General features: G+C 68.0%; 113 protein-coding genes, 4 tRNA genes and 1 other RNA gene (1 of these 118 running past the window's edge). 81 read left to right on the forward strand and 37 right to left on the reverse strand.

Annotated features, from left to right (window positions below; all coding sequences use genetic code 11):
• The first annotated feature begins 6 nt into the window (after positions 1-6).
• The 34 genes from QRN21_RS16925 to QRN21_RS17090 all read left to right on the forward strand — a co-directional run bounded on the left by QRN21_RS16925 (position 7) and on the right by QRN21_RS17090 (position 27,343).
• On the forward strand, positions 7-831 hold the full coding sequence (locus tag QRN21_RS16925; RefSeq protein WP_053096345.1) for a flagellin N-terminal helical domain-containing protein: 825 nt from the start codon (positions 7-9) through the stop codon (positions 829-831).
• A gap of 102 nt (positions 832-933) precedes the next feature.
• Complete coding sequence (fliD, locus tag QRN21_RS16930) at positions 934-2,295, forward strand: flagellar filament capping protein FliD (RefSeq protein ID WP_285365394.1); 1,362 nt, start codon at positions 934-936, stop codon at positions 2,293-2,295.
• 41 nt (positions 2,296-2,336) lie between these two features.
• Positions 2,337-2,750, forward strand: a complete 414-nt coding sequence (fliS, locus tag QRN21_RS16935) for a flagellar export chaperone FliS (protein ID WP_187249705.1) — start codon at positions 2,337-2,339, stop codon at positions 2,748-2,750.
• Between the two features lie 6 nt (positions 2,751-2,756).
• On the forward strand, positions 2,757-3,035 hold the full coding sequence (locus tag QRN21_RS16940) for a hypothetical protein (RefSeq protein ID WP_056278839.1): 279 nt from the start codon (positions 2,757-2,759) through the stop codon (positions 3,033-3,035).
• A 109-nt stretch (positions 3,036-3,144) separates the two neighbouring features.
• Positions 3,145-3,492: a flagellar basal body rod protein FlgB gene (gene flgB, locus QRN21_RS16945; RefSeq protein WP_053096341.1), complete on the forward strand. Its 348-nt coding sequence runs from the start codon at positions 3,145-3,147 to the stop codon at positions 3,490-3,492.
• The gene (gene flgC / locus QRN21_RS16950; protein ID WP_053096340.1) at positions 3,489-3,881 is read left to right on the forward strand and encodes a flagellar basal body rod protein FlgC; all 393 of its coding nucleotides are present in this window, start codon (positions 3,489-3,491) and stop codon (positions 3,879-3,881) included. The genes flgB and flgC overlap by 4 nt, the downstream gene beginning before the upstream one ends.
• Positions 3,881-4,198, forward strand: coding sequence for a flagellar hook-basal body complex protein FliE (gene fliE / locus QRN21_RS16955; RefSeq protein WP_056278838.1), 318 nt, complete (start codon positions 3,881-3,883; stop codon positions 4,196-4,198). The genes flgC and fliE overlap by 1 nt, the downstream gene beginning before the upstream one ends.
• A gap of 2 nt (positions 4,199-4,200) precedes the next feature.
• Positions 4,201-5,841 carry a flagellar basal-body MS-ring/collar protein FliF gene (gene fliF, locus QRN21_RS16960; protein ID WP_285365400.1) on the forward strand — a complete coding sequence of 547 codons (1,641 nt, stop codon included), beginning with the start codon at positions 4,201-4,203 and terminating at the stop codon, positions 5,839-5,841.
• On the forward strand, positions 5,838-6,920 hold the full coding sequence (fliG, locus tag QRN21_RS16965; RefSeq protein WP_230100771.1) for a flagellar motor switch protein FliG: 1,083 nt from the start codon (positions 5,838-5,840) through the stop codon (positions 6,918-6,920). The genes fliF and fliG overlap by 4 nt, the downstream gene beginning before the upstream one ends.
• 134 nt (positions 6,921-7,054) lie before the next feature.
• Entirely contained in the window at positions 7,055-7,693 is a 639-nt protein-coding gene (locus QRN21_RS16970) for a FliH/SctL family protein (RefSeq protein WP_285365401.1), read from the forward strand.
• Complete coding sequence (locus QRN21_RS16975; RefSeq protein WP_056279097.1) at positions 7,693-9,018, forward strand: FliI/YscN family ATPase; 1,326 nt, start codon at positions 7,693-7,695, stop codon at positions 9,016-9,018. The genes QRN21_RS16970 and QRN21_RS16975 overlap by 1 nt, the downstream gene beginning before the upstream one ends.
• Positions 9,015-9,440 (forward strand): flagellar FliJ family protein, encoded by a 426-nt coding sequence (locus QRN21_RS16980; protein WP_072591340.1) that lies wholly within the window; start codon positions 9,015-9,017, stop codon positions 9,438-9,440. Before QRN21_RS16975 ends, QRN21_RS16980 begins: the two co-directional genes overlap by 4 nt.
• Positions 9,437-9,805 (forward strand): hypothetical protein, encoded by a 369-nt coding sequence (locus QRN21_RS16985; RefSeq protein WP_285365403.1) that lies wholly within the window; start codon positions 9,437-9,439, stop codon positions 9,803-9,805. The genes QRN21_RS16980 and QRN21_RS16985 overlap by 4 nt, the downstream gene beginning before the upstream one ends.
• Positions 9,802-11,262 (forward strand): hypothetical protein, encoded by a 1,461-nt coding sequence (locus QRN21_RS16990; RefSeq protein WP_285365405.1) that lies wholly within the window; start codon positions 9,802-9,804, stop codon positions 11,260-11,262. The genes QRN21_RS16985 and QRN21_RS16990 overlap by 4 nt, the downstream gene beginning before the upstream one ends.
• A 12-nt stretch (positions 11,263-11,274) precedes the next feature.
• Positions 11,275-11,772 (forward strand): flagellar hook capping FlgD N-terminal domain-containing protein, encoded by a 498-nt coding sequence (locus QRN21_RS16995; RefSeq protein ID WP_285365407.1) that lies wholly within the window; start codon positions 11,275-11,277, stop codon positions 11,770-11,772.
• 30 nt (positions 11,773-11,802) lie between these two features.
• The gene (locus QRN21_RS17000) at positions 11,803-12,969 is read left to right on the forward strand and encodes a flagellar hook protein FlgE (protein WP_053096332.1); all 1,167 of its coding nucleotides are present in this window, start codon (positions 11,803-11,805) and stop codon (positions 12,967-12,969) included.
• Between the two features lie 121 nt (positions 12,970-13,090).
• On the forward strand, positions 13,091-13,306 hold the full coding sequence (locus QRN21_RS17005) for a flagellar FlbD family protein (protein ID WP_042541095.1): 216 nt from the start codon (positions 13,091-13,093) through the stop codon (positions 13,304-13,306).
• Positions 13,303-14,106, forward strand: a complete 804-nt coding sequence (locus tag QRN21_RS17010) for a motility protein A (protein ID WP_372983484.1) — start codon at positions 13,303-13,305, stop codon at positions 14,104-14,106. The genes QRN21_RS17005 and QRN21_RS17010 overlap by 4 nt, the downstream gene beginning before the upstream one ends.
• On the forward strand, positions 14,103-14,912 hold the full coding sequence (locus QRN21_RS17015) for an OmpA/MotB family protein (protein WP_053096330.1): 810 nt from the start codon (positions 14,103-14,105) through the stop codon (positions 14,910-14,912). The genes QRN21_RS17010 and QRN21_RS17015 overlap by 4 nt, the downstream gene beginning before the upstream one ends.
• A 33-nt stretch (positions 14,913-14,945) precedes the next feature.
• On the forward strand, positions 14,946-15,839 hold the full coding sequence (locus QRN21_RS17020; RefSeq protein ID WP_285365411.1) for a flagellar motor switch protein FliM: 894 nt from the start codon (positions 14,946-14,948) through the stop codon (positions 15,837-15,839).
• Positions 15,839-16,495, forward strand: a complete 657-nt coding sequence (locus tag QRN21_RS17025) for a FliM/FliN family flagellar motor switch protein (protein WP_056278829.1) — start codon at positions 15,839-15,841, stop codon at positions 16,493-16,495. The genes QRN21_RS17020 and QRN21_RS17025 overlap by 1 nt, the downstream gene beginning before the upstream one ends.
• A 2-nt stretch (positions 16,496-16,497) precedes the next feature.
• Positions 16,498-16,929 (forward strand): flagellar biosynthetic protein FliO, encoded by a 432-nt coding sequence (locus tag QRN21_RS17030; protein WP_072591336.1) that lies wholly within the window; start codon positions 16,498-16,500, stop codon positions 16,927-16,929.
• 129 nt (positions 16,930-17,058) lie between these two features.
• Positions 17,059-17,907, forward strand: coding sequence for a flagellar type III secretion system pore protein FliP (gene fliP, locus QRN21_RS17035; RefSeq protein ID WP_285365412.1), 849 nt, complete (start codon positions 17,059-17,061; stop codon positions 17,905-17,907).
• A complete protein-coding gene (gene fliQ, locus QRN21_RS17040) occupies positions 17,904-18,179 on the forward strand; it encodes a flagellar biosynthesis protein FliQ (RefSeq protein WP_042541106.1) in 276 nt (91 codons plus the stop codon). The genes fliP and fliQ overlap by 4 nt, the downstream gene beginning before the upstream one ends.
• Complete coding sequence (locus QRN21_RS17045; protein ID WP_042541108.1) at positions 18,179-18,940, forward strand: flagellar biosynthetic protein FliR; 762 nt, start codon at positions 18,179-18,181, stop codon at positions 18,938-18,940. The genes fliQ and QRN21_RS17045 overlap by 1 nt, the downstream gene beginning before the upstream one ends.
• Positions 18,937-20,040, forward strand: coding sequence for an EscU/YscU/HrcU family type III secretion system export apparatus switch protein (locus QRN21_RS17050; protein ID WP_056278827.1), 1,104 nt, complete (start codon positions 18,937-18,939; stop codon positions 20,038-20,040). Before QRN21_RS17045 ends, QRN21_RS17050 begins: the two co-directional genes overlap by 4 nt.
• A 52-nt stretch (positions 20,041-20,092) precedes the next feature.
• Complete coding sequence (locus tag QRN21_RS17055) at positions 20,093-22,159, forward strand: flagellar biosynthesis protein FlhA (RefSeq protein ID WP_072591335.1); 2,067 nt, start codon at positions 20,093-20,095, stop codon at positions 22,157-22,159.
• 89 nt (positions 22,160-22,248) lie between these two features.
• Positions 22,249-22,497, forward strand: coding sequence for a carbon storage regulator CsrA (gene csrA, locus QRN21_RS17060; RefSeq protein WP_053096324.1), 249 nt, complete (start codon positions 22,249-22,251; stop codon positions 22,495-22,497).
• Positions 22,498-22,617: 120 nt separating this feature from the next.
• Positions 22,618-23,100, forward strand: a complete 483-nt coding sequence (gene flgN, locus QRN21_RS17065) for a flagellar export chaperone FlgN (protein WP_053096323.1) — start codon at positions 22,618-22,620, stop codon at positions 23,098-23,100.
• A gap of 7 nt (positions 23,101-23,107) precedes the next feature.
• Complete coding sequence (gene flgK / locus QRN21_RS17070) at positions 23,108-24,514, forward strand: flagellar hook-associated protein FlgK (RefSeq protein ID WP_285365416.1); 1,407 nt, start codon at positions 23,108-23,110, stop codon at positions 24,512-24,514.
• A 16-nt stretch (positions 24,515-24,530) separates the two neighbouring features.
• A complete protein-coding gene (gene flgL, locus QRN21_RS17075; RefSeq protein ID WP_072591334.1) occupies positions 24,531-25,418 on the forward strand; it encodes a flagellar hook-associated protein FlgL in 888 nt (295 codons plus the stop codon).
• Complete coding sequence (locus tag QRN21_RS17080) at positions 25,415-25,813, forward strand: flagellar assembly protein FliW (RefSeq protein WP_285365417.1); 399 nt, start codon at positions 25,415-25,417, stop codon at positions 25,811-25,813. Before flgL ends, QRN21_RS17080 begins: the two co-directional genes overlap by 4 nt.
• A 241-nt stretch (positions 25,814-26,054) precedes the next feature.
• Positions 26,055-26,369, forward strand: a complete 315-nt coding sequence (locus QRN21_RS17085) for an HU family DNA-binding protein (RefSeq protein ID WP_053096320.1) — start codon at positions 26,055-26,057, stop codon at positions 26,367-26,369.
• A gap of 170 nt (positions 26,370-26,539) precedes the next feature.
• Positions 26,540-27,343, forward strand: coding sequence for a sigma-70 family RNA polymerase sigma factor (locus tag QRN21_RS17090; RefSeq protein WP_285365419.1), 804 nt, complete (start codon positions 26,540-26,542; stop codon positions 27,341-27,343).
• A gap of 33 nt (positions 27,344-27,376) precedes the next feature.
• Here QRN21_RS17090 and QRN21_RS17095 read toward each other — a convergent pair whose 3' ends face one another.
• Positions 27,377-28,465 (reverse strand): AAA family ATPase, encoded by a 1,089-nt coding sequence (locus tag QRN21_RS17095; protein WP_285365421.1) that lies wholly within the window; start codon positions 28,463-28,465, stop codon positions 27,377-27,379.
• Positions 28,466-28,596: 131 nt separating this feature from the next.
• On the opposite strand from QRN21_RS17095, the gene QRN21_RS17100 reads away from it, so the two are divergent.
• Positions 28,597-28,971 (forward strand): hypothetical protein, encoded by a 375-nt coding sequence (locus QRN21_RS17100; RefSeq protein ID WP_285365422.1) that lies wholly within the window; start codon positions 28,597-28,599, stop codon positions 28,969-28,971.
• Between the two features lie 29 nt (positions 28,972-29,000).
• Here the strand turns inward: QRN21_RS17100 and QRN21_RS17105 are convergent, their stop codons facing one another.
• Positions 29,001-29,834 (reverse strand): zinc-ribbon domain-containing protein, encoded by an 834-nt coding sequence (locus QRN21_RS17105; protein WP_285365423.1) that lies wholly within the window; start codon positions 29,832-29,834, stop codon positions 29,001-29,003.
• Positions 29,835-29,935: 101 nt separating this feature from the next.
• Here QRN21_RS17105 and QRN21_RS17110 point away from each other — a divergent pair, with 101 nt between their 5' ends.
• On the forward strand, positions 29,936-30,826 hold the full coding sequence (locus tag QRN21_RS17110) for a TIGR01777 family oxidoreductase (RefSeq protein ID WP_285365424.1): 891 nt from the start codon (positions 29,936-29,938) through the stop codon (positions 30,824-30,826).
• Positions 30,827-30,853: 27 nt separating this feature from the next.
• Here the strand turns inward: QRN21_RS17110 and QRN21_RS17115 are convergent, their stop codons facing one another.
• Positions 30,854-31,618, reverse strand: a complete 765-nt coding sequence (locus QRN21_RS17115; RefSeq protein ID WP_285365425.1) for an SDR family oxidoreductase — start codon at positions 31,616-31,618, stop codon at positions 30,854-30,856.
• Between the two features lie 100 nt (positions 31,619-31,718).
• Here QRN21_RS17115 and QRN21_RS17120 point away from each other — a divergent pair, with 100 nt between their 5' ends.
• Entirely contained in the window at positions 31,719-32,555 is an 837-nt protein-coding gene (locus QRN21_RS17120) for a helix-turn-helix transcriptional regulator (protein ID WP_285365426.1), read from the forward strand.
• Between the two features lie 54 nt (positions 32,556-32,609).
• Here the strand turns inward: QRN21_RS17120 and QRN21_RS17125 are convergent, their stop codons facing one another.
• A complete protein-coding gene (locus QRN21_RS17125) occupies positions 32,610-33,449 on the reverse strand; it encodes an aldo/keto reductase (protein WP_072591328.1) in 840 nt (279 codons plus the stop codon).
• A 22-nt stretch (positions 33,450-33,471) separates the two neighbouring features.
• Between QRN21_RS17125 and QRN21_RS17130 the strand changes: the two genes are divergently transcribed.
• From QRN21_RS17130 to QRN21_RS17150, 5 genes are all read left to right on the forward strand, one after another.
• Complete coding sequence (locus QRN21_RS17130; RefSeq protein ID WP_285365428.1) at positions 33,472-33,894, forward strand: YchJ family protein; 423 nt, start codon at positions 33,472-33,474, stop codon at positions 33,892-33,894.
• A gap of 34 nt (positions 33,895-33,928) precedes the next feature.
• Positions 33,929-34,660, forward strand: coding sequence for a zinc ribbon domain-containing protein (locus QRN21_RS17135; protein WP_053096298.1), 732 nt, complete (start codon positions 33,929-33,931; stop codon positions 34,658-34,660).
• A gap of 25 nt (positions 34,661-34,685) precedes the next feature.
• Entirely contained in the window at positions 34,686-36,383 is a 1,698-nt protein-coding gene (locus QRN21_RS17140) for a bifunctional 3'-5' exonuclease/DNA polymerase (protein WP_233277324.1), read from the forward strand.
• Positions 36,384-36,413: 30 nt separating this feature from the next.
• Positions 36,414-36,770, forward strand: an RNA gene (gene rnpB, locus QRN21_RS17145) — RNase P RNA component class A.
• A gap of 61 nt (positions 36,771-36,831) precedes the next feature.
• On the forward strand, positions 36,832-37,356 hold the full coding sequence (locus tag QRN21_RS17150; RefSeq protein ID WP_285365433.1) for a hypothetical protein: 525 nt from the start codon (positions 36,832-36,834) through the stop codon (positions 37,354-37,356).
• Between the two features lie 189 nt (positions 37,357-37,545).
• Here QRN21_RS17150 and QRN21_RS17155 read toward each other — a convergent pair whose 3' ends face one another.
• Both QRN21_RS17155 and ppgK read right to left on the reverse strand, forming a co-directional pair.
• A complete protein-coding gene (locus QRN21_RS17155) occupies positions 37,546-39,033 on the reverse strand; it encodes an amino acid permease (protein WP_285365435.1) in 1,488 nt (495 codons plus the stop codon).
• Between the two features lie 178 nt (positions 39,034-39,211).
• Positions 39,212-39,958 (reverse strand): polyphosphate--glucose phosphotransferase, encoded by a 747-nt coding sequence (gene ppgK / locus QRN21_RS17160; RefSeq protein ID WP_053096292.1) that lies wholly within the window; start codon positions 39,956-39,958, stop codon positions 39,212-39,214.
• A 70-nt stretch (positions 39,959-40,028) separates the two neighbouring features.
• On the opposite strand from ppgK, the gene QRN21_RS17165 reads away from it, so the two are divergent.
• Genes QRN21_RS17165 through QRN21_RS17180 form a run of 4 tightly spaced genes read left to right on the forward strand, consistent with a single transcriptional unit; the run spans position 40,029 to position 45,505 of the window.
• Complete coding sequence (locus QRN21_RS17165; protein ID WP_053096290.1) at positions 40,029-40,241, forward strand: hypothetical protein; 213 nt, start codon at positions 40,029-40,031, stop codon at positions 40,239-40,241.
• A 2-nt stretch (positions 40,242-40,243) separates the two neighbouring features.
• Complete coding sequence (gene glnA, locus QRN21_RS17170; protein ID WP_042541155.1) at positions 40,244-41,581, forward strand: type I glutamate--ammonia ligase; 1,338 nt, start codon at positions 40,244-40,246, stop codon at positions 41,579-41,581.
• Between the two features lie 9 nt (positions 41,582-41,590).
• Positions 41,591-44,566, forward strand: coding sequence for a bifunctional [glutamine synthetase] adenylyltransferase/[glutamine synthetase]-adenylyl-L-tyrosine phosphorylase (locus tag QRN21_RS17175; RefSeq protein ID WP_285365437.1), 2,976 nt, complete (start codon positions 41,591-41,593; stop codon positions 44,564-44,566).
• A gap of 9 nt (positions 44,567-44,575) precedes the next feature.
• Entirely contained in the window at positions 44,576-45,505 is a 930-nt protein-coding gene (locus tag QRN21_RS17180) for a diacylglycerol/lipid kinase family protein (protein ID WP_053096286.1), read from the forward strand.
• On the opposite strand, the gene QRN21_RS17185 is transcribed toward QRN21_RS17180, so the two are convergent.
• Positions 45,492-46,646: an AI-2E family transporter gene (locus tag QRN21_RS17185; RefSeq protein ID WP_082586596.1), complete on the reverse strand. Its 1,155-nt coding sequence runs from the start codon at positions 46,644-46,646 to the stop codon at positions 45,492-45,494. The two genes, QRN21_RS17180 and QRN21_RS17185, sit on opposite strands and share 14 nt — an antisense overlap.
• Before the next feature lie 141 nt (positions 46,647-46,787).
• Between QRN21_RS17185 and QRN21_RS17190 the strand changes: the two genes are divergently transcribed.
• Both QRN21_RS17190 and QRN21_RS17195 read left to right on the forward strand, forming a co-directional pair.
• Positions 46,788-46,976: a glycine zipper domain-containing protein gene (locus tag QRN21_RS17190; RefSeq protein WP_285365439.1), complete on the forward strand. Its 189-nt coding sequence runs from the start codon at positions 46,788-46,790 to the stop codon at positions 46,974-46,976.
• Positions 46,977-47,025: 49 nt separating this feature from the next.
• On the forward strand, positions 47,026-47,265 hold the full coding sequence (locus QRN21_RS17195; RefSeq protein ID WP_285365440.1) for a hypothetical protein: 240 nt from the start codon (positions 47,026-47,028) through the stop codon (positions 47,263-47,265).
• A 243-nt stretch (positions 47,266-47,508) separates the two neighbouring features.
• Here QRN21_RS17195 and glnA (QRN21_RS17200) read toward each other — a convergent pair whose 3' ends face one another.
• Positions 47,509-48,933, reverse strand: a complete 1,425-nt coding sequence (gene glnA / locus QRN21_RS17200; protein ID WP_053096279.1) for a type I glutamate--ammonia ligase — start codon at positions 48,931-48,933, stop codon at positions 47,509-47,511.
• A gap of 160 nt (positions 48,934-49,093) precedes the next feature.
• On the opposite strand from glnA (QRN21_RS17200), the gene QRN21_RS17205 reads away from it, so the two are divergent.
• On the forward strand, positions 49,094-49,480 hold the full coding sequence (locus tag QRN21_RS17205) for an RDD family protein (RefSeq protein WP_150115179.1): 387 nt from the start codon (positions 49,094-49,096) through the stop codon (positions 49,478-49,480).
• A gap of 6 nt (positions 49,481-49,486) precedes the next feature.
• Here the strand turns inward: QRN21_RS17205 and QRN21_RS17210 are convergent, their stop codons facing one another.
• A complete protein-coding gene (locus QRN21_RS17210) occupies positions 49,487-49,966 on the reverse strand; it encodes an ATP-dependent zinc protease family protein (RefSeq protein WP_053096276.1) in 480 nt (159 codons plus the stop codon).
• A gap of 26 nt (positions 49,967-49,992) precedes the next feature.
• Between QRN21_RS17210 and QRN21_RS17215 the strand changes: the two genes are divergently transcribed.
• Positions 49,993-51,180, forward strand: a complete 1,188-nt coding sequence (locus QRN21_RS17215) for a RimK family alpha-L-glutamate ligase (RefSeq protein ID WP_053096274.1) — start codon at positions 49,993-49,995, stop codon at positions 51,178-51,180.
• Between the two features lie 64 nt (positions 51,181-51,244).
• Here QRN21_RS17215 and QRN21_RS17220 read toward each other — a convergent pair whose 3' ends face one another.
• Positions 51,245-51,955: a DUF4191 family protein gene (locus QRN21_RS17220; protein ID WP_053099128.1), complete on the reverse strand. Its 711-nt coding sequence runs from the start codon at positions 51,953-51,955 to the stop codon at positions 51,245-51,247.
• Positions 51,956-52,116: 161 nt separating this feature from the next.
• Between QRN21_RS17220 and QRN21_RS17225 the strand changes: the two genes are divergently transcribed.
• Positions 52,117-53,619: a hypothetical protein gene (locus QRN21_RS17225; RefSeq protein WP_285365441.1), complete on the forward strand. Its 1,503-nt coding sequence runs from the start codon at positions 52,117-52,119 to the stop codon at positions 53,617-53,619.
• 8 nt (positions 53,620-53,627) lie between these two features.
• Here the strand turns inward: QRN21_RS17225 and sucB are convergent, their stop codons facing one another.
• The 3 genes from sucB to QRN21_RS17240 form a co-directional block, all read right to left on the reverse strand.
• The gene (gene sucB, locus QRN21_RS17230; RefSeq protein ID WP_285365443.1) at positions 53,628-55,448 is read right to left on the reverse strand and encodes a 2-oxoglutarate dehydrogenase, E2 component, dihydrolipoamide succinyltransferase; all 1,821 of its coding nucleotides are present in this window, start codon (positions 55,446-55,448) and stop codon (positions 53,628-53,630) included.
• 67 nt (positions 55,449-55,515) lie between these two features.
• A complete protein-coding gene (gene lpdA / locus QRN21_RS17235) occupies positions 55,516-56,889 on the reverse strand; it encodes a dihydrolipoyl dehydrogenase (RefSeq protein WP_285365445.1) in 1,374 nt (457 codons plus the stop codon).
• A 2-nt stretch (positions 56,890-56,891) separates the two neighbouring features.
• Positions 56,892-58,367 (reverse strand): leucyl aminopeptidase, encoded by a 1,476-nt coding sequence (locus tag QRN21_RS17240; protein WP_285365446.1) that lies wholly within the window; start codon positions 58,365-58,367, stop codon positions 56,892-56,894.
• Between the two features lie 103 nt (positions 58,368-58,470).
• On the opposite strand from QRN21_RS17240, the gene QRN21_RS17245 reads away from it, so the two are divergent.
• From QRN21_RS17245 to QRN21_RS17255, 3 genes are all read left to right on the forward strand, one after another.
• Positions 58,471-59,412 carry a proteasome assembly chaperone family protein gene (locus QRN21_RS17245; RefSeq protein WP_053096264.1) on the forward strand — a complete coding sequence of 314 codons (942 nt, stop codon included), beginning with the start codon at positions 58,471-58,473 and terminating at the stop codon, positions 59,410-59,412.
• 167 nt (positions 59,413-59,579) lie between these two features.
• Positions 59,580-60,812 (forward strand): RNA polymerase sigma factor, encoded by a 1,233-nt coding sequence (locus tag QRN21_RS17250; protein ID WP_053096261.1) that lies wholly within the window; start codon positions 59,580-59,582, stop codon positions 60,810-60,812.
• Positions 60,812-61,504: a coenzyme F420-0:L-glutamate ligase gene (locus QRN21_RS17255; protein ID WP_285365447.1), complete on the forward strand. Its 693-nt coding sequence runs from the start codon at positions 60,812-60,814 to the stop codon at positions 61,502-61,504. Before QRN21_RS17250 ends, QRN21_RS17255 begins: the two co-directional genes overlap by 1 nt.
• 75 nt (positions 61,505-61,579) lie before the next feature.
• On the opposite strand, the gene QRN21_RS17260 is transcribed toward QRN21_RS17255, so the two are convergent.
• Complete coding sequence (locus tag QRN21_RS17260; RefSeq protein WP_053096256.1) at positions 61,580-62,596, reverse strand: sugar-transfer associated ATP-grasp domain-containing protein; 1,017 nt, start codon at positions 62,594-62,596, stop codon at positions 61,580-61,582.
• Between the two features lie 79 nt (positions 62,597-62,675).
• On the opposite strand from QRN21_RS17260, the gene QRN21_RS17265 reads away from it, so the two are divergent.
• Positions 62,676-63,383, forward strand: a complete 708-nt coding sequence (locus QRN21_RS17265) for an alanine racemase (protein ID WP_230101208.1) — start codon at positions 62,676-62,678, stop codon at positions 63,381-63,383.
• The gene (locus QRN21_RS17270) at positions 63,380-64,420 is read left to right on the forward strand and encodes an alanine racemase (protein ID WP_056279082.1); all 1,041 of its coding nucleotides are present in this window, start codon (positions 63,380-63,382) and stop codon (positions 64,418-64,420) included. The genes QRN21_RS17265 and QRN21_RS17270 overlap by 4 nt, the downstream gene beginning before the upstream one ends.
• A 54-nt stretch (positions 64,421-64,474) precedes the next feature.
• Here the strand turns inward: QRN21_RS17270 and QRN21_RS17275 are convergent, their stop codons facing one another.
• Entirely contained in the window at positions 64,475-64,687 is a 213-nt protein-coding gene (locus QRN21_RS17275; RefSeq protein WP_042540282.1) for a DUF7455 domain-containing protein, read from the reverse strand.
• Positions 64,688-64,869: 182 nt separating this feature from the next.
• On the opposite strand from QRN21_RS17275, the gene QRN21_RS17280 reads away from it, so the two are divergent.
• Positions 64,870-66,972, forward strand: a complete 2,103-nt coding sequence (locus tag QRN21_RS17280; protein ID WP_082297819.1) for a DNA gyrase/topoisomerase IV subunit B — start codon at positions 64,870-64,872, stop codon at positions 66,970-66,972.
• 87 nt (positions 66,973-67,059) lie between these two features.
• Here QRN21_RS17280 and QRN21_RS17285 read toward each other — a convergent pair whose 3' ends face one another.
• The gene (locus QRN21_RS17285; RefSeq protein ID WP_285365451.1) at positions 67,060-69,501 is read right to left on the reverse strand and encodes a DNA gyrase/topoisomerase IV subunit A; all 2,442 of its coding nucleotides are present in this window, start codon (positions 69,499-69,501) and stop codon (positions 67,060-67,062) included.
• A 59-nt stretch (positions 69,502-69,560) separates the two neighbouring features.
• On the opposite strand from QRN21_RS17285, the gene QRN21_RS17290 reads away from it, so the two are divergent.
• Positions 69,561-70,682 (forward strand): alkaline phosphatase family protein, encoded by a 1,122-nt coding sequence (locus tag QRN21_RS17290; protein ID WP_285365453.1) that lies wholly within the window; start codon positions 69,561-69,563, stop codon positions 70,680-70,682.
• 27 nt (positions 70,683-70,709) lie between these two features.
• Here QRN21_RS17290 and sepH read toward each other — a convergent pair whose 3' ends face one another.
• Positions 70,710-71,744: a septation protein SepH gene (sepH, locus tag QRN21_RS17295; protein WP_285365454.1), complete on the reverse strand. Its 1,035-nt coding sequence runs from the start codon at positions 71,742-71,744 to the stop codon at positions 70,710-70,712.
• A gap of 196 nt (positions 71,745-71,940) precedes the next feature.
• Here sepH and QRN21_RS17300 point away from each other — a divergent pair, with 196 nt between their 5' ends.
• Entirely contained in the window at positions 71,941-72,234 is a 294-nt protein-coding gene (locus QRN21_RS17300) for a DUF4193 domain-containing protein (protein WP_042540214.1), read from the forward strand.
• A gap of 114 nt (positions 72,235-72,348) precedes the next feature.
• Here QRN21_RS17300 and QRN21_RS17305 read toward each other — a convergent pair whose 3' ends face one another.
• On the reverse strand, positions 72,349-72,813 hold the full coding sequence (locus QRN21_RS17305) for a DUF3093 domain-containing protein (RefSeq protein WP_056278808.1): 465 nt from the start codon (positions 72,811-72,813) through the stop codon (positions 72,349-72,351).
• A 12-nt stretch (positions 72,814-72,825) separates the two neighbouring features.
• On the opposite strand from QRN21_RS17305, the gene dut reads away from it, so the two are divergent.
• From dut to dxs, 5 genes are all read left to right on the forward strand, one after another.
• A complete protein-coding gene (gene dut, locus QRN21_RS17310; RefSeq protein WP_185274837.1) occupies positions 72,826-73,299 on the forward strand; it encodes a dUTP diphosphatase in 474 nt (157 codons plus the stop codon).
• The gene (locus QRN21_RS17315) at positions 73,292-73,879 is read left to right on the forward strand and encodes a DUF3710 domain-containing protein (RefSeq protein ID WP_056278806.1); all 588 of its coding nucleotides are present in this window, start codon (positions 73,292-73,294) and stop codon (positions 73,877-73,879) included. The genes dut and QRN21_RS17315 overlap by 8 nt, the downstream gene beginning before the upstream one ends.
• Entirely contained in the window at positions 73,876-74,610 is a 735-nt protein-coding gene (locus QRN21_RS17320; RefSeq protein WP_285365458.1) for a DUF3159 domain-containing protein, read from the forward strand. Before QRN21_RS17315 ends, QRN21_RS17320 begins: the two co-directional genes overlap by 4 nt.
• A 108-nt stretch (positions 74,611-74,718) precedes the next feature.
• Positions 74,719-77,601 (forward strand): aconitate hydratase, encoded by a 2,883-nt coding sequence (locus tag QRN21_RS17325; RefSeq protein WP_171821918.1) that lies wholly within the window; start codon positions 74,719-74,721, stop codon positions 77,599-77,601.
• Positions 77,602-77,769: 168 nt separating this feature from the next.
• Positions 77,770-79,710, forward strand: a complete 1,941-nt coding sequence (gene dxs, locus QRN21_RS17330; RefSeq protein WP_056278804.1) for a 1-deoxy-D-xylulose-5-phosphate synthase — start codon at positions 77,770-77,772, stop codon at positions 79,708-79,710.
• Between the two features lie 57 nt (positions 79,711-79,767).
• On the opposite strand, the gene QRN21_RS17335 is transcribed toward dxs, so the two are convergent.
• From QRN21_RS17335 to QRN21_RS17345, 3 genes are all read right to left on the reverse strand, one after another.
• Positions 79,768-80,463 carry an SPFH domain-containing protein gene (locus tag QRN21_RS17335; RefSeq protein ID WP_285365459.1) on the reverse strand — a complete coding sequence of 232 codons (696 nt, stop codon included), beginning with the start codon at positions 80,461-80,463 and terminating at the stop codon, positions 79,768-79,770.
• 141 nt (positions 80,464-80,604) lie between these two features.
• The gene (locus QRN21_RS17340) at positions 80,605-82,050 is read right to left on the reverse strand and encodes a glycerol-3-phosphate dehydrogenase/oxidase (protein ID WP_285365460.1); all 1,446 of its coding nucleotides are present in this window, start codon (positions 82,048-82,050) and stop codon (positions 80,605-80,607) included.
• Positions 82,047-82,655 carry a TetR/AcrR family transcriptional regulator gene (locus tag QRN21_RS17345; RefSeq protein ID WP_230101212.1) on the reverse strand — a complete coding sequence of 203 codons (609 nt, stop codon included), beginning with the start codon at positions 82,653-82,655 and terminating at the stop codon, positions 82,047-82,049. The genes QRN21_RS17340 and QRN21_RS17345 overlap by 4 nt, the downstream gene beginning before the upstream one ends.
• A 20-nt stretch (positions 82,656-82,675) precedes the next feature.
• Here QRN21_RS17345 and QRN21_RS17350 point away from each other — a divergent pair, with 20 nt between their 5' ends.
• From QRN21_RS17350 to QRN21_RS17360, 3 genes are read left to right on the forward strand one after another with little or no spacing between them, the layout of a single operon-like run.
• On the forward strand, positions 82,676-84,307 hold the full coding sequence (locus QRN21_RS17350) for an FAD-binding oxidoreductase (RefSeq protein ID WP_235567488.1): 1,632 nt from the start codon (positions 82,676-82,678) through the stop codon (positions 84,305-84,307).
• Complete coding sequence (locus tag QRN21_RS17355; protein ID WP_285365463.1) at positions 84,300-85,211, forward strand: YegS/Rv2252/BmrU family lipid kinase; 912 nt, start codon at positions 84,300-84,302, stop codon at positions 85,209-85,211. Before QRN21_RS17350 ends, QRN21_RS17355 begins: the two co-directional genes overlap by 8 nt.
• Complete coding sequence (locus tag QRN21_RS17360) at positions 85,208-86,860, forward strand: GMC oxidoreductase (RefSeq protein WP_285365464.1); 1,653 nt, start codon at positions 85,208-85,210, stop codon at positions 86,858-86,860. The genes QRN21_RS17355 and QRN21_RS17360 overlap by 4 nt, the downstream gene beginning before the upstream one ends.
• 46 nt (positions 86,861-86,906) lie before the next feature.
• On the opposite strand, the gene QRN21_RS17365 is transcribed toward QRN21_RS17360, so the two are convergent.
• From QRN21_RS17365 to QRN21_RS17380, 4 genes are all read right to left on the reverse strand, one after another.
• Complete coding sequence (locus QRN21_RS17365; protein WP_285365465.1) at positions 86,907-89,066, reverse strand: 3-hydroxyacyl-CoA dehydrogenase NAD-binding domain-containing protein; 2,160 nt, start codon at positions 89,064-89,066, stop codon at positions 86,907-86,909.
• Positions 89,067-89,071: 5 nt separating this feature from the next.
• Positions 89,072-90,277: a thiolase family protein gene (locus QRN21_RS17370; protein ID WP_053096225.1), complete on the reverse strand. Its 1,206-nt coding sequence runs from the start codon at positions 90,275-90,277 to the stop codon at positions 89,072-89,074.
• A 73-nt stretch (positions 90,278-90,350) separates the two neighbouring features.
• Positions 90,351-91,544 (reverse strand): ribonuclease D, encoded by a 1,194-nt coding sequence (locus QRN21_RS17375; protein ID WP_053096223.1) that lies wholly within the window; start codon positions 91,542-91,544, stop codon positions 90,351-90,353.
• Entirely contained in the window at positions 91,537-92,118 is a 582-nt protein-coding gene (locus QRN21_RS17380) for a DUF3000 domain-containing protein (protein WP_056278798.1), read from the reverse strand. The genes QRN21_RS17375 and QRN21_RS17380 overlap by 8 nt, the downstream gene beginning before the upstream one ends.
• Before the next feature lie 25 nt (positions 92,119-92,143).
• Here QRN21_RS17380 and QRN21_RS17385 point away from each other — a divergent pair, with 25 nt between their 5' ends.
• Entirely contained in the window at positions 92,144-93,298 is a 1,155-nt protein-coding gene (locus QRN21_RS17385) for an alpha/beta hydrolase family protein (RefSeq protein WP_056278797.1), read from the forward strand.
• Here QRN21_RS17385 and QRN21_RS17390 read toward each other — a convergent pair.
• Both QRN21_RS17390 and QRN21_RS17395 read right to left on the reverse strand, forming a co-directional pair.
• Complete coding sequence (locus QRN21_RS17390; protein WP_285365466.1) at positions 93,282-93,713, reverse strand: SufE family protein; 432 nt, start codon at positions 93,711-93,713, stop codon at positions 93,282-93,284. The two genes, QRN21_RS17385 and QRN21_RS17390, sit on opposite strands and share 17 nt — an antisense overlap.
• A gap of 19 nt (positions 93,714-93,732) precedes the next feature.
• Complete coding sequence (locus QRN21_RS17395) at positions 93,733-94,626, reverse strand: sulfurtransferase (RefSeq protein WP_072591310.1); 894 nt, start codon at positions 94,624-94,626, stop codon at positions 93,733-93,735.
• Between the two features lie 146 nt (positions 94,627-94,772).
• Here QRN21_RS17395 and zapE point away from each other — a divergent pair, with 146 nt between their 5' ends.
• The 4 genes from zapE (at position 94,773) to QRN21_RS17415 (ending at position 98,253) form a co-directional block, all read left to right on the forward strand.
• Positions 94,773-95,822, forward strand: coding sequence for a cell division protein ZapE (gene zapE, locus QRN21_RS17400; RefSeq protein WP_285365467.1), 1,050 nt, complete (start codon positions 94,773-94,775; stop codon positions 95,820-95,822).
• A 115-nt stretch (positions 95,823-95,937) separates the two neighbouring features.
• Positions 95,938-97,176: an ammonium transporter gene (locus QRN21_RS17405; protein ID WP_053096211.1), complete on the forward strand. Its 1,239-nt coding sequence runs from the start codon at positions 95,938-95,940 to the stop codon at positions 97,174-97,176.
• A gap of 20 nt (positions 97,177-97,196) precedes the next feature.
• Positions 97,197-97,775 (forward strand): type II toxin-antitoxin system PemK/MazF family toxin, encoded by a 579-nt coding sequence (locus tag QRN21_RS17410; RefSeq protein ID WP_285365468.1) that lies wholly within the window; start codon positions 97,197-97,199, stop codon positions 97,773-97,775.
• Positions 97,776-97,869: 94 nt separating this feature from the next.
• Positions 97,870-98,253, forward strand: coding sequence for an SPW repeat domain-containing protein (locus tag QRN21_RS17415; protein WP_053096209.1), 384 nt, complete (start codon positions 97,870-97,872; stop codon positions 98,251-98,253).
• Between the two features lie 51 nt (positions 98,254-98,304).
• Here the strand turns inward: QRN21_RS17415 and QRN21_RS17420 are convergent, their stop codons facing one another.
• The 3 genes from QRN21_RS17420 to QRN21_RS17430 all read right to left on the reverse strand — a co-directional run bounded on the left by QRN21_RS17420 (position 98,305) and on the right by QRN21_RS17430 (position 99,377).
• Entirely contained in the window at positions 98,305-98,667 is a 363-nt protein-coding gene (locus QRN21_RS17420) for a GIY-YIG nuclease family protein (protein WP_285365469.1), read from the reverse strand.
• 89 nt (positions 98,668-98,756) lie between these two features.
• Entirely contained in the window at positions 98,757-99,209 is a 453-nt protein-coding gene (locus QRN21_RS17425) for a hypothetical protein (RefSeq protein ID WP_285365470.1), read from the reverse strand.
• A gap of 92 nt (positions 99,210-99,301) precedes the next feature.
• Positions 99,302-99,377, reverse strand: a tRNA-Val gene (locus tag QRN21_RS17430).
• Positions 99,378-99,529: 152 nt separating this feature from the next.
• Between QRN21_RS17430 and QRN21_RS17435 the strand changes: the two genes are divergently transcribed.
• The 4 genes from QRN21_RS17435 to QRN21_RS17450 all read left to right on the forward strand — a co-directional run bounded on the left by QRN21_RS17435 (position 99,530) and on the right by QRN21_RS17450 (position 100,694).
• A tRNA-Gly gene (locus QRN21_RS17435) sits at positions 99,530-99,602 on the forward strand.
• Between the two features lie 53 nt (positions 99,603-99,655).
• A tRNA-Cys gene (locus tag QRN21_RS17440) sits at positions 99,656-99,726 on the forward strand.
• Between the two features lie 25 nt (positions 99,727-99,751).
• Positions 99,752-99,823, forward strand: a tRNA-Val gene (locus QRN21_RS17445).
• 400 nt (positions 99,824-100,223) lie between these two features.
• The gene (locus tag QRN21_RS17450; protein WP_285365472.1) at positions 100,224-100,694 is read left to right on the forward strand and encodes a hypothetical protein; all 471 of its coding nucleotides are present in this window, start codon (positions 100,224-100,226) and stop codon (positions 100,692-100,694) included.
• 32 nt (positions 100,695-100,726) lie between these two features.
• Here QRN21_RS17450 and QRN21_RS17455 read toward each other — a convergent pair whose 3' ends face one another.
• From QRN21_RS17455 to QRN21_RS17475, 5 genes are all read right to left on the reverse strand, one after another.
• A complete protein-coding gene (locus QRN21_RS17455; RefSeq protein ID WP_285365473.1) occupies positions 100,727-101,269 on the reverse strand; it encodes a hypothetical protein in 543 nt (180 codons plus the stop codon).
• 155 nt (positions 101,270-101,424) lie between these two features.
• Positions 101,425-101,595, reverse strand: coding sequence for a hypothetical protein (locus QRN21_RS17460; protein WP_285365475.1), 171 nt, complete (start codon positions 101,593-101,595; stop codon positions 101,425-101,427).
• Between the two features lie 651 nt (positions 101,596-102,246).
• Entirely contained in the window at positions 102,247-103,719 is a 1,473-nt protein-coding gene (locus tag QRN21_RS17465; RefSeq protein ID WP_285365477.1) for a hypothetical protein, read from the reverse strand.
• Positions 103,720-103,966: 247 nt separating this feature from the next.
• On the reverse strand, positions 103,967-105,313 hold the full coding sequence (locus tag QRN21_RS17470; protein ID WP_285365479.1) for a cryptochrome/photolyase family protein: 1,347 nt from the start codon (positions 105,311-105,313) through the stop codon (positions 103,967-103,969).
• Positions 105,314-105,369: 56 nt separating this feature from the next.
• Complete coding sequence (locus tag QRN21_RS17475) at positions 105,370-105,789, reverse strand: DoxX family protein (protein WP_285365481.1); 420 nt, start codon at positions 105,787-105,789, stop codon at positions 105,370-105,372.
• Between the two features lie 101 nt (positions 105,790-105,890).
• On the opposite strand from QRN21_RS17475, the gene QRN21_RS17480 reads away from it, so the two are divergent.
• From QRN21_RS17480 to QRN21_RS17490, 3 genes are read left to right on the forward strand one after another with little or no spacing between them, the layout of a single operon-like run.
• Positions 105,891-106,250 carry a YnfA family protein gene (locus QRN21_RS17480; RefSeq protein ID WP_056278790.1) on the forward strand — a complete coding sequence of 120 codons (360 nt, stop codon included), beginning with the start codon at positions 105,891-105,893 and terminating at the stop codon, positions 106,248-106,250.
• Positions 106,251-106,296: 46 nt separating this feature from the next.
• Entirely contained in the window at positions 106,297-108,297 is a 2,001-nt protein-coding gene (gene thrS, locus QRN21_RS17485) for a threonine--tRNA ligase (RefSeq protein ID WP_053096198.1), read from the forward strand.
• Entirely contained in the window at positions 108,294-108,842 is a 549-nt protein-coding gene (locus QRN21_RS17490; RefSeq protein WP_053096196.1) for an HIT family protein, read from the forward strand. The genes thrS and QRN21_RS17490 overlap by 4 nt, the downstream gene beginning before the upstream one ends.
• A 21-nt stretch (positions 108,843-108,863) precedes the next feature.
• Here QRN21_RS17490 and pdxY read toward each other — a convergent pair whose 3' ends face one another.
• Complete coding sequence (gene pdxY, locus QRN21_RS17495; protein ID WP_056278788.1) at positions 108,864-109,715, reverse strand: pyridoxal kinase PdxY; 852 nt, start codon at positions 109,713-109,715, stop codon at positions 108,864-108,866.
• A gap of 46 nt (positions 109,716-109,761) precedes the next feature.
• Complete coding sequence (locus tag QRN21_RS17500) at positions 109,762-111,069, reverse strand: aminotransferase class I/II-fold pyridoxal phosphate-dependent enzyme (protein WP_053096192.1); 1,308 nt, start codon at positions 111,067-111,069, stop codon at positions 109,762-109,764.
• Positions 111,070-111,183: 114 nt separating this feature from the next.
• On the opposite strand from QRN21_RS17500, the gene pdxS reads away from it, so the two are divergent.
• Both pdxS and pdxT read left to right on the forward strand, forming a co-directional pair.
• The gene (gene pdxS, locus QRN21_RS17505) at positions 111,184-112,077 is read left to right on the forward strand and encodes a pyridoxal 5'-phosphate synthase lyase subunit PdxS (protein ID WP_056278787.1); all 894 of its coding nucleotides are present in this window, start codon (positions 111,184-111,186) and stop codon (positions 112,075-112,077) included.
• Positions 112,067-112,268: the 5' portion of a pyridoxal 5'-phosphate synthase glutaminase subunit PdxT gene (gene pdxT / locus QRN21_RS17510; protein WP_053096188.1), read on the forward strand. The gene runs 404 nt beyond the window's last position; only the first 202 of its 606 coding nucleotides appear in the window; its start codon is at positions 112,067-112,069; its stop codon lies off the right edge, out of view. Before pdxS ends, pdxT begins: the two co-directional genes overlap by 11 nt.

Genomic DNA, 112,268 nt, shown 5'->3' on the forward strand with positions numbered 1-112,268 from the left:
ATACTCATGGGTCTTCAGATCGCAACCAACGTCGGTGCACTCAACGCGTACCGCAACCTCTCTGTCAACCAGAACGACGTCTCGAAGTCGCTCGAGAAGCTCTCGAGCGGTCTGCGCATCAACCGTGCAGCCGATGATGCCGCCGGCCTCGCCATCTCCGAGGGCCTGCGTTCGCAGGTCAACGGTCTGAACGTCGCAGCCCGCAACGCTCAGGACGGCATCTCGGTCATCCAGACCGCAGAAGGCGCGCTCACCGAGGTCCACTCGATCCTGCAGCGTGTCCGCGACCTCGCGGTCCAGGCCGGCAACGACTCGAACAACACCGAGTCGCGCGACGCCATCAAGACCGAGATCGACTCGCTGGGCGAGGAGCTCACCCGCGTCGCCGCCAGCACGAACTTCAACGGGATCAAGCTGCTCGACAGCGCGAACACCCTGACGTTCCAGGTCGGCGCAGGCTCCGAGGCTGCCGAGGACCAGATCGGCGTCACGCTGACCGACTTCTCGGGCCTGGGCGCCACGATCGGCGCTCTGACGGTCGACACCGCGGCCAACGCACTCACCTCGATCGGCGCGATCGATGACGAGATCACGGCCGTCTCGACCGCTCGTGCGGGTCTCGGTGCGGTGCAGAACCGCTTCGAGTCGACGATCAACTCGCTGCAGGTCTCGGCCGAGAACCTCGCCGCAGCGAAGAGCCGCATCGCGGACACCGACATGGCCGCCGAGATGGTCAAGTACACCGCCTCGAACATCCTGCAGCAGGCCGGCACCGCCATGCTCGCTCAGGCGAACCAGTCGGGCCAGGGCGTCCTGCAGCTTCTCCGTTGAGTCGCTGCGCCTGAGGCGCACAGGGCGCCCGGGCGGAGTCACCTCCGCCCGGGCGCCTTCCTGTAGGACACCCTTGACCGCAACGCACGGAAGACGACCGGGATGAAACTCGACGGACTGGTATCAGGGCTCAAGACCGAAGAGCTCATCAAGGCGCTCATGGACGTCTCGGCGATCCCGAAGACGCTCATCACGAACAAGATCACCGACCGCAACTCGGTCATCACCAACCTGCAGTCGCTGAACAAGACGCTGCAGGAGCTCGTCGACAAGGCCAAGACCGCCGCGGGTCCCAGCTCTCTGGCATCCTTCACCGCGTCCTCGTCGTCCGAGACGGTCACGATCACCGCCGGCAGCAAGGCGACCGCATTCTCGACCGCCATCGTGGTGGATGCCGTCGCCACAGCGCACTCCGTCGTCACCGCTGCCGCAGGAGGAACAGCGTGGGGCGGCACCTTCACCCTCGTGGGATCCGACGGCGAAGCCGTCGAGGTCACTCCGCTGGGCACCGGTCCGCAGGACCTCGCGAAGGCGATCAACGCGTCGAAGGCCGGTGTGAGCGCGACCGTCGTGCCCGCGGGAACGGATGCCGACGGCAAGCCGCTCTCGCGCATCCAGCTCACCTCCGCCGAGACGGGCGCGGCTGGTGCCTTCAGCCTGCACCGCGGAACCGCGGCGGAGGTCACCGCCGGAACCGCGGTCGATCTCGGTGCCGCCCCCGGCGCCGCACTGCTCACCCAGGGCGCGGATGCCCGCATCCGCCTCTTCGCCGGCACCGACGCCGAGCAGACCCTGAACAGCGCGAGCAACACCATCACCGTCGGAGAGGGCATCGAGGTCACCGTCACGAAGGCCAGTGCTGACCCCGTCACCGTGACCGTCGCACGCGATGCGAAGAAGCAGAGCTCGACGGCGGAGGCGTTCGTCAAGGAGATCGCCGCGCTGCTGGTGCGCATCGACAACGGCTCGAAGGCGACCATCGGCGAGGTCGGCGAGACCACGACCCTCGGCGTCTTCACCGGCGACAGCACGGTGCGAAACCTCCGCGGCGCGCTGGCGACCGCCGTGCAGCATCCGATCGACGGCATCTCGCCCTCGACGATCGGCATCACCGTCAGCGACAAGGGCGTGCTCTCGTTCGACGCCGAGAAGTTCGCCGCAGCTCTCGCAGAAGACCCGGAGGGCACGCAGGAGCTGTTCTCGGCGGTCTCGGCGCGGGTGCAGGACGTGACGACCCAGTACTCCGACAAGTACGACGGCCTCCTGACCAAGCGCATCACCGGCCAGGAGGACGAGGTCAAGACGCTCAAGACCCAGGTCGAGCGCTGGGACATCCGGCTCGAACAGCGCCGCGCCACCCTCGAACGCACGTACGCGCAGCTCGAGGTGCAGCTCTCGAAGCTGCAGTCGCAATCGTCGTGGCTGACCAGCCAGCTCGCCGGACTCACCCCGTCGGATTCCTGACCTCGTCCTCGTGACATCGCATCGCATCGGAGCACGTACTCATGGCACTCACCTCACTCGACCGGGCCAAGCAGCAGTATCTGGAGCAGCAGGTGGCCTCCGCCACGCCTGAGCGCCTTCTCGTGTTGCTCTACGACCGCCTCCTGGTCGACATCGAGCGCGCGGACGCCTGCCAGGAAGCGGGGGATTGGGCGGCTGCGGGGAACCACCTCGTGCACGCGCAGCAGATCGTCGCCGAGCTCAACGGCTCGCTCACCGATGAGTGGGACGGCTCCGCAGAGCTGCACGGCGTGTACACCTACCTCACGGGACGCCTGATCACCGCCAACATCGCTCGAGACCGCGCGGCCACCGCGGAATGCCGAGCTCTCGTCGTGCCGCTCCGCGAAGCGTGGCATGCGGCGGCTGCGGCGGTCGCGTCGACCGCGCAGACCCCCATCACGGCCCTGGCCTGAGCGACCGTGCCCGACACTCTCTCGGCCTGGCTGACGGTGCTCGACCAGTTCGAGCGCGCCCTCGACGCCGCCGACGAGCACCTCGACGAGCAGTCCTTCGAGGCGCCGGACGGCCCCGTCCCCGAGGAGCTGCGCGAGCGTGCCGAAGCCGTGCTCGCGCGGCAGCAGCTCATGATCGGCGGACTCGTCACGTCGCGCGCCAATGTGGCTCGCGAGATCGCCGCACTGCGACGCGTGCCGACCTCCACCCAGAATGTGCCGGCATACCTCGACGTCGAGGGTTGAGCACAGCGGTTACATGACTGCCCGGGTGTCGCGATAGTCGGCACAGAGCACGGATCGCTCGACGATTGGCCAGGGATCGGCCTCTCCACCAACATCCCGGAGTGCCCCCGTGCTCGAATCCGTCACGTCCTCTGCGCTCATCAGCGCGCTCGACGGGCTGGCCCTGCGCCAACGCTCGATCGCCGAGAACATCGCCAACGTCAACACGCCGGGCTACCAGGCCCAGCGCGTGCGGTTCGAGGATGAACTCCGTTCTGCCGTCCAGGGCGGCTCCGGAAGCGTCGCCGCGACGGTCGAGCGCTCGCTCGAGCCGACCAGGCTGAACGGCAACAACGTCAACCTCGACACCGAGACGCTCTCGAACATCGACACCGTGCTGCGTTTCCAGTTCGCGAGTCAGGCGATCGGCGGTCAGGCGGCCTCGATCACCAAGGCGATCGGGCAGGCCTCCGCATGACCTTCGACGCGATCGGCATCGCCGGCACCGGCCTGACCGCGCACCGCAAGTGGCTCGACGCGCTCAGCGACAACATCGCCAACGTGAACACCGCGACACCCGCAGGCCAGGAGGCGTTCCGGGAGAAGTTCGTGACCGTGCAGGCCGGCACCGACAGCCCCGGCGTGTACGTCGCCGGCGTGGTCGAATCCGAGGCCGACGCGAAGCTCGTGTACGACCCCGAGCACCCCTATGCGAACGAGGACGGCTACGTGCAGTACCCGAACGTCGAGCTCGGCGACCAGATGAGCATGCTGATCCTCGCCCAGCGCGGATACGAGGCGAACGCCGCTGTCGTCGACCGGGCGAAGACGACCTACGAGGCAGCGCTGCAGATCGGCCGCAACTGATGTCGGGCATCGAGGCCATCGGCGCCTCCGGTGTCGCGCCGCTCTCGGCGCTTAGCTTCGAGACGGGCCCGGACGCGACCAGCGCTCCTGCCTCCGGCAACGCCTTCGCCACGACGCTCTCGGGGGCGATGGAGAACCTGCAGCAGCTGCAGTCGACGTCGAACGAGCTCGCCGTGCAGGCGGTCACGGGAGACCTGCAGGACATCCATCAGGCGATGATCGCGTCGACGCGCGCCTCGGTGACGCTCGATCTGGTGGTGGCCGTGCGTGACCGCAGCGTCTCGGCGTTCAACGAGATCATGAGGATGCAGGCCTGACGATGCCCAAGATGCTCACGACCTACTACGACCGCGCCAAGCAGGTCGTCTCAGGATTCTCCCTCGCACAGCGCACGATCGCCATCATCGGTGTCGCGCTGCTCGTGATGGGCGCCATCGCCCTCGGCGCGTGGCTCACCAAGCCGCAGATGAGCCCGCTCTTCACCGGCCTGAGCGCCGGCGACGCGTCGGCCGTCGTCGAGCAGCTGAAGTCGGCAGGCGTGAGCTACGAGCTCGCCGAGGGAGGCGCGACGATCCTCGTGCCCGACGACCAGGTCTATCCGCAGCGTCTCGCGGCGGCATCCGCCGGGCTGCCCGGCGACACCAGCGAGGGCTACACCCTGCTCGACGAGATGGGTGTGACGGCGAGTGAATTCCAGCAGTCGGTGACCTACAAGCGTGCCATCGAGGGCGAGCTGGCCAGCACGATCGGCGCGATGGAGGGCATCTCGACGGCGTCGGTGCAGCTGGCGATCCCGGAGGAGAGCGTCTTCGTCTCGGAGCAGCAGAGCCCGACCGCATCCGTGTTCGTGAAGACCCGCAACGGCTCAGGGCTCAGCGACGAGAAGATCGAGGCGATCGTGCACCTCACGAGCGCCGCCGTGCCGGGGATGACGCCGGAGGACGTCGCGGTGACCGATCAGGACGGCCGCGTGCTCTCGGCGGTCGGCACCGGGCTCACCGGGAACTCCTCGAAGCAGGCGACGGAGCATGAGGCCAAGGTCGCGGCATCCGTCAGCAAGATGCTCGAGACGATCGTCGGGCCCGGCAACGCGACGGTGACGGTATCGGCCGATGTCGCGAACTCCACATCCGAGCGCATGGACGAGACGTACTCGGCCCCCGAGGGCGAGCTGAGCGCATCGGAGCAGACCAAGACCGAGACGTACAACGGCGGCGAGGGTGGAGGTGCCGGCGTGCTCGGCCCCGACAACATCGCGGTTCCCAACAACGCCGAGGGGACCGGCGCCTATGAGTTCGAGGAGACCTCTCGCAACAACGCCGTCAACAAGTCGACGGAGAAGACCATCACCCCCGCCGGAGAGGTGACGCGGCAGACCGTCAGCATCGCGCTCAACCGAGGGACGGTCACCGGAGTGACGGCGAACCAGATCGAATCGCTCGTGGCATCTGCGGCAGGGATCGACGTCGAGCGCGGCGACGAGATCGCCGTCGAGTTCGTCGAGTTCAATCAGGCGGGTGCGACGGCGGCGCAGACAGCGCTGCAGGCGGCGGAGGCCGAGCGCGACGCGCAGTTCCAGCAGGAGTTGCTGCGCTCTGCGATCATCGGCGCCGCGATCCTGCTCGCGGCGATCATCCTGATCGTCTTCCTCATCGTGCGCCGCAAGATGAAGCGTCGGGTGATGTACACCGAAGACGGACCGATCGAGTACTTCGCGACGGTCACCGAGAGCGAGGAGCAGAAGCTCCGCTCTCTCAGAGGGCTGAAGGAGGCCGAGGCGATCATCGCCCCGGCGCCGACCAAGCTGCTGCCGTCCGCGTCGGCTGATCTCGACGACGAGCCCGAGCCCGACAAGGTGCTGGTCGAGCGCCGTCGCCGGGAGATCGACGACCTCGCCAAGCGCGAACCCGACACGATCGCCAGCGCACTGGCCGACCTGATGGACGAGGCGACCGTATGAGCGCGCTGACCGAGCTGCTGGACGCGCAGGCCGACACAGTCGAGGTGTCGGCCGTCGAGGCGCCGGCGCCCGTGGCTGCGCCGGAGATGAGCGGACTGCGCAAGGCCGCGATCGTGCTGATGAACATGGATCGCGCCGCCAGCGCCGAAGTGCTCCGCCACCTCGGCGAGGAGCGGTCCGAGATGCTCGCGGCCGAGCTGACACAGCTCGGGGGAGTGGACGTGGCCTCGACGGCCCGTGCTCTCGGCGAGTTCCGGCGCATCGCCACCGGCGGCTCGGTGCCGTCGCGGGGCGGACAGGAGCTCGCCACCGGACTGCTCGAGACGGCATTCGGCCGCGAGAAGGCGGTCGGGATGGTCGGCCGGGTCATGTCGCAGGGGTCGGTCTCGTTCGACTTCCTCAATGCGGCGGACCCGGCCCAGCTCGCCACGATCATCGAGGGTGAGCTTCCGACCACCGTCGCCGTCGTACTGGCCAATCTCAGAGCCGATCGTGCGGCGGCGGTTCTCGCCGCCCTGCAGGATCCCCTGCGCACGGACGTCGCTCAGGCGATCGCGACGATGGGCACCGCCACGCAGGAGGCGATCTCCATCGTGGCCGACTCGCTGCGCTCGCGCACCGGCGTCTTCGCGATGCGCGACAACCATGAGTCCATCGGAGGCGTGCAGCCTCTCGTCGAGATCATCAACCGCTCGGACACCGCGCTCGAGAAGTCGCTCCTCGCAAGCCTCGAAGGCCGTGATCTCGCCCTGGCCGAGGACATCCGCAGCCGCATGGTCACGTTCGCCGACATCGCGCGCCTCGAGGATCGCGACGTCCAGCGGGTGATGCGCGGTATCGACCTGCGCATGCTCGCCCTCGCGCTGAAGGGCGCGGACGACCAGATCACCGACAAGGTGAAGAGCAACATGACGGAGCGCAACCAGGAGAACCTCGCTGAGGAGACCCGAGTCCTCGGTCCCGTGCGCATGCGTCAGGTCGATGAGGCCAGAGCCGAGATCGTGCGCATCATCCGCGACCTGGAAGCTGCGGAGGAGATCACGATCTCGCGCGAAGACGAGGATGAGCTCATCGAGTGATCCCTCTGACGGCAGGTGAGTCGGCCGATCCGGTTACGGACGCAGCCGGGTGTCGCGATAGTGGGTCTGGAGCACGGATCGCTCGACCTACGGGCCACGGACAGGCCTCGCCCTTCGATTCCGAGGTGTCCGCCGTGCTCGATTCCGCCTTCACGCCACTGGTCGTGCCGCGCGTCGGCGAGACGCCCATGGACCTGCGCGGCGAGGCAGACAGGGCCCGTACCCGTGGCTATGCCCACGGATACGCCGAGGGCCGCAGGCTCGCCCTCGACGAGGGAGAGGTGCAGCACGCCGCGCAGCAGCAGCGAATGCACGAACTCCAGGAGCTGTACCTGCATGAGCGCGGCTCGGGTCTGCGCGCATTGGAGAGCGCGCACGCGGCCCTCGACCGCCGCATCGACGAGCTGAGCATGCTCGCCGCCGATCGCATCGAAGAGCTCGCCGTCGCCCTCGCCACCACGATCCTCGGAGCAGAGCTGTCGGATCCGGCACGTTCGGCGGCGCATGCGCTGCGCCGGGCGCTCACGGAGATGCCGGCGGAGCGCTGGACAGGGGTCGCCTTCAGCGAGCAGGACGTCGCCGTCCTGCAGGACGAGACGTCGTCGATCGACGCGTTGCGCGGCATCCGGATCTCCGCCTCTCCGGCCGTGGACAACGGCGGCGCCATCGTCGAGATCGAGAACGGGGCCGTCGACACGCGCATCACGTCGGCGCTCGCCCGCGCGGCCGCGGCACTCGACGGCGACGAACAGGATGCCGAGGTGATCGTGTGATCACCGCGACGCGGTCGTGGAACCGTGCGCTCCTGGCAGCGCGCCCGGAGCGCTCAGGAACCGTGAAAGCCGTGCGAGGGCTCGGCGTCGAGGTGCTGGGCATCGACGGCGCGGTGGGCGACCGCATCCGCATCGACGCGACCGACGGCCGTGTGGTGGATGCCGAGATCGTCGCCGTCGACGGAGCCGCCGCCCGCTGCATGCCGCTGGGCAGGCTCGACGGGATCACCGCCCGCGCCCGCGTGCGGCACGGGGGAGCGCCGCTGCAGGTGCCGACCGGACGAGCGCTGCTCGGACGCGTGCTCGACGGACTCGGGCGACCGATCGACGGCAAGGGGCCGCTCGACCGGGGTGTCGCTCCCGTCTCGCTCGACCACGATGCGCCGAGCGTCATGGATCGCCAGCGCATCGATCGTCAGCTCGGCCTCGGCGTCCGCGTGCTCGACACGATGACGCCGGTGGGCTCGGGGCAGCGTCTCGGGCTCTTCGCCGGCTCGGGCGTCGGCAAGTCGTCGCTGATGTCGATGATCGCCCGTGGCTCCACTGCCGATGTGAACGTCATCGCCCTCGTCGGGGAGCGCGGTCGTGAGGTGCGCGAGTTCCTCGAGGACGACCTGGGCCCCGAGGGTCTGGCACGGTCGGTCGTGGTCGTCGCGACCTCGGATCAGCCCGCGATGGCGCGCCTGCGCTCGGCATTCGTCGCGACCAGGATCGCCGAGGCGTTCCGCGACGACGGCCTCGACGTGGTGCTGATGATGGACTCCCTCACGCGCGTCGCCATGGCGCAGCGCGAGATCGGGCTCAGCGCCGGCGAACCGCCCGCCACCCGCGGGTATCCGCCGTCGACGTTCTCGGTGCTGGCCCGCCTGCTCGAGCGCGCAGGAACCGGACCCGTCGGATCGATCACCGGCCTGTACACGGTGCTCGTCGACGGCGACGACCACAACGAGCCGATCGCGGACGCCGCGAGAGGAATCCTCGACGGCCATGTGGTGCTCGACCGCGCGCTGGCGATCCGCGGACACTTCCCCGCGATCGACGTGCTCGGCTCGGTGTCTCGCGTCGTGTCGAAGATCACCACTCCTGAGCAGCGCCAGGACGCGGTGATGCTGCGCAGCGTCCTGGCGGCTCGTCGCAGCGCGAACGACCTCATCGAGATCGGCGCCTACCGCCAGGGAGCGAACCCGATGGTCGACGCCGCCCTCGCGCACGAAGGCGCGATCTCGCGCTTCCTCACCCAGCGGATGGACGATCTTGCGGCATCCGACGACTCCTGGCAGCGGCTCGCCGCCCTCACCACCGACTTCGGAGGACTCACCCCATGACCTTCCCACTGGCTGGCCTGCTGCGCGTGCGCGGCGCCCAGGAGCGTGTCGCCGCCGAGCAGCTGTCGCGTGCGAGCGCGGAACGGGCGCAGGCCGAGCTCGACGAGCAGACCGCGATCTCGAGCCTCGCCGACATCAGCGCGCAGATCGACGATCCACGAGCGCTGATGGCCATGGCCGCCGCACGCGCCGCGGGACGCAGCACGCTCAGCGATCTGCAGGCGCTCGTCGAGATGAGGCGCGGCACGGAGTCGGAGGCGAAGTCGGCCCACGTCGAAGCGCGGCGCGACCTGAAGGGACTCGAGCGGCTCGAGAGCACCCACCGCGTGGAGGCGACCAAGGCCGAGCTCGCCGCGGAGCAGTCGGCGCTCGATGAGATCGCTGTGGTCCGCACCGCGCGACGTGAGGGGAGCGCCGCATGACCGGGCTCGCGGCGGTGATCGCCCGCGTCGACGCGATCGAGACGCAGATCGTGTCGCTGGATCCGGCAGGCCGCGCGGCGGCGGCGTCGGCTGCAGCGACCGCGACCGCGGCGACCGCCGAGACATCGGCGGCGAGCGCGACGACGTTCGCTGGAGTCCTCGAAGCGGCGAAGGCGGCGTCGACCCCGGAAGCACCCGCTGCCGGCCAGACCCCGCAGACTGCGGCGGCGGCAGCCGGCACGGGAGCGGGCGGCGACGCGAGCGCTGAGGTCATCTCGGCGCTGCAGACGCTGTTCTCGGCCAATGCCACCGGCGCAGACAGCTCGACGGCGTCGATGCAGAAGATCATCGAGATGCTCCGATGACCGCCGTGGGGCTGCTCGCGACGGTGGCGGGTTCAGGAACCGGCGAAACGGAGACAGGTGGACGATCTTCGGCCGTTTCGGGCTCTCTGTTCGGCGACGCGCTGATCGCCGCTGGCCGGGTGCTCGACGGTGCGACGGATCAGGACGCAGCGACGCTCACGCCGGACGGACAGGACGCGCCGACTGCCGAGGAGACTGCGGCATCCGACGACGCGAGCGGGGCAGAGGCGCCGATCGCGACCATGATGCACCTCACCGCGCAGTTCGCTCCGGCCGTGGCTGCGGCGGCCCCTGCATCCACGTCGACGCCTGCGCAGAGGACGCCGGATGCGACGACGCTCGATGGGACGACGCTCGTGCAGACGGCGCCGGAGGCGTCGGAGGCAGCGGGGAGCGCCCGCAGCGCTCTCCCCGCTCCCGCCGCAGCGTCGGGTGAGGCGCGCCCTGCCGAGCTCCCCACAGGCCCGGCCGCGGCAGCCGTCGAGACGGGCGCGACGGTGACCTCCCCGCCTCTCGGCGTGTCGGCGCCGGAACGGACTCCTGCGCCCGAGATCTCATCGGCATCGGCATCGGCATCGGCATCGGCATCGGCATCGGCGTCGGCGAGGGGCGCTGACGGGGCGCCTCCTGTGGCCGGCGCCCGAGTGCGCCCGGAGACCCTGTCGAGCGACGCTCCCCGTGACGCTCCGGTGACGGGTCAGCAGGACCCGGCGGAGGGCGTTGCCGACCCGGCGACATCCTCCGCTGCCGCTGCGGCTCCGCGGTCCGAGTCCCCGCGGAACGCGGCACCGTCGACTCCGATCCCGACCACCGTCGGCGTCTCCGCTGCGTCCGTGATGGGCGGCCACGCAGAGCCGCTGCCGGCGAGCGACTCCGTCGACCCACTGCCGGGTCCGCAGCCCGGGTCGCCTTCTATGACTCTCGCTCCGGTCGCATCTCCGGCCGCGGCGACGGCCATGCCCGTGTCCTCGCCCGAAGCGGCCGCGTCGACCAACCGGGCCGTCGCCGCGCAGGTCGCACCCGTGGTGGTGAGCATCGCGCAGCGCCCGATGGGCACCCATCAGCTCACGATGACGGTGAACCCGGACAGCCTCGGCCCCGTCACCGTGCGCGCGCACATCAGCGCGGCGGGCGAGGTGCAGGTCGAGCTCAGCGGCGCCACCGATGCAGGGCGCGACGCGCTGCGGACCATGCTCGTCGACCTTCGCCGTGATCTCGCCGCGGTGATGCCGCACGCGACTCTCAACGTCTCCCACGGGGCATCGGCGGACACCGCCGGAGACCGCGGCCAGCAGGGCGCGGGCGATGCGTCACCGGAGCAGGGCTCCGGTGACCGCGACGCGCAGCGCGGACGCTCCGACCAGCGCCGCGGGGCCGAGCAGAGCCCCGATCTTTCCCGCATCATCCCGACGACGTCCTCTGCCGCATCCGGTGCAGGGCTCGACATCTTCGCCTGAGAGGACGACCGAATGACTGTCGACGCAGTGACCGCACCGAGCTCCATCCACACGGGAGGCACGACCGATCCCGCAGCCCGCAAGCAGGTGCTCGACGGCGAGGTGTTCCTCAAGCTGCTGGTGACGCAGCTGACCCATCAGGACCCCTCGAGCCCGATGGACACGAACGAGATGATCTCGCAGACGACCCAGCTCGCGATGATGGAGCAGCTCACCACGCTCGCCGACAACGGCGCCGAGGCCTTCGCCCTGAACATGCGTCAGGCGGCGAGCGCCCTGATCGGACAGGAAGCGAGCTACAAGGACGCCGACGGCAAGACCGTCTCGGGCATCGTGACCAAGGTCTCGTTCGACGGACCGATCCCGCAGGTGACCATCGGCGACAAGACGGTCGCGCTCGACGTCATCACCGGAGTCGCGACCGCGCAGACCACCCCCGCACCGACCACCCCCGCACCGACCACCCCCGCACCGACCACCCCCGCTGCGCCCACCCCCGCCGCAGTCTGACCCCGTCTCACCCAGGAAGAGAGAAACCCCATGCTTCGCTCGCTCTACTCCGGAATCTCCGGTCTCCGCTCGCACCAGACCATGCTCGACGTCACGGGCAACAACATCGCCAACGTCAACACGGCAGGGTTCAAGGGCTCGTCCGTGCTGTTCCAGGACTCGCTGTCCCAGCTCATCGGCAACCCGGGCATCCCCGACGACGAGGTCGGCGGTCGCAACCCCGCCCAGGTCGGTCTGGGCGTGCAGGTCGCCGGCGTGCGCACCAACTTCGCTCAGGGCTCGGCCCAGGCGACGGGCCGCGGTGGCGACCTGATGATCTCGGGCGACGGCTTCTTCGCCGTCCGAGCCGGCGGAGAGACCCTCTACACGCGGGCGGGCGGCTTCTCGTTCGACCCCACCGGCAAGATGGTGACCGCCGACGGCTCGATCGTGCAGGGCTGGTCGGCGCAGGACGGCGTGGTGAACACGGGGCAGGCGACGGGCAACATCGTGCTGCCGCTCGAGGCGGTGTCACCTGCGAAGGCGACGACCTCGGCGACGGTCACCGGCAACCTGCCCTCGACCGCCGCGGTGGGTGACGAGCTGGTGCGCGACGTGACCGTCTACGACGCCCAGGGCACGCCGTCGACCCTCAGCCTGACCTTCACGAAGACGGCGGCCGGATGGGACGTGACCGAGCCGACCAGCGGCGCGACGGGGGCGCTGACCTTCACCGACGGCAAGCAGGCCGGCGCAGGCCTCACGCTCGCAGCCGGCGCCGTGAGCGTCGACCTGGGTGCGGTCACGGGCTACGCGAACATGTCGACGGTCGCCGTGACGGAGCAGGACGGATCGGCTGCCGGCACGTTGAAGTCCTACAGCATCACCGGCGACGGATCCATCGTCGGCACGTTCAGCAACGGTGCGACGCAGACGCTCGGCAAGATCGCCATGGCGACGTTCGCGAACCCCGAGGGGCTGGAGAAGGCGGGCGGCACGGCCTACCGCGCATCCGTGAACTCCGGAGCTGTGCGCATCGGGGAGCCGGGCCAGGCCGGCTTCGGCAACCTCGTCTCGGGTGCGCTGGAGATGAGCAACGTCGACCTCTCGCAGGAGTTCACCAACCTCATCGTCGCCCAGCGCGGGTTCCAGGCCAACGCGCGCATCATCACCACGAGCGACGAGGTCCTGCAGGAGCTCACGCAGCTCAAGCGCTGATCGCCTGCGCCGACTCGGTCGGACACGCGCGACGAGGCCCGCCCCTGGTTACCGGGGGCGGGCCTCGTCGCGATAGTCGGAGCAGACTTCCCCCTCTCATCCGAAGCCCGGAGAACCCCCGATGATCATCGTCACCCGCCTCGACCGCACCCGGTTCGCGGTGAACCCCGACCTGATCGAACGCATCCACGCCTCGCCGGACACCACTCTGCACATGGTCGACGGTCATGTGTACGTGGTCGAGGAGGATCTCGACGCCCTGATCGATCTGATCGTCGCGTACCGGGCGCGCGTGCTCGGCGCAGCCCAGGCACTGACCTCGCAGACGGGGGCATGACGGTGGATCCCGCATTCATCATCGGGGTGATCCTGGCGTTCGGCGCGCTGGTGGCGATGATCACGATGGAGGGGGCGAGCTTCGAGGCTCTGCTCATTCCGGCGCCGATGATCCTCGTGCTCGGCTCGACGATCGGCGTCGGCATCGCCAGCCACACCCTCCGCGACACGATCCTCGCTGTGAAGAGCCTCGGGCGCATGGTCAGGGGCCCGAAGATGACGCCGGAGGCGGTCATCCCCTTCCTCGTGGGGTATGCCGAGAAGGCCAGGGGCGAAGGTCTGCTGGCACTGGAGCAGGAGCTCGACTCGGCACCCGATGCATTCACCCGACAGGCGCTGCAGGCTCTCGCCGACGGAACGGATGCCGAGGATCTGCGCACGGTCATGGACGACGAGATCGCCGCGACATCGTCGCGCAACCGCGTGGCGTCGAAGTTCTTCGGCTCGCTGGGCGGATATGCGCCCACGATCGGGATCGTCGGCACCGTCGTCTCGCTGACGCACGTGCTCGAGAAGCTCGACGAACCCGACCACCTCGGGCCGATGATCGCTGCGGCCTTCGTCGCCACGCTCTGGGGTCTGCTCTCGGCCAACTTCATCTGGAACCCGATCGCCGGTCGCCTCGGACGGATCGGAGCCGTCGAGCTCGAGCGGATGACCCTGGTCTCGGAGGGCATGCTCGCCATCCAGGCCGGAAGCGCTCCGCACCTGCTCCAGGAGCGCCTCGAGGCGCTGTCGACCGTGAAGCCCAAGGCCGCCAAGAAGAAGCGCGAGCCCGAACGGGCAGAGGGCGTGCAATGAGCACAGCCCGTCGAGCTCGCGGTCGCGGGCATGAAGATGACTCGCACGATGAGCCGGACGAGCGCTGGGCCGTCTCGTACGCGGACATGGTCACGGTTCTGATGTGCCTGTTCATCGTGCTCTTCGCCGTGTCGAACGTCGACAAGACGAAGTTCGAACTGCTCGCGAACAGCCTCGCCACGGGTTTCGGGCAGGAGAGCACCGAGGGCGGTGCCGACACGGCCGAGGGCGTGATCGTGCCGCCTGAACTGCAGGACGATGACGGGGTGGTCGACCTCGCGGCGCGGGCCGAGATCGAGTTCGAGTCGCTCGAGGGACTGCGCGATCGCATGAGCACCTCGCTGGCGGCACAGGGCCTGCAGGACACGGTGCAGTTCGTCATCGACGACCGAGGGCTCCAGGTGGGGCTGGTCGGCGCAGAGACGTTCTTCGCCGACAACAGCACCGACCTCTCGGCGAAGGCGGACGCCGTGCTCGACACGATCGGAGACGTGCTCGTCACGGTCGACAACCAGGTGAGTGTCGAGGGGCACGCCGACCACCGCGTCTCCGCCGCACCCTTCGCCACCAACTGGGAGCTCTCCGGCGGGCGCGCGACCCAGGTGGCGCGGTTCCTCGTCGAGCACGAAGGCGTCGGAGGACCCCGTGTGAAGGCGACGGCGTTCTCGGACACCCGCCCCATCGTGCCGGGCGACACCCCTCAGGCGCTGGCCAGCAACAGACGCGTCGACATCATCGTCGAATCGAACGAAGAAGAGCAGGTGAGAGCGCTGATACCCGCTCTCGCGGCTGCTGCGAACAACTGAGCTCACGTGAACACCACCGTCGAGGAGACCGTCATGACCGCATCCGCCGTGCTCGATGACCCCGCCCTGCGCCATCCGGCGTACGATTTCGGACGCCCCGCCCAGCTCGGACGCGAGAGCACCCGCCATCTCGAAGCGGCCTTCGAGTCGTTCGCCCGGCTGTGGTCGTCCCAGCTCACGGCGAAGATCCGCGTGCGCGCCCACCTCGCACTCGAGACCGTCGAGCTCGTGTCGTACGAGGAGTACGCCGACACCCTGCCCGGCACGACGGCCATGGTCGCCGGCTCGTTCGCCGACCGCGACGAGCCGTGCGTCGTGCAGTTCGGTCTCGACAGCGCCCTGCTGTGGGTGGTGCAGATGATGGGCGGCAGGAGCACTTCGCTTCCCGAAGCCCGCACCTTCACGCCGATCGAGCTCGCCCTCGTCCGCAACCTGATGGAGGGCACCTTCGAGCACCTCCACGCCAGCCTCGGCGCTCTGCTCCCTGGTGCACCGCGCTTCACCGCGGTGCACTACAACCCCCAGTACATGCAGGTCATCTCCGCGACGGCGGCCGTGATCGTCGCCCGATACACCATGCGTCTCGGCGATTCCGAGTCGACCGCGACGGTGATGCTGCCGGCGACCGCGGTCGTCGACCGCCTCGCGGCCACGGGATCGGACGCGGCATCGGCGCATTCGACGGATCAGACCCTGGAGCAGGTGCGCAGCACGCCGTTGGAGCTGACGCTGCGCCTCGCGCCGATCACGATCGGCACCGGAGAGATCCTCGATCTCGCACCGGGCGACCTGCTGCGCCTGCCTCACCCCGAGACCCGGCCGTACGAGCTCATGGCCGGGCAGACCCGGATAGCTCTCGCGACACCGGGCAGCAGAGGCTCGCGCCTCACCTGCAAGATCACGACCACCCATGAGGAGACCCACTGATGAGCACCTTCCACGAGACCGCCATCGCCGCGGCGATCGCCGGCAAGCTGCCGTTCGGCTACCCCGTGATCCCCGCACCGTCGACCGACCCCGGCGCGTCGGGCGACGCGGTGGTCGTCACCTTCACGGGCAGCCCCGGGGCCCGCATCGCGATCCAGGTCGTCGACCCGTCGCAGCTCGAGGACGGCTCCAAGAACGCTCAGCTGGCCGATCGCCTGCACCCGATCTTCGAGGCGGCCGCCGCCGTGCTCGGCAGCGGCTCGCTCGGCGACGGAGCCGTGGTCGACGCCGCCGAGGTCTTCACCGACTCCGGGACCCAGGTGTTCGACATGGTCGACGCCGACGGCAGCGTCGTGGCGCGTGCATCCGTGCGCATCGACGGAGCCAGGGCGGCATCCGCGTCGGGTCCGCAGCGGCTCAACCGCATCGCGGGGGTCGAGATGGAGCTCGTGGTCGAGATCGGGCGCACGCGGATGCCGGTGCGCGACGTGCTCTCGCTCGAGCCGGGCCGTGTGGTCGAGCTCGACCGCGCCGCCGGGTCTCCCGCCGACATCAAGCTCAACGGCCGACTGATCGGGCACGGCACGGTCGTCGTCGCCGAGGGCGACTTCGCGATCCGCGTCGAGCGCATCCTCGACAGCGCCGAGACGGTCTGAGCGTGGACGACATCCTCGTCGCGCTCCGTGCGATCGTCGCGCTGGGAGCGGTGCTCGGGCTGCTGCTCTTCCTGAGCCGCCGCCTGCAGAAGTCGCAGGCGAAGGGCGTGAGTCCGCTGGCAGGGCTGATGCCGAAGAAGCTCGCCAAGCTGACCGAGCTCGTGCCGACGCGGCCCGCCGCGGCGCCGCGTGCGCGCCCGGAGAAGATCACCGTGGTCGCGAGGTCGGGCATCGGCGGCAAGGCACAGCTCGTCGTGGCGGAGTTCGGCGGCATCCGCTACGTGCTCGGCGTGACGGAGCACGGGATCAACGTCGTCGACACCCAGGAGGCTCCTCCTCTCGAGCAGGAGGAGGTCGTCTCCTCGGACGTACGATCCGCCTCCGTCGAGATGCCCGACGACATCGTCGACCGCGCGCTGCGCTCGGTCGCCTGACCCCGCGGTCAGCGCATCGGTCGACGCGGTTACGTGCACCTCGTGATGTCGCGATAGTCGACTGCGAGCACGGATCGCTCGACCCCCTGGCTACGGATCGGCCACGCCACCCATCTTCGGAGTGCCGCCGTGCCCGCATCCGCCGCAGTCGCCGCGCCGACGTCTGCGCGCGCACCGCGACTGCCTCGCCGCGTGTGGGTGCTGCTCGCCGCGGTGCTCGTCGTCGTGACCGCACTCGTGCTGCTGCAGGCCACAGGGGCGCACGCAGCGGCGATGCACGTCCCGACTCAGGTCGGTGACGGCGAGGGCGACGGCGTCACGATCAACGGCATCAACGGGGCGCCGTCCGACAGCATCATGACGTTGCTGGGCATCACCGTGCTCAGCGTCGCTCCGGCGCTGCTGCTGATGATGTCGAGCTTCACCAAGATCTTCGTCGTGCTGGCCCTCACCCGGAACGCGCTCTCGCTGCCGTCGATCCCGCCGAACCAGGTGCTGGCCGGTCTCAGCCTGTTCCTGACGCTGTTCATCATGTGGCCGGTGCTCACCGACATCAACACCGTCGCCGTCGCGCCGTTCACCGACGGCCAGATCGACTTCGGCAGGGCGTTCGAGCTCGCCCAGGAGCCCCTGCGGCAGTGGATGCTCTCGTACACGCGCGAAGAGGACATCGCGCTGATGCATCGCGCAGCGCAGATGGAGAACCCCACCGACGCCGCGAGCATCCCGCTGCAGACGCTCGTCCCGGCCTTCATGATCAGCGAACTGCGCGCGGCGTTCCTGATCGGGTTCATCATCTTCGTGCCGTTCCTCGTCATCGACCTGGTGGTCGCGAGCGCACTCATGTCGATGGGCATGATGATGCTGCCGCCCGTCATGATCTCGTTGCCGTTCAAGATCCTCCTGTTCCTGCTCATCGACGGATGGGGCATGGTCATCACCGCGCTCGTCCAGTCCTACAACGGGGGTGGCGGGTGAATCCCGAAGCGGTCATCGACATCGGTCAGGCGGCGCTCATCGTCGGTGCGAAGCTCTGCGCGCCTCTGCTCATCACCGCCCTGGTGGTGGGCTTCGCGATCTCGCTGCTGCAGTCCATCACCCAGGTGCAGGAGATGACGATCTCGTTCGTGCCGAAGCTCGTCGCCGTCGGCATCGCGCTCCTCGTCACGGGGCACTGGATGATCGCCGAGATGATCGCGTTCACGAACGAGATGTTCGCGCGGATACCGTCGCTGCTGAACGGCGGCTGATGAACATCCCGATCGATTTCACCTGGCTGGAGGCGACCTCGCTCGCCTGCGTGCGGATCACGGCATTCCTGGTCCTCGCCCCGCCGTTCAGTCACGGCACGATCCCGATGCGGATCCGCGCGATGCTCGGCGTCGGTCTCGCTCTCGCCGTGTCGCCGGTCGTGACCGCAGGATATGAGCGCCTCGACACCGGGGCCTTCATGCTCGCACTGGCAGGGCAGGCCCTCACGGGGGCGCTCCTCGGCTTCCTCGTGATGGTGCTCTTCAGCGCGATCCAGGGCGCCGGCCACCTCGTCGACACCTTCGGCGGGTTTCAGCTGGCTCAGGCCTTCGATCCCGGCATGGCGATCAACGGCGCACAGTTCACCCGACTGTTCCAGATGACCGCGATCATGCTGCTGTTCGCCTCCGACGGATACCAGCTCGTGCTCGGCGGTCTGTTCCGATCGTTCGACGCGGTGCCGGTCACCGGCATGATCGATCTCGCCAAGCCCGCCGAGGCGCTCGTCGGCGCTGCGGGACAGATGATGCTCAGCGCGGTGCAGATCGCGGGACCGCTGCTCATCGTGCTCTTCCTCGCCGACGTCGGACTCGGTCTGGTCAGCCGCGTCGCGCCCGCCCTGAACGCCTTCGCGATGGGCTTCCCGATCAAGATCGGTCTCACCCTCCTGCTCGTCGGATTCGTCTACGCGGCGCTCCCGAGCGTGGTCGCCGTGATCGCCGAGGAGGCTGCGCGACTGCTCCTGGGGGTGACCCGATGAGCGAGACCGACACCGGCGAACGCACCGAGAAGGCGACCGAGCGTCGCCTGAAGGAAGCGAGGAAGAAGGGCCAGATCGGCCGCAGCCAGGACTTCACGGCCTGGGTCTGCATCGCCGCCGCGGCCGTCATGATGGTGCCGACGATCGCCTCGGGCACGCAGGTGGTCACCGAGCTGTTCCTCGCCGTGACGCCCGTCGCGATGAACCCCACCGACGGCGCCGCCATGGATGTGCTGAGCTCGGCCATCACCTCCCTCGGTGGCATCCTGCTCCCGATGCTGGTGGTGGTGCTGCTCGCCACCACGGCCACCGCGGTCGCGCAGGGCGGCATCCACCTGCGCGGGGTGACCATGCGCACCGAGCAGTTCAACATCGTGTCGGGCGTCAAGCGCGTCTTCGGCCGGCAGGCGCTCTGGGAGGGCGCCAAGGCGCTGCTGAAGACCGTGGCCATCGGGCTCGCACTGTGGATCGTCGTCTCGGGTCTCGTCCCGGTACTGATGGCCAGCGGCAGCCACAACATCACCTGGCTGCTCGAGCAGGCGGCCGGGGGAGCGGTCGCGCTGCTGCAGGTCGCCGTGGCGGTGGGCATCCTGCTCGCAGCGATCGATGTGGCGGTGGTCATGCGGCGCAACCGCAAGCACACGCACATGACGAAGAACGAAGCCAAGGACGAGCACAAGAAGACCGAGGGCGACCCGCTCGTGCGCTCCCAGCGCCGCTCGCGGCAGCTCGCCATGAGCCGCAACAGGATGATCGCCGCGGTGGGCGACAGCGACGTCGTGCTCGTGAACCCCACGCACGTGGCGGTGGCGCTGCGCTACGAGCCGGGCAAGTCGGCGCCACGGGTCGTGGCGAAGGGCGCGGGGATCGTCGCGCAGAAGATCCGCGAGAAGGCGGAGGAGAACGGCGTGCCGATGATCAGGGACATCCCTCTCGCACGTGCGCTGCACTCGGCCTGCGAGATCGGGCGGGAGATCCCCGAAGAGCTCTACACCGCGGTCGCCCAGGTGCTCGCCTTCATCGAGCACCTCAAACGTCGAGGCTCGGCCAGGGGAACGCACACGATGCCCTTCGCCAGCACCAGGGACCGCGGCCTGTGAGTCCGGCCGCGAGCACATCAGAACGAGCAGAGAGAATCAGAAGGCGAGACGCATGATCGGTCAGCTGTTGTCCAAGGGGGCTGTTCCCGTCGGTGTGGTGGGGATCATCCTCCTGCTCATCGTGCCCATCCCGACCGGTCTGCTCGACGTGCTCATCGTCCTGAACATCTCGTTCGCGCTGCTGATCCTCCTGACCGCGATGTTCGTGAAGAAGCCTTTGGACTTCTCGGTGTTCCCGAGTCTGCTGCTCGTCGCGACCCTCTTCCGGCTCGGCCTCAACGTCGCGTCGACCCGCCTCGTGCTCAGCGAGGCCCACGCGGGTCAGGTGATCCAGGCGTTCGGTCAGATCACCATCAGCGGCTCACTCGTGATCGGTGCCGTGATCTTCCTCATCCTCACCGTCATCCAGTTCGTCGTGGTCACCAAGGGTGCCGAGCGCGTCGCCGAGGTGGGCGCGCGCTTCACGCTCGACGCCATGCCGGGCAAGCAGATGGCGATCGACGCCGACCTGAACGCCGGTCTGATCACGGATGACGAGGCGCGCAGGCGACGCGCAGAGGTCGCCGCGGAGGCGGACTTCTACGGTGCGATGGACGGTGCGTCGAAGTTCGTCAAGGGAGATGCGATCGCGGGCATCGTGATCGTGGTCATCAACTTCGTCGGCGGCATCATCATCGGCATGGTGCAGCACGGCATGGAGGTCGGCGAGGCGCTCGAGACCTACAGCATCCTCACCATCGGCGATGGGCTGGTGACCCAGATCCCCGCCCTGCTCATGGCGGTGTCGACCGGCATGATCGTCACGCGTGAGAACGCGGAGGCCGAGATGGGTCAGGCCGCCGGCCGTCAGCTCATGCAGTCCCGCAACGCCCTGGTGATCACCGGACTCGCCGCCATCGCCATGGGGTTCATCCCCGGGATGCCGCTCGTGATCTTCCTGGCGATCGGTGCAGTACTGCTGTTCGCGGCATCCCGCGTGAAGGCGAACGAGGACCGCGATGCCGCACGTGAGGCGGATGCCCTGCAGCAGGAGGCCGTCGAGGCCGGCACCGAGGGCCCGGAGGACCTCATGGACCGGATGCGCGTGCACGCCCTCGAGATCTCGCTGTCTCCCGACATCGTCGATCTCGCCTCAGGGGGAGCGGGAGATCTGCTCACCCGGGTGAAGTCCCTCCGCCGCAAGCTCGCCCTCGACATCGGCATCCTCATGCCGCCGGTGCGCACGCGGGACAACATCGAGCTGCCCGCGCAGACGTACTCGATCCTCATCGCCGGGGTCGAGGCCGGACGCGGGTCGGTTCCTCGGGGCCACGTTCTCGCGATCGGCACGGGACTCGAGCAGCTTCCGGGCACGGCCGTGGTCGACCCGGTGTTCGGTCTCGAGGGCAAGTGGGTCCCCGCCGAGATGTCGCACGCCGCCGACATGGCCGGCGCGACGGTGATCGATCGGGCGAGCGTCATCATCACCCACCTCTCCGACATCGTGCAGAGCCAGGCCGACCGCCTGCTCTCCCTCGAAGACGTCCGCCAGCTGACCGAGCACTTGAAGCAGTCCAGCCCTGCGACGGTCGAGGAACTCACCCCGGCCGTGCTGTCGCTCGCCGCGATCCAGCGCGTGCTGGCGGGGCTCCTCTCCGAGCGGGTGCCGATCAACGACCTGGCGCGCATCTACGAGGCGCTCGCACTCCGAGGCAAGACGTCGACGGAGACGGCGGGTCTCATCGACGCGGCCAGGGCGGCGCTCGGGCCGGCGATCGCCTCGCGCTTCGCCGAGGACGGACGCATCCGGGTCGTCATGTTCGAGCCGATCCTCGAGCAGCAGATGCTCGAGGGCATGCGCGTCGTCGACGGTCACCCGCAGATCGTGCTGACGCCGGAGGCGACGATGCAGGTGCTCGAGAACGTGCGTCGCACTGTCGCCGAACTCGACCAGGTCGGTCCGGAGCCCGTTCTCGTCTGCGCGCCGTCACTGCGACAGGCGGTGCGTCGGATGGTGTCATCGCAGGTCAGCGGCCTTCCGGTGCTCTCCTACGACGAGGCTGCGGCGGGCGGTCTCGCGACCGACGTGGTCGGCGTCGTCCGCATGACGCAGTCGGCTCTTCCCAGCGGCGCGTTGTAGCGTTCGATTCTGCTCATTTATGAGTTGAGTGCGATACGTTTGTGAGCAGAGGGCGCACCGGCGCTCACGCCATGGAAGGCAGACGACGCATGCTGGTACTGACGAGACGCGCCAACGAGAGCATCGTGATCGGCGACGACATCACCGTCACGATCCTCGCCGTGACGCCGAGCGGTGTCCGTGTCGGCATCGACGCCCCTCGCGACAAGCGCATCAACCGCGCCGAGATCGTCATCGCCGTGAGCGATGCGAATCAGGAGGCCGTGCAGACCTCGTCCGACGACTCCGCCGAATCGCTCATTCTCGGCGCCCTGGGCAGAACCACCCCTGCTCCATGATCGGACGCTCGGAGTGTCATCTCCGGGACTCCGAGTTACTGCGTCGAGCGTTGTCGCGATAGTCGTTCATGTGACGGGCGATCCCGTCATGGAAACCGCGACATGACGAGGTGACGAATCGTGGCCGCTCACGACCTGAGCATGCAACTGATGCGAGAGCGCGATCTGCTGGAGGTGCTGCTGTTCAAGCTCGACGAGCAGCAGATGCTGCTCGCGACCGGACGCAACCGGTGGATCCACCATGCGGCGAACGAGATCGAGCGGGTCCTCGCGGCCATGCCGACCGTCGCACTGTCGCGCGACACGCTGGTCATCGCGGTGGCTGACGAGTGGGGCGTGCCCGAGGCGACGACGCTCCGCGATCTGATCGAGGCTGCGCCGACCGACGCGTGGCGCGAGATCCTGTCGGGTCATCTCGAGGCCATGACCACTCTGGCCGACGAGATCGGCGACATGAAGAAGGTCAACGAGCAGCGTCTGCGCACGGCGATCCGGGTGACGCAGGAGACGATCGCCGGCCTCGGGGTGCCGACCGGCGAATACGACACGCACGGCGACGTCGTCCGCGGCGCGGACGCCCGACTTCTCGACACCAGGGTCTGAGGTAACCATGTCTTCCTTCGCAGGGCTCCGCCTCGCAGAATCCGCGCTCTCGGCCGCACGCGCGGGGATGACCGTCACGGGTCAGAACATCGCCAACCAGACGACTCCGGGCTACACGCGCCAGCGGGTGGAGCAGACCTCGCTCTCGGCGCCGGGGCAGACGGGGCTCTGGCCATCCGGCATCGCCATCGGCGGGGGAGTGGGCGTGACCGGGATCGCGAGGCTCGGCGACGACATCCTCGATGCCCGTGTGCGCGACGCGCTGTCGACCTCCGGCTTCTGGTCGGCTCGTGCGACGGCAGCGAGCCGCGCAGAGGACGTGCTGGCCGAACCCACGAAGGACGGTCTCGCGGCGAACCTCAACAGGTTCTGGTCGGGCTGGTCCGACCTCGCCAACACGCCGGATCCGGCAGCGGCGCAGGTCGTGCTCTCGAATGCCGACGTGCTCATCGGACAGATCGCGGAGGGCTACCAGACCATTGCGGGGCAGTGGAACGACCTGCGCAGTCAGGTCGACGGTCAGCTCGCCGACGTCAACGCCGCTGCGAGCCAGGTGGCCACTCTCAACGGGCAGATCAGGGAGGCGCTGCAATCGGGGCGCAACGCCAACGAGCTCATGGACCAGCGCAGCGTCCTCGCCCAGCAGCTCTCGTCGGCCGTCGGTGCGAAGGGCATCGTCGAGCCGGACGGCACACTGACTCTTCGCGTCGACGGCAATGCGCTCGTGTCGGGCGACAGCAGCCGAGCGCTCGTCGCGAGCGGACCGCGTGACATCGCGGACGCAGGTCGGATCACCGTCTCATGGGCGGATCGACCGAACCTCGCGGTGCCGATCACGGGTGGCGTCGTCGGCGGCACGATCAGCGCTCTGGCCCCCGCGTCCGACGGGGGGACGCTCGCCGGTGTCGCGGCCGCCTACAACGAGACGGCGACCGCGCTCGCGACCGCCGTGAACGATGTGCACCGCACCGGCGTCACCTCGTCGGGAGCGGCCGGAGGCGACTTCTTCGCGCTCGACGGTTCGGGTCCGGCGGCGCTGGGACTCCGTGTCGTCCCGACGGGACTCGATCAGCTGGCACTGGCAGCGCCGGGTGCGGGCGCGAAGGACACCACCATCGCCGACCGCATCAGTGCGCTGGGGACATCTGCGACGGGGCCCAGCAAGACGTGGTCGACGTTCGTCACCGGCTTCGCAGTCGCCGTCGCCGGGGACCTGCAACGCGCGGACATCGCCGATATGGGCGCGGTCGCGGCGGTCACCGCGCAGCAGTCGAACGCCTCGGTGGACGGCGACGAGGAGACGATCAACCTCCTGACCTACCAGACCGCATACCAGGCGGCGGCTCGCGTTCTGACGGCCGTCGACGAGGCACTGGATCTGTTGATCAACCGCACCGGCCTCGTCGGCCGCTGACTCTGGGGAGAGTGAAATGATCGGTCGAATCACGACCAGCACCATGACGCAGCAGTCGCTGCGCACACTGCAGACCAACCTCGCGGATCGCGCACGGCTGCAGGATCAGGCCGCGTCGCAGCGCGCCTTCCGCTCGCCGAGCGACGATCCGGCCGCCGCGGCCACGGCGCTCGGTGTGCACGGTGATCAGGCGCGCGTCGCTCAGTTCGCCCGCAACCTCAGCGACGGGATGGCGTGGGTGACCACGGTCGACACCGCTCTCGGCGCGAGCGCCGATCTGCTCAACCGCGCGCGTGATCTCACCGCACAGGGAGCGAACTCGGGCGCGCTGAGCCCGACCGCTCGCGAGTCGATCGCCCAGGAGCTCGAGTCGATCAGCGCAGAGCTGCTCGCCAAGGCGAACACGAGGGTGCTCGGCCGCAGCGTCTTCGCGGGAACGAGCGATGCGGGAGCCGCGTTCGATCCCACCACCTTCAGCTTCAACGGCGGCGCGGGCGACGGCGTGCATCGCCGCATCAGCGAGAACGAGACCGTGCGCGTGGACTTCGACGGCGCTCAGGCGTTCGGCGAAGGGGCCGACAGCGCCTTCGCCCTGCTGAACGACATCGCGGCGGAACTGCGCAGCGGTGCCGAGGTCGGCTCGCGTCTCGGCGACATCGATGCGCGGCTGAAGGACGTCACCGCGGCTCGCGGATCCACGGGCGCTCGTCAGGTGCAGATCGAGCGGGCGTCGGCGCAGAATCTCTCCTCGTCGATCGACCTCGAAGCGCGCCGTGCCGAGGTCGAGAACGTCGACAGTCTCGAGGTGCTCGTGCACCTGCAGTCGGCCGAGCTCGTGTTCCAATCCGCCCTGCAGGTGACGGCCCGCTCGCTGCAGACCAACCTGATGGAGTTCCTGCGATGAGCGCACCCACTGACCGGACGACGGCGACGCTCGACGTCGAGTTCGCTTCGCCGATGCCCGGACTCGCCCCGCACACCTCTTTCACCCTCGAGCAGATCGACGGAGCGGAGGGCCTGCACGCGCTGCGCGCGAGGAATGCCGACGTCCGCCTGTTCCTCCTCGACCCGCGATCCGGAGACTACGGCTACGAGCCGAGCATCCCCGCGGACGTGCGGTCCGAGATCGGCGCCGCCGACGAGTCGGAGATCCGGGTGTTCGTCGTGGCGAACCCCTCTGCCGACGGCGTGTACATCAACCTGCGTGCGCCGATCCTGATCCACACCGGATCCGGCCGTGCCGCACAGGCGATCCTCGAGGATCAGCGCTACCCGATCCGCGCCCTGCTGGGTGCCTGAGCAGGGCGTGACGTTCGACGGCTCTTTCGACATGGTGGGCTCCCGGCACGGGGAGAATTCCGAGATTCACCGCATATATCAAGGAAGAGCATCTATCCTCTAAGAGCACAGGCTGGGGTACTGGCGGGATCCCGGCGTCGTCGCAGGAGATCGGGACCTGGGGCACGTCATGGATGCGGTTGGTAGGGGTACAGCGCACGACGCTCGGTGACGAGCGACATTCCATGGGACGGAAGACGACATGAGCACATCAAGGACGCTCGAGACGAATCGGGTGAGCAAGCGGGAGTTCGTGCAGAGATTCGCACGACGCGGTGGCATCTCGGTTCAGGCCGCACAGACGGCGTACAACGCGATGATCGACGAGCTCCTCGACCTCGTGGGCCGCGGGAACACGGTCACACTCACCAACTTCGGCAAGTTCTATCCGCAGACGCACAAGGGGCACCGGGTGCAGTTCGCGAAGGACGACGGAGACGCCGAGGTCAACGACTACACCGTGCTGAAGTTCTCCGCGACGCGCGAGGTGAACCGCCGCGTCAAGGTGAACGATTAGTCATCGTTATCTGAACGTAAACGAGAATCCCCGGAGGTTTTGGCCTCCGGGGATATTTCTTGCCCGTCGCACCCCTAGTCTGTAGTCAGATGTAGTTCTGGCCACTGGGGAGAGGCCGCGCTGTGAGTCGCTGGGGAGGGCTTGCACTTACAGTGAAAGAGGCGAATCCGATGCCTATGCGTGCCCGCAACCAGCTCGTGGTCGATCACCTGCACATCGTCGGCGCGGCGACGGCATATGTGGCGTCTCGACTCACGCATGTCTCCCGTGACGACCTCGCCTCTGCCGGTGCGTTCGCGCTGGTCCGCGCGGCCGAGAAGTTCGACGCGACCCTCGGCGTGCCCTTCGGCGCGTTCGCTCGAGGACGCGTCAACTGGGCGCTGAAAGACGAGCTGCGGTCGATGGACTGGGCGCCTCGAGATGTTCGGGTGCGAGCCAAGCAGACGACGAAGGTCCGACAGACACTCACGGCCGCCCTCGGTCGCACGCCCACTGTGGCGGAGATCGCAGCAGCCATGGGCGTCGACACCGCCGTCGCGCGCGAAGGGCTCGCCGACGCCGAGCGTCTGCTGACGAGTCTCGATGCGCCGGACGCGCCGGAGATCGTGTGGACCGGCTACCTGCCCGAGGAGCTCGTCATCGCCTCCGAGCGCGACGAGTTCCTGCGGCGCGCCGTCGACGCCCTGCCGGAGCGCAAGCGGGCGATCATCACGGCGATCTATTTCGAGGACCGCACGGTCAAGGATCTCGCGGAGCAGCTGGGCGTCTCCCACGCCGCCGTCTCGCAGCAGCGTGCGGAAGCCGTGCGCATGCTTCGAGATGCGCTGGATCGGCACTACGCCGACACCCCTCAGCGTGAGGCAGCACCGGCAGCGCGGTCCTCCGCGTCGGCGCTGGACGCGTACTTCGAGCGCCTCGCTGCCGGCGGTCAGCGGTTCACGCGCGCGATACTGTCGCACGCGGTCGGCGTCTGATCCGTCGCGCGCACGCGCGTGGCCGCAGGGCCGTCAGAGACCGAAGCCGTAGCTGGGCTGACCCACCAGGATGAGACTGACCGTCGTCGGGTAGACCTCGGGCTCTTCATCCTCATCGTCGAGCAGCTCGAGCTTGTGGATCGGCACGAAGATGCCGCCGTCCGGCTCGAAGATGAGATCCTTCGGCACGAACGAGGCGAAGATCGACCGTGTCGCGTAGCGCAGCTCGAACGTGCGACCGACGTCGCCGCGCTCGAAGAGGTTCATCTCGACCTCATCCGACCACACCTTGCCGTCGGGGAAGCGAGCCTCGATGCGATAGGTGCTCGGTTCGACCGCCTTGATGTTGAGATCCTCCACGACGTCCGCGAACAGTGCGTCCGGCTGCTCGAGTTCGAAGGCGATGGCGCGGAGGTGGTCGTAATTGAGGCGAGCGCGACGCGAGAACAGCGCGACGTTCTCGATCTCGTCCGGGTCCGCGTGGGGGGCCTGATCGATGAGGTACTGGCGCACCTCGTCGGGACCGGGGTACTCGAATCGCATGTGGTAGTGGAACCGGCCGGGGCGATTGACGATGTACGTGCTGACGTCGCTGATGTCGTTCACCGTGAGGCAGTAGATGCGCTTCACGGACGAGAGGCCGTCGAACAGGGACAGGAACTGGTTCTGTCGATTGCCTCCCTCTGCGCCCCCGCGGCGGCCAGCGGGGAAGATCTTCTCGAACTCGTCGAAGATGATCAGACACTCGTCGAGGGTGTCCAGGAACTCCACGATGCCGTCGTTGTCCTCTGAGACGATCACGACGGGCAGGCACTGCTCGAGGGCCTCCTCGGCGACCATGCGAAGGAACAGCGTCTTGCCGATCCCCTTGTCGCCGGAGAGCATCACGCCCAGGCTGCGGTCCGAGAGGGCGTAGGACCGGAAGATCTTGTCGACCTTCCTGTCTCGGCCGCCGTAGACGCGCTCGGTGCCGACGGTGAGGTCGTCGATCTTGATCAGGCTGAAGCCCTCTTTCGAGGTGAAGTGCACCCGATAGGTGCCGAGAGGGAACTCATGATGCGTGCGGACGGCGTCGTCGTAGACGCGGACGTGTCCGCCCGTCTCGATGTAGGTGCTGGTCAAGATCCTTCTCCTTCGCTCCCCGTGTTGATATATCGGTTGAGATCGGACTGTCGTAAGGCGTTCGGCGAGATAATTTCGCAGTACCCTGAGCGGACAGCGGGCGTGGGGACGCCCGGGTCAGGGGAACCGCTATGGGGACGAACGCAGGCGAGCAGCCGATCGCGGGGTCGATCGTCATCGTGGTCGAGGCCGCGCCGCAGGGGCTGCTGCAGTACACGCTGGATCCTGACGATCGTCAGCCCGAATGGCAGGTGATCCTCATCGCCCATGACGATGCCGTGATGGGCGCCGCGACGACACCGGAGCAGACGGCGGAGCTGCTGGTGCGCGGCAGCGTCGAGTGCATCAGGCAGAGCATCCCGAGCCTCGAGGTCGGCGGACTCACCATGCGGCCGGAGCTCGGGCCGAACGACAACGCCCAGATCGTCGCCGCCGGCGAGGCCATCTTCCTGCAGTCCGAGTGGGATGCGGTCGTGAAGCAGGCGGGCGATCTCCCCGAGGGCTGAGCGCGAGCCTGCCACTCCCGGCGGCACCGTCAGGCCGGCGTCAGGAACGCGTCGACGATCAGCGCCCCGCGGATCCCGCGAAGCTCGTCGATGATGCGATCGATTCCCCGCGCGGTCACCGAAGGCATCTGCAGATCGTGGGGTCCCAGTGGTTCGAGCCGTCCGGTGCGAACCCGGATCACCTCCCAGCCGGCGGAGCGCAGGGCGCGATCCTTGCGGAGATCGGTCTGCTCGCGGGTGCCGACATGCTCGAGTCCGTGGCGCCCGACCGTGTCGTACTCGATCGCGACACGGAGCTCCGGCAGCAGGATGTCCGGCCACACCTCGGTATGGCGGAAGAACGGGCGAGAGACTTTGACCGCGTTGACACCGGTCGTGACGGAGATGCGGGCGGCGAGCATCGCGCGGAGTCTGGCCTCGGCGGCGGATGCCGGTGCCGGGGCGCAGACGCTGGAGAAGGCTTCGCCGGAGGGGAGATCGGGCGTCTTGCTGCAGAGGGTGAGCGGGCGTTTCGGCCGTCGGGGTATCGCGCGGGCTTCGCCCAGCACGACCGGCTGGGGCCTGGCGAGCGTCGAGCATTCCGGGCACCACGCCGACTGGCGGCGCACCCGCCCGGGGCGTTCGCGCTGCTCAGTGGGGGTGGCGGCGAAACGATGGCCCACTCGGCATTCCCAGCACAACAGCACATCGGCCGCCAACGGCACCTGCGAGAGTGCGATGCCGTGATTGAGTTCGGGGTGGTACTGGCGGATCAGTTCGGGGTAGGCGGCCCACTGCGAACGATAGGTGCCGATCTCGTAGGGCACCTCCCGTCCTCGCGAGAACTGGCGTCTCGCCCACCACGACTGCACGGGTTCGGTCACGTCGGGCAACCTACCGGGCACTCCGGACATCGCCAGGAGGGGCTGGACGTGACAGACTCGCGGAGAGCAATGAGTCCGATGAACGGACAGAGGGAGTCGTCATGCCGCAGCGGATCGTGATCAGTGGCGCATCGGGCCTGATCGGCACGGCGCTCGCCTCGTCGCTGCGGTCGGACGGTGTGGAGGTGACGACCCTCGTGCGTCGCCCTCCGCGTGATCCCTCTGAGGTGCAGTGGATGCCGGGGGAGCGCGAGCTCGACCCCGATGTGCTGGCGGGCGCTGTCGCCGTGGTCGCGCTGGGTGGTGCGAGCGTCGGGCGTCTGCCTTGGACGCGACGGTATCGCCGCGAACTCGTCGAGTCCCGACTGACGGGCACCCGCACGCTCGCGACGGCGGTGCGCACCCTGCGAGACGATGCTCCGGCGTTCGTGTCGGCATCCGCTGTCGGCTACTACGGCTCGGCGCCGGGCGAGGTGCTGACCGAGGCGTCGCTCGCGGGCGACACGTTCCTGGCGCAGCTGTGCGTCCGATGGGAGCAGGAGGCGCTGCGCGCGGGGGAGCAGACGACGGTCGCGCTGCTGCGCACCGCTCCGATCATCCATCGCAAGGGTGTGCTGAAGCCGCTCATCCAGCTCACTCGCTTCGGGGTCGCCGGTCCGATCGGGCCCGGCACCCAGATCTGGCCATGGATCTCTCTCGACGATGAGGTGCGCGGCATCCGACACGTGATCGACCAGCGCCTCGAGGGGCCCGTCAACTTCACCGGGCCGACGCGTGCCTCGGCGAACGACATCGGTCGCGCCCTCGCGAAGAGGATGCGCCGACCGTTCTGGATCCCGGCTCCTGCCTGGGCCCTCCGGCTCGCGCTGAGTCGGTCGGCCGCCGATTCGCTGCTGCTCTCCGATGCGGACGTCAGACCCGGCGCGCTCGAAGGCTCGGGCTTCGAGTTTCGGCACGGGACAGCCCAGCAGGCCGTCGACGCCGCGCTGTGATCGGGCGACGACGACTGCCGTGCAGGCTCAGTGCCCGTGCGGGTCGCGCCGATTGAGTGTCTCGACCACCTGCGCATAGTCTCCCCGGGCTTCGCCGTAGCGCAGGAACTTCACGTTCTCGACCTGGATCTCGGTCGCATTCGGCTGGGTCTCGATCAGGTCGACGACCTCGCTGACGAACTCGTCGAGCGGCATCGCGAACTCGCTGGTCTCCTGCCCCGGCATGAGCGAGGTGCGGACGGAGGGCGGTTCGAGCTCGAGCACGCTCACACTCGTGTCGGCGAGCTGCAGACGCAGAGATTCGCTGAGCATGTGGATGGCCGCTTTCGTCGCGTTGTAGGTGGGCGTCACGCGAAGCGGCGCGAAGGCCAGACCGGACGACACCGTCATGATCGTCGCGTCCGGCATGGTGCGCAGGTGCTCGATGAAGGCCGCGATCAGCCGGATCGGACCCAGGAGGTTGGTGGTGACGGTGGCCTCGGCGTCGTCGAGGAACCCTTCGGGCGACGTCCAGTCCTCGACCCGCATGATCCCGGCCATCGGGATGACCACGTTGAGCGAGGGGTGGGCGGCCATGACCGTCTGCGCGGCCGCGCGGATGCTGTCGGCGTCCGTCGTGTCGATCCGGACGGTGTGGATGCCCGGGTTCGCCGCGGCGATCTCGTCGAGCAGCTCGGCGCGACGCCCGCCCACGATCACGGTGTTGCCCCGATCGCTGAGCCGCAGAGCGAGGGCGAGGCCGATACCGCTCGTGGCACCGGGGATGAAGATGGTGTTTCCGCTGATGTTCATACGTCCACTCTTCGTGCTCTCGCCCAGGCCCTCCAGAGATGGCGCATCCAGGGATCGGGCGTCCCTGGATGCGCGAGGCAGAGCACGAGATACTGCAGAGGTGGACAGAGAAGCACTGGCCGAGTTCCTCGTGCGTCGCAGGGAGCAGCTGAAGCCGTCCGACGTCGGCCTCGGTGCGGGGGCGCGTCGACGCACCCCCGGGCTTCGACGCGAGGAGGTCGCGCAGCTCGCCGCCATGTCGACCGACTACTACGCGCGGCTCGAGCAGCAGCGCGGGCCGCAGCCCAGCGTGCAGATCCTCGGCTCGCTCGCACGGGCGCTGCGTCTGACCCCCGACGAGCGTGACTACCTGCATCGGGTCTGCGGACACAGCGCACCGGACCGCACGATCTTCACCGACTACGTGCATCCGGGGATGCTCCGCGTGCTCGACCGGCTTCACGACACGCCCGCATTCGTCGTCTCCGCGCTCGACGAGATGCTGATCCAGAATGACGCAGCACGCGCTCTGCTCGGCGACGCGAGCGGTCTGGAGGGGATCGAGCGCAGTGGGATCTACCGCTGGTTCGCGCACCCGGACGACGAGCGCCGGCGGTACCCGGAGGAGGATCATCCGCGTCACAGTCGTGTGCTCGTGGCCTCCCTCCGATCCGCCTATGGCGCCCTGGGCGAGCGGTCTCGCGCCGGCGAGATCGTCCGCGAGCTCGCGTCGCTCAGCCCGGAGTTCGCACAGCTGTGGGAGGTGCACGAGGTCAGGCGGCGCTTCGAAGACCACAAGGTCCTGATCCATCCCGAGATCGGTCCGATCGAAGTCGACTGCCAGGCGCTTTTCACCGAGGACGAATCCCAGGCGCTCATCGTCCTGACAGCGGCGCCGGGCAGCGACGCCGAGAGCAAGCTCGAGCTGCTCAGAGTGCTCGGGACGCAGCGCGTCTGAGAGCCGTGACGCGCCGTCGTCCGAGGCTCTACGACCGAGACGCCTCAGGACGCCTCAGGACTCCTCGTGCGATGCGGGATCCGCGTCGAACAGTCGCCCATCGGGGCGTCCGAGCGCCGTGATCGCCTCGACCTCCGCATCCGACAGCACGATCGCTCCGGCCGCGAGGTTCGACACCTGATGCTCGAGCGACGACGCCTTCGGGATCGCGACGGTCTCGCGTGCCACATGCCAGGCGAGCACGGTCTGCGCGGGGGAGATCCCATGGGCGGCAGCCACCTCGCCGATCACCCTCTCCTCGATGAGTTGCTTCGCCCGACCGAGAGGACTCCATGCTTCGGTGAGGATGCCGTGCTCCCGGTGGTAGGCGAGCTGATCGGTCTGCGGGAAGTACGGGTGCACCTCGATCTGGTTCACGACGGGCCTGACCCCGGTCTCCCGCTCGATGCGCTCGAGGTGCTCCGGCAGGAAGTTCGAGACGCCGATCTGCCTCACGACGCCGCGCCGCTGAGCGTCGACCAGCGCCTCCCAGGCCTGCACGTACTCGTCCTGCTGCGGGTTCGGCCAGTGGATCAGATGCAGATCGATCGCGTCGACCCCGAGCCGCGACCGGCTCTCCTCGATGCTCGTCCGCGCCTTCGCGCGCGGGTGATGGCGTCCGGGCAGCTTGGTCGTGACGATGAGCTCTGCGGCGTCCACGTCGGATGCGCGCACGCCGCGACCGACTGACCCCTCGTTCTCGTAGTTGAAGGCCGAGTCGATCAGGCGGTATCCGGCCCCGATCGCCGTGGTGACCGCATCCGCACCCGCGTCGCCGTCGAGCGCGTATGTTCCGAGTCCGAGAGCCGGAAGAGCGAAGCCGTTGTGTGCCGTGAAGTGAGGAAGAGCCGTCATGGCGCCAGCGTACGCTGGAGCGATGAGCGTGGTGCAGAGGATGGCGTCGGATGACGGTGTCCCCGATAATGCCGAGCGGTGTCCCTGTGGCTCCGGAGATCTCTTCGGCGGATGCTGCGGCCCGCTGCTCGGCGGCGCCGCTGCGCCGACGGCCGAACGCCTGATGCGCTCCCGGTTCACGGCGTTCGCGATCGGGGATGCCACGTACCTCCTGGCGTCCTGGCATCCGTCGACCCGTCCGACCGACCTCGACCTCGACCTCGACGTGGTGTGGCGGCGGCTCGTGATCATCGATCGGGTCGACGGCGGACCCTTCGACCGAGAGGGCGTGGTCGAGTTCGAGGCGTTCTGGCGGCAGGATGCCGAGCGCGGTTCGCTGCGTGAACGGAGCCGCTTCGTGCGGGAGGAGCGCAGTTGGCTGTACCTCGACGGACAGGTCGGGTGATGGACGGGGCTGGGCAGCGACTAGATTTGAGAGCGTGAACGCCAGCCCAGAACACCAGCGCATCCTGCTCGACGTCGCCGACCTGGACCGGCGCATCGCGCAGGCTGAGCGCGCGCGCACCAAGCCGCCGCAGGCCGCTCGCATCGCCGAGCTCGTCGCCATCCGTCAGGAGCAGCTCCGAGAGCTGACGACTCTGACGGGTGTGCGCGATGACGTTCGCACCGAGCTCACGCGTCTCGAAGCCGATGTGAAGCTCGTCGAACAGCGTCGCGCCCGTGACGCCGATCGACTGGCCACGGCGACGAACTCGAAGGAGGCGCAGGCTCTCGAGCACGAGATCGCCAGTCTCGCCAAGCGCCAGAGCGATCTCGAGGATATCGAGCTCGACGTCATGGGGCGCGTGGAGGACGCAGACGCGGCGGTCGCCGCTCAGCAGGCACTGCTCGGGACGACCACCGCGGAGGGCACCGCGCTCACCGCTCAGGCCAAGGCCGACGTCGCCACTGCGACCGATCTGATCGCGCAGTTGACTCGCGACCGTGAGGCGGTCACGGCGACCCTTCCGGCGCCGCTCCTCGCCGAGTACACGCGTCGCGCTGCGAACAGCGCCGGTGCGGCGCTGCTCACCCGCGGAACGTGCGAGGGATGTCGGATCCTGCTCCCCGGCACCGACCTGAACGACATCCGCAATGCGGCAGACGACCTCGTGGTGTCCTGCCCCGAGTGCGGGTGCATCCTGGTGCGCACCGAGGAATCCGGGCTGTGATCCGCGCGCCGCGAGCGCGACGGCGGTGAGCTCGCGGCTCCAGACCGAACGTCGGATCGCCCTGGTCAAGGGCGCGACCGGTGCATACATCGCCGTGGAGCTCGACTCGGACGATGTCGAGGTCGCGCGCACAGAGCTCTCTCCGACCGAGATGCCGGTGTGGGTGGCCGAGCAGGAACGCGTCGATCCGCCCCGGTGGGTGATCCGCAGCGCCCGAGAGATCTACCCCGTGCTGCTCGCCTCGGGTGTTCTTCTCGGCCGATCGCACGACCTGGTGCTCTGCCACGCGATCCTCCGCGACACCGACACCGTCGCTCGTCCGCTCGCACCGTCCGCATCGTGGGTGCGACGCGAACCCGTCGACGACGCACCGGCATTGTTCGAGGTCGCCGAGCACAGCGATTCGCACGACCCCGTGGCGGATGCGCTCGATCAGTACCGCGAGCAGCGCCGAGTCCTGCGCGACAGCAAGGACGGGCGGCTGACCCTGCTCACGTCGGCCGAGTCGGCGGGTGGCCTCATCGCCGAGGAGATGCGCGCTGCCGGCCTGCCGTGGAACGAGTCCGTGCACGACGGCATCCTCACCGAGATCCTGGGCACTCGACCGATCGCGGGTGGCCTTCCCAGCCGCATGGTGGCTCAGGGCGAGAGGGTGCGCTCGATCCTCAGCGACCCCACGCTCAACCTCGAGAGCCAGCCGAAGCTGCTGCGCGCTCTGCACCGCGTCGGCGTGCAGGTCGAGTCGACGAGCCGGTGGGAACTCGCCCAGCACAGCCACGCCGTGGTCGAACCGCTCCTGGCCTACAAGAAGCTGTCTCGGCTGCTGAGCGCCAACGGGTGGGCCTGGCTCGCCGAGTGGGTGCACGACGGCCGGTTCCGACCGATCTACATCACGGGCGGTGTCGTGACGGGACGATGGGCATCGGCGGGTGGCGGCGCCCTCCAGCTGCCGCGCAATCTGCGCGCCGCCGTGCGCGCTGACGACGGATGGACGCTCGTCGTCGCGGATGTCGCGCAGCTCGAGCCGCGGATGCTGGCCGGCATGGCCGGTGACCGCGCGATGGCCCGGGCGGCCCAGGGCAAGGACCTCTATGAGGGTGTCGTCGAGTCCGGCGCGGTTGCCACGCGAGAGGAGGCCAAGTACGCCGTCCTCGGGGCGATGTACGGCGCGACCACCGGTGACAGCGGCAGGTTGGTCCCTCGATTGCGCAAGGTGTACCCGCGCGCGATGGCCCTCGTCGACCGCGCCGCCCGTTTCGGAGAGGACGGGGGAGTCGTCTCGACGTGGTTGGGACGATCGTCTCCTCGCCCGTCGACGGAGTGGGAGGCGATGCAGGCTGCGGCTACGGGCGCGGATGCCGACCCTGCCGAGGTCGCCCTCGCCCGGCGTCGGGCCCGCGACTGGGGCCGCTTCACGCGCAACTTCGTGGTGCAGGGGACCGCGGCCGAGTGGTCGTTGATCTGGCTGGCTGAGATCAGGCATCGCCTGCAACTGCTCCCCGTCGCGGAGCGCGAAGCTCCGGCATCCGGGATCTTCGGCTCCCGCGCGCACCTGGCCTTCTTCCTGCACGACGAGGTGATCCTGCATGTCCCGCAGGAGCAGGCGGATGCTGCGGCCGACGCGGTGCGCGAGGCCGCGGCTGTGGCCACCCGCCGCCTCTTCGGCAACTTCCCGATCGACGTGCCGCTCGATCTCCGCATCGCGGAGTCGGCGGAGAAGTAGCGCAGCCTGGTCGTAGACTGGAGCTGTGAATGGGTCGACTGGACGGCCGCGTGGCGGGCAACCGCACCGAGGAACGTCCGGGCTCCTCAGGGCAGGACGGTGGGTAACGCCCACCCGGAGCAATCCGCGAGAAAGTGCCACAGAGAGCAGACCGCCCCGCAAGGGGTAAGGGTGAAAGGGTGGTGTAAGAGACCACCGGGGGCCATGGTGACATGGCCCGCCAGGTAAACCTCGTCCGGAGCAAGGTCAGACAGAGGATGTTGACGCGGCTCGCCGAGTCCTCGGGTAGACCGCTAGAGTGCCACGGCAACGTGTCGCCGAGAGAGATGGCCGTCGAAGGGGCGAAGAACCCCGGAACAGAACCCGGCGTACAGGTCGGCCCATTCGCACCCACCTCCTGAGCAGGGCCGCGCTGGCTTCCTGGCCGGATGCTCGATAGCGTTCGGGCATGTCGAACCGTTCTGCCGCCACGACGCTCCTCGCGGCTCTGTCACTCGCAGCGCTCAGCGGGTGCACCGCCACGATGCCTGAGGTCGCAGCGACCACGGCAGCCGTTCAGCCCGCGGCTGTGCCGACGCCGAGCGACACGCCCGCGCCGACACCGACCCCACCCGCAGAGGCGAGTCGCTGCACGGTGCTGTCGATGATCTCGATCCCGGGATACAGCGAGGGAGACGAGGAACCCACCTTCTACGCGACATGGAACGGTGTCGCACCGGTGGACAACGGCGAGACCCACTTCGCTCGCGGCACGGTCACGCATACGGCAGACGGGCTCATCTCGACTTACACGGTCGCGGCGGGGGATGCGCCATCCGCCGTGAGGGAGCGGCTGTGCACGGACGTCTATGCGGCGATGACCTACAGCCGTCTGGGTTCGATGCTGTACCCCGGTGATGTGCTCACGCTGGGACCGGGAGCCATGGAGCCGCTCGTGACGGAGCCGTTCGTGAGGGAGCCGCAGCGTCAGTGAGAGCGGGGCGATCGCAGTTGCATTGCCGAGCAAGTCTTTTGCTTAGCTAGTTATCTTGATATGTTGTGCGCGTGACCGCGACTTCTGGGTCACCTGCCAGCAGGTCCCCAGCATGCTGGCGAGCGCCCCGCGAATTCCCCAGGTTCCCCGGGGCGCTCTTTTCTCTCGCTCACGGCATCGGCGTGGTCGTCACGCCAGACGGTCCTGCCCCGGCTGATCCTTTCGGGGCATGGAATCTTCGAGCTTCCTGCGCGCGAGGTTACGTCGCACCAGTGGCCAGAACAGCACGAGAGCGCCGGTGGCGACGAGGCTCGTCCAGACCTGGGTGCGACCCCCTTCGCTGAACATCATCACGACGATCACCGCGGCGATGCACGCGATCAGGAGCACGTTCAGCCAGGGGTGCAGCCACATCTTGAGTTTCAGGTTCGCCACCTCTTCCGGCGTCATCTTCTGGCGGAGTCGCCACTGTGTGACGGCGATGAAGACGTACACGAACAGTGCGACCAGGCCCGCGGAGTTCATGATGAAGTCGAAGATGCCCGATCCCGGGGTGAAGAAGTTCACGAGCGTTGCGATCAGGCCGCCGCTGGTCGAGGCGAGCAGCGCCATCACCGGGACGCCGCTCTTCGACCGCTTCGCCACGATCTTCGGCGCGAAGCCCTGCTCGGCGAGGGCCGCGAACATGCGCGACGCCGAGTACAGGCCCGAGTTGAGCACCGAGATCACCGCCGTGAAGATCACGAGCTGCATGATGATGCTCGCGCCCGGGATGCCGAACTGCTCGAGGGCGTAGGTGAAGGGCGCGTTGGCGACGTCGGTCGGCACAGGCAGTTCGTTCCAGGGCACCACGGTGACGATGATGAGCACCGAGCCGACGAAGAACAGCAGGATGCGCCAGATGATCGTGCTCGTCGCCTGACGGATGCCCTTGGCGGGATCCTCCGATTCGGCGGAGGCCATGACGGCGATCTCGGTGCCGAAGTACGAGAAGATCACCAGGGCCACACCCGTGAACGCGACTCCGAAGCCGTTCGGGGCGAATCCGCCGTGTTCCCAGAGGTTGGAGATCGACACCTCCGAGTTCGGCCACAGGCCGAAGGCGAACAGCAGACCCGCGCCGAGGAAGACGACGATCGCGAGCACCTTGACGCTGGCGAGCCAGAACTCCACCTCGCCGAACGCGCGCACCGAGATGATGTTCGTGCCGACGAAGATGCCGATGAGGATCAGCGACCAGGCCCATGACGGCACGGCGGGGAACCAGCTCGCCATCGTCTCGCCGCCCAGCACCGCCTCATACGCGAGGACTCCGACCCAGAAGTACCAGTACAGCCATCCCACGAGGTAGGCGGCCCAGTTGCCGAGGCCCACTCGCGCATATTCCATGAACGAGCCGATCGCCGGGCGCGACGCCGCCATCTCGCCCAGCATGCGCATGGCGAGGAAGACGAGCAGGCCGCCGATGAGGTACGACAGCACGGCGGCCGGACCCACGGCGCGGATGACATTCCCGGATCCGACGAACAGGCTCGCGCCGATGATGCCGCCGAGGGTGATCATGGTGACGTGACGCGACCGCAGCTTCTTCGCCTGTGGTCTGTCGACGGGCACCATCCCGGCTGTCGTCTCCGGCGATACCGGCCGGTCCCATGATGATTCGGATGGTTCGTTCATCTCGACGCTGCCTTTCATTGCCGTCCGGTCTCACCGTCGAGGCGCAGACGGGCGGGGTGCCATAGTGTCACGTCGCCGGGCCGCCGCGCGGGTGATCCGGTGAGACGCGCCGCAATCCCGGACGCGACGAAGGCCCCGCCGGATCGGCGGGGCCTTCGTCGTCTCTGAAGTCGGGGAATCAGTCGCCGGCGAGCGAAGCCGCGCCAATGATGCCGGAGTTGTTGCGGTGGATCGCCGGGACGATCGGTGTCTTGAGGTCGAGAAGCGGGAGGAAGTCACCGGCGTTCTTCGACACTCCGCCGCCGACCACGAACAGGTCGGGGCTGAAGAGGAACTCGATGTGCGAGTAGAACTTCTGCAGACGTTCCGCCCACTCCGCCCAGCTGAGTCCCTCGCGCTCGCGCGCCGAGGTGGCTGCATACGTCTCGACCGACTCGTACTCGCCGAAGTTCAGGTGGCCGAGCTCGGTGTTCGGCAGCAGGACTCCGTCGTACAGGAATGCCGAGCCGATGCCCGTGCCGAGGGTCGTGAGCAGCGTGAAGCCGCGCACATCCCGCGCCGCGCCGTGGCGGGCCTCCGCGACGCCGGCGGCATCCGCATCGTTGACGAAGACGATGTTGCGCCCGAGCCCGTCGCGGAAGAACCGCTCGGCGTCGAAGTCGATCCATTCCTTCGAGACGTTGGCGGCCGAGAGCGTCTTGCCGCGCTTGACGATCGCCGGGAACGCCACGCCGAGGGGAAGAGTCGTGTCCTTGACGTCGAGCGTCTTCAGAACCGTCTGCACGGCCTGCAGGACGTCCTGCGGTGATGCGCCCTCAGGAGTGGGTACGCGTACCCTGTCCGAGGCCATGGTGCCGTGCTCGAGGTCGACCAGACCTGCCTTGATACCCGTGCCGCCGATGTCGACGCCGATCGCTTTTGCCATGCTGGTTAGCTTAGCGACCACGCTCAGCGCCAGTAGGATCGATGACACCACGTGAAGAAGGGGATCGGCCATGTCGAACGGCGATGAGAAGTACTGGTACAACCTGGAGACCGGCCAGGTGGAATTCGGCATGATCTCCGCATCGGCCGACCGCGTCGGCCCCTTCGACACCGAGGCTGAGGCGTCTCGGGCTCCAGAGAAGCTCAAGGAGCGTTCGCGCGCCTGGGCTGAGGAGGAAGCAGCCGAGAGCGGCTGGGACGCCGGTATCGGCAAGGCCGAGTGACCGTGGACAAGCAGAGGGATTTCGTCCTAAGGACGATCGAAGAGCGCGGCGTCAAGTTCGTCCGCCTGTGGTTCACCGATGTCATCGGCACGCTCAAGTCCGTCGCCATCGCGCCGGCCGAGGTTGAGGGCGCATTCGCCGAGGGCATCGGATTCGACGGCTCGGCCATCGAGGGCCTGACCCGCAGCTACGAGTCCGACCTGCTCGCCCAGCCCGACCCCACCACCTTCCAGACCCTGCCGTGGCGCGGCGAGATCGACCCGACCGCGCGCATGTTCTGCGACATCACGACGCCGGACGGCCGTCCTGCCGTCTCCGACCCCCGCCATGTGCTCAAGCGCACGCTCGCCAAGGCGGCGGATGCCGGATTCACGTTCTACACGCACCCCGAGATCGAGTTCTACCTCCTCAAGTCGTCGTCGTTCGGCCCTGAGGGTCCGGTTCCGGTCGACTCCGCCGGCTACTTCGACAACGTTCCCGGCGGCACGGCGCACGACTTCCGCCGCCGTTCCGTGCGGATGCTCGAGGATCTCGGCATCTCCGTCGAGTTCAGCCACCACGAGGGCGGCCCGGGTCAGAACGAGATCGACCTGCGCTACGCGGACGCGCTGACGATGGCCGACAACGTCATGACCTTCCGCACCGTCATCAAAGAGGTCGCGATCGAGCAGGGCGTCTACGCCACCTTCATGCCGAAGCCGCTGAGCGGTCACCCCGGAAGCGGCATGCACACGCACATGTCGCTCTTCGAGGGCGAGCGCAACGCGTTCTATGAAGAGGGCGCCAAGTACCAGCTCTCCAAGACCGGACGACACTTCATCGCCGGCCTGCTGCGACACGCCAACGAGATGGCGGCGGTGACCAACCAGTTCGTGAACTCCTACAAGCGGCTCTGGGGCGGCGACGAGGCTCCGAGCTTCGTCACCTGGGGCCACAACAACCGCTCCGCTCTGGTGCGCGTGCCGATGTACAAGCCCAACAAGGGCGGTTCGTCGCGTGTCGAGTACCGCGCGCTCGACTCGGCAGCCAACCCGTATCTCGCGTACGCCCTCATGCTCGCGGCCGGCCTCAAGGGCATCGAGGAGGAGTACGAGCTGCCTCCCGAGGCCGAGGACAACGTGTGGTCGCTCAGCGACGCAGAGCGCCGCGCGCTCGGCTATTCTGCGCTTCCGGCGAGCCTCGACCACGCGCTCGAGTACATGGAGAGCTCCGAACTCGTCGCCGAGACCCTCGGCGAATCGGTCTTCAACTACGTGCTGCTCAACAAGCGCAAGGAGTGGGAGGCCTACCGCGGCCAGGTCACTCCGCTGGAGCTGAAGAACAACCTCGAGCTGCTCTGAGCGTCGCCGATGGCCCGTTCGGACGACTCTGTCTCTCTCTCCGCGCTGGCCAGGCTGGGGTTCGCCGAGCTCAGTGAGGCGGCGGCGAATCTCACTGAGCTCGCGACCCTGATCGGAGTCGAGCGCTCACTTCTGCTCAGCGAGGCGGACGCGGCCGACCCCGATGCGGCGGTCGAGGGGATGCTGCGCGTGGCACGGCGCGATGCGGCCCCCATCGCCGCCCTGTTCACCGACCAGCGGGCGCGCCGACGTGCGTGGCGGGTGTTCGGGGCGTCGCAGGGCTTCGCCGACTTCTTCCTGCGGCATCCGACCGAGATCTCGGTGCTCGGCGACACGTCCACCGAACTGCCGTCTGCGCACGAGCTGCGCGATCGGATGCTCGAGGCCGTCGGAGCGCGCGACGGATTCGCCGAGTCGGGCGATGACAGCGCGGTGGTCACGCTGCGTGTGGCGTATCGCCGCAACCTCGCTCTGATCGCCGCGATCGACCTGACGGCGCACAATCCTGTGCGCATCGTCGCGGATGTCGCCGCCGCGCTGGCCGATATCGCGGGCGCGGCGCTGGAGGCGTCTCTGGCGATCGCGCGTCGGCGCTTGGTCGACACGATGAGTCGCGAGCAGGTCGCGGCCACGCAGCTGGCGATCATCGGCATGGGCAAGGCGGGTGCACGCGAGCTGAACTACGTCAGCGATGTCGATGTGATCTTCGTCGGCGGAACCGCAGACGAGGACGCCGTCCCGGAGTCGCGCGCGATCGACATCGCGACCCGTCTCGCGAGGGAGACGATGCGAGGACTGAGCGGCATCGAGGTCGAGCCCCCGCTGTGGGAGGTCGACGCCGCGCTCCGTCCCGAAGGCAAGCAGGGCGCGCTCGTCCGGTCGCTCGGCTCGCACCTGGCCTACTACGACCGCTGGGCGAAGAGCTGGGAGTTCCAGGCGCTTCTGAAGGCGCGACCCCTCGCGGGCGATGCGGAGCTCGGCGCCGAGTACATCGCCGCCGTGCAGCCGAAGGTCTTCTCCAGTGCCGCGCGTGAGAACTTCGTCGACAGCGTGCAGCGCATGCGCGAGCGGGTCATGGAGCACATCGACCCCGAGGATGCCCCGTACCAGCTCAAACTCGGCTCGGGCGGCCTGCGGGACATCGAGTTCACCGTGCAGCTGCTGCAGCTCGTGCACGGCCTCACAGACCCCCGTCTGCGCACGCGGGGCACACTCGAGAGCCTCGACGCCCTGGTGGAGGGCGGCTACATCGGCCGGGCCGAGGCTGCGTCTTTCGCCGATGACTACTGCGTGCTGCGGTTGATGGAGCACAGGTTGCAGCTCCGCGAGCTCAGCCGCACCCACCTGATGCCCCGCACACCGGCGGGCCTCCGGGTGCTCGCGCGCAGCACCGGCCTGGGCGAGTCCGGTGAAGCGATCTGGGCGCGCTGGGAGAGCGTGCGGCGGGAGGTGCGCGACATCCACACCCGCCTGTTCTACCGGCCTCTCCTGAGCGCTGTGGCGGCGCTGCCGGAAGAGGAGCGCACGCTGTCCACGGCACAGGCGCACGACCGGCTCATGGCGATCGGCTTCCGGGATCCGGCCGGCGCCCTGCGCCACATCGGTGCACTCACCACCGGATTGAGCCGCAAGGCGACCATCCAGCGGCATCTCATGCCCGTGATGGTGCGCTGGTTCGCCGACGGCAGCGACCCCGACTATGCGTTGATCGCGTTCCGTCGCATCAGCGAACGCCTCGGCGACACTCCCTGGTTCCTCCGGATGCTGCGTGATTCCTCGGGCGCTGCCGAGAGCCTGACGCGCCTCCTCTCGTCGTCGCGCTACGTCGGCGAGCTCATGGAGTGGATACCCGAGTCCGTCGCCTGGCTCGACAGCAGCGAGCTGCTGCGGCCCCGCAGCGGGGCCGCTCTCGACGAGGAGGCCAGGGCCATCCAGACGCGGCACAGGAACGTCGGCGACGCGCTGCAGGCGGTGCGAGCGCTGCGGCGGCGCGAGCTGCTGCGAACGGCGATGGGCGGCGTCCTCGACGTGCTCTCGATCGAGCAGATCGCGACGTCCCTGACCGAGATCACCGACGCGACGATCCAGGCGGCGCTGCGCGCGGTCCGCCGCGAGATCGTCCCGCTCGACGATGAGGCGCTCGACTTCGCGGTGATCGGCATGGGGCGGTTCGGGGGAGCGGAGCTGGGCTTCGGCTCCGATGCCGACATCCTCTACGTGTACGACGCGAACGGCGTCGATCCGCAACGCGCGCAGACGCTCGCCACGCGCATCGTCGCCGGCCTCCGAGAGCACCTCACCGACCACCGTGTGCCGTTGGACCTCGATGCCGATCTCCGTCCGGAGGGACGCAACGGACCCGTCGTCCGATCGATCGACGCGTATGCGGAGTACTACCGGCGCTGGTCGCTCTCCTGGGAGGCTCAGGCACTCCTGCGGGCGAGAGGCGTGGCGGGCAGCGCGACTCTCATCGAGAAGTTCACCGCCCTCGCCGACAGCATCCGCTACCCCGCCGAGATCGACCTGCAGGGAACCCGCGAGATCAAGCGCATCAAGGCGCGAGTCGAGGGGGAGCGGCTGCCTCAGGGAGTCGATCCTCGTCGACACCTGAAGCTCGGTCCGGGCACGCTGAGCGACGTCGAGTGGCTGGTGCAGCTGCTCCAGCTGCAGCACGCCCATGACGTACCGGCCCTGCGCACCACGTCGACGCTCACGGCGCTCCAGGCGGCCGTCGACGCAGGCTACGTTCCCGCCGAATCCGCCGATCTCCTCCGGGCCGCGTGGCTGCTGTCGAGCCGTCTGCGATCTGCGATCACCCTCTACACGGGCAAGACGAGCGACGTGCTCCCGACGGATCCGCGCGACCTCGACGCCATCGGTCGGCTGCTCGGGTACCCCGACCGTTCGGCGAGCATTCTCGACGACGACTACCTCGGCGTGACCCGGCGTGCGCGCCGGGCATTCGAGCAGCTCTTCTACGGCTAGCCTGGCTCCATGACGATCTCGAAGCTCGGTGTGATCTGGAACCCCTCGAAGGTCGATGGGGACTCGCTGCGCGCAGCCGTCGCCGAGACCTTCGTCTCCGACGGTGTCGGCACTCCTGTCGAGTGGTGGGAGACCAGCATCGAGGACCCGGGGCGGGGAATGGCCGCCGAAGCTGTGGCCGCAGGCTGCGACGTGGTGATCGCCGTCGGCGGCGACGGCACCGTCCGGGCGGTCGCTGAATCGTTGGCGGGCACGGACGCCGCGCTGGGCATCGTGCCGCAGGGCACGGGCAACCTGCTCGCGCGGAACCTCGAGATCCCCCTGAACGACATCCCCGCCGCGTTGGTTCGGGTGCGCGACGGCGAGCCGCAGCGGATCGACATGGGCTGGGTCGACCACGACGGCACCGAGCACGCGTTCGTGGTGATGGTCGGTTTCGGCATCGACGCGCAGATGCTGGTCGAGACCGACGAGGACCTGAAGAACCGAGCCGGATGGATCGCCTACGTCGAGGCGATGGGACGTGCTCTCGCCGGCACCGAGATGACCGACATCACCCTGACGCTCGACGATCAGGAGCCGCAGGGGCTTCGCGGTCACACCATGCTGATCGGCAACTGCGGCATGCTGCAGGGCGGCATCCGTCTCCTGCCGGATGCAGTGCTCGACGACGGGTTGCTCGACATGCTGCTCGTGAGCGCCGAAGGGCCCCTCCAGTGGCTCGACACCGTCCGTGCCTTCGTGTGGGAGAACGGCATCCGTCGCATGATGGGCAATGTCGACACCGCTGTGAGCACCGACTCGACGACGCACATCTCCGCGGAGCGGGTGCGCGTGCAGCTCGCGTCACCGCAGATGTTCGAGATCGATGGCGAAGAGGTCGGACACATCTCCGACTTCACCGTGCGGGTCCAGCCCGCCGCCCTCACCGTTCGCTGAGGGTTCCCGGTGGGACGACCTTGCTGTCCTGCGTCGGGAAGACGACCTTCTGCACGATGATGATGATGCTCGCGGCGACGGGGATGGCGACGAGTGCGCCGAGGATCCCGCCGAGTGCGCCACCGGCGACGGCCGCGATCACCACGAGTGCTCCGGGAACGGCGACCGCCTTGTTCATGATTCGCGGGGACAGGACGTATGCCTCGATCTGCATGTAGACGAGGTAATAGCCGAACGCGATGAGAGCGGTCACCGGGCTCACGATGAGGCAGATCAGCGCATTGATGATCGAGGCGCTCAACGTTCCGACGAGCGGGATCATCGAGCCGATGAAGGCGATCAGCGCGAGAAGCGCCGGCACGGGGGCTCCGATGATGCTCAGCACGATCAGGCTCAGGATGCCGTTGATGAGCGCCAGGCTGGCCTGCCCCATCACGTAGCGCCCGACGGCGCCGGAGACGTCTTCGAGGAGCCCTCCGAAGGTGTCGCGCTGGTAGGACGGGACGAAGCGCACCGCGACGCGCTTCATGCTGCGCAGCGAGGCCATGAAGTACAGGGTCAGGATGAGCACGATGGTGACGCCGGTGAAGCCGCCGGCGATGCCGGCGCCGACCGCGAAGACTCCGCCGCTGATGTTGAGGATGTTGCCCGGATCCTGGACGAAGCTCAGCACGCCCTGCGCCGCGTCGTCGAAGGTGGAGCCGAACTGCTCGCTCACGTCCTTGAACCAGGCGCTGGCCATGAAGTCCTCGACCATCTTCGGGCCGTCCTGGATCAGGTTGGTCACCTGCTCGATGAGAAGAGGCACGATGGCCAGGATGATGCCGGCGAAGACCAGGATCACGACGGACACGACGATGGCGACGGCGGCCGGGCGAGGGAGCTTGCGTTCGATGAACGAGACGATCGGGTCGAGCCCGAGTGCGAGGAAGATCGCCACCCCGATGTAGACCAGCACCGTGGCGAGCTGGTTGACGATTCCGCCGAGCATCAGCGCGACGAGCACACCCAGAGCACCGAGGAGGCCGAACATGAACGGGTTGATCCGGGCGATCGCCGCCGCCGCTGTCTTCGGCTGCGCGGGAGGAGTCTCGGTGGTGTGGACCCTCTTCGGCTGCAGCCTGTCGTACTTGCGGCGCATGATGGCCCCCCACTTGTGTTCATTCGGACCCCTCAGTTGACCAGTAGGGGCGGGTGAAAGCAAGCGCGACACGGTCGTGCGGGTGCCGGATCCCCCATGCGGGGGATGCGGTGACCGCGAGGCGTTCGTACGGTGGATGACATGGAGGATGCAGAGAAGGATTCGCGGAAGAAGCCGCAGAACGGTCTTGCAGTCGGCCTCGGCCTGGGCATCGCCGTCGGTGCGGGGCTCGGACTCACCGTGTTCGACAACCTCGCACTCGGAATGGGCCTCGGTCTCTCGATCGGCGTCGCGATCGGCGTCGCGGTGGATTCGCGCGCCGGCGAGTGAGAACTTCCGCGACCGCGGGGATGCCCTGGGCTCGCGTAGTCTTCAGAACATGGCGAAGCGGGGTGGACGGGGTGCACGGTGGCGGTACCGCCGCGAGTGGCTGCTGACTGCGGTGTCGGCGCTGCTCTTCGCCTACATGGTCGGGCTCGTGCTGGTCACGCTGGCCTGGAGCGTCGCGTACTCCCTCCCGCAGTGGATCCTCATCGGAGTCATGGTGACCGGGTCGGCCGTGCTGCTCGCATGGCAGGTGCGCAAGGTCCGCGGGCTTCGACGCAGCCACGACCGGTGAGCTCGGCGCCGCCGTCCGTCGCCCAGGGCTACACCGTAGCGGGCGCGTAGGCCCATCCCGGCCCGGCTCGAACGGGCAGCCTCCCTCTCCGAAAAACTGGACGCGGAGCCGGGGTGAGCTCACGCGCCTAGGGCGGGACCGAGAAAGACTCTACGCGAGACGCACAGAGAGCCCGCCAGGCATGGCCTGACGGGCTCTCTGTGCGATTCGGCGGACCTACCCCCGGAATCCCGCGGGATCTGGTTACACCCCGAAGTACAGCTCGTACTCGAACGGATGCGGGCGCTGAGCCATCGGCAGGATCTCGTTCTCGTACTTGTACGAGATCCAGGTCTCGATGAGCTCCTCGGTGAAGACGCCACCCTCGAGGAGGAACTGGTGGTCCTCCTTCAGTGCGTCGAGCGAGTCGAGCAGCGAGTTCGGGACCTGCGGGATGTTCTTCGCCTCCTCGGGGGGAAGCTCGTAGAGGTCCTTGTCGACGGGCTCGTGCGGCTCGATGCGGTTCTTGATGCCGTCGAGGCCGGCCATGAGCTGCGCGGCGAAGGCGAGGTACGGGTTGCCCGATGCGTCAGGCGCGCGGAACTCGATGCGCTTGGCTTTCGGGTTGGAGCCCGTGATCGGGATGCGGATGGCAGCCGAGCGGTTTCCGGCCGAGTAGACCAGGTTGACCGGAGCCTCGAAGCCCTTGACCAGACGGTGGTAGCTGTTCAGGGTCGGGTTCGTGAAGGCGAGCAGCGCCGGAGCGTGCGCCAGGATGCCGCCGATGTACCAGCGAGCGATGTCGCTGAGCTGACCGTAGCCGGCCTCGTCGTAGAAGAGCGGCTTGCCGTCGTTCCACAGCGACTGGTGCGTGTGCATTCCCGAGCCGTTGTCGCCGTACAGCGGCTTCGGCATGAAGGTGGCGACCTTGCCCCACTCTTCGGCGGTGTTCTTGACGATGTACTTGAACTTCAGGATGTCGTCCGCCGAGTGCACCATGGTGTCGAAGCGGTAGTTGATCTCCTGCTGGCCGGCGGTGCCGACCTCGTGGTGCGAGCGCTCGAGGATGAACCCGGCGTCGATCAGCTTCAGGGTGATGTCGTCGCGCAGGTCAGCGGTCTTGTCGACCGGGCTGACGGGGAAGTAGCCACCCTTGTACGGGGTCTTGTTGGCGAGGTTTCCGCCCTCTTCCTCACGACCGGTGTTCCACGCGGCCTCTTCGGAATCGACCTTGTAGAAGCTCTCGCCGGCGGTGACCGAGTAGCGCACGTCGTCGAAGATGTAGAACTCGGCCTCGGGGGCGAAGAACGCCGTGTCGGCGATGCCGGTGGAGGCGAGGTACTTCTCGGCCTTCTTCGCGACCTGGCGCGGGTCCTTCGAGTAGATCTCTCCCGTGCGCGGGTTGTAGATGTCGAAGATCATCACGAGGGTGCTCGCCTCGCGGAAGGGGTCCATGTATGCCGTCGTGACGTCAGGGATGAGCTGCATGTCGGACTCGTGGATGCTGGCGAAGCCACGGATCGAAGAGCCGTCGAACAGCTGTCCGTCCACGAAGAAGTCCTCGTCGACAGTGGCCGCAGGGATGTTGAAGTGCTGCTGAACACCAGGGAGATCAGTGAATCGGATGTCAAGGAACTTGACGTCGTTCTCCTTGATGTAGGTCAGCACCTCGGACGAATCTTTGAACATGTACGACTCCTGGATTGCGGATCGATGGCTTCACGGCCATTGTGCACAGTACGTGCGGGGCGTTACCCCACGGTATCCGCTTTGTTTCGAGCATGTTACGCGCCGGTAGGCTGGATACGTGACGGACGCTGTGAACACGTACCCCGGAGAACGACTCGGAATGCCGCAGACGGGGACGGGCAGCATCGCCCGCCCTGGACGGCGAATCGGGGCCCTTCTCATCGACTATGTGGCTGCGACGATCATCGCCACCGGGTTCCTCGGCTACGACCAGTTCGCACTGCCCGCCGAGGCCGGCCTCACCATGTTCGCGCCGATGGCGGTCTTCGCCCTGCTGCAGATCCTCTTCATCCCGACGGCCGGCGGAAGCCCCGGGCACCGTATCCTCGGCATGCGCGTGGTACGTCTGGGCGGCGGCTGGGTGGGGATCTGGCGTCCGATCGTCCGCACGCTGCTGATCATCATCGTGATCCCGGCGGTCATCTGGGACGCCGATCAGCGAGGAATCCACGACAAGGTGACGGGACTCGTGCTCATCCGCGCCTGATCGGGCTCACTCCTTGCCGCGATTACGGCGTCTGGCCTCGCGCGGAGCGCGACCGCCGAGGAACGAACGGGCAGGGTCGACGATATAACCCTGTCGCAGCGCTTCGCGACCGATGAGCATGCGGAAACCCATCTCGTCCCGGTTGCTCAGCGTGACCTCCGCGAGCACCTCCCGGTCATGCAGACGGATCAGCATCTCGACGACGAGTCGCTCCTGGGCATGGCCCGATGAGCTGCGCACGGCGCGGCGATCATGCACAGGGGACTCGACGATGACGGCATCCTCCTGGCTGTCCTGCCAGGGCTTCACACGGAACCGAACCCACGACACGCCGTCGCGCTCGAACTCCTGGATCTGGAATGCGTGCAGCGAAGAGGTGCGCGCGCCCGTGTCGATCTTGGCTTTGAGCCAGTCGACTCCGAGATCAGGCAGGCTCACCCATTCTCGCCACCCGATAAGGGTGTTTGAATGGGATGACTTACTCACCCGACCATCCTGGCAGGAAATCCCCCGTGAAGATCGCAGTGCTCTCCCGCGCGCCGCAGGCGTACTCCACCCAAAGGCTGCGCGCCGCTGCGCTCCAGCGCGGTCACAACGTCAAGGTGCTCAACACGCTGCGATTCGCGATCGACCTCACCGCAGACGAGCCGGACCTGCACTACCGGGGCCGTCAGCTCAGCGACTACGACGCGATCCTGCCTCGCATCGGCAACTCGATCACCTACTTCGGCACCGCCGTCGTGCGCCAGTTCGAGCAGATGGACGTCTACACGCCGAACACGGCGAACGGGATCTCGAGCGCGCGGGACAAGCTCCGCGCGAATCAGATCCTCTCGCGCCACAACATCGCGATGCCTCCCACGGCCTTCGTCCGCAACCGTGCGGACGTCCGTCCGGCGATCGAACGCGTCGGGGGTGCTCCTGTCGTCATCAAGCTCCTCGAGGGCACGCAGGGGATCGGTGTGATCCTCGCGCCGCAGGTGAAGGTGGCCGAGGCCATCATCGAGACGCTGCACTCGACCAAGCAGAACGTGCTGATCCAGAAGTTCATCTCCGAGAGCCGCGGGCGCGACATCCGCGCTCTCGTCGTGGGCGACCGCGTGGTCGCCGCGATGCGGCGATCGGCGGCGGGTGACGAGTTCCGCTCGAACGTCCACCGTGGAGGCTCGGTGGAAGCCGTCGAGCTCGATCCGATCTACGAGCGCGCAGCCGTGCGCTCAGCCCAGATCATGGGGCTCCGCGTCGCCGGAGTCGACATGCTCGAAGGCGACGACGGCCCGCTCGTCATGGAGGTCAACTCGTCGCCTGGCCTGCAGGGCATCGAGACGGCCACGAAGCTCGACGTCGCAGGCGCCATCATCGACTACATCGCCGGCCAGGTCGCATTCCCCGAGATCGATGTGCGTCAGCGCCTGACCGTCTCCACGGGATACGGGGTCGCCGAGCTGATGGTGCACGGAGCTGTCGACCTCGTCGGCAAGACACTCGGCGAAGCCGGACTGTGGGAGCGCGACATCACCGTGCTCACGCTGCACCGCGGCGTCTCCGTCATCCCGAACCCGCGCAAGCACGTCGTCCTCGAGGCCGAGGATCGGCTCTTCTGCTTCGGCAAGCTCGACGAGATGCGGTCGATGGTTCCGGAACGTCGCCGTCGCCGCGCGAAGGTCCGTCGCCTTCCGCGTCAGCCGCTGTCGGAGTGAACGACGAAGCGCGGCCGCCCTCGCGATGAGGTGCGGCCGCGCTTCTGCGTGTGCGGGGGTCAGCTCAACGCGGACGCTGCGCCCTGACCTTGGTGGGGTCGATGCCCTTCGGGATAGGGAGCGACGAGATCGACTGCGACACGGACTCGATGCGTCGGATGACGGCACCCATGGTGGCCTTGTCGATGACCTTCGGAAGCTTCTTGATGGTCTTTGCGAGGTCGGCGATCGCGACGTCGTCGTCGCCGTGGCCGACGTAGAGCACCGTGACCGGCACGCCGTGGGCCACACGGGCGGCCTTGCTGCGCTCATCGTTGACCAGTCGGGTCAGACGGCCGCGGGAGCCCTCTCCGACGACCACGACCCCGCCGCGACCCACGGTGCGGTAGACGGCATCCTGCGTCTTCGGGTTGATGCCGACCGGCGTCTCGGATCCCTGCCAGTTGCGGCCGAGGCTCGTGCTCAGTACGTGGCCCGTGGCGCCGGGCATGCCGTCGATCTTCTGGTACATCGCAGAAGTCGACAGGCGCGTCATCAGGAACATCGCGCCGAGCAGGCCGAGCATCAGACCGGAGATGCCCCAGAGGATGAGAGTCCACACCTGGAACGGCGGGATCAGGTAGCCGACGATGAGGCCGATGAGGACACCGATGACCAGCAGCGCGATCTGGGCCCAGGGCAGCCAGGGGTAGATCTCCCTCGTGAACTTGAAGAGGGACTTGATCTGGGAGAAGAATCCCGGACGCTTCTCGGGCGCGGACGTGCGGTTTGCCATGTGCATAAGAATACCGACTCCGGGGTGCGCTGATGGCGTCGTTCGCGTCGGGCGGATTCGGGCGCCTCGTCTTCTCCTGCACACGCGGCCGATTCGTGCGCATGCGTGCACATCATGCGATGTCTGCGTGGGAGCGCCGTGCGATGCGATGACATGGGGGAATGGCGGAGACGGAAACGAAGGCGAGCGGTGCGGCACTGGTGCCTGGTGCGCATCGGACGATCAGGAGGATCGACGCGGACGAGGGGCCGTACGCGGGAACGCTGGTCACCCGAGGCGCGGCGATGGCCGTTCTGGTGGACTCCGCCTCGATCAGCGGGTGGGCTGGGTGGGACCACGCCGGTGACGACCACGTCGCGGGGCCGCTCGACATCGTGCGGCGCGCCGACGGGCACGACGCGCTGCTCCCATGGTGCACCGAGAGGGTCGCGACGTTCGTCGGTCGTCGCGCGGCAGCCGGCGTCGCGCTCGGCTCCGGGGAGATGACGACCCTGGTCGCCAGCATCCTGCGAGGTCTCGGTGAGCTCGGACGGACCGACGAGCACGAACACACGGGTGGCTGGTGGCTCACGGATGACGGGCGACCGACTTTCGTGATCGGCGCAGGCGAGACGGCACGGACGGCAGCGGCGGGTCTCGTCGCGCGGATTCGCGAGGACTGCGTCGACCGCGCACTCGGTCGCCTGCTCGTCACGATCGAGGAAGGGCTGAGCGCTGCCACAGGACGGCCGGGGATGCCGATGCGACAGCTCGAGGGGTGGGAGGCAGAGCTGTTCGATACCGCGGCGCCGAAACCGCTGAGACGCGATGTGCATGCGCCTGAGCTGGCGAGAAGTGCGGACGCAGCGATCCGCGCAGCGGTCGTGCGACCCGACGAGCGAAGTCGGATGAGAACCCGTGCCACTCGACCTATGGCGGATAGCCGCGTGCGCGCTGTGACGTCTCGCGTCGTCGCGCCCTTGCTGCGTCGCCTCGACCTCTGGCGGGGTGCGATGCTCCTCGTGGTCGCGCGCCGGCATCGGAGAGACGCGGATCGAGCACGCGCCGCTCGCGTCGACAGGAGGATGGAGGCCCCCACAGGGGGCGTCCGAACCCCCGTGCGACGTGGGCGGAGGGCGATCGTCGCTGCGGCTGCGGCCGTAGCGGTGCTCGCCGGCGGACTTCTCTGGCCTGGGGGAGCGACAGGGGAACCGGGCGACGGGGGTGCCACGGCGGTGCCGACGAGCGGTCGGGACGCGGAGCAGATCGACTCTGCGTCTGCCGATCCTTCACCGGCGGCGACGCCGACGGCACCCGAACCGAAGCCGGACGAGTCCCCGAAGGGATCACCGCCCGAGCGAGCCGATCCGGAGGATCCGGTCGAGGCGGCGCACCACCTCATCGACGCGATCAGGACCTGTGCGGCGAACGACGACGCGGTCTGTGCCGAAGCGGTCGCTCAGGGGTCCATCGGGGTCGCGGACGCATTGGCGGAAGGTGAGGAAGCATTACAGCTCGAACCCGTGGACGAGTACGGGGATGTCGCCGTGATCCGAGCTTCTGCGTCGGGAGGGGAAGAGGACGGGGCGGAGTCCGCCGCTGGGGAGCGGATGGTCGTACTCGTCCGGGTGGCAGAGAAATGGCTGGTCCGCGACGTGTACGACGTCGCGGACCAGCCAGGATGATGCGGTGGTCAGGCTCCGAGCTGAGCGGCGAACTGCGCCGACTCGAGGCGGGCCTTCACAGCACCGAGGAAGCGAGCGGCGTCTGCTCCGTCGATGATGCGGTGGTCGTACGAGAGAGCGAGGTACACGTACGAGCGGACGGCGATCGCGTCTGCGCCGCCGACCTTGACGAGACCGGGGCGCTTGACGACCGTTCCGGTGCCGAGAATCGCCGACTGCGGCAGGAAGACGACCGGAGTGTCGAACAGCGCGCCACGCGAACCCGTGTTGGTCAGCGTGAACGTGCCGCCGGCGAGCTCGTCGGGCTTCAGCTTGTTGTCGCGCGTGCGTGCCGCGAGGTCGGCGATCTCATGCGCGATCTCGGCGATGTTCTTCGACGCGGCGTCGCGCAGCACCGGCGTGAGCAGACCGCGCTCGGTGTCCACGGCGATCGAGACGTTCTCGGACTCGGGGTAGACGATCTGCTCGCCGTCGACCGTGGCGTTCACGATCGGGAAGGCACGCAGAGCCTCTGCGGCAGCGAGGGCGAAGAACGGCAGGAACGACAGCTTGTCGCCCGTCTTCTCGAGGAAAGACGCCTTGACGCTGTCGCGGTACTCCGCCAGAGCGGTCACATCGACCTCGACGACCGTCGTGAGCTGTGCGGTCTGCTGCATCGACTCGACGGCGCGCTTGGCCAGAACCTTGCGCAGGCGCGACATCGGCTGCGTGGTGCCACGCAACGGCGAGACCTCGAGCGGAGCGGGCGCAGCAGGGGCGGCCGCAGCGGCGGGTGCCGCCGACGCGCTCTCTGCGGCCTTGAGCACATCTTCCTTACGGATGCGTCCGCCGACGCCGGTACCGGTGACACTGGCCAGGTCGACGCCCTGCTGCGAAGCCAGACGGCGCACGAGCGGGGTCACGTACAGGTTGTCGCTCTCGGTCGGGAGGGACAGCTTCTGCTCGGCCGGAGCCGGAGCCGGAGCCGGAGCCGGAGCCGGAGCCGATGCCGCCGCGGGCGCGGGCTCGGACGGCGCTGCCGCCGGGGCGGGGGCGACAGGTGCGGACGCACCCTCGCTTGCCGGAGCCTGCTGCACGGGGGCCTCTGCCGCGGGAGCAGCAGGTGCCTCTGCCGCAGATGCGGGAGTCTCGGTGGGAGCGGCAGGAGCCTCGGCGGCCGGAGCCTCCGCAGCCGGTGCGGCGGCGGGAGCTGCTCCAGAACCGACACGAGCAAGCACAGCGCCGACCTCGACGGTCTCGTCTTCGGCGGCGACGATCTCCTGCAGCACGCCGGCGACGGGCGAGGGGATCTCGGTGTCGACCTTGTCGGTCGAGATCTCCAGCAGGGCCTCGTCGACCTCGACGGTGTCGCCGATCTGCTTGAGCCAGCGGGTGACGGTGCCTTCGGTCACACTCTCGCCGAGTTCGGGGAGGACGATGTCCGTAGCGTCGCCAGCAGGGGCAGCGGCCGGAGCAGCCGGGGCAGCGGGCGCAGCTTCGGCAGCAGGAGCGGGCTCCGAAGGGGCCTCGGCCTGCGGTGCTGCAGCCTGAGGTGCCTCGTCCGCGGCCGGCGCTGCGGCTGCAGGAGCATCCTCGGCAGGAGCAGCGGCGCTGCCGTCGCCGATACGCGCGAGGAGCGCGCCCACCTCGACGGTCTCGTCCTCGGCGACGAGGATCTCCTCGATCACACCGGTGACGGGCGAGGGGATCTCGGTGTCGACCTTGTCGGTCGAGATCTCGAGCAGGCCCTCATCCGCCTGAACGGTGTCTCCCACCTGCTTGAGCCAGCGGGTGACGGTACCCTCTGTGACGCTCTCGCCGAGAGGGGGGAGGACGACGGATGTGCTCATGACTGAGTCTCCTTCAGGAAGTTAAATGACGCGTGTCTAGCTTAGTGAACTGTTCACCGGTTGGTGTTCAGAGGGCGTGCAGCGGCTTTCCGGCGAGGGCGAGGAAGGCTTCACCGAGCGCCTCGCTCTGTGTGGGATGCGCATGGATCAGGGGGGCGATGTCCTCGGGGTGGGCCTCCCACGCGACGGCCAGCTGGCCCTCGGTGATGAGCTCGCCCACTCGGTCGCCGAGCAGATGGACACCGATGACGGGCCCGTCCTTGAGTCGGACCACCTTCACGAGGCCGGCTGTGCCGATGATCTCGCTCTTGCCGTTGCCGGCGAGGTTGTACTCGTACGCCACGACAGCATCGGCGCCGTGCTCGGCGACGGCAGCCTCCTCCGTGACGCCGACCGAGGCGACCTCGGGGCTCGAGTACGTGACCTTCGGGATCTGGATGTCGGGGACGTGCGCGGGGGAGAGACCGGCGATGCGTTCCGCGACGGCGATGCCCTGCTGGAAACCGCGGTGAGCGAGCTGCAGACCGGGCGTGATGTCTCCGACGGCCCAGAGCCCGGGCACACCGGTGCGCAGGTCCTGATCGACCGTGACGAAACCACGATCGAGAGTCACGCCGGCCTCTTCGAAGCCGAGGTCGGCCGTGACCGGACCTCGTCCGACCGCCACGAGAAGGTAGTCGGCGGTGAACTCCTTGCCGTCCTCCAGCGTGACGGTCACCGAGCTGTCGTCCTGCGTGGCGCTCTGGTAGCGGATGCCGAGGGAGTACTGGATGCCGCGGCGGCGGAATGCCCGTTCGAGGCCCTTGCTCATCGCGATGTCCTCGTTGGGCACCAGGTGCGGCAGCGCTTCGATGATGGTGACCTCGGTGCCGAACGAACGCCAGACGCTGGCGAACTCCACGCCGATCACGCCGCCGCCGAGCACGAGCACGCGCTCGGGGATCACGTCGAGCGACAGCGCCTGTTCGCTGGTGAGGATCCGCCCGCCGATCTCGAGTCCCGGGAGGGTCCGGCTGTACGAGCCGGTGGCGAGGACGACATCGGCGCCGACGTAGACGTCGTCGCCCACGCTCACCGACCGGTCGGCGTTCAGGCGACCGAAGCCGGCGACGGTCGTGATGCCGCGGGCCTTCACCAGGCCCTCGAGGCCCTTGTACTTCTTCGCGACGATCCCCTCGCGGTATGCGCGCACCCCGGCGGGGTCGATTCCGTCGAGGGTCGCGGAGATGCCGACGTGGGCGGCGTCTCGCACATGCTCGGCGACCTCGGCCGCGTGCAGCAGCGCCTTCGTCGGGATGCAGCCGCGGTGCAGGCAGGTGCCGCCGACCTTGTCCTTCTCGATGAGCGCGACGGACTTGCCGAGCTCGCTCGCACGCAGAGCGGCGGCGTACCCGCCGCTGCCTCCGCCCAGGACGACGATGTCGAAGGTGTGCGTGGTCATGGTCATGCCTCCTTGTGGGATGCTTCGGCGAACGCGATGATCGACCGGACCATCGCTCCGGTGGGGCCCTTGTCGGTGAAGCCGTAGGGTGCGCCGTTGTGCTCGCCGGAGCCGGCGATGTCGAGGTGCACCCACGGGATGCGCGGGGCGTCCTTCTCGTCGGAGACCCGGCCGACGAAGCGGCGCAGGAAGAGGCCGGCGTACGACGCCCCACCCATCCGATCGCTCATGTTGGCGTTCTGCATGTCGGCGATGGGGGAGTCCAGCGAGTCCTCCATGTAGGCCGGGAGCGGCATGTGCCACGCGAGCTCATCGGCGGCGTCGGCGGCGGCGAGGAACTCCGCGACGGCGTCGTCGTCACCGAACACGCCGGTGTGGCGGTGCCCGAGAGCCATCACGATCGCTCCGGTGAGAGTCGCGACGTCGATGATGACGTCGGGGTTCTCGCGGCTGGCCGCGACGAGGCCGTCGGCCATGACCAGGCGCCCCTCTGCATCCGTGTTCGGAACCTCGACGGTCGTGCCGTCGAGGATGCGGATGACGTCTCCCGGACGCAATGCACGACCTGATGGCATGTTGTCGGTGATGCAGAGCCAAGCGGTGACGTGCACGGGCAGGGCGAGAGCGGCGATCGCCCGCAGTGCTGCGACGCTCGTCGCGGCACCGGCCATGTCGAACTTCATGCCGACCATCGAGGCCGCCGGCTTGAGCGACAGCCCGCCGGTGTCGAACGTGATCCCCTTGCCGACGAGTGCGATGTGACGCGTGGCGTTCGCGGGTGCGTAGTCGAGACGGACGAGGCGCGGCGGCCTGTCGGAGCCCTGCGCGACGCCGAGGATACCGCCGAAGCCCTGTTCGGCGAGCGACTTCTCGTCGAGGATCTCCACCGAGACATCGGCCAGCCCGTCGACGCTGTCGGCTGCGCTCTGTGCGAGCTGGGCCGGGCTCTGCCACTCGGCCGGGACGAACACGAGATCCTTGATGAGGGCCATCGCCTCGCCGACGGCGATGGACCTGGAGAGTGCGGACTCGTCGAGGTCGGCATGCAGCAGGACGGAAGACGCGCGGGTCTTGCCCGACTCCTTGCGGTAGCCGTCGAACCGGTAGCCGCCGAGCACGGCGCCCTCTGCGGCAGCGGCCGCGAACTGCTCGAGACCGGGAGCCAGGGCCACCGAGACCGTCTCGAAGCCGGTCAGAGACCGGAGGGCTGTGCCTACGGCGTTGCGCACGGCGGAGGCATCGGGCTCACGGCCCACGCCGACGACGGCGAACGGCAGGGTCGTGACCTCGGGGGCGTAAGCCCGCGTGAACGACGAGGCCGAGCCGGTGTGGCCGACGGCCTGCAGGGAGTCGGCGAGTCCGGGGTAGCCGGTCAGCGACTCTGCGGAGTCCGAGATCTCGGGGATGACCAGCACTGCGGCGTCTGCAGCGCTTCCTGGGAACTGATCTGTGGTGCGCGAGAGCGCGGGAAGCGTCATACCTCCATCCTAGGAGGGTCGCGCGCCCGGGCGCCGAGCGGGTGTTCGCTCTCAGCTTGAAGGTCACCGCCCGGCCGTCCGAAGCTGCTCGTAGCATTGACTCATGCCCTTCTCCGGAGAGATCCATGAACGTGTAGCGAACGCACCGGTCGTGCCGCGCGGACTGCCCCTTGTCCTGCTCCTGACGGGTTTCACCGACGCAGGCAGCGCCGTCTCCGGGCTCATCGAGCACCTTCGCGAGACGACGTCGCCCGAGCCGATCGCCGTCTTCGACAACGACGTGCTGCTGGACTACCGCGCCCGCCGCCCGGTGATCTCCTTCGACCAGGATCACCTGACCGAGTTCCGTCCTGCCCGGCTGGAGCTCTCGCTGGCGACCGACGCCCTCGGCCAGAAGTTCCTCCTCCTCGCCGGTTACGAGCCGGACTTCGCCTGGAACGAGTTCGCGCGCACCGTGCTCGAGCTCGCCGACGAATTCGAGGTCTCCGGGCTCAACTGGGTGCACTCGATCGCGATGCCGGTCCCGCACACCCGCCCCATCGGCACGACGGTGAGCGGCAACCGCCGTGAGCTCACCGTGGCTCACTCGGTATGGCGCCCGCGCACCCAGGTGCCGGCCACTGCGGGGCATCTCCTCGAATTCCGCTTCGCGGAGCACGGTGAGCGCGTCGTCGGGTTCGTGCTGCTCGTACCGCACTACCTCGCCGAGACCGAGAACCCCGACGCCGTGATCGCGGCAGCCGAGAAGCTGATGGCCGCCACAGGCCTGGTCATCCTGCTCGATGAGGTGCAGGAGCGCCGCCAGGACTACCTCACGCGCGTCGACGACCAGGTGCTGGGCAACGATGAGCTGCAGCAGATGGTGCAGGGGCTCGAGCGCCGCTACGACGCGTATATGGCCGGTCGTGATCCTGAGGACGGGTCGTACGACGAGGGCGGATTCAACGAGCGCGACCTGCCGAGCGCGGATGAGCTCGCCGCAGAACTCGAGCGCTACCTCGCCTCGCGCCCCAGCGGCGACGAGGACAAGCCGGGTCGCGGCTGACATCGAGCGAGCGAACTTGGGCGGATTGCACCTGCATGCCCACACGTGTGCGATACTAGGACTCTGACCCGTTGTCAATCGATCTTTCCGGAGATCGGACTTGACAAGGGTCTTACTAGTGTCCGAAATGCTCCGGGGCCTGCGAGCGGCCCCGTGAAAGGCGAAACGTGACTCCTGCCACGACGAAGAAGACCCGGACGAAGAAGACCGCCGACGCTCCCGAGGTCGATGCTCCGGTCGAGGAGGCCGCTGAGAAGCCGGCGCCCAAGACCGCCGCGCAGCGTGCCGCTGCCAAGCGCGCGCCCGCGAAGAAGAAGAAGGCCGATGACATCGTCGAAGACGACGAGACTCCTCCCGCCGCAGAGCCCGATGAGGACGACGAGGACTCCAAGCCGAAGTTCACCGAGCCTCTGCCCACGGGAGCGATCGTCATCTCGTCGAACGACGACGAAGACGTGCCCGTCTACTCCACCCAGATCACCGGTGCGACCGCCGACCCTGTCAAGGACTACCTGAAGCAGATCGGAAAGGTCGCCCTGCTGAACGCGGCCGAAGAGGTCGAGCTCGCGATGCGCATCGAGGCCGGCCTGTTCGCCGAGGAGAAGCTCTCCACGATGACGGCCGCCGAGAAGGCCAGCCAGCTCGGGCTCGACCTGCAGTGGGTCGCCCGCGACGGTCAGCGCGCGAAGAGCCACCTGCTCGGTGCGAACCTCCGTCTCGTCGTCTCGCTCGCCAAGCGCTACACCGGCCGCGGCATGCAGTTCCTGGACCTGATCCAGGAGGGCAACCTCGGTCTGATCCGCGCCGTCGAGAAATTCGACTACACCAAGGGCTTCAAGTTCTCGACGTACGCCACCTGGTGGATCCGTCAGGCGATCACCCGCGCGATGGCAGACCAGGCCCGCACCATCCGCATCCCCGTGCACATGGTCGAGGTCATCAACAAGCTCGCCCGAGTGCAGCGCCAGATGCTGCAGGACCTGGGCCGTGAGCCCACGCCCGAAGAGCTCAGCCGCGAGCTGGACATGACGCCCGAGAAGGTCGTCGAGGTGCAGAAGTACGGCCGAGAGCCGATCTCCCTGCACACGCCTCTCGGTGAGGACGGCGACAGCGAGTTCGGTGACCTCATCGAGGACACCGAGGCAGTGGTCCCCGCGGATGCCGTGGGCTTCACGATGCTGCAGCGTCAGCTGGAGCAGCTGCTCGACTCGCTCTCCGAGCGTGAGGCCGGTGTCATCCGGATGCGCTTCGGACTCGGCGACGGACAGCCGAAGACCCTCGACCAGATCGGTGACACGTTCGGCGTGACGCGTGAGCGCATCCGTCAGATCGAGTCGAAGACGATGGCGAAGCTCCGCCACCCGAGCCGCTCGCAGTCGCTGCGGGACTACCTCGAGTGATGCAGGCGAACGAAGGCAAGGCGCTCGAGGCGAGCGTCGACGGCAAGAACTACGCGCGCATCCCGCTGCGGACGCGCGTCGTCATGCCGAACGACGACCTCGACTCCGTCGTCCTGGAGTACGCGAAGGAAGCTGTTCAGCCCGGTGACCTGCTGTTCGTGACCGAGAAGATCGTGGCGATCACGCAGGGCCGGTCGTACCGGCTCGACGAGATCACGCCCCGTCCGCTTGCGCGCTTCCTGTCGCGATACGTCGTCCGCACCTCCTACGGCATCGGTCTCGGCATGCCCGAGACGATGGAGATGGCCCTGCGCGAATGCGGCACCCTGCGGATCCTCTTCGCAGCCGGCGTCTCGGTGATCACCAAGGCCTTCGGGCGTCGCGGTGACTTCTACCGCATCGCAGGTGACAAGGCACGCGCCATCGACGGCCCGACGAAGAACACGATCCCGCCGTACAACCAGGCGGTCGTCCTCGGACCGAAGAACCCGCGTGAGGTGGCCCTCCGTCTGAAGAAGATGCTCGGCGGCGACCTCGAGGTCGCCGTCGTCGACATCAACGACATCGGCGGCAACATCCTCGGCTCGACGCTCGACAAGACGGGGGAGCGTCGGCTCGTCCAGATCCTGGGCGACAATCCTCTCGGCCAGGCGACGCAGTCGACCCCGATGGGGATCGTCCGCGAGGTCTGACCTCCGCGTGAGCGACGCCTCAGCAAGAAGGGCCCGGATGCTCAGCATCCGGGCCCTTCTTCATGCCTGCCGCGGTCAGAACCCGATCGCGGCCTGGTAGCGCGGCTTGTGCCCTGTGCGGATCCCGGTGACGCTCGGCTTGTTCTCGTACACGCCGGCGCCCCAGTTGCCCTCGACGAGCACCGGACCGTCAGGCGTGACCACGACATCCCAGCCGACGTACTGGATCTGCGGTACGACGCGCGCGACCTGGTCGACGAACTCGCGGACCTCGTCCATCATCGGCAGCTGGAAGTCGGCGATCGGGAAGCCGGAGTCCGGGTGCGTGACGTGCACGTGGCCGTGAGAGTCGTATCCGGATCCCACAGAGTGACCGTTCTCGTCGAGCATCGTGTAGAAGCCGCCGAAGCTCATCTGGTCGCTCACCGCTCCGCGTCCGAACTTCTGGGCCATCGCGAGGATGTGCGTCTTCTCGCCATCGAAGAATGCGGTGATGCGGGTGGTGTTCACGGTGCCGGGGCACACGGCCGCGAGGTCGGCGTGCTGGCGGATGACCTCTTCGACGAGGACCTGCTTCTTCGAGAGCAGCTCGGCGTGGAATGCATCCCAGTCGGTCACGTCGGCGGCGTGGTAGCGGTGGACACCCGTGCCCGCCTGGCCGTGCGTCTCCTTCACGACGATCGTGCCCTGGCGCTCGGTGAATGAACGCAGCTCGTCCGCGTTGCCCTGCGTGATGAGCATCCACTCCCTCTTGAGGAAGGCATCGAAGACGGCGTTGAACTCTGCCTTGTCATGGAACAGGTGCCGATAGTCGGGGTGGTCGTACTTCTGCGAGATCTCGTTCGACACGGGGTGGGTCATGAACGTGTCGCGCTCCGCCTTGGTGAGGATCGCGAAGTCGTAGTCGATGTAGTCCTGGAATCCGACGTTGTGGCGGCCCGCTGACCACAGCATGTCGACGACCACGAGGGGAACGGCCTTGCCGTGCTGAGAAGACGCCTCTTTGGCCCTCTCGATGACCGAGGCGACGTCGATGCGGCGAGCACGCGCCAGCAGATAGCGGACGCGGGGCGCGAGGGAAAAGCGTGACATGGATCTCCAAGTTCGGGGTCCCCTCCAGTCTACGGTGGGTGCGTGGGGCATCCTGAGAAGGCGGAGCTAGGCTGGAAACGTGTGTGAGAAGACATCCAGCTCCCGCCCGCGCGCGATGATCTCGCGGTCGGCGCTCGCGGTCGCATCCGCTGCCGCCGTCGATGCAGGGGGACGCGTCGCCGACCTCCGCCGTGATGCCTGGGGGCATGGGGTGCTCTCCGTCGCACACGCGGTGGTCGCCGCCGGTGCGGAGGCCGTGCTGGTCGACCATGCCGAGGAAGTCGAGGCCCTGGCTCTCGAAGGCATCGACGCCGTGACGACCGGCGCACCGGATATCGACCCCTTCCTGCTCTACGGGCTCCCCGATGCGGAGGGAGCACTGAGCGCGAGGCCGGTCATGCGGCTCGTCGGCAGAGTGCTTTCCACGAAGCCGCTCAGGGCTGGAGACGCGGTCTCCTACGGCTACACCCATCGAGTGGCCCATGACACGACGGCCGCACTCATCACCGGCGGCTACGCCCAGGGGATCGTGCGCGCGCTGGGCAATGCCGCCCACGTGGAGATCGACGGTGTGCAGCGCCCGATCATCGGGCGTGTCGCGATGGATGTGTGCGTGATAGATCTGCAGGGATCCGCCGCCGTCACCGTGGGCGCCGAGGCCACCTACTTCGGAGGTCGCGGGCCGGCCGCTCCCGGGCTCGCCCGATGGAGCGCCGTCACCGGACTCACGATCGCCGAGCTCGTCACCGTCGCGGGTGCACACGCGGAGCGGGGGTGGGAGGCATGAGTCGGCCGGAGCTGCGGATCGACACCGACCTGTTCCGAGCGAACATCCGCGCGGTCCGCGATCGCATCGCCCCGTCGGAGCTCATGGTCGTCCTCAAGGACGACGCGTACGGTCACGGACTCCGGTGGGCCGTCGAGGCGGCGAAGGACACGGGCGTCGAGTGGTACGGGTCATACGACGTCCGAAGCGGGGTCGAAGCACGACGCGTGCTCGGCGACACCGGTCGGATCTTCGCGTGGGTCACCTCGACGGACGAGGAGATCGACGACGCGCTGCGCGCCGACATCGACCTCGGCGTCGGATCGGCGGAGTACCTGGCGCGCATCACCGCCAGGGCTGCGCATGCCGGCGCGCGGGCACGTATCCACCTCAAGATCGACACGGGGCTGCATCGCAACGGTCTGCTCCCGGCCGAGTGGGAGCGCACCGTCGCCGATGTGCGCGCGGGTGAAGCGGCGGGACACCTCGAGCTCGCCGGGATCTGGAGCCACCTCGCCGAGGCGAGCGACGACGAGGACGACGATGCTCAGGCCCTGTTCCTCGATGCCGTCCGTGTCGTGGAGCAGTCCGGACCGACGCCCGAGGCGCTGCACCTGACGGCATCCGCTGCGTCCTGGTGGCGGCCGGAGCTCCGCGGCTCGCTGTCTCGGATCGGGGCGTTCTGCTACGGCGTCCGCTCGGCGGAGGGACCCGACCTGCCGGGTGTCACGCCGGTGGCCGAGCTCACGGCGACGGTCCGGAAGATCGTGGACGGGAACGCTCAGGTCGGCGTCGGGTCGTTCGACGGCATCCCGTCCACTCTCGCAGGAGCAGACGTGGGCACCCCGGGCGGATCTCGCGAGCTGCTGCGGATCGACGAGACGACGTCGCTGGTCCAGGGGTGGCCGGGGATGCAGATCGGCGACTCGGTCTGGCTGTTCGGCGCGGGCGAGCACGGAGAAGCAAGTGCGACGACCCTCGCCGAGCGCGTCGACACCGTCGGCGAGGAGATCCTCACCCGGCTCACGAGCCGCGTGCGCCGGGTCACCACCCCTTAACGAAGGCGGAGCCCGTCTGATGACGGGCTCCGAGGCGGATCGAACCGCGATCGATCAGTCGATCAGTCGTGCGGTCTCGTCGTGCCAGCTCGTTGCGATGCTGCGGAGCTTCTCTTCGTACTTGCGACCGTGGTGGGCGCAGAACAGGAGCTCGGATCCGTTGACCTCGGCGGCGATGTAGGCCTGAGCGCCACATGAATCACAGCGATCCATGGCGGTCAGGCGGAACTCGACGGCGGAGGTCTCACGTTCGGTCGTTGCGTTCATCTCGGGGCCTCCTTGAGTGTCGGGTTCGCTGGCTGGGCGTGTTCAATACAACCACGCTGGGGCTGTGTGCATGCCCGGTTTGCGGCGTGTTTCGCTCAGCGCGTACGCGCGGGTGCCGTACTGAGGGCTCCCGGGGAGTGTCTGCGGCTGGTGGAGAGGGATCGCGAATAGACTCGGAGATTGTGACCGCCGAGTATTCCGCCCATCATCTCCAGGTGCTCGAAGGGCTCGAGGCCGTCCGCAAGCGCCCAGGTATGTACATCGGCTCGAACGGATCCCCGGGCCTGATGCACTGCCTCTGGGAGATCATCGACAACGCCGTCGACGAGGCCGTCGCGGGCAACGGCTCGAAGATCGACATCATCCTGCATGAGGACGGCAGTGTCGAGGTCCACGACCGCGGTCGCGGCATCCCCGTCGACGTCGAACCGCGCACCGGTCTCACCGGCGTCGAGGTCGTCTTCACGAAGCTGCATGCCGGCGGCAAGTTCGGTGGAGGCTCTTACGCGGCATCCGGTGGTCTGCACGGTGTGGGCGCCTCTGTGGTGAACGCCCTCTCGGAGCGGCTCGACGTCGAGGTAGACCGAGGTGGCAAGACCTATGCCATGTCGTTCCATCGTGGCGAACCCGGGCTCTTCGCCGACAAGGGCGAGAAGCGGCCGGACGCTCCGTTCACCCCGTTCCAGGACAAGAGCGAGCTGCGGGTCGTCGGCAAGGCGCCGCGCGGCACGAGCGGAACACGTATCCGCTATTGGGCGGATCACCAGATCTTCACGAAGGATGCCGCGTTCCAGCTCAACGACCTGGTGACTCGCGCACGTCAGACGGCGTTCCTCGTCCCAGGGCTGGAACTCGTGATCCGCGACGAGCGCGCGGCCAACGGCGCCGAGGTCGAGGGCCAGCCGATCGAGACGTCCTACCGGTACGACGGCGGCATCTCGGAGTTCGTCGAGTACCTCGCGAACGACGCTCCCGTCACCGACACCTGGCGCATCCAGGGCGAAGGCACGTTCAAAGAGACAGTGCCGGTGCTGCAGGCCGACGGCCACATGATCGCCACAGAGGTCGAGCGCGTCTGCGCCGTCGACATCGCGATGCGGTGGGGCACCGGCTACGACACGACCACGCGGTCGTTCGTCAACATCATCGCGACCCCCAAGGGCGGCACCCACCAGCAGGGCTTCGAGCAGGAGCTGCTCAAGGTGCTGCGCTCGCAGGTCGAGCAGAACGCACGTCGATTGAAGGTCGGCAGCAACGACAAGCTCGAGAAGGACGACGTCCTCGCCGGGCTCACCGCGGTGCTCACGGTGAACGTCCCCGAGCCGCAGTTCGAGGGCCAGACGAAGGAGATCCTCGGCACCCCGGCCGTGCGTCAGATCGTGGCCCAGGTGCTCCGGAAGGATCTCGGCGCCCGATTCAGCTCGACGAAGCGCGACGACAAGAGCCAATCGACGCAGCTGCTCGACAAGGTGGTCGCGGAGATGAAGGCACGAGTCTCCGCTCGTGCCCACAAGGAGACCCAGCGCCGAAAGAACGCGCTCGAGTCCTCGACCCTTCCGACCAAGCTGGTCGACTGCCGCACGAACGAGGTGGAGCGCAGCGAGCTGTTCATCGTCGAGGGAGACTCCGCGCTCGGCACAGCGAAGAACGCACGGAACAGCGAGTTCCAGGCGCTGCTGCCCATTCGCGGAAAGATCCTCAACGTCCAGAAGGCGTCGGTCGGCGACATGCTGTCGAACGCCGAGTGCGCATCGATCATCCAGGTGATCGGTGCGGGCTCCGGCCGCAGCTTCGACATCGACGCCGCGCGGTACGGCAAGGTCATCCTGATGAGCGACGCCGATGTCGACGGCGCGCACATCCGCACGCTCCTGCTCACGCTGTTCTATCGCTACATGCGGCCGCTCATCGAGCATGGCCGCGTGTTCGCCGCGGTGCCGCCGCTGCACCGCGTGATCGTGATGAATCCGGGCTCCAAGCCCAACGAGACCATCTACACCTACAGCGAGCAGGAGATGCACGCCCTTCTCGCCAAGCTCCGGAAGTCGGGCAAGCGGTGGCACGAGCCGATTCAGCGTTACAAGGGACTCGGCGAGATGGACGCGGAGCAGCTCGCCACGACCACCATGGAACGCGGCGGCCGCCTGCTGCGCCGGGTGCGCATGGAGGATGCCGAGGCGGCGGGTCGCGTGTTCGAGCTGCTGATGGGCAACGAGGTCGCGCCTCGACGTGAGTTCATCATCGATTCGTCCGATCGCCTCTCCCGGGAATCGATCGACGCCTGATCGGTCAGCGCCTCAGCGCCAGAGCCGCGCGGTAGACGTCGAGCAGCGCGTCGCGGTGGGCGTTCGGCAAGCGGCGTGGAACAGCGCTCAGACCAGAGTGCGGCCGATGCTCCCGATCACGCCGTCCACCGGCTGACCCGATGCGTCGCGTCGTGCGCCGGGTTCGGGGAGCTTGCGCACCGCACCCGTCGGATCGACGGCCTGCGCCGGGCTCGGCCCGACCCAGGCGACCATGAGGCGGTCCTCGCCCTTCAGGAAGGCGTGGGCACGGACTCCGCCGGTCGCTCGGCCCTTCGAGGGATACTCCGCGAACGAGGTCACCTTGGCACGTCCCGGTTCGGTACCGGGCAGGCTGCTGTCGGAACCGGAGACCGTGGCGACGACGGCATCGGCATCCGGAGTGACAGCGCCGAAGAACAGCACCGAGGCGCCGGCCCCCAGCTTCATGCCCGCCATGCCGCCGGCCGGTGCTCCCTGCGGGCGCACGGTTGAGGCCGAGAAGCGCAGCAGCTGGGCATCCGTGGTCACGAACACGAGGTCTGCGTCATCCTGAGCCTCGACAGCACCCACGACCGTGTCGCCGGGCTTCATGCCGATGACCTCGAGGTCGGGACGCACGGGGAGCGTGGAGGGAACGATCCGCTTGACTGTGCCCTGGGCCGTGCCGAGGGCGATCGGGACGTCGCTGTCGAAGCGCACGAACGCGAGGATCCGCTCTCCGCGGGTGGTGATCCCGAGGTAGTCGCGCAGCGGCGCGCCTGCCGCGAGCTGCACGGAAGACGACGGTACCGACGGCAGATCGACGGGGGAGAAGCGCAGCACGCGCCCTTCCGTCGTCAGTGCACCGATCTCCGCGCGCACCGTCGTGTCGACGGTGGTCAGGATCGCGTCGTGCTTGCTCCGTCGGGCCGGCAGCGTGAGCTCCTGCCCCTCGGCGAGGTCCACGCGCACGGCGCGTCCGGTCGTCGACAGCACGAGCACGGTGGGAGCATCGGCGATCTGCAGGTCGACGGCACCCTTCGTCGCGCGCGGCTTCGGGGGCGCGGCGTTCATCAGGAGCGTGCGGCGAGGAGTGCCGTAGGCCTCGGCTGCGGCATCCAACTCCTGTGCGACCACTGCGCGCAGCAGGGCCTCGCTCGACAGGAGATCGCGGAGTCTGGCGATCTCGGCGAGCAGCGCGTCGCGCTCGGTCTCGAGCTCGATGCGCGAGAACTTCGTCAGACGCCGCAGGCGCAGCTCGAGGATGTACTCCGCCTGCAGTTCGCTGAGGTCGAAGACGGACCGCAGTCGTGCGCGCGCCTGCTCGGAGTCGTCGGAGGAGCGGATGACCTGGATGACCTCGTCGATGTCGAGGATCGCGATGAGGAGCCCCTCGACGAGGTGCAGACGCTCTTCGCGGCGAGCGAGGCGATAGCGGCTGCGGCGCGTGATGACCTCGAGCCGGTGCGCGACATAGACGCGCAGCATCTCCTTGAGCCCGAGGGTGCGCGGCTGGCCGTCGACCAGAGCCACGTTGTTGATGCTGAAGGAATCCTCGAGAGGCGTGAGTCGGTAGAGCTGCTCGAGGACGGCGTTGGGGTCGAACCCGGTCTTGATGCCGATCGCGACGCGCAGGCCGTGGTTGCGGTCGGTGAGGTCGGTCACGTCGCTGATGCCCTGCAGCTTCTTCGACTGGACGGCGTCACGGATCTTCTCGATCAGTCGCTCCGGCCCGACCATGTACGGCAGCTCGGATACGACGATGCCGGTGCGCCGCGGGCCGAGTGGCTCGACCGACACCTTGCCGCGCACCTTCAATGCGCCGCGTCCGGTCGCGTATGCATCCTTGACTCCGTCGAGACCCATCAGGATGCCGCCCGAGGGGAAGTCCGGTCCGGGGACGAACTCCATGAGCTCTTCGGTCGTCGCGTCGGGATTCTCGAGCAGGTGGGTGGCGGCGGCGACGACCTCGATCAGGTTGTGCGGTGCCATGTTGGTCGCCATGCCGACGGCGATACCGCTCGCTCCGTTGACGAGTAGGTTCGGGAAAGCTGCGGGCAGCACGGACGGCTGCTGGAACTGGCCGTCGTAGTTCGGGATGAAATCGACGACGTCCTCGTCGAGGTTCTCGGTGAGCGCCATCGCGGGGGAGGCGAGACGCGCCTCGGTGTAGCGCGCAGCCGCGGGACCGTCGTCGAGCGAGCCGAAGTTGCCGTGTCCGTCGACCAGCGGCACGCGCAGCGCCCACTCCTGGGCGAGGCGCACGAGGGCGTCGTAGATCGCCGAGTCGCCGTGCGGGTGCAGCTTTCCCATGACCTCGCCCACGACGCGGGCGCTCTTGACGTGACCGCGGTCGGGACGGAGGCCCATCTCGGCCATCTGATACAGGATGCGTCGCTGCACGGGCTTCAGGCCGTCGCGAGCGTCGGGCAGAGCCCGCGAGTAGATCACCGAGTAGGCGTACTCGAGGAAGGAACCCTGCATCTCTGTCTCGAGATCGATGTCCTGGATGCGCTCAGGGGCGAGCTCGGCAGGCGGGGTCTTCGGCATGGGCATCCTGAATGGTGCGAGGCTGAGGGCGTACGGGAGCCTGTGTCAGACTGGCTCGGATGTCCCTCATTCTACCGTCCGAGTCGCCGGCAGCCCGGAGCGTCGTCGGGGTGGCGGACGACGTGTTCGCCGCTCTGCGCGGTGAGTCCGCGACCCTGCCGCGGGCTGAGTCCGTCGTCCTCGTGCTCATCGACGGCCTCGGCGCCATCAGTCTGCGCGCCCATGCCGGCCACGCCAGAGCGCTCACCGCCGGCATGGCGAAGAAGGATGTCGCCCATTCGGTCTTCCCGTCGACCACCGCGGCGGCTCTCACCAGCATCCTCACGGGCACATGGCCCGGCCAGCATGGACTGGTCGGCTACCGGGTCCTCGATCCCGACAGGGACGTGCTGGTCAACCAGCTCACGGGCTGGGAGTCGGATGGTCTCGATCCGGCGACGTGGCAGGCGGCTCCGACGGTCTTCGAGCGCGCCAGGTCAGAGGGCCGTCCGACCTTCGCCGTCGGCGTCGCGGCGTACGCGGGGAGCGGGTTCACCCGTGCGACGCTGCGCGGTGCCGACTTCGTCGCCGCCCAGACACCCGCCGAGCGAGTGGAGGCCGCATACGACCTCGCGGAGCGCCACCCGGGCTCGCTCGTCTACTGCTACCTGCCCGAGGCCGACAAGGCGGGGCACAGATACGGCCTCGACTCCGCGCACTGGATCGCCGCGCTCGAGGAGATCGACGCCGCGCTCTCACGACGTGTGCCGCCGGGTGTCGGTGTGCTCGTGACGTCGGACCACGGCATGCTCGACGTGCCGGCGCACCGGCAGATCGTTCTCGAGGCAGAGCACCTCGAGGGAGTTCGCCATCTCGGTGGGGAACCGCGGATGCTGCACGTCTATGTCGAACCGGATGCCGACGCATCTGCGGTCGCCGAGCGGTGGGTTCGTGACCTCGACGGCGTCGCTGATGTCGGAACCAGGGATCAGGCGATCGCGGCGGGGTTGTTCGGCCCGGAGGTGACCGAGGCGGCCTCGTCGCGGATCGGCGATATCCTCGTCGTGGCCCGGGGCAACGGTGCCGTCTACGACGGCACGGCTGCAGACCAGCGCGGCCGTGGAATGATCGGGCAGCACGGGGGACTGACTCCGGAAGAGCGTCAGGTTCCGCTGCTCAGGTTCGGAGCCTTCGCGCGCTGAGTCCTCGCACTCGTGCCGGGTGCCGGTCTACTCGTCGGTGCGGGCCCCGAAGACGATCTCGTCCCACGACGGCATCGCGTTGCGGCGTCGACGGCGACCGTTGCCCTCGTTCGCGGGCTCCGGTGCGGGCTCCGGCTCGTCACTCTCCGCAGGAACGCTCTCGAAGGCGTCGAACAGCGCGATCGGACTCTGGTCCGTGTTCTCCTCGTCCGGCTCGTCGAGGATCGGCGCGGTCTCACGCTGACCCCGCCGGCGTCGCAACGCCTCGAGCAGGTCGGCGGTCTCGGGGCTCGTCGTCGCGGACTCCGGCGCGCGCTTGATCGCGGCGTCCTGCGCCGCTGCCATCGAGCGCTCTGGGGCGATGCTGTCGTCGACCTCGGCTTCGGGCGCCGGGAGCAGACGTGGTCCGAATGCGCCGGAGTCGAAACGGCTGTCGTCCTTGTAGGGTGATGCCTGCCGTTCGGCCTCGACGGCGCGCAGTCGCGGGATGAGTCCGTCCGGCAGCGAGCCCTGGCGAGACAGCTGGGTCGCGTCGGCGTTGAGCGGTGCGAGGGCGCTGCGGCGGGGGTCGAAGCTCCAGCGAGCGTCGTGCTCGACCTCGTTGGCGGTGAACTCGAGCTTGATGATCCAGCCGCTCTCGTCCTTCCAGCTCGCCCAGCGCTCGGCAGAGGCCTCGACCTCTGACAGCTTGGCTCGGATCGCGGTGCCGAAAGTCGGCTGAGCGTCGGGCTCGACATCGCTGCCGATCAGGACGGGTACGGCGAGCGCCTGGCCGATGACGTGCTCGCGCTCGGCGAGAACGGGTCCTTCGAAGCGGATGACGTCGTCGACGCCGATGCCGAGGAGGGCCGCGACCTCGGGCGCCGTGAGACCGGCGCGGATCTGAGCCTGGATGTCGCGCGGGCTCGCCGCGAGACGCTGAGCAGCCGGCTCGCTCTGTCGCGTCGCCCGACGGATCTCTCGGTGCAGGACGTCGTCGATGGGCAGCGCGAACCGCTCGCCCGACTCGGTCGCGAGTACGAGCAGTCCTGCTTCTGTGCCGACGATGGTGACGTTTTCCATGCGAATGCCCCTCTGATGGGTGTGCGTTCATGGTGTCACGCGGGGCCGCTCAGAACCGGGAATAGTCTGGGCGTGCCGTGAGTTTGGTCTGTCGCAGCCGCGGGCATTTGCTTATTCCTCCGCGGTCATGCAAACTATGGCCGCCGATTACCCCGACGGCGCACCACCCACTCGCATGAAAGTGGAGATTTACCACATGGCAACCGACTACGACGCTCCCCGCAAGAGTGAAGACGACTCCGAGTCGATCGAAGCCCTCAAGGAGCGTGTGCCGGACAAGCTCTCCGGCTCATCGGGAGACGAAGACGCGGACAACCCGTCCAGCTTCGACCTCCCGGGAGCGGATCTCTCCGACCTCGAGCTCGATGTCGTCGTGCTGCCCGCGCAGCAGGACGAGTTCACCTGCATGAACTGCTTCCTCGTGAAGCACCGTTCTCAGCTCGACCACGAGGGCGCATCCGGCCCCATCTGCAAGGAGTGCGCCGCCTGAGCGCACCATAGAGCGAGATCTCACGCGCCCCCGACCTCTTGGTCAGGGGCGCGTCGTCTTTCCGGCCTTGAGCGGCGTGATCGATCCCGCAGCGTGCTCAGGCGGGCGGCGTGGTCAGCGCTGGGCGGCGACGATCGCGGCGGCCAGCCGATCGGGCGTGCGCGACGAGATGGTCCAGGTGTCGACGGGATCGTCGGGGTCGATGTTCGGAACGACGACGATGCCGTCTACCCCGCCCCGGATCAGATGCCAGCCTCGCGCCGGAAGCCCCGGTCCTCGAGCCTGGCGCGCCTCTTCGCCGTTCAGCGCCCGTGGTGTGCCGAGGTGTCGGACGTCGATGTGCGCTCGACCGGCCCGCAGCACATCGCCGTCGACCGAGACGGGCGGGGCGAGTGCGAGGAAGGCGATCACGAGGAGAGCCGAGACCGCTGCGCCGACGACCAGGGCGATGGTCGAGCCGACGGGCACGAAGATGAGCGCCACCATGGGGCCCGCCAGAGCGACCGTCACCAGCAGCCACAGGCTGGGGGACAGTCTCTCGCGGTAGTGGATCCGCGCGTCAGGAGCGATGTTCTGCATTAGCCTCGTGGGGTGACTGATTCCGTTGATGTCCCCATTATCGCCTCTGTGGTGCCCGGCTACGCCCACCCCGGTGATGCGGGCGCCGATCTCGTCGCCGCCGAGGCCGTCCACCTGGCACCCGGCGAGCGGGCGCTCGTGGCCACCGGAGTGCGCATCGCCCTGCCCGAGGGATACGCCGCATTCGTGGTGCCGCGCAGCGGACTCGCGGCCAAGCACGGGATCTCGATCGTCAACTCGCCCGGCACGGTGGATGCCGGCTACCGCGGTGAGATCAAGGTGAGCCTGATCAACACCGACATCCGCAGCGCGTACGATGTCGCCGTCGGCGATCGCATCGCGCAACTGATCGTGATGCCCGTGACCCGAGCCGTGTTCATCCCGGTCGAGGAGCTGCCAGAGAGCGTCCGCGGCGAGGGTGGCTTCGGCTCGACGGGCTACCAGGCAGGATCCCATTCCCCTTCGGCAGGACAGACCAATGACTGACAACAACGCGACTCCTTCGAAGTCCGCACCGGACGACCGGGCGACACAGGGCCCGTTCGACGACTCCGAGGCGAACCCCGTCCGGCCCTACATCGATCTCGGCGGCATCAAGATCCTTCCGCGCGAGGGCCTCAACCTTCGGCTCGAGGTCGAAGAGCAGTCCAAGCGCATCGTGGCCGTCGGGCTCGACTACGCCGATTCGTCCCTGCAGGTGCAGCCTTTCGCGGCACCGCGCTCGGGCGGCCTCTGGGACGAGACCCGGGTGCAGCTGCGTGATCAGGTGCGCACCCAGGGCGGCCGGGTCGAGGAGCGCGACGGTCCCCTCGGCAAGGAGCTCCTCGCCGAGGTTCCCGCGGCGGCCAACGAGGGATCCGAGCTGCGCCTCGCGCGCTTCATCGGCATCGACGGGCCCCGCTGGTTCCTTCGTGGGGTCATCGGCGGAGCCGCGGCATCCGATCTCGAAGCGGCCGCCAAGGTCGAGGATCTCTTCCGGTCGATCGTCGTCGTGCGCGGTGGCGCTCCGATGCCGCCGCGCGACCTGATCCCGCTGAAGATGCCCGCGACTCCCGGCTCCGCGTGACCACCCCGGCCCCGGAGCCCGAGCGCGAGCAGAGCGCATCGGACATCGTCGGCGCGGCTCTCGGCGGCGCCGCTCGCCGAGCGGGTCTCGACCCGAACGAGAGCGGCGCGACGCACCGTGTGGTGTGGTCCGCGATCGGCGGATGGCGCGGCATCCTCGAGTCCGTCCTTCCGAGCCTCGCGTTCGTCATCCTCTTCACCATCCGCCCCGAGCCGCTGATCGTTCCTCTGGGCGTGTCGGTCGGGCTCGCCGCGGTGTTCACCGTCGTGCGGCTGATCCAGAAGTCACCCCCGTCTGCGGCCATCGGCGGTCTCGTGGCCGCCGCAGCCGCGGCTGCGCTCGCGCTGTGGACGGGCCGCGGCGAAGACAACTTCGTCCCCGGTCTCATCACCAACGCCCTCTATGGCACCGGCATGCTGGTGTCGGCGCTGATCGGCTGGTCGCTGATCGGTCTCGCGGTCGGTTTCCTGATGGGGGAGGGCACCGCATGGCGGCGCGACCGTCGCAAGCGTCGTGCGTTCCTGTGGCTCGGCGTGGCCTGGGCCGCTCTGTTCTTCGCACGTCTCGCAGTGCAGTTGCCGCTGTACCTCGCCGGAGACGTCACCGCGCTCGGCACGCTGAAGCTGATCATGGGTCTGCCGCTGTTCGCGCCGCTGATCGCCGTCACCTGGCTCGTCGTGCGCGCGCTGTATCCGCGCGGCGCCGATGCCGACAAGCCCGCTCAGCCGTGATAGATTTATCTTGACATCAAGATAAATTGCAGGCTTTCGCCTGAGGGCTGAGCGGAGCAGACTGGTTAGGTCTGCCTTGCTAGCCGCAGGGGCTCGCTGGCGAGCAAGATGGAGGCGCCTGTCGCTCCCATCCGAATAGAAGGAGACGGATTCGTGTCCACGGTGAACAGCTTCGGTGCCAAGAGCACCCTGACGGTCGGCAGCACCGACTACGAGATCTTCCGCATCGACACGGTGCCCGGTTTCGACAAGCTCCCTTTCAGTCTGAAGGTCCTCCTCGAGAACCTGCTTCGCACCGAGGACGGCGCGAATGTGACCAAGGCGCAGATCGAAGCACTGGGTTCGTGGGATGCCGCGGCTGAGCCGAGCACCGAGATCCAGTTCACGCCGGCCCGTGTGGTCATGCAGGACTTCACCGGTGTTCCCTGCATCGTCGACCTCGCCACCATGCGCGAGGCCGTCACGGCGCTGGGTGGCGACGCGAACAAGATCAACCCGCTCTCGCCCGCCGAGATGGTCATCGACCACTCGGTGATCGCCGACCTCTTCGGTTCCGAGAACGCCCTCGAGCGCAACGTCGAGATCGAGTACGAGCGCAACGGCGAGCGGTACCAGTTCCTTCGCTGGGGCCAGACGGCATTCAGCGACTTCAAGGTCGTTCCCCCCGGAACCGGCATCGTGCACCAGGTGAACATCGAGCACCTGGCCAAGGTCATCTACGACCGTGACGTCGACGGAGTGCTGCGCGCCTACCCCGACACCTGCGTCGGCACCGACTCGCACACCACGATGGTCAACGGCCTGGGTGTGCTCGGGTGGGGCGTCGGCGGCATCGAGGCCGAGGCCGCGATGCTCGGCCAGCCCGTGTCGATGCTCATCCCGCGCGTCGTCGGCTTCAAGCTCTCCGGCGAGATCCCGGCCGGCGTCACGGCCACGGACGTCGTGCTGACGATCACCGACCTGCTGCGCAAGCACGGAGTCGTCGGCAAGTTCGTCGAGTTCTACGGTGAGGGCGTGGCATCCGTGCCGCTGGCCAACCGCGCGACGATCGGCAACATGTCGCCCGAGTTCGGTTCGACGGCGGCGATCTTCCCGATCGACGACGTGACCCTCGACTACCTGCGTCTGACCGGCCGCAGCGACGAGGCCGTCGCGCTGGTCGAGGCGTACGCGAAGACCCAGAAGCTCTGGCACGACGCATCGCAGGAGCCCGTCTTCAGCGAGTACCTCGAGCTCGACCTCGGCACTGTGGTGCCGTCGATCGCCGGCCCGAAGCGCCCGCAGGACCGCATCCTCCTCTCCGAGGCGAAGTCGCAGTTCGAGCAGGACATCCTGGCCTACGCCGCACCGTCGACCTCGGACGACGTCGTCGACCTCGAGTCGAAGCACTCGTTCCCCGCCTCCGACCCGGGCAACGCGCCCGGTGAAGAGGAGCCGCGCACCACCCGGCCCGTGCACATCAACAGCGGCGCACCGGCGAACGCGTCGAAGCCCGTGCCGGTCACCACTCCGTCGGGTGAGAAGTACATCCTCGACAACGGTGCAGTGACCCTCGCGGCGATCACCTCGTGCACCAACACCTCGAACCCCTCGGTGATGATCGCCGCAGGTCTCGTCGCCCGCAAGGCGCTCGAGAAGGGCCTGAAGCAGAAGCCCTGGGTCAAGACCACCCTCGGCCCCGGCTCGAAGGTCGTCACCGACTACTACGAGAAGTCCGGACTCGACAAGGACCTCGAGGGCCTCGGCTTCTACACCGTCGGCTACGGCTGCACCATCTGCATCGGAAACTCGGGTCCGCTGATCGAAGAGGTCTCCGCGGCCATCAACGATCACGACCTCGCCGTGACCGCCGTGCTCTCGGGCAACCGCAACTTCGAGGGCCGCATCAGCCCCGACGTGAAGATGAACTACCTCGCGAGCCCGCCGCTCGTCATCGCCTACGCCCTCGCGGGGTCGATGCACTTCGACTTCGAGAACGATGCGCTCGGCAAGGGATCCGACGGCAACGACGTGTTCCTCAAGGACATCTGGCCGACGCCCGACGAGGTGCAGGAGATCGTCGATTCCTCGATCTCGCGTGAGCAGTTCATCAAGCAGTACGCGACCGTCTTCGACGGTGACGAGCGCTGGCGCAGCCTGCCCACCCCGGACGACGACATCTTCCAGTGGGACGAGAACTCGACGTACGTGCGCAAGGCTCCGTACTTCGACGGCATGACGATGGAGCTCACCCCGGTGCGCGACATCGAGGGCGCCCGCGTCATGGCGACTCTGGGCGACTCGGTCACGACCGACCACATCTCGCCCGCCGGCAACATCAAGCCCGGCACCCCCGCGGCGCAGTACCTCATGGAGCACGGGGTCGACCGCAAGGACTTCAACTCCTTCGGATCGCGTCGCGGCAACCACGAGGTCATGATCCGCGGCACGTTCGCGAACATCCGCCTGAAGAACCTGATGGTCTCGGCTGTCAACGACGGCCAGGTCGTCGAGGGCGGCTACACCCGCGACTTCACCCAGCCCGGTGGACCGCAGTCGTACATCTACGACGCGAGCATGAACTACCAGGAGCAGGGCACGCCCCTCGTCATCTTCGGTGGCAAGGAGTACGGTTCGGGATCGTCGCGCGACTGGGCGGCGAAGGGCACGAGCCTCCTCGGCGTCAAGGCGGTCATCACCGAGAGCTTCGAGCGCATCCACCGCTCGAACCTGATCGGAATGGGCGTCGTCCCGCTGCAGTTCCCGGCCGGTGAGAGCTGGGAGTCCCTGGGTCTCGACGGCACCGAGATCGTCTCGATCTCCGGTCTCGAGGAGCTCAACAACGGCGTGACCCCGAAGACGGTTCGCGTCACGGCCACGCCGAGCGAGAACTCGCCCGAGGGCAAGCAGGTCGTCGAGTTCGACGCGGTCGTCCGCATCGACACCCCCGGTGAGGCGGATTACTACCGCAACGGCGGCATCCTGCAGTACGTGCTGCGTTCGCTGGTCTGATCGCACGATCGGAAAGGGCTCGGTTCTTCGGAACCGGGCCCTTTCCGCGTGCCGGGGGCGGTGTCAAGGGGGAGTCGCTCTCCGAGCTTTCCCGGGTGCCCGGGGTAGGATCGAGCAGGCGTCCGTACCGGAATCGGCGCCGCGAACGGTGCCTAAGAGGAGGTGCAGATGCCCATTCTTCCGAGCATCTCAGGACCCCGTGACCTCGACTCCCTGTCAGAGGATCAGCTGATCGAACTCGCCGGTGAGATCCGCGAGTTCCTCGTCGAGAACGTGTCGCGCACCGGCGGGCATCTCGGCCCCAACCTCGGTGTCGTCGAGCTCACGATCGCTCTGCACCGCGTCTTCTCGTCGCCCGACGACCCCTTCATCTTCGACACGGGGCACCAGTCCTACGTGCACAAGCTCCTCACCGGTCGCCAGGACTTCTCGTCTCTGCGAGTGCGCGGTGGACTCGCCGGGTATCCCCAGCGCGGCGAGAGCCCTCACGACGTGGTCGAGTCCTCGCACGCGTCGAGCTCGCTCAGCTGGGCCGACGGTGTGTCGCGCGCGCTGACCGCCACGGGGCGAGCCGACCGTCACGTCGTGGCCGTCGTCGGCGACGGAGCACTCACGGGCGGCATGACGTGGGAGGCGCTCAACAACATCTCCGACGACAACGATCGCAACCTCGTGATCGTCGTGAATGACAACGGTCGTTCCTACGCGCCGACCATCGGCGGCATGTCCCGGTTCCTCAACCGGGTGCGCACCGCGGCTGCGTACAAGGAGCTGCACCACAAGTCGGACCGACTCTTCCGTGCGTTCGGTCCGGTCGGCCGCGCGGTGTTCCGCGGGGTGCGCGGCGGCACCCACGGCTTCCTCTCGCGGTTCACGAACAACGAGGCGCTGTACTCGAACCTCGACATCAAGTACCTCGGCCCGGTCGACGGGCACGATCTCCCCGCCCTGCTCGAGACGCTCGAGCTGGCCAAATCGTACGGTGCGCCGGTGATCGTGCACACGATCACCGAGAAGGGCCGCGGCTACCAGCCTGCTCGCGACGATGAGGCCGACCAGTTCCATGCGGTCGGACGCATCGACCCCGCGACCGGCGAGACACTCTCTTCCAGCGGAACGGGCTGGTCCGACGTGTTCTCCGAGTCGCTCGTCGCCATCGGAGAGCGTCGAAGCGATGTCATCGCGATGACCGCAGCGATGCTGCGACCGACCGGTCTCGCGCCGTTCGCCGAGCGCTTCCCCGATCGCGTGTACGACGTGGGCATCGCCGAGCAGCACGCCGTCGCGTCGGCCGCAGGTCTCGCCTTCGGAGGTCTGCACCCCGTCGTCGCGGTCTACGCCACCTTCATGGGGCGCGCCTTCGACCAGGTGCTCATGGACGTCGCTCTGCATCGGGCGGGCGTGACCTTCGTGCTCGACCGCGCCGGCGTCACCGGCCCGGACGGTCCCAGCCACCACGGCATGTGGGATCTCGCGATGCTGCAGATCGTCCCGCACATCCGCATCGCCGCGCCGCGTGACGGAGCCCGGTTGCAGGAGGCCCTCGATGAGGCGGTGCTCGTCGACGATGCGCCGACCGTCATCCGCTTCCCGAAGGGCGACGTCGCGGCGGATCTTCCGGCCATCGAGCGGCTGCACGACGGCGTCGATGTGCTCGCCCGCGGCGAATCCGAGGATGTCCTGCTCATCGGCATCGGCCCGTTCGCCGCGCTCGCGATGGACGTCGCAGAGCGTCTGCGCGCTCAGGGCATCGGCGCCACGGTGATCGATCCGCGCTGGGCCATCCCGGTGCAGCCGTCGATCGTGAGCATGGCAGCTCGTCATCGTCTGGTCATCACCATCGAAGACGGCATCCGCGTCGGCGGCATCGGCACGCGTGTCCGGCAGGTGCTTCGCGAGGCGGGCATCGACACCGCCGTCGACGAGCTGGGGCTTCCTGACGAGTTCATCGATCACGCGTCGAGGGACCAGATCCTCGCCGACGCCGGTCTCACCGCATCGAAGATCGCGCAGGACGTCGTGTCGCAGGTGCTCGGGACTCGGATCCCCGTCGCTCGGGATGCGGGCACGAGCGGGACGGTCGATCTGCCGCTGCACGAACGCCGCTGACCGGCGTCGCCACCGCGTGACGGCGGATGACGGTCACCGACCGTTCGACCGCTGCGATCAGTTGAGAGCGTGGAGTGCGGCGACCGCCTGCGCCCCGCGATCGGTGTCCCGGAGCGCGGCCGAGAGCAGATAGCCGTCGGTGAGCGCGTCACCGGTGACCATGACGCGTACCAGCTCGACGCCGCATGCCCGACGCACCTCGTCGGCGCTGGCCGCGATCACGCGGGTGTTGATCTCGTCGTTGTGGGGCAGCTCCGCGCCCTCGAGGCCGCGGATGACGTCGCGCAGTGCGGCGCCCACGATGTTCGAGGCCCGTTCTTTGACGTTCACGACGTCGAGTTCGAACACTCGGAGATCTCGTCCGGTCGGGATCGGTCGCCACTCGAACGACGCGTGCACCCGGTGCTGATGGCCGCTCGCCCCGGTCATCTCGCGCGCGGGCAGATCCGTCGCCCTGCAGCGCACATCGATCAGTCGGTACCAGTAGAACAGGGGGAACGCGCCATGCGACCCCGGAACGAGGACCACGACCTCGCCGACCGCTCCGCCACGTGAGGTGGGGCGCCGTTGCGGGCGGTTCCGTATGATCGGCTTGCCGTTCCGGGTGCGGATCGCAGCCCACCCCTCATCGACCGTGACGATGAAGATCTTCAGCAGCGCCGGCACGACCAGCAGGATCGTGAGGATCGCCGTGCCGGTCTTGAAGAGCCCCGACATTCCCTTGCCGCCCAACATCGAGAGGAGCATGTCCATGCCACCACTGTGCCCCCTCGATCGCGTTCGGAGCGCTCTCTGAGCGGCGCTGGCGAAGGTGTTCATTCGCTGTTCCGTGCTCGTTACCCGGTGTGCCGTGACGCGGATACGGTTGGCGGCGGTCGCGCGGATGCGGCGTCGTCAGGAGAACGTGGCGAGGATCGCGGCGACCTCGGATTCGACGAACGCCCTCTGCCGCTCCCGGTCGTCGTCGACGAGGCCGAGCCGGGTGCGGCGATCGAGGACGTCGTCGGCGGTCATCGCGCCCTCCGCGCGGACGGCGAAGTCGATGGTCGCTGGGGAGATGTGCCCCCGGACCCCGCCGTCCTCGGCCCTCATCGCGGAGTCGGTGAGGCGGAGGGTTACCGTGCGGCTCGCGCCGGCGTCGAGCCCCGCCGATGCCACGGCGAGGTCGACCGCATCCTCCGCCATCCGCCGGTAGGTGGTCAGCTTGCCTCCGAGGACGTTGACGAAGCCGCGCTCGGAGACGCGGACCAGGTGCCGACGGGAGATGTCCGCCGTCGACGCCGCACCGGTGTCGACGAGCGGCCGCAGGCCCGCGAACGATCCCCTGACCTGCGTGCGCGTGATCGGGACGGTCAGTACTCGGTTGAGGTTCGCGAGCAGGAACTCGATCTCGCCCTCGGTCGGCTCGGGGACCCGCGGAACAGGGCCCGGCGCATCTTCGTCAGTGAGTCCGACGATCACGCGGCCGTGCTGCTGCGGCAGCGCGAACACAAAGCGGCTGATCGACCCCTCATGCGGAATGGTCAGTGCCGCGGACGGGTCGCCGAGATCCGCGGCATCCAGCACGATGTGCGTTCCGCGGCTGAGCCGCACGGTGATCGACTCGTCGAGGTTTCCGGCCCAGACGCCGGTGGCATTGACGACGGATCGGGCGCGCACGTTCAGACGCTCGCCCGTCAGCACGTCTTCGGCGGTCGCGCCGTCGACGCGCAGCTCGAGCGCTCGGACGCGGGTGAGGACGCGGGCGCCCAGACTGGCGGCTGTCCTGGCGACGGTCACGACCAGGCGGGCGTCGTCGATCAGCTGCCCGTCGTAGGAGAGCATCCCTCCGCGCAGCCCAGCTCCGGCGAGCGACGGGAAGAGCCGCTGTGCCGTACGCGCCGAGACGAGACGCGGCGGGGGGAGGAACCGGCGCGGCGTGCCCGCTCGCATCCGCAGCAGATCACCCAGGGCCATCCCGACCGCGCCGGCTGCGCGCTGGCGGGCCGTCAGCCCTGTCGTGAAGGGCAGCAGCTGCGGGAGAGAGCGAATGAGGTGCGGCGCGATCCTGGTCATCAGCAGGTGACGCTCGAATGCGCTCTCCTTCGCCGTGGCCACATCGCCGGTGGCGAGATAACGGAGTCCGCCGTGCACCAGTTTCGAGCTGAATCGGCTGGTGCCGAACGCGAGGTCCTCGCCTTCGAGAAGGGTGACGCTCAGACCCCGCGAGGCGGCGTCGAGCGCGACACCGACCCCCGTGATGCCTCCGCCGATCACCAGAAGGTCGACGGTCTGCTCCGCGGCCAGGGAGAGCTCTGCGGCCCGACGCGCGACGTTGAGGTCGGGGGAGTGCGCGGTCATGGCCGCAGGAGCCCGTCGAGGGCTGCTCGCAGCTCGCGCTCCCAAGACTCCTCAGAGAGGAGCTCCGACACCGTTCCGTGCGAGAGCACGGCCGACTGCGCGATGAGCAGCAGCATGACGGCAATCTCGTCGGGATCGCCGTGCCTCACCGATCCTCCCTGCTGCGCCGCACCGATCGCGGTCGCCAGCCACCTCAGGATGAGTCTCTGGCTCGAACCCACACGCTGCAGCGTGTAGCGGGTGAACGCCTCCGGTTCATCGGCGAGAAGCCGTCCGTACACGTCGTCGGCACGGAAGAGGGTGGAGAAGCGGAGAACATCGTCGACGAGTCCGTGTCGGCTGGTCGCGTGCGTGGGGAACTGCGCGAGGATCACCGCGACTCTGCGCAGGAGCGCTGAGCGGACGACATCGTCGGCGTCGTTCCAGCTGCGGTAGATCGTCGGCCGGCTGTGACCCGCGCGCCGAGCGAGCTCTGCGATCGTGACGCCATTCACGCCTCGTCGACCGATCAGCGCATCGGCGGCGTCGAGGATGCGCGACTGCGTGGCATCCCACTCCGGAGCGCGGTCGGACATCGCGTCGAGCACCAGTTGACGTTCTTCCATGATCTGTCACACTGTAACGCATGGGCTCAGAGAACGGCAGGGTTGCCGTGACGACGGAGATGCGATGGAACGGCTGGGGCGATCCCGCCAGGGCGTCGGATCTGCCGCGCGCCGTCCGGATGATGCTGCCGTTGCTGCTCGGTCGCGTGCACAGGCCCGCGACGCCCGTGGAACTCGCCGAGGTGGCGCTCGCGCCGTCGTCGCTCCAGGAGGACGATCTCGAGGGACTGGCCGCCGTCGTCGGCGCGGAGCACATCGACATCTCGAGCGAGACGCGCATCCGCCATGCCGGGGGACGTTCGACGCCGGACCTTCTCCGGCGCCGTAGACCTCAGCAGACTTCCCCTGACGCGGTGGTGCTGCCGGGAACCCACGATGAGGTCGCGGCGCTGCTCCGGGCGTGCGTCGACCGGAGGATAGCCGTGATCCCGTTCGGTGGTGGCACGAGCGTGGTGGGCGCTCTCGATCCCGAACGCGGCACGCACCGCGCTGTCGTCAGCCTGGATCTGCGCCGGCTCTCGGGCCTCATCCACTTCGACGAGGCGAGCGGCGAAGCGATTCTCGCCGCCGGAACGACGGGGCCGGATGCTGAGGCTCTGCTCGCGGCCAGGGGGTTCGAACTCGGTCACTACCCCCAGAGCTTCCGGTACGCCACGATCGGAGGGTTCGCCGCTGCACGCTCGTCAGGTCAGAACTCGGCAGGGCATGGGCGATTCGACTCCATGGTCACCGGGCTGAGAGTCGCGACGCCGACCGGCGACATCGAGCTCGGACGGTCGCCGGGATCTTCAGCCGGGCCCGATCTCGTCCGCGTCTTCCTGGGGTCGGAGGGCATCTTCGGCGTCATCACCGAAGTGAGAGTGCGCGTTCATCCGGTACCGCGTGACCGCCTCTTCGAAGCCTGGACCTTCGCGGACTTCACGCAGGGCGTCGAGGGACTGCGCCGCGTGACGCAGCACGGTGGCGGCCCGACAGTGCTGCGTCTGTCGGATGAAGCCGAGACGGCGGTCAGCCTCGCCCAGGTCGGTCGGATCGGGCGGGCCCTCGCGAAGGGCGCGAGCCTCGTCACCGTCTATGAGGGAGACGACATCGCCGAGCGTCGGGGGCGCACATCGGCGATCCTGGCGGCGGCCGGTGGGATCTCGTCGGGTGAGGGCGCCGCAGAGGGGTGGCTCTCCGGGCGCTTCGACGGTCCGTATCTGCGCGACTCGCTGCTGGACGCAGGAGTGTTCTGCGAGACGCTCGAGACGGCGACCACCTGGTCGAACCTGCTGCACCTCAGAGCGGCGGTCACGTCGGCTCTTCGCGCAGGATTCGAGGATGCCGGCGCCCGGTCGTACGTGATGTGCCACGTCTCGCACGTCTATCCCACCGGAGCCTCGCTGTATTTCACGGTGATCGCGAACCTCCGATCCGAACCGCTCGACACCTGGACGCAGATCAAGCGACGCGTGAACGATGCGCTGCTCGCGGCGGGCGGTACCATCAGCCATCACCATGCGGTCGGTCGTGATCATGCCGCCTGGCTGGAGCAGGAGATCGGAGACACGGGGGTGCGAATCCTCGCGGCCATCAAGCGGGAGCTCGATCCGACGTGGATCCTCAACCCGGGAGCGGTCATCTCGTCGGATCGGGCGCGCGGACGTGGCTGAGCACATCGCGGTGCTGTCGAACCCGTTCGCAGGAAAAGGTCGTGGTGCCCGAGAGACCGAGGTCGCCGTGGCGCACCTGCGATCCCGAGGAGCGGACGTGCGGGCGTACACGGGCGAGTCGGCGGCATCGAGTCGGCTCCTGGCGACTCGGGCGCTCGACGCGCGCCCGGGGGTGCTCGTCGTGGTGGGCGGAGACGGCACGCTGTCCGGCATCCTCGACGTGGTCTGCGCTGCGGGTGTTCCGGTGGTCCTGGTGCCTGCGGGCACGGGCAACGACCTCGCTCGAGCCCTGGGCCTGCCGCGTCGCGACGCGGTCGCTGCGGCCGAGCTCGCTCTGACGGGTATCCCGCGCACGATCGATGTCGGCGAAGTCCGCGCCGCCGACCGCGTCGATCTGTTCCTGACGATCGCCGCCCTCGGGTTCGATGCGAAGGTGAGCGATCGGACCAATCGGCTGCGCTGGCCGCGCGGCGTGCTGCGCTACTACCTGGCGCTGGTCGTGGAGCTCGTGCGACTGCGGCCGATGGATTTCACCGTCTCCCTCGATGGCGCGGAGCCGGTTCACGTGCCGGGAACGCTCGTCGCCGTGGGCAATACGCCGAGCTACGGAGGTGGCATGCCTCTCTGCGTGGGCGCCACCGCGGACGACGGGATGCTGGACATCGTGCACGTCGCGCCGCTGACCCGGCTCCGCCTGCTGCGGCTGTTCCCGCTCCTGCTGAGCGGAGTGCATCTCGCTCGACCGGAGGTGACGCGGCGCCAGGCTCGTACCGTGACAGTGAGCGCGCCTGGACTCGTCGTCTACGCCGACGGAGAGCGCATCGCCGAAGATGAGTGCACGATCGGAATCCGGCGCTCCGCGCTGACCGTCCTCGTCCCCTCGGGTGCCGGAGGGACACCGTGAACCACAGGTCGGCTTCTCCTCACCACGCCCAGGACTTCGACGAGGACGTCGTCGTCATCGGCTCGGGGTTCGGCGGATCGGTCGCTGCGTTGCGGCTCGTGGAGAAGGGCTACCGTGTCCGCGTGTACGAGGCGGGCCGACGCTTCGAGGACGAGGACTTCGCGAAGACCAGCTGGGACGTCCGCCGCTATCTGTGGGCACCGAGGCTCGGCTGTTTCGGCATCCAGCGCATCCATCGCCTGCCGCACGTGATGATCCTCGCCGGGGCGGGCGTGGGCGGAGGGTCTCTCAACTATGCCAATACGCTGTACCAGCCCGGCGGAGCGTTCTTCGCGGATCCGCAGTGGGGCGCTCTCGCAGACTGGGAGGAGGAGCTGGCGCCGCACTATGCGACGGCGAAGCGGATGCTCGGGGTGGTCGAGCGCTACCCGCACTCCGGACCCGTCGAGCGCATCATGGCAGGAGCGGCCGAAGATCTCGGCGTAGGAAGCACATTCCGACACGCGCCGGTCGGGGTCTGGTTCGGCGCGCCGGGAGTTCGAACGCCCGATCCCTTCTTCGATGGGGAGGGGCCGGACCGCACCGGATGCACTCTCTGCGGCAACTGCATGGTCGGATGCCGCGTCGGCGCGAAGAACACGCTCATGAAGAACTACCTGGCTCTGGCCCAGAGGCGAGGCGCCGTCATCGAAGCGCTGCGCACCGTCACCGAGGTGCGTGCCCTGGCAGACGGCGGCTTCGCCGTGACGACGGAGCGCAGCGGAGCGTGGTTCCGGCGCGACCGTCGCACCGTGAGCGCGCGTCAGGTGGTGCTCGCCGCGGGAACCTGGGGCACGCAACAGCTGCTGCATCGGATGAAGCTGTCCGGGGCCCTTCCACGGGTCTCCGATGCGGTGGGTCGCCTGACGCGGACCAACTCCGAGGCTCTCGACGGTGCCGTCGCCGTCGCCGTTCCGGCATCCCTCGAACTCGCGCACGGTGTCGCGATCACGACCTCGTTCCACATCGACGAGAGCACTCACGTCGAGAATGTGCGGTACGGGCCGGGATCGAACCTGATGGGGGCCCTCGCATCGCTGATGGTGCCGGGAGACCGAGGTCTCGGAGGCCGTCTCGTGAGTGTGCTGGGCCAGGTCGTCCGCGCACCGATCCGTCAGTTGCGCCTGGGCTCGCTCCGACGTTGGAGCGAACGGGGCATCATCGCACTCGTGATGCAGACCCTGGACAATTCGCTCACTCTGTCGCTCCGGCGCAGATTCGGGCGGATGGTCATGACGAGCGCGCAGGGGCACGGCGCACCGAACCCCAGTCATCTTCCGCAGGCTCATCGCGCGGCTTCGGCGATCGCCGCGCGTGTCGAGAAGGACGGCGGGGTCGCCGCCGAGCCTCGCGGATCCTGGCCCGAATTCTTCGGGATTCCGCTCACCGCCCACTTCCTCGGCGGAGCGGTGATCTCTGGGGCGCCCGAGACCGGTGTCGTCGACCCCTTCCACCGGGTGTGGGGTCACCAGGGGCTGCACGTCATGGACGGCGCAGCGGTTCCCGCGAATCCCGGGGTGAATCCGTCGCTCACGATCACCGCGCTCGCTGAGAGAGCGATGTCGTTCTGGCCGCGTTCCGGTGAGCTCGACGAGCGTCCTGCACCGTAGACACGGAAAAGGGGGCCGCCGGACGGCGGCCCCCCAGAGGTTCAGCTCAGCGGTGCTCGATGCCGCGGATCTGCGGAGTGTGGAACTCTCCGCCGAACGCGCGCTGCGAGGCGCCCTCGCGGTCGAGGTAGGGCGAAGCCCCACCATCGATGAAGGGCCAGCCCGCGCCGAGGATCAGGCACAGGTCGATGTCCTCGACCTCGGGTACGACGCCCTCGTCGAGCATCATCTTGATCTCGCTCGCAAGGCCGTCCTGCACCCGTTGCAGGATCGTCTCGGCCGACGCGGGCGTCTTGCCGACAGCGGGCTTCAGCAGCTTCTCGGCCTGCTTCGTCCAGCCGGTCACACGACCGCCCTTGTCCTTCTCGATGACCCCGTCGAGCTCCGCGAGAGCGTGGAAGTTCTCGTTCGCGTAGAAGCGATCGGGGAACGCGTGCGCCATCGTGTCCTGCACGTGGGCGGCGACCTTCCATCCGACGAGATCGATCAGCTGGAAGGGACCCATCGGGAGTCCGAGGGGCGCGAAGGCCTTCTCGACATCCGTGATCGGGGTGCCCTCGTACACCGCGCGAGCCGCTTCGCCCATGACCTTGGCCAGCAGACGGTTCACGACGAAGCCCGGCGCGTCGGCGGTGAGGACCGCGTTCTTGCCGAGATTCTTCGCGACGACGAACGCGGTCGAGAGCGCCGCCTCCGAGGTCGTCGGTGTCTTGACGATCTCGATCAGCGGCATCACTGCCACCGGGTTGAAGAAGTGGAAGCCGACGAGGCGCTCGGGGTGAGCGAGCTTCGCGCCGATCTCCTCGACCGAGAGCGAGGAGGTGTTGGTCGCCAGGATCGCGTCCTCGGCGATGATCTTCTCGATCTCGCCGAACACCTGCTGCTTGACGCCGACCTCCTCGAACACGGCCTCGATGACGAAGTCGCAGTCCGCATAGAGGTTCTTGTCCGTCGTCCCGGTCACGAGCGCGCGCAGCTTGTTCGCGGAGTCCGCATCCAGGCGGCCCTTGGCCTCGAGCTTGCCGATCTCCTCGTGGATGTAGGCCACGCCCTTGTCGACGCGCGCCTGATCGAGGTCGGTGATGAGTACCGGCACCTGCAGCTTGCGCACGAAGAGCAGGGCGAACTGGCTCGCCATGAGACCAGCGCCGATGATGCCGACCTTCGTGACCTTCTTCGCAAGTGCCTTGTCGGGGGCTCCCACCGGACGCTTCGCACGCTTCTGCACGAGGTCGAAGGCGTACATGGATGCTGCGAACTGGTCGCCCGTGACGAGTTCGGCGAGCGCCTCGTCCTCACGGGCGAAGCCCTCCGCCTTGGTGCCGCTCTTGGCCTTGTCGAGCAGGTCGAGTGCGGCGTAGGGCGACTTCGGGACGGTGCCGATCTTCGATTCCAGCATGCCGCGTGCCATCTTGATGGCGATCGGCCACTTCGTGAGTCGCTCGATCTTGCCCGGCTCGTTCCTGCGCTCGACCTTCTTGCCGCCGAGCACGGCGTCCGCCCACGCGAGCGAGTTCTCGAGATAGTTCGCGGCGGGGAAGATCGCGTCGACGATGCCGAGGTCGAACGCCTGCTGCGGCTTCAGCATCCGGTTCTGCTTGAGCGGGTTCGAGATGACCACCTCGAGGGCGTTCTCGATCCCGATCAGGTTGGGCAGCAGGTAGGCGCCGCCCCAGCCGGGGATGATGCCGAGGAAGACCTCGGGGAGTGCGATCGCCGCGGCGGAGGCGTCGACCGTGCGGTAGGTCGAGTTGAGTGCGATCTCGAGTCCGCCTCCGAGTGCGAGTCCGTTCACGAAGGCGAACGACGGAACGCCGAGCTCCCCGAACTTTCCGAGCACCTTGTGGCCGAGCTGCGCGATCAGGCGAGCGTTGTCCCGCGACCCGACCTTGCTGATGTCGGAGAGATCGGCGCCGGCGGCCAGGATGTACTGCTTGCCGGTGATGCCGACCGCCTGGATCTCGCCGGCTGACGCACGAGCGGCCAGGCCGTCCAGCGTCTCACCGAGGGCGGTGAGCGTCGCCGGCCCCAGAGTGTTCGGACGCGTGTGGTCGCGTCCGTTGTCGAGGGTGATCAGTGCGAGCACCTTGCCCGACGCGAGACGGATGTCACGCACGGGGGAGTGCGTGATCACCTCGCCGTCGGTGAGCGCCTGGATGGGGGAGAAGTCCACGTTCGCGTACTGCTCGGAAATCGAGTGGGCCATCAGGCTTACTTCCTCTTCTTGCCGTCGAAGTGCGGGTTCTCCCAGATGACCGAGCCGCCCTGTCCGAGACCGACGCACATGGCCGTCAGGCCGTAGCGCACATCGGGTCGCTCGGCGAACTGCGCCGCGAGCTGGATCATCAGACGCACGCCGGATGCCGCGAGCGGGTGGCCCAGCGCGATCGCGCCGCCCCACTGGTTGACGCGGGGGTCATCGTCGGCGATGCCGAAGTGGTCGAGCAGCGAGATCACCTGGATGGCGAAGGCTTCGTTGAGCTCGAACAGGCCGATGTCGGCGATCGTGAGTCCGGCCTTCTTCAGGGCTTTCTCGGTCGACGGAATCGGGCCGATTCCCATGATCTCCGGCTGCACGCCTGCGAAGGCGAACGAGACCATGCGCATCTTCGGCGCGAGACCGAACTCCTTGACCGCGCCGCCTCCGGCGAGCAGTGACATCGTGGCGCCGTCTGTGAGGGGCGACGAGGTTCCGGCGGTCACACGGCCGTGCGGGCGGAAAGGAGTCTTGAGGGCCGCGAGGTCCTCCATGGTGGTCTGCGGACGACGACCTTCGTCCTCCGTCGCCAAGCCCCATGCGCCGTCGGCGGTCTTGGTCGCGACGGGCACGAGATCCGGCTGGATCTTGCCCGCGTCGTAGGCCGCCTGCACCTTGTGCTGGCTGAGCATGCCGAATCGATCGGAGCGCTCCTTGGTGAGGTGCGGGAAGCGATCGAAGATGCGCTCGGCCGTGACACCCATGTTCAGAGCGCCGGGGTCGACCATGCGCTCCGCGACGAATCGCGGGTTGGGGTCGGCGTTGCCGCCGATCGGGTGGTGACCCATGTGCTCGACCCCGCCGGCGAGCGCGAAGTCGTACATGCCGACCCCGATCGATGCCCCCATCGTGGTGACGCTCGTCATCGCTCCCGCGCACATGCGCTCGACGGCGAGTCCGGGCACCGTCTGCGGGAGTCCCGCGAGGATCGCCACGGAGCGCCCGAGGGTCAGGCCCTGGTCTCCGGTCTGGCTGGTCGCGGCGATGGCGACGTCGTCGATGCGGTCGGCCGGAACGGCTGCGTTCCGCTCCATCAGGCCGATGGTCGCCTTGACGGCGAGGTCATCAGCGCGGGTGTTCCAGTACATGCCTTTTTCGCCGGCGCGCCCGAAGGGGGTGCGCACTCCATCGACGAAGAAGACGTCCGAGATCTCGGCCACTCTGCCTCCAAGTTTGTGCGGTGGCCTCAGTCTATGGAGGGCCGGAAACGGGGAGGAATCGGTTGGATCGAACCTACGAAGCCGGTGCGGACGCCTCGTCGGGCGTTTGCGCCGCCTCTACAAAGGCGTCCGCGATCTTCTGTGCAGTCTGTGCAATCTGCCACGGGCGGGCACCCAGCGCGGCGAGTGCCTCGCCGATGGCCTCGGGCGTCGTTCCCGGTACATCCCACGCCACACGGCGCAGGTGATCGGGGGTGAGCAGGTTCTCGGTCGGCATCCCGAGTTCCTCGGCCGTGGCCTCGACGACCGGGCGGGCGGCTTTGAGTCGCGCGTCGGCCTCCGGATTGCGATCGGACCAGGCTCGCGGCGGCGGCAGCGTATCGCTGGGAACCCGCTCCCGGGGAAGCTCCTCCGTGGCACGTCCGTCGACCATCGCCTGCCACCAGCGGTCGAGCTGGGTGCGGCTCGCTCGGCCCTGGAACTCCTTGATCCCCGCGAGCGCCTGCTTGCTCTGCGGGTTCGCCAGCACGGCCGCGATGAGCGACCGATCCGGCACCAGACGGCCGGGAGAGACGTCCTGATCCTGGGCGAAGCTCTCGCGAGCCTGCCACAGCGAGCGAGCGACCGCGAGGTTCCGCGCGCCGCGCACCTGGTGCAGTCCGCTGAGTCGTCGCCAGGGGTCTTCGCGAGGAGGCTTCGGCAGTCGGGCGAGCGTGGCGGCGAACTCCTCGGCCGCGTACTCGGTCTTCCCCTGCTCCTCGAGCTCCGCCTCCAGAGCCTCGTAGACGTCGATGAGGTGCAGCACATCGAGTGCCGCGTACTCGAGCCACGCAGCGGGAAGGGGCCTGGTCGACCAGTCCGCCGCGGAGTGCTCCTTCTTGAGCGTGATGCCGAGCGTGTTCTCGACGACCGCGGCGAGTCCGACTCGGTCATGACCCAGCAGTCGCGATGCGAGCTCCGTGTCGAAGATCGTGTGGGGGAGCAGATCGAGTTCGCGCAGAGACGGAAGATCCTGGCTGGCGGCGTGGAACACCCACAGGGCGTCGCCGATGGCCTGCTGCAGAGGGCTGAAGTCGCCGAGAGCGGGAGGGTCGAACAGGAAGACCCCCGCGTCGCGGCGGAACACCTGCACGAGGTAGGCGCGCTGGGAGTAGCGGAATCCGGATGCCCTCTCGACGTCCACGGCGACAGGCCCAGTTCCTGCGGCCAGTGCGGCGCATGCCGCGTGGAACTCCGAGACGTCGGAGATCACGGAGTATTCAGTCACGTGCTGCCTTTCGCGCGCCGATAACGGCGATGCCCTCGGAACCGGGCGGAAGACCCGCCAGCATCCCGACCAGTTCGACCCAGGCCTCGACATGGGGTGTGAAGGGGCCCTCGGGTGTCCAGGACGCCCTCAACTCTATCTGTGCGCCGTCTCCTTCGTCGGCGAGTCCGCCGAACCCCTTCGACAGGGTCTTGGTCGACGTGCCCGACGCGGAGTGGTAGCCGGCGCCTCTCGAGTCGAGTGCATCGACGAGCCAGGACCACGTGACGTCGGCGAGCAGGGGGTCGGTGCCGATCTCGGTCTCGAGCGGCGCCTGGGCGAAGATCACGATCCGCCAGTCGCCGTCCCATGCGGCCGGGTTGTCGGGATCATGCAGCAGAACGAAACGTCCCGTCCCGTATGCCGACTCTCCGCCGTCGTCCGGGCGGACGTCTGCTGCGAGGGCGAGGGCGTGCGGAGCGAGGCCCTGCGGCGTCGCTATCTCGCGGATGGTGATGTCTGAGCGGAAGGCGATGTCGCGCAGTTCAGCCACGGCGGCGTCGAAGATCGTCCCGGCATCGGGGTGTGCGGTCACGGCAACAGGCTAGAGTCAGGAAGCGATGAAGAGTCTCAGGCACGCCGTTGCACTCCTTGTCCCTGCTCTGCTCGCTCTGGGGACGGCGCTGGCTCTGCTCGTCTTCAGCGTCGCCCGTCGGGTCGTCATGCCGGCGAAGCGACCGGCGAACGTCGAGATCCTCGCCGTCGACACCGGGGCGCAGACGATCGAGCTCACCCGGACGCGGGACACCGAGCTCCCGGGTCGATACGGACTCTTCACCTCGGGAACGTATGGCTACGTCAAGCTCGGCGCGGTGCTGAGCGCTGATGCCACCACAGTGAGGCGCAAGCTGCTGACGCAGATCGAACCGGGCGCCCGCGTCGACAGGAGCGCGGCGTTCAGCGGTTGGTACTACTCCACTCCCGGCGAGCTCCACCTGCCCTCGCAGAACGTGCTCATCGGTTCCCCGGCCGGGCCATGCCCCGCCTGGCTGTTCCCGGCCGACTCCTCGACGTGGGTGATCCAGGTCCACGGACGAGGGGTCACCCGAGCCGAGTGCCTTCGTGCCGTCCCCGTGCTGCATGCCGCGGGCTTCCCGAACCTCGTCGTCTCGTACCGCAACGACGGTGAGGCGCCGCGCAGCCGAAGCGGTGCGTACGCTCTGGGGGCTTCGGAGTGGCGCGACGTCGATGCGGCGGTGTCGTATGCGCTCCGACACGGCGCCGATCGAGTGATCCTGATGGGATGGTCGATGGGCGGAGCGGTCGCGATGCAGACCGCCCTGAACTCGGGCAACCGCGACCGCATCGTCGGTCTCATCCTCGAGTCGCCGGTGATCGACTGGCGCAGCGTGCTGCGATTCCAAGCGCGCGAGTCCGGCATGCACGCACCGCTGCCGGACCTCGCGATGGGCGCACTGTCCGTCCCGTTCACCGCGCGGCTCAGCGGCGCGGAGAACGCGATCCCGTTCGACAGCCTGGACATGGTGTCGCGCGCCGACGAGCTGTCGGTGCCCATCCTCATCCTGCACAGCGACGACGACGGATTCGTGCCCGCCGATGCATCGCACGCACTCGAGCAGGCCAGACCCGACCTGGTCACGATGCCCCGCTTCACGGTCGCCCGGCACACCAAGATCTGGAACTACGACCAGGCAGGGTGGAGCGATGCCATCACCGGATGGCTCGCAGCGCAGGGGTTCAGCGCTTCTGCATGACCTGCTTCTTGGCGCGCATCAGCATGCCGGTCATGCCGCCGATGCGCAGCGGCGACACCGCGCGGGTGAGACCGATCGACTGCGGATAGTCGTCGGGGATCGCGAGAACCTCGTCAGGGGTGAGGCCGGAGATGCCCTGCACGAGGATGCTCGCGAATCCGCGCGTGGTCGGCGCCTCGGGCGGGGCGGTGGCGTGCATGGTCACGATTCCGTCGGCGACCTCGACGTAGATGTAGACCGGTGACTGGCACTCCGCGACGCGCTCGCACATCTCGGGGTGATTCGCGACCTCTTCGGAGACCTCCGGCAGCTCGTCCGAGTACTCCAGCAGGAGCAGCAGTCGATCCGCCTCGGCGGTCTCGAGGAATCCGTCGCGGATCTCGGCGAGGGTGTCAGGAACGTGCGTGGTGCTCATCCCTGTCATTCTCCCACGATCAGAGGGATCCGGGCTCCGCGCCGGTCACGATCGGGACCCGCACCGCGCTGCCCCACTCGGTCCACGAGCCGTCGTAGTTGCGGACGTTCTCGAATCCGAGCAGGTGCGTGAGGACGAACCACGTGTGGCTCGAGCGCTCTCCGATGCGGCAGTACGCGACGACCTCGTCGCCATCGGCGAGTCCGGCCCCGTCACGGTAGATCGCGTCGAGTTCGGCCCGCGACCGGAAGCCGCCGTCCTCAGCCACGGCCTTCGCCCACGGCACGCTCTGGGCGGTGGGGATGTGCCCCGCGCGCAGGGCTCCCTCTTCGGGGTAGGCCGGTGCGGTGGTGCGCTCACCGCTGTACTCCTCGGGAGAGCGCACATCGATCAGCGGGCTGCCGATGTGAGCGAGGACATCCTCCTTGTATGCGCGGATCTCCGAATCGTCGCGTTCGACCACGGGATACTCCGTCGGCGTGATCTGCGGGGCGTCACGGGTGATCTCGCGGCCCTCGGAGATCCAGCGATCGCGACCGCCGTCGAGCAGCCGAACGTCCTCGTGGCCGAACAGCGAGAAGACCCAGAGCGCGTAGGCGGCCCACCAGTTGTTCTTGTCGCCGTAGATCACGACGGTGTCGTCGCGGGAGATGCCCTTGGTGCTGAGCAGCTTCGCGAAGCCCTCGCCGTCGACATAGTCGCGCACGACGGGATCATTGAGCTCGGTGTGCCAGTCGACCTTCACGGCGCCGGGGATGTGGCCCGTCTCGTACAGCAGCACGTCCTCATCGGATTCGACGACGACCAGGCCCGGTGTGCCGAGGCGCTCGGCCAGCCACTCGGTGCTCACGAGACGGCCGGGCTCGGCGTACTCGGCGAACTTTGACGAAGTGGTGTCGAACTCGATGGCCACAGGGATCTCCTCAGACGGTGAGCGGCGATGATGCAGGGGACGACGGCGTAATGTGGAGCCGATACTTCGACGATAGATCCACGCCGTGCGCCCTGCACCCGATTCGTAAGACTTCGACACAGGTGCGCCCCCGACACAGGACCGTGATGACCGACACGCCCAGCCGCACGGGCATCGTGCACCTGACAGATCGACAGCCGACCGTCACCGGTCCCGAGATGCTGGCCAGCCTCGTGCCGCCGCCGCAGTTCGACGGTGCGACGTTCGAGAGCTATCGTGCCGATGCGGCCTACCCCTCGCAGGAGGACGCCAAGGAGACGCTCATCCGGTTCGCCGGACGCGGTGCTCCGCTCAAGCGGGGCGGATTCTTCAGCCGAGCCAAGAAGGAGCCGGAGACGAAGCCGGGCGTCTATCTCGACGGCGGATTCGGTGTCGGCAAGACCCACCTGCTGGCGTCGATCTATCACGCGATGCCCGCGCGCAGGAAGTACTTCGGCTCGTTCATCGAGTACACGGCTCTGGTCGGCGCGCTCGGCTACAAGAACACCGTCGACCTGCTCAAGGGTGCAGACCTGCTGTGCATCGACGAGTTCGAACTCGATGACCCGGGCGACACCATGGTCATGACTCGGCTCATCGGTGAGCTGGTTCCCACCGGCACCAAGCTCGCGGCGACCTCGAACACTCCGCCGAACGCACTGGGCGAGGGCCGCTTCGCCGCACAGGACTTCCTCCGAGAGATCCACGCGATGTCTGACAGCTTCCAGACGATCCGCATCGACGGTGTCGACTTCCGCCAGCGGGCGCTCGACGGGCACGCCGTCGTGAGCGACGACGATTCCTATGCCCGCGCGATCGACGAGGGGGCGGGGCACGGAAACGCGTCCGACGATTCCTTCGCCGACGTCATCCGTCACCTGGCCCGGGTGCACCCCTCGCGGTATCTGCGGATCATCGCCGAGCTGGATCTCGTGGGCCTGCGGGATGTGCAGATCCTGAGCGATCAGTCCGAGGCTCTGCGCTTCGTCGCGTTCGTCGACCGCGTGTACGACGCGCAGATCCCGATCGTCGCCACCGGTGTGAGCCTCGACCAGGTCTTCGCAGAAGAGATGCTGAACGGGGGATATCGCAAGAAATACCTGCGCGCTGTCTCCAGACTCAATGCACTTACACACGCGGATCGCAGTGTCGCGTAACGCAGTGTTCACACACGCGGCGTCTCTGTAACGCCACCGCAACAAACCTCACGCATTCCGGAAATCGGGCCTCGTCACACTGAAGCTCTCAGTTTCCCGAATGTGAGGTTTGACTATGGATGCTCCAGGCAACATCTCCTGGGCGATCACCGCGACCGCCCTCGTACTGCTCATGACGCCCGGCGTCGCCTTCTTCTACGGCGGTCTCGTCAAGGCCAAGAGCGTCGTCAGCATGATGATGATGAGCTTCGGCTCGATCGGTCTCGTCGCCGTCCTCTGGATCCTCTTCGGATTCTCGATGAGCGCGGTCGACAGCCCGACGGCATTCGCCGGCAACCCCTTCGCCGACTTCGGTCTCTCGAGCCTCGCGGCCGGTGAGGGCTCGAACGTCGCACTTCTCGGAGTCGCCTACGGCGCGACCTTCGCGATCATCACCGTCGCGCTCATCTCGGGCGCCATCGCCGACCGCGCGAAGTTCGGCAGCTGGCTCATCTTCGCCGGTGTCTTCGCCACCGTCGGATACTTCCCCGTAGCCGCATGGGTCTGGGGCGGCGGCTGGATCATGAACCTCGGCACCACGCTGTTCGGTGAGGACAGCGGCATCGGCGTCATCGACTACGCCGGTGGTACCGCGGTGCACATCAACGCCGGCGCCGCGGCTCTCGCCCTCGCGATCGTCCTCGGCAAGCGCATCGGCTTCCAGAAGGGCATCCTCAAGCCGCACAACGTGCCGCTGACGCTCCTCGGCGCAGCGCTGCTGTGGTTCGGCTGGTTCGGCTTCAACGCCGGCGCGGAGTGGCTCGCAGAGGACATGGGCGGCGTCGGACTCATCGGCCTGAACACCCTCGGCGCCACGGCGGCCGCGATCCTCGGCTGGATCCTCATCGAGCGCATCAAGGACGGCAAGGCAACCTCGGTCGGTGCAGCGTCCGGCGCGGTCGCCGGTCTCGTCGCCATCACCCCGGCCTGCGCGAACCTGACGCCCGGATGGTCGCTGCTGCTCGGTGCCGTCGCCGGTATCGTCTGCGCCCTGGCGGTCGAGATGAAGTTCCGTCTCGGCTTCGACGACTCGCTCGACGTGGTCGGCATCCACCTGGTGGGTGGCCTCATCGGAACGCTGTACCTCGGCTTCTTCGCCACCGAGACCGGTCTGTTCGTCGGAGGCGACGCGCGTCAGCTCGCCGTCCAGGCGATCGCAGCGCTCGGTGTGCTGATCTACTCCTTCGTCGTCGCCTTCATCATCGGCTTCGCGATCGAGAAGACGATCGGCTTCCGCATCACGAGCGAAGACGAGATCGCCGGTGTCGACCAGGTCGTCCACGGCGAGGAGGGCTACGCGCTGGCCGACGCCTGAACTGCCGTTAGGGTGACCGTGTGAGCAACACCAACGGCATCCTGGCACGACTCGCGGAGATCCTCTTCACAGCACTGGGATCTGACCGGGCGTCTCGGACGAAAACTCGTCCGAAACGCCCGGTCTCGCGTCTGCGCACCTCCGAGGAGGTTCTTTCCGCCTCAGGGGAGTCGAGAGGGACGTCGCGCGGCACCGAGACACGGCGGGTCGACCCCGACCGGATCGATGACCTCCGCATCGGCTACGCGCCCGACCGGGACGGCGCCCCTGACGCGGGTGAGATCATCTGGACCTGGGTGCCCTATGAGGAGAACGACGGTCGAGGCAAGGATCGGCCGGTGCTCGTGATCGGGCGCGAATCCGCGGAACGTGTCTATGCGGTGCGGATGACGAGCAAGCCGCACGACGGCGACCGCGACTATCTGTCGATCGGCTCCGGCGGCTGGGACGCGCAGGGACGGGAGTCCTGGGTCGACATCGAGCTGCTGTACAGCGTGCACGAGAGCGGACTGCGCCGTGAGGCCGCGGTTCTCGACCGATCGCGCTACGGGGAGGTCGCTTCGGCTCTGGCTCGACGATACGGCTGGGCGACCGCCTGAAGCCCCGATCCGTGTGACCCGGTCGCAATCCGTTCGACGAACGGCTGCGAACAGTCTGTGAGTCGCAGGATGCGACGACACCACAGGAGGAATCATGCGTTTCATCCCCACCAAGGTCCATGGAATTCTCGACTACATCGTCGGAGTGGCGCTGATCGCCGCTCCGTGGCTCTTCGGCTTCGCGAGCATGGGCGGCCCCGCCGTGATCATCCCGATCGTGCTCGGAATCGGGCTCATCGTCTACAGCCTCTTCACGAAGTACGAATGGGGGCCGTTCGGCGTCATCCCGATGCCCGTCCACCTCGTGTTCGACATCGTCGCGAGCCTGTTCCTGGCGCTGTCGCCGTGGATCTTCGGCTTCTCGACGGAGGCGCCGAACGTCTGGGTGCCGCACGTGGTCGTCGGCGTCGCCGTGATCGTGGTCGTGCTGTTCTCGCAGCCGCAGCCCGCGAAGGTCAAGGCCACCGCTCGCGTCTGATGGCGTACGAACTCTGAAGCCCCGCACGGAACGTCGGCCCTGTGCGGGGCTTCAGTTCTGCAGTGCCGACGCCACCCAGCGCGCGTAGAGCTGCCAGGGGTCGTCCAGCGTGCGCAGTCCATCGATGTGGGCCGCGAGATACGGGGTGAGGGTGAACCATTCGCCGCCCTCCCGGATGTCGGCGAACTCGCGGTGTCTCGATTGCTCCACCGCACGGCCACCCGGCTCGAACGCGAGGAGCTCGTCGTGGCGGATGCTCGCGAGTCGGTGACGCGGCCGGCGACTCGTGCCGATCTTCACTCGACGGTCGTAGCGGATGTAGTAGACCACCTCGACCACCGGGCGGGGGAGGTCGGGGTCGGGGGAGTCGCCGTAACGCCACCCGCACCAGTCGCACAGCAGCGCGGTGGTCACGCGCACCGCGTCTCCATGGCCGCAGAGCGGACAAGGGCTCGGGAGCGGAGTGCGCGGCATGGTCGGAACGCTACCGCCGGCCACCGACGTCAGACCTCTCCGCGGCTTCTCTTCACCCCGCGCGGCACCCATCTCCACCACATGAAGTGATGGTCCCCCTGCTCGACATCGAACAGCCTCCCGCACACGGCGCATTCGGTGACATAGGTCATCGACCAGCCAGGATCGCTCGTCGAGAGGATGCTGACGTGGCCGAGCGCCTGTTCCTTCTCGGGGTCATTCGTGAGCAGCCCGGGGTAAGCGGCGCACCAGCACTCCCTGTCGCGATACTGTTCGAGTTTGGTGAGCGCGTGCGCCAGATGGGCGTTGTTCGAATAGATCATCCCGCCCAGATCGAGCCTCGTCGCCTCGCTCCGGAGCTGCGGAAGCGCGGCGACGAGGGGGTCGAGAGTCGCGGCATCCCGCGAGCGGATCGTCTCCCACACCGCGTGCATCACGCGTCCGCGATCTCCGGAGAGGAAGTCGTCGAGCAAGGTGGGCATGCCGCAACGCTAGCAATCGAAAGATCGGCGCTGGCTCCCGCGCCCTCGCGACATGAGAAAACCCCGCGGCATCTCAGATGAGCGGGGTTCTGTGGTGGGCGATACCGGACTCGAACCGATGACCTCTTCCGTGTGAAGGAAGCGCGCTACCAACTGCGCCAATCGCCCATACCTGCGGGGTACGTCAACCGATACTACCCGACCGTCGGAGGCCAAGTTGACCACCCTGCGAGACACGCGCGAGATTCGGTTTCGGTTTGGACAGTCGCCGATCATCGGCTAATGTTTCATAAGTGCCCGGGACAACAACCGGGAACAACGCGGATGTAGCGCAGTTGGTAGCGCACAACCTTGCCAAGGTTGGGGTCGCGAGTTCGAGTCTCGTCATCCGCTCAAGTGCAGGGGCCTTCTTCGGAAGGCCTTCGGCACGTGGGGTCAATCCACACGGTGGCGTGGCCGAGCGGCTAGGCACCGGCCTGCAAAGCCGTTTACACGGGTTCGAATCCCGTCGCCACCTCTCAGTAACTGAATAGCCCCAACGGGCGCGATTGGCGCAGCGGTAGCGCGCTTCCCTGACACGGAAGAGGTCACTGGTTCGATCCCAGTATCGCGCACAGCAAAAAACCCCGGTTCCGCCGGGGTTTTTGCATGTCCGGAAGGCCGCTTGTCTCTTCGCGTGGGACCTACGTGCAACCCGCGCGGCGAATTGCTGTCGTTGGCGCGAACTGTGAGACGGTGAGCGCATGGCCGCAACTTACCGAGTGAGCCGGTTGCGCGAGTTCGACCGCAACATCTTCGTGACCGGCCGACAACGCGCCGACCGCGTACTTGAAACCGTGCCGTTCTGCTGGCTATGCCCGACCACGACGGGCACACGGACCCGCGAGCACGTCTTCGCTAGGCGGCTCCTCCGTGAATTCCCTGATGACCAGACGCGCGTGTCCCCGGTGCGCTTTGCCTCCCCTCTCTACGGCTCGGTCATCGCCAGCCAGCGCGGCGGGCGCGGTCGTTTCCATGCTCGCGCGATGGTTCGTCAAGACCGCGATCGTGATCAACATCTCCCAGCCCTACCGCCTCCTGTGGCACAGCACCCGTCGTCACCAGATCCGAACGCGTGTGCCAGACAACGTCGCCGTCTCCCTCCATCGTGTGCCGGAGTCCGATGTGAATTGGGCGCAGGGTGCGGCCATCAGCCGGGTTAGCCACCCAACCGAGATTGAAACCGCTGTGGTCGCGAACCTGACAACGAACCTCACCCACTTGTGCCGCATCCAGATCGGTACGCTCGTCGGCGTTGTGGTCGCATACCCGTGGCAGTTGTCAGCGAGCGCGTTGACCATGCCGGGGCATCTGCTCTGGTCTCATCGCCGCGGGCGAGACCTCGATCTGAGCGCACTACCGGTGATGGATGAGCCGTTCGGCGATCCTCCGGGTTTCGAGGTTGCCCCGAGTGCATTTTGGGCAGGCGCACCCGCCCGTCGATAGTTGCGGAACCCGCCGCAGCGAATGCGCTCGGCTCAGGCGCTCTCGGGCGGAGCGAAGTTGAAGTCGAAGTCGGCGGGGTTGTTCTTGCGCTCGTGCAGTCTCCCGTCGACTGTCCGCTCCCAGTTTCGCCCGGCAGAGTCGCGGAACCGAACGCGGACGCCGATCCTCTGCGCGATGTCCGTCGCGGCTTCTTCGCCTTCCACGAGCGATTTCGCGCTGTCGGTGAACTCCTCGATGACATCGACTCCCGGCGCGAGAACATCGCACAGGATGGGCGCGCTCGTGTGGCGTTTGTAGTACGTCGTTGGCACGATGTAGGCCGCGAAAACAGGGCGCGGCGAGGCGTTCAGCACGTGGAGTATCGCGGTTTGCTTTCCCTTCGGTGAGGTGCGTGTCTCAACCCACGCTGTGACGGCTTCCGCGTCCGATCGCCTCGCGCGTTGCCGCTCAGAGTCGAGTAGCGCCTGCGTCTTCCGCCGTTCGCCGATCTGCTGGACGACGACAATCACGCTGACAAGCACGGTGATGATGGTGCACGCGGCGGCAACCATCTCGGCGACTGATCCCAACTGCATGCGCCCAGCGTGGCAGATGCCTGGGAGGCGGCGCACTGGACGCGCCGCCTCGGTTGGGCGTCACGATGCGGACATGAGCCTCGCGACGTGCGCACGGAGTGCCTCGACTCCGCCGAGGTGCGACCACGGGTGCCGTCGCCGCCGCTGTCCTGCGACTACGGGCGCACCCCGGTCAGGTCGGGCCGGTACGGGACGCGCCGCCGGATCGACTGGTCGCCGTCGATCGCTTCCCACACGGCCTGATGCGACAGGTCGCCTCTGGCCTTGACTGCCGCGCAGGTCGCGCAGAGCTTGCCGAACCACGCTTCGGATGTGCGGCGCCCCATCGCCGTCGCCGTGCCGCACCAATCGCACCGGGCGCCGGTCGGGTGCGGGAGGGGGCGCGGAGGGCGAGCGTCGGCGATCGCGTCGGCGGCACCGCGTCGGCAGTCGGCGATCCTGGCGGGATCAACCGCGCTTCTGCGTCTACGGGCGGAGTGTTTCGACGTGGCGCCCAATGCCCACACCGGGGAGAACCGGCGAGAGTACATGATCGCGACTCCAGGATCGGCGAGTCAATGCACGAGAGCGCCGAGCCGGGCCGGGGTGATGTCCGGCTCGGGGAGGGGTGGTCGAGTGCGTCGAGGGCGTAGAGCGCGGTGCTGAGATGCCAGTGCGCGACCGATCCGAGGGTGCGCCGCAGCTCGGGGTGGGCGGCGATGATCCGGCCAGTGAGGTTGCCGATGGCCCGGCAGTCGCCGCACGTCGGGGCGTCGACCGTCGCGCCGTCCGCCATCTTGTCCGCGCGCTCGCCCTTTGGCGTCTCGCTCATGCAAGCGACCAGTATCGCGCACACAACAAAACCCCCGATTCTCCGGAGGTTTTGTTGTGTGCTCACCGGGCAGCGCGCCGTCGGACTCGACACCCGAATCGCGCTCCTCTGCGGGCGGAGCGCGACTCGGGTCTGACCCGCGACGAGTGGAGGGCGTTCGTGCGGCTCAACCGACGAAGGAGATGCCGCTCACCGTCTTGGTGTCGCCCATATCGACGTTGCCGCGGGGCGAGTACACATTGGTCGAGATGGTGCCGGCGTTGACGTCGAACTCGACCAGACGGACCGGGTTCTTGTCGGCTGAGTGATACGTCTCGAGGAAGGTGACGATTTTGTTCCCGGACGGGGTCGTCACCGATGTGGTTCCGGCGTAGCCCGTGTGTCCCGATGCGACGACCTTGATGTTCGAGTGTTTCGAGAACACGTTGTCGTAGAGGTACTGCGGCGACACGTTCCCGTACTGCCAAACCTCTTTCGATTGCCCGGCGCCGTCGATCTGAAGAGAGCCGTTGAGGTAGTTGTGCGTCTGCACGATCACGTTGTGGTCGGCGTGGTCGGTGATGACCTGCTTGGCCCAGGCGACGGCACCGAGACGCGGCCACAGTTCGAGCGTCACGACCATCCACTTCTTGCCGGCGGCTTCGAATGTCTGGAACTGGTTGTCGACCTTGCCTGCCTCGTACTGCCCCTGCACACCAGTCATCTGCGCCGCTGTGAAGAACTGGTTGAAGACGGTGGTGTTCCGCTGGTCCGCGACGACGGTCGCGGCGTTGCGGACGCTACCGCCGACCCCAGTGGCCATCGTGTCGTGGTTGCCAATAGCGAGGCCGTACATGAGGCCGGCCTGTTCCAGCGGGTCGAGCGCGTCTTCGGCTCTCTGGTACTGGGCGTAGCCGGGTTCGACCCAGTTCACCACGTCGCCGCTGTGGCCGACATAGCGAAGATCCAGTTCGTCCCGGTTGGAGACGAGCCAGTTGGACCGCTCCGCGAATCTCGTGTCATTCGCGTTGAGTACCTCGTTCTGAGTGTCGGGCATGATCGCGATGGAGAAGACTCCGTCGGCGTCTGTCGGGTTCAGGACGCGCGCGAGGCCGGGCGCATGGAAGCTGTACCCGTATGTCCAGCCTGCAGCGACGGCGGCGGCACGTTGCTCGGGCGTCGCCGCCATCTGGTGGATGCCGCCTTTGCCGTAGATCGCGATCTCCGCAGCATCGGTGCACGTCGAAAGCTTCACAGGGCTCACGTAGAAAGCGACCCCCAGATTCTGGTATCCGTAGTTCGCGACAGCGCTGGTCGCCTCGTTCTGCCAGTTCACATAGGTGTGTTCGCCGGTCGACGGCTTGTAGAGATGGATCGCAGGAACGAGGCCAGCCAGCTGAGTCGACGAGGCACCGAAGACGTAACCCGTCTCCGTGTAACCGGCTGCGGCTGCGGCCGCGGCTTCCTGCGCGGTCGTGGTCAGCAGGGTGTTCATATTCGCGTGCGACCACTGAGTGACGTGAAGATCCGTGGCGAAGCAGTCGGTGTTGGCGGCAGATGCTGCCGTGGTGCCGGTGGCGACTCCGAAGGCTGCGAGCAGCGCAGCCGCAACGGTCGCGCCGATGATTCGGCGCGACCCCGCCGAGCGTTGTGATGTCATGATGTGTTCTCTCCGTTCGATCCCGCCGCGAGACAGCGCACGAGTGCGCGTGGGGCGGTGAGCCTGGCCTGTCGATTGTCGATGGCTGGATGTGCCCGTGCACACCCTCCACCGCCGCTCAGAATAGGCTCATATTTGAGCGGAAAACCGAGGTACTGGCATATAGCGCAGCCGGGCTCCTCGGCGCCCCGTGATCAGCGCTCTTCCCGCGGAATCAGCATCAAGAGGCCGGGGTCGTCGCAGGTTTCTAGGTCGTGGCTGACGACCGCTTGACGACCTCGTACGCTGCGAGCGCCGCTTTGCGGGTGGCCGCGAGATCGACGATCGGCTCTGTCGGGGCATCCGACGCCCACTCCGAGATGTACAGGCCGTGCGGGTCGAACTTCTTCGCCTGCAGCTCGGGATTGAAGACGCGGAAGTACGGGGCGGCGTCGGCGCCGGATCCTGCCACCCACTGCCAGTTGAACGGGTTGCTCGCGCCGTCGGCGTCGACCAGGGTGTCCCAGAACCACTCCTCGCCGCGCCGCCAGTCGATGAGCAGGTTCTTCACGAGGAACGAGGCCGTCACCATGCGCACCCTGTTGTGCATGAAACCCGTGCGCCACAGTTCACGCATCCCCGCATCGACGAGCGGGATCCCGGTATCGCCGCGCTGCCACGCCTCGAGTTCCGACGGCTTGAGCCGCGGCCAGGGGAAGGCGTCGTACTGACGGCGGAGGTTCTTCGTGGCGATGTCCGGTGCGTGGAACGTCGTGTGCCAGGCGAATTCGCGCCAGCCCAACTCCGAGAGGAACCCGGCCGCGCCATCTGCCTCCACCGCCGCGTGCCACACGGTGAACGGGCTCAGCTCGCCCCACCGCAGACGCGGTGACAGCAGTGACGTCGCGCCCGCCGACGGCTCATCCCGCGCGCGATCGTACGAGCCGATGTCGTCATGCAGGAACGTACGCAGCCGAGCTCTGGCCGCCGGCTCACCGGGCTCCCAGGCGTCGCGGAGCCCGCCGGCCCAGTCGGGGCGGGTCGGCAGCAGATCCCAGTCGACGAGATCGTCGGACGCCGGGGGCTGGGGCACCCCAGCGAGACTCCGGGGCGCGGGGAAGGGCGCTCGCGGCGTGGGGAGGGAGAGACATGCCCGCCAGAACGGCGTGAACACCGAGAAGTGGGTGCCGCCGCCGGTCTTCACCGTCCACGGTTCGTGCAGCAGCGACGCCTGGAACGACGTGACCTCGTGGCCGTCCGCGCGCAGCGCCGCCTTGAGCGCGGTGTCGACCTCGCGTTCGGCGCCCCCGTATCGCCGGTTCCAGAAGACGGCCGTCGCGCCCGAGTCTGCGACGGTCTCGCGGACGATGCGTTCGGCAGGACCTCGACGCAGCGTCAGAGTGGCGCCGAGTTCCCGCAGCGCGTCGTCCAAAGACGCGAGGGAGTGGTGGAGCCACCAGCGTGCGGCTCCGCCGAGCGGTCGGATGCCGGGGGACTCCTCGTCGAGGACGAACAGCACGACCAGTGGTTCACCGCGATCGATCGCCGCCCTGAGCGCCGGATTGTCGGCGAGTCGAAGGTCGTCGCGGAGCCAGACGAGCGAGGGAGAGGCCATGGCTCCATTCTGGCGGGGTGGACGGAACGAGTGGGCGGGCTTGCGCTGCCGGCTGCTCAGCGGATACGAGGCACCGCGCGCATCCGTGGTCGAGCCGGCGCAGTCGTCGCCCACAGCGCCCAGGCGACGAGAAGAGGCTGGAGGAAGAGTCGTCCGAGACGCCGCGCTTCGGTGTCGAGCCCCGGGGTGGACCGGTGAGTGCGCCACTGGTGCACGTTTCCCGGGAACACGGCGACGAAGAACGCGGCGGTGGCGATTCCGACACGCCGTCTCTCGTTCGGCAGCAGGAGCAGCCCGGCGGCGAGGGCGACCTCCGCGGCGCCCGACGCGATGATGATCGCCTCCTTGTCGAGACGAGTGGCCCGAGTCGCCCAGTCAGGCACGACGACGCGGAAACCGCGGGTGCTCGTGAAGTGGACGATGCCGATCGCACCCAGGGCGAGTGCGAGGATCCAGCGCGCCAGTGGTCTGATCATCCGCTCACGCTACCCCGGCGGAATCGGAGCTCACGGGTGTCGCCCGGGCGCGTCGCGGCAGGTCTGCTCGCCCAAGTGGCGGCCTTTGCCACACTGAGTGCATGACCGTCCTGCGCATCAGCATCCTCTTCGTGCTCGCCGCCGTCGCCGAGATCGGCGGCGCGTGGCTGATCTGGCAGGCCGTGAAGGAGAACCGTGGCTGGGTCTTCGCTGTGCTCGGCGTGATGGCTCTCGGTGCGTACGGGTTCATCGCGGCGCTCCAGCCTGACGCGAACTTCGGACGTGTGCTCGCCTCGTACGGCGGGGTGTTCATCGCCGGATCGCTCGCGTGGGGCATCATCGTCGACGGCTTCAAGCCGACCGTCTGGGACTGGGTCGGCTCGGCGATCGCGCTCGTCGGCGCGGCGATCATCATCCTCGCTCCCACGGCGGCGAACACCGAGTCTGACGTGGCGTCGTAGCGGTCAGCGGCCCCCGGGCATGCGAGTAGCCTAGATCCAGACCCAGATGGAGTGTGCAGTGCCTGAAAATGCTCAGCCGAAAGACGGCTTCGCCCTGTTCTCTGACCGTTCAGTCGTCGCCATGCGCGTCAACGGGACCCTCAAGGACCTCGCCGCGACAGTGACGGATGCCGACGAGGTCGAGCCGGTCACGATCGACAGTCCCGACGGGCTGAACATCCTGCGTCACTCGGCCGCGCACGTGCTCGCGCAGGCGGTGCAGCGGATCAACCCGCAGGCGAACCTGGGCATCGGGCCGCCCATCACCGACGGCTTCTACTACGACTTCGGCGTCGACACCCCGTTCACGCCCGAGGACATCAAGGCCATCACGAAGGAGATGCAGCGCATCGTCCGTGAGGGGCAGCGCTTCGTGCGTCGTGTCGTCACGGACGACGAGGCGCGGGCAGAGCTGGCCGACGAGCCGTTCAAGCTCGAGCTCATCGGTCTCAAGGGCGGCAAGGAAGCCGCCGAGGGCGCCTCCGTCGAGGTCGGCGAGGGCGAGCTGACGATCTACGACAACACGACCCGCGACGGCGAGGTCGTCTGGAAGGACCTCTGCCGCGGGCCGCACCTGCCCAACACCCGCATGATCGGCAACGGCTGGGATCTGACCCGCATCGCCGCCGCGTACTGGCGGGGCAGCGAGAAGAACCCGCAGCTGCAGCGGATCTACGGCACCGCCTGGCCGTCGAAGGACGAGCTGCGTGAGTACCAGCACCGCCTCGAGGAGGCCGCCAAGCGCGACCACCGCCGTCTCGGCAAGGAGCTCGACCTCTTCTCGTTCCCCGAGGAGATCGGTTCGGGTCTGTCGGTCTGGCACCCCCGTGGCGGCATCGTCCGCGGCGAGATGGAGCAGCACGCTCGCAGGCGCCACATCGAGGGCGGCTACACCTACGTGTACACCCCGCACATCTCGAAGGAAGATCTCTTCCTCACCTCGAACCACCTCGTGACGTACAAGGAGGGTATGTACCCGCCGATCGTCATGGACGAGGAGCGCGACGACGAGGGCAACATCACGAAGCAGGGCCAGGACTACTACCTGAAGCCCATGAACTGCCCGATGCACATCCTGATCTACAAGGAGCGCGCGCGCAGCTACCGCGATCTGCCCCTGCGGTTCGCCGAGAACGGCACCGTCTATCGCAACGAACTCTCCGGTGCGCTGCACGGCCTCACCCGAGTGCGCGGCTTCACTCAGGATGACTCGCACCTGTTCGTCACCCCCGATCAGCTCGAGGGCGAGGTCGCGAAGGTCCTGGAGTTCATCCTGTCGATGCTGCGCGACTTCGGGCTCACCGACTTCGAGCTCGAGCTGTCGATGAAGGATGACGAGAAGTCCAAGTGGATCGGCTCGGACGAGTTCTGGGAATCGTCGACCGATGCTCTCCGCCGGGTCGCCGTGGCATCCGGCCTGAAGCTCACCGAAGTCCCCGGCGAGGCCGCGTTCTACGGACCGAAGATCGACCTCAAGACGCGTGATGCGATCGGCCGCACCTGGCAGCTGTCGACCGTGCAGGTCGACCCGAACCTGCCCGAGCGCTTCGAGCTCGAGTACATGGACAAGGACGGCCAGAAGAAGCGTCCGATCATGATCCACCGTGCGCTGTTCGGCTCGATCGAGCGGTTCTTCGCGATCCTCCTCGAGCACTACGCCGGCGACTTCCCGGTGTGGCTGTCGCCCGTGCAGGTCGTGGGAATCCCCGTCGCCGACGAGTTCGCCGACTACCTGGGCGAGATCGTCCAGACGCTGCGCACGCAGGGCGTGCGCGCCGAGCTCGACGCCTCCGACGACCGGATGCAGAAGAAGATCCGCACGCACACGACCGGCAAGGTCCCGCTGCTGCTGATCGCGGGCGAGAAGGATCGCGACGCGGGCACCGTCTCGTTCCGCTACCGCGACGGCACGCAGGAGAACGGCGTGCCGATCACCGATGCAGTAGCGCGCATCCGCGCAGCGATCGATGCACACACTCTCGTGCAGACAGCAGGGGACCTGGCGTGACGTCCTCGGAGTCGTGGGAGGACGCCGGCGAGTTCGCGGGCGTCCCCGACGAGTTCCAGCGGCTCTGGACGCCGCACCGGATGGCCTACATCCAGGCTGGTCCTGAGCCGCTGCGCGAGGAGTGCCCGTTCTGCGAGGCTCCGAAGTTCCCGGATGCCGAGCGGCTGATCGTCGCGCGGGGGGAGACGGCCTACGTGCTGCTCAACCTCTTCCCGTACAACTCCGGACACCTGCTGGTGTGCCCGTACCGCCACATCGGCACCTACGACCAGGCGACACCCGAGGAGGTCGCCGAGATCGGGGCACTGACCCAGATCGGCATGCGCGTGCTCCGCGAGGTCTCGCGCTGCGACGGCTTCAACATCGGGATGAATCAGGGTGCCGTCGCCGGTGCCGGAGTCGACGGCCACCTGCACCAGCACATCGTGCCGCGGTGGACGTCGGACGCCAACTTCTTCCCGATCATCGCGAAGACCAAGGCCCTGCCCCAGCTGCTCGGCGAGGTGCGCGAAGCCGTGGCGAACGCCTGGCCGACGACGGCGTAGGCCACGGCTCGGAATCGCGGGTCAGCGCACCTGGCGTGCCGTGAACTGCATCCGAGGGTTCGCGTAGAACTCCTGCGCTTCGACGAGCTGCAGCTCGCGCGCACCCGACTCGAGGGTCGCGGCGAGCAGGTCGAACACGCTGGACGCGGTGCGCTCGAGCGCCGTCTTCGCGTCACCGGATCCGACATAGTGGGCCGTGAAGAGCGCCGCGGTGACGTCGCCCGAGCCGTTCGCCTTCATCGGAAGCCGAGGCGTCTGCACGATCCAGGCTCCTGCGGCGTCGGCCACGAGCATCTCGATCGTGTCGTCCTCACGGTCCGGCCGCTCGACGCTCGTGACCAGCACCGTGCTCGGTCCCATCGCCATGGCCAGGTCGACCGAGGCCAGGGTGGACTCGAGCGTGTCGGGCTCGGTGCCGGTCAGGAACCCGAGCTCGAACTGGTTCGGGGTGATGATGTCGGCAGCCGGCACGACCTTCTCGCGCAGCAGGATCGGGATGGCCGGGGCGACGAAGCATCCTGACTTCGCGTTGCCCATCACCGGATCGCAGGCGTACACGGCGGCGGGATTGGCGGCCTTGACGCGCGCCACGGCGTCGATGATCACATCGCCGATGCCCTCGCCGCCCTGGTAACCGCTCAGCACCGCGTCGATCTCGCCGAACACGCCGCGCTCCTCGATGCCCGTGATGACCTCGCGCACGTCGTTCGGAGAGATGAGCGGACCGCGCCAGGCGCCGTAGCCGGTGTGATTGGAGAAGTTCACGGTGTAGACCGGCAGAACCTCGACGCCGATGCGCTGCAACGGGAAGACCGCGGCGGAGTTCCCGACATGCCCGTACGCGACGGCGGACTGGATGGAGAGGACCTTCATTCCCCGATCCTTTCTTTCAGAGCGGGAATGCTCCCGCGGCGGTGGGTCATCGTGCGGCCGATACGAGGTCGGCGACGAGTGTCGCAGTGTCGTCTTCGGACAGATCATGCACTGTGAGGCGCAGATGGCGCGACGGATCGGCGCGTTCGTCGAGGGCGAAGTCGTCGCCGGTTCGAGCGAGCCAGCCTCGACGCATGAGGCGTTCGGCGACGATGCGCGCCGGCTTCGGCAACTCGATCCACAGGCTCAGACCGTCGGTGGCGGGGGAGTCGAGGCCATGCTCGCGCAGCCGCGACGCGAAGGCCGCATTGCGTGCCGCGTAGTGCTCGCGGGCGTCGGCGATGCGTGCGAGCACCGACTCGTCGGTCAGCTGAGTGAGGGTGAGACGCTGCAGCAGGTGGCTGACCCAGGTGGTTCCGGGACTCAGACGCATGGCGAGGCGCTCTGCCGTGGTGGCATCCGTCGCCGCGATGGCGAGGCACATGTCCGGCCCGAGGAACTTCGAGACCGAGCGCACCAGCGCGAACCGCCGGTGGTCCGGGCCGATCAGCGATTCGTATGGACGCTGCGACAGCATCGAGAAGTGATCGTCCTCGATGATCAGCACGTACGGATGAGCGGCGAGCACGGCGCGCAGCTCCGCCGCACGAGCGGCCGTGAGACTCGCCCCCGTCGGGTTCTGAGCGCGCGGGGTGCAGATCACCGCTCGCACGCCGGCATCCAAGGCGGCGCGCAGCCCCTCGACCGTCATCCCCTGTTCGTCCACCGGCACGGGAACGGCCCGATACCCGCCGAGTCGGACCGTGTGGATGCTCGCCAGGAAGCAGGGATCCTCGAGTGCGACGGCATCGTCGCGCATCAGCGCCTGCGCGAGCAGTCGCTCGACGGCGTCGACGGCGCCGCTCGTGACGGTGATGCCGAAGTCGAGGTGACCGAGATCATGCGCGATCCATTCGCGCGCCCAGTCCTGCAGCCCCGGGTCGATGACGGGCTCGCCGTAGAGCACCGGACGACCGGCCACCGTGGCCAGCGCAGGCGATGGATCGGGGATCAGTCGAGGGTCCGGGTTGCCGGTCCCGACGTCGCGCAGCACCGTATCGGAGGCGTAGCCCTCCTGGGCCACCGACTCGAGACCGGCGATGACCGTGCCGGCGCGACCTCGGGAGATCACGAGCCCGGCCTGAGCGAGCTGTCGGTATGCGGCGACCGCGGTGTTGCGATTGACTCCGAGGGTCGTGGCGAGCTCCCGCACGGGAGGGAGGGGACTGCCGGCGCGCAGCACACCGCGCTCGCGCAGACCGCGCACGCTGTCGGCGATGTCCGCTGCGGTCGTTCCGGTGATCTGGTCGCTCATGTGTCCTCACCACCGATTCTAGGTCGTTCCGGACAGTGCTACTGTTTGGCCTAGATCAAACGAGATATCGTTCGACACACTCATGCACATCGTGCTTCCCCGACAGGAGCTCTCATGACCGAACAGACCACCACCGGATCCTCGCGCGTCAAGCGCGGTCTCGCCGAGATGCTCAAGGGCGGCGTGATCATGGACGTGGTCACCGCCGATCAGGCCAAGATCGCCGAAGACGCGGGCGCCGTCGCCGTCATGGCGCTCGAGCGGGTTCCCGCCGACATCCGCGCACAGGGCGGTGTCTCGCGCATGAGCGACCCCGACATGATCGACAGCATCATCGCGTCGGTGTCGATCCCCGTCATGGCGAAGGCACGCATCGGCCACTTCGTCGAAGCGCAGGTGCTGCAGGAGCTCGGCGTCGACTACATCGACGAGTCCGAGGTGCTCTCTCCCGCCGACTACGTGAACCACATCGACAAGCACGGCTTCGCTGTGCCCTTCGTCTGCGGTGCCACCAACCTCGGTGAGGCGCTGCGCCGCATCAATGAGGGCGCGGCGATGATCCGCTCCAAGGGTGAGGCCGGCACGGGGGATGTCTCCGAGGCGATGAAGCACATCAGGAAGATCCGTGGCGAGATCGCGGCTCTCACGGCTCTTCCGAAGGACGAGCTGTTCGTCGCGGCGAAAGAGCTGCAGGCGCCGTACGAGCTCGTGGCCGAGATCGCCGAGACCGGCAAGCTCCCCGTCGTGCTGTTCGTCGCGGGTGGCGTCGCGACCCCCGCGGATGCAGCGATGATGATGCAGCTGGGCGCCGACGGCGTCTTCGTGGGCTCGGGCATCTTCAAGTCCGGCAACCCGGCGGAGCGCGCCAAGGCGATCGTCAAGGCGACCACCTTCTTCGATGACGCCAAGGTGATCGCCGAGGTCTCACGCGGACTCGGCGAGGCCATGGTCGGCATCAACGTCTCCGACCTCCCCGCGCCGCACCGCCTGGCCGAGCGTGGCTGGTAGTCCACGGGTCGGCGTCCTCGCGCTGCAGGGCGACGTGCGCGAGCACGCCGCCCTGCTCGCGGGACTCGGAGCCGAGGTGGCGCTGGTGCGCCGCCCGGAGGAGCTTGCGTCTGTCGACGGTCTCGTCATCCCCGGCGGCGAGTCCAGCGTGATCGACAAGCTGTCGCGCACATTCGGGATGCAGGAGCCGA

Origin of the sequence: Microbacterium sp. LMC-P-041 (assembly GCF_030209555.1) — a bacterium.
Taxonomy (GTDB): Bacteria; Actinomycetota; Actinomycetes; order Actinomycetales; family Microbacteriaceae; genus Microbacterium.

Coding starts and splice junctions, on each gene's coding strand:
- QRN21_RS16925 (WP_053096345.1), top strand. CDS start 7: ATGGGTCTTCAGATCGCAACCAACGTCGGTGCACTCAACGCGTACCGC.
- fliD (WP_285365394.1), top strand. CDS start 934: ATGAAACTCGACGGACTGGTATCAGGGCTCAAGACCGAAGAGCTCATC.
- fliS (WP_187249705.1), top strand. CDS start 2,337: ATGGCACTCACCTCACTCGACCGGGCCAAGCAGCAGTATCTGGAGCAG.
- flgC (WP_053096340.1), top strand. CDS start 3,489: ATGACCTTCGACGCGATCGGCATCGCCGGCACCGGCCTGACCGCGCAC.
- fliE (WP_056278838.1), top strand. CDS start 3,881: ATGTCGGGCATCGAGGCCATCGGCGCCTCCGGTGTCGCGCCGCTCTCG.
- fliF (WP_285365400.1), top strand. CDS start 4,201: ATGCCCAAGATGCTCACGACCTACTACGACCGCGCCAAGCAGGTCGTC.
- fliG (WP_230100771.1), top strand. CDS start 5,838: ATGAGCGCGCTGACCGAGCTGCTGGACGCGCAGGCCGACACAGTCGAG.
- QRN21_RS16980 (WP_072591340.1), top strand. CDS start 9,015: ATGACCTTCCCACTGGCTGGCCTGCTGCGCGTGCGCGGCGCCCAGGAG.
- QRN21_RS16985 (WP_285365403.1), top strand. CDS start 9,437: ATGACCGGGCTCGCGGCGGTGATCGCCCGCGTCGACGCGATCGAGACG.
- QRN21_RS16990 (WP_285365405.1), top strand. CDS start 9,802: ATGACCGCCGTGGGGCTGCTCGCGACGGTGGCGGGTTCAGGAACCGGC.
- QRN21_RS16995 (WP_285365407.1), top strand. CDS start 11,275: ATGACTGTCGACGCAGTGACCGCACCGAGCTCCATCCACACGGGAGGC.
- QRN21_RS17000 (WP_053096332.1), top strand. CDS start 11,803: ATGCTTCGCTCGCTCTACTCCGGAATCTCCGGTCTCCGCTCGCACCAG.
- QRN21_RS17005 (WP_042541095.1), top strand. CDS start 13,091: ATGATCATCGTCACCCGCCTCGACCGCACCCGGTTCGCGGTGAACCCC.
- QRN21_RS17010 (WP_372983484.1), top strand. CDS start 13,303: ATGACGGTGGATCCCGCATTCATCATCGGGGTGATCCTGGCGTTCGGC.
- QRN21_RS17015 (WP_053096330.1), top strand. CDS start 14,103: ATGAGCACAGCCCGTCGAGCTCGCGGTCGCGGGCATGAAGATGACTCG.
- QRN21_RS17020 (WP_285365411.1), top strand. CDS start 14,946: ATGACCGCATCCGCCGTGCTCGATGACCCCGCCCTGCGCCATCCGGCG.
- QRN21_RS17025 (WP_056278829.1), top strand. CDS start 15,839: ATGAGCACCTTCCACGAGACCGCCATCGCCGCGGCGATCGCCGGCAAG.
- QRN21_RS17045 (WP_042541108.1), top strand. CDS start 18,179: ATGAACATCCCGATCGATTTCACCTGGCTGGAGGCGACCTCGCTCGCC.
- QRN21_RS17050 (WP_056278827.1), top strand. CDS start 18,937: ATGAGCGAGACCGACACCGGCGAACGCACCGAGAAGGCGACCGAGCGT.
- QRN21_RS17055 (WP_072591335.1), top strand. CDS start 20,093: ATGATCGGTCAGCTGTTGTCCAAGGGGGCTGTTCCCGTCGGTGTGGTG.
- csrA (WP_053096324.1), top strand. CDS start 22,249: ATGCTGGTACTGACGAGACGCGCCAACGAGAGCATCGTGATCGGCGAC.
- flgK (WP_285365416.1), top strand. CDS start 23,108: ATGTCTTCCTTCGCAGGGCTCCGCCTCGCAGAATCCGCGCTCTCGGCC.
- flgL (WP_072591334.1), top strand. CDS start 24,531: ATGATCGGTCGAATCACGACCAGCACCATGACGCAGCAGTCGCTGCGC.
- QRN21_RS17080 (WP_285365417.1), top strand. CDS start 25,415: ATGAGCGCACCCACTGACCGGACGACGGCGACGCTCGACGTCGAGTTC.
- QRN21_RS17085 (WP_053096320.1), top strand. CDS start 26,055: ATGAGCACATCAAGGACGCTCGAGACGAATCGGGTGAGCAAGCGGGAG.
- QRN21_RS17090 (WP_285365419.1), top strand. CDS start 26,540: ATGCCTATGCGTGCCCGCAACCAGCTCGTGGTCGATCACCTGCACATC.
- QRN21_RS17100 (WP_285365422.1), top strand. CDS start 28,597: ATGGGGACGAACGCAGGCGAGCAGCCGATCGCGGGGTCGATCGTCATC.
- QRN21_RS17110 (WP_285365424.1), top strand. CDS start 29,936: ATGCCGCAGCGGATCGTGATCAGTGGCGCATCGGGCCTGATCGGCACG.
- QRN21_RS17115 (WP_285365425.1), bottom strand. CDS start 31,618: ATGAACATCAGCGGAAACACCATCTTCATCCCCGGTGCCACGAGCGGT.
- QRN21_RS17125 (WP_072591328.1), bottom strand. CDS start 33,449: ATGACGGCTCTTCCTCACTTCACGGCACACAACGGCTTCGCTCTTCCG.
- QRN21_RS17130 (WP_285365428.1), top strand. CDS start 33,472: ATGAGCGTGGTGCAGAGGATGGCGTCGGATGACGGTGTCCCCGATAAT.
- QRN21_RS17150 (WP_285365433.1), top strand. CDS start 36,832: ATGTCGAACCGTTCTGCCGCCACGACGCTCCTCGCGGCTCTGTCACTC.
- QRN21_RS17155 (WP_285365435.1), bottom strand. CDS start 39,033: ATGAACGAACCATCCGAATCATCATGGGACCGGCCGGTATCGCCGGAG.
- ppgK (WP_053096292.1), bottom strand. CDS start 39,958: ATGGCAAAAGCGATCGGCGTCGACATCGGCGGCACGGGTATCAAGGCA.
- QRN21_RS17165 (WP_053096290.1), top strand. CDS start 40,029: ATGTCGAACGGCGATGAGAAGTACTGGTACAACCTGGAGACCGGCCAG.
- QRN21_RS17175 (WP_285365437.1), top strand. CDS start 41,591: ATGGCCCGTTCGGACGACTCTGTCTCTCTCTCCGCGCTGGCCAGGCTG.
- QRN21_RS17180 (WP_053096286.1), top strand. CDS start 44,576: ATGACGATCTCGAAGCTCGGTGTGATCTGGAACCCCTCGAAGGTCGAT.
- QRN21_RS17185 (WP_082586596.1), bottom strand. CDS start 46,646: ATGCGCCGCAAGTACGACAGGCTGCAGCCGAAGAGGGTCCACACCACC.
- QRN21_RS17190 (WP_285365439.1), top strand. CDS start 46,788: ATGGAGGATGCAGAGAAGGATTCGCGGAAGAAGCCGCAGAACGGTCTT.
- QRN21_RS17195 (WP_285365440.1), top strand. CDS start 47,026: ATGGCGAAGCGGGGTGGACGGGGTGCACGGTGGCGGTACCGCCGCGAG.
- glnA (WP_053096279.1), bottom strand. CDS start 48,933: ATGTTCAAAGATTCGTCCGAGGTGCTGACCTACATCAAGGAGAACGAC.
- QRN21_RS17205 (WP_150115179.1), top strand. CDS start 49,094: ATGCCGCAGACGGGGACGGGCAGCATCGCCCGCCCTGGACGGCGAATC.
- QRN21_RS17220 (WP_053099128.1), bottom strand. CDS start 51,955: ATGGCAAACCGCACGTCCGCGCCCGAGAAGCGTCCGGGATTCTTCTCC.
- QRN21_RS17225 (WP_285365441.1), top strand. CDS start 52,117: ATGGCGGAGACGGAAACGAAGGCGAGCGGTGCGGCACTGGTGCCTGGT.
- sucB (WP_285365443.1), bottom strand. CDS start 55,448: ATGAGCACATCCGTCGTCCTCCCCCCTCTCGGCGAGAGCGTCACAGAG.
- lpdA (WP_285365445.1), bottom strand. CDS start 56,889: ATGACCACGCACACCTTCGACATCGTCGTCCTGGGCGGAGGCAGCGGC.
- QRN21_RS17240 (WP_285365446.1), bottom strand. CDS start 58,367: ATGACGCTTCCCGCGCTCTCGCGCACCACAGATCAGTTCCCAGGAAGC.
- QRN21_RS17245 (WP_053096264.1), top strand. CDS start 58,471: ATGCCCTTCTCCGGAGAGATCCATGAACGTGTAGCGAACGCACCGGTC.
- QRN21_RS17255 (WP_285365447.1), top strand. CDS start 60,812: ATGCAGGCGAACGAAGGCAAGGCGCTCGAGGCGAGCGTCGACGGCAAG.
- QRN21_RS17260 (WP_053096256.1), bottom strand. CDS start 62,596: ATGTCACGCTTTTCCCTCGCGCCCCGCGTCCGCTATCTGCTGGCGCGT.
- QRN21_RS17270 (WP_056279082.1), top strand. CDS start 63,380: ATGAGTCGGCCGGAGCTGCGGATCGACACCGACCTGTTCCGAGCGAAC.
- QRN21_RS17275 (WP_042540282.1), bottom strand. CDS start 64,687: ATGAACGCAACGACCGAACGTGAGACCTCCGCCGTCGAGTTCCGCCTG.
- QRN21_RS17285 (WP_285365451.1), bottom strand. CDS start 69,501: ATGCCGAAGACCCCGCCTGCCGAGCTCGCCCCTGAGCGCATCCAGGAC.
- QRN21_RS17290 (WP_285365453.1), top strand. CDS start 69,561: ATGTCCCTCATTCTACCGTCCGAGTCGCCGGCAGCCCGGAGCGTCGTC.
- sepH (WP_285365454.1), bottom strand. CDS start 71,744: ATGGAAAACGTCACCATCGTCGGCACAGAAGCAGGACTGCTCGTACTC.
- QRN21_RS17300 (WP_042540214.1), top strand. CDS start 71,941: ATGGCAACCGACTACGACGCTCCCCGCAAGAGTGAAGACGACTCCGAG.
- QRN21_RS17305 (WP_056278808.1), bottom strand. CDS start 72,813: ATGCAGAACATCGCTCCTGACGCGCGGATCCACTACCGCGAGAGACTG.
- QRN21_RS17315 (WP_056278806.1), top strand. CDS start 73,292: ATGACTGACAACAACGCGACTCCTTCGAAGTCCGCACCGGACGACCGG.
- QRN21_RS17325 (WP_171821918.1), top strand. CDS start 74,719: ATGGAGGCGCCTGTCGCTCCCATCCGAATAGAAGGAGACGGATTCGTG.
- dxs (WP_056278804.1), top strand. CDS start 77,770: ATGCCCATTCTTCCGAGCATCTCAGGACCCCGTGACCTCGACTCCCTG.
- QRN21_RS17335 (WP_285365459.1), bottom strand. CDS start 80,463: ATGGACATGCTCCTCTCGATGTTGGGCGGCAAGGGAATGTCGGGGCTC.
- QRN21_RS17340 (WP_285365460.1), bottom strand. CDS start 82,050: ATGACCGCGCACTCCCCCGACCTCAACGTCGCGCGTCGGGCCGCAGAG.
- QRN21_RS17345 (WP_230101212.1), bottom strand. CDS start 82,655: ATGGAAGAACGTCAACTGGTGCTCGACGCGATGTCCGACCGCGCTCCG.
- QRN21_RS17350 (WP_235567488.1), top strand. CDS start 82,676: ATGGGCTCAGAGAACGGCAGGGTTGCCGTGACGACGGAGATGCGATGG.
- QRN21_RS17365 (WP_285365465.1), bottom strand. CDS start 89,066: ATGGCCCACTCGATTTCCGAGCAGTACGCGAACGTGGACTTCTCCCCC.
- QRN21_RS17385 (WP_056278797.1), top strand. CDS start 92,144: ATGAAGAGTCTCAGGCACGCCGTTGCACTCCTTGTCCCTGCTCTGCTC.
- QRN21_RS17390 (WP_285365466.1), bottom strand. CDS start 93,713: ATGAGCACCACGCACGTTCCTGACACCCTCGCCGAGATCCGCGACGGA.
- zapE (WP_285365467.1), top strand. CDS start 94,773: ATGACCGACACGCCCAGCCGCACGGGCATCGTGCACCTGACAGATCGA.
- QRN21_RS17405 (WP_053096211.1), top strand. CDS start 95,938: ATGGATGCTCCAGGCAACATCTCCTGGGCGATCACCGCGACCGCCCTC.
- QRN21_RS17415 (WP_053096209.1), top strand. CDS start 97,870: ATGCGTTTCATCCCCACCAAGGTCCATGGAATTCTCGACTACATCGTC.
- QRN21_RS17425 (WP_285365470.1), bottom strand. CDS start 99,209: ATGCCCACCTTGCTCGACGACTTCCTCTCCGGAGATCGCGGACGCGTG.
- QRN21_RS17450 (WP_285365472.1), top strand. CDS start 100,224: ATGCTCGCGCGATGGTTCGTCAAGACCGCGATCGTGATCAACATCTCC.
- QRN21_RS17455 (WP_285365473.1), bottom strand. CDS start 101,269: ATGCAGTTGGGATCAGTCGCCGAGATGGTTGCCGCCGCGTGCACCATC.
- QRN21_RS17460 (WP_285365475.1), bottom strand. CDS start 101,595: ATGGGGCGCCGCACATCCGAAGCGTGGTTCGGCAAGCTCTGCGCGACC.
- QRN21_RS17465 (WP_285365477.1), bottom strand. CDS start 103,719: ATGACATCACAACGCTCGGCGGGGTCGCGCCGAATCATCGGCGCGACC.
- QRN21_RS17470 (WP_285365479.1), bottom strand. CDS start 105,313: ATGGCCTCTCCCTCGCTCGTCTGGCTCCGCGACGACCTTCGACTCGCC.
- QRN21_RS17475 (WP_285365481.1), bottom strand. CDS start 105,789: ATGATCAGACCACTGGCGCGCTGGATCCTCGCACTCGCCCTGGGTGCG.
- QRN21_RS17480 (WP_056278790.1), top strand. CDS start 105,891: ATGACCGTCCTGCGCATCAGCATCCTCTTCGTGCTCGCCGCCGTCGCC.
- thrS (WP_053096198.1), top strand. CDS start 106,297: ATGGAGTGTGCAGTGCCTGAAAATGCTCAGCCGAAAGACGGCTTCGCC.
- pdxY (WP_056278788.1), bottom strand. CDS start 109,715: ATGAAGGTCCTCTCCATCCAGTCCGCCGTCGCGTACGGGCATGTCGGG.
- QRN21_RS17500 (WP_053096192.1), bottom strand. CDS start 111,069: ATGAGCGACCAGATCACCGGAACGACCGCAGCGGACATCGCCGACAGC.
- pdxS (WP_056278787.1), top strand. CDS start 111,184: ATGACCGAACAGACCACCACCGGATCCTCGCGCGTCAAGCGCGGTCTC.